This window comes from Pseudomonas sp. NA-150, from assembly GCF_044336365.1.
Taxonomy (GTDB): Bacteria; Pseudomonadota; Gammaproteobacteria; order Pseudomonadales; family Pseudomonadaceae; genus Aquipseudomonas.
Genome location: NZ_CP172305.1, coordinates 1,930,001 through 2,042,054, shown reverse-complemented (window position 1 = coordinate 2,042,054; position 112,054 = coordinate 1,930,001). Strand labels below are relative to the sequence as shown.

The following is a 112,054-nucleotide window of genomic DNA, read 5'->3' as shown; positions in this document are numbered from 1 at the left end:
GGGGATATCCAGCATGAACGCCAGATCCGCTGGCGAAGGAGCACTGCTGGCCTGAGCGACCGCTTCGATGATCTCCATCACACGCGTGATGGAGGAGCCTTTGTTCCGCGAGCCAGCACTTTCTTTCATGGGGACGCCTGAATACTGAAGTCGCGCTGATTCTTGCGCAGTGACGCCTGGATGTCTAACGCGCAGGGTGTAACGGCACCCACCAAGCCCACACCCACCTGGGTGCGCCGGTAACGGATACCCGCCGACAGGCCTGCCTTGTCTGCTCCGGTGCTTTCAAAAAAAGGCTATGGTGCGTCATGTCGCTTCACTGCGGGGCGTCGCCACAACCGCCCTCGTACATTCGGGGTTTTCACCGGCCTTGCGCGGCATTATCGATGGCATGGCATGTGCTATGAAATCGATTACCGTGGGCCTCACCCGTCGCAAAAGCGCTCACCCACCATCATCGGTGACCGCTTGATCGCTGCCTGGATCCTGCCCACGGGGTTCGTATTATTTTGTTGAGGAGGAATCATGTCTGATGCTAGCGCCCTGTCACATGGCGAGCGTCACCAAGCCCGTAGCGACCAGCAGGGCAACGTGCAAAAAAACCTGGCCACGCTGGTGGAGTCCTGCCGCTCCGTGGCCGATCTGTGCCGTAAGGTCGACGTCAACCGCCAGCAGTTCAACAAGTACCTGGCCGGACAGCACTTGCCGTCGCAGAAGATCCTGCAGAAGATCGCACGCTATTTCATGATGGAGGCCGATGATCTGTTTCGGCCACCTGCCGACTTCAAGAAGTTCTACGAAGGTTTCGAGAACGAACTGCCAATCGGTCTGCGAGCCTCGGCGCAATTCACGCACTTTCTGCCCTTGGCAAAAAACTCCGCAGATCTGCTCGAAGACTACCTGGGGGTTTACTACCGGTACCACAATTCGTCCATTTACAAAGGACGAATCCTGCGTTCGGTCACCTGCCTGTATCGCGCCGACTCCATGGTTCAGTACGCCACCGTAGAGCGTTTTCCGCTGCTCGATGGCAGTGGCAAGATCGGTTACTCGTTCACCTACCACGGCTTCTGCCTGCTGCTGGGTGATCGTCTGTTCATGGTCGACTTCGAAGGCAAGCAACGCAACGAAATCACTTTTTCGATTCTCACCCCACAACACCGCCGCCCTATCCGCTTTCTTTACGGGCTGATCACCGGCGTTGCCTCCTCGTCCTTCCGCCAGCCGTTTTCGACGCGAATGGCACTGGGCTATGCCGGCAAGGGCATGATCCGTAAAGAGCACTTGCGCAACGGCACGGCGCTGCTGCCCAGCGACCTGTCGTTGCCCCTTGAAGTGCGCGAGTACATGACCGGCGACAACTCATCGATCATTTGGGGCGGTCAGGACTGACGCCTCCCCGCGCACAAAAAAAAACGCCATCGATCATGACCTGATCGATGGCGTTTTTTTGTGAACCAGCTGACTTATTCGACCGCAGTCCCGAACGGCACTTCGCGATGTCCGTAGCGGCGCACACGGATGTTGGCTTGCTCGGCGTGACCGGTGAACTTCTCAAGCACACTCAGGCGTGAGCAGTACTCACCGATCATCGCCGAGGCTTCATCGGTGAGGATGCGCTGATAGGTGCAGGTCTTGAGGAACTTGCCCACCCACAGGCCACCGGTATAACGCGCAGCCCCGGAGGTCGGCAAGGTGTGGTTGGTGCCGATCACCTTGTCACCGTAGGCGACGTTGGTTCGCGCGCCGAGGAACAACGCGCCGTAGTTCTGCAGGTGCTTGAGAAAGTAATCCGGATCGTGGGTCATGACCTGGACGTGCTCGGAAGCCACCTTGTCCGCTTCGATGACCATTTCCTCATCACTTTCGCAAATGATGATCTCGCCATGGTTGTCCCAGGCCTGGCGGGCGATGTCGGCCGTGTCAAGCAACCCCAGCAGGCGTTCGATTTCAGACAGGGTGTCCTCGCCCAACTGGCGAGACGTGGTGATCAGCACCGCTGGCGAAGTGGGCCCGTGCTCGGCCTGACCCAACAGATCGGTGGCCACCAGTTCACCGTCGACACTGTCGTCGGCAATCACCATGGTTTCGGTGGGGCCGGCGATCAAATCGATACCAATCTTGCCGAACAGTTGGCGCTTGGCTTCTGCCACATAGGCGTTGCCAGGCCCGACGATCATGTCCACGGCGGGGAACTCGCCGATGCCCAGGGCCATTGAAGCCACCGCCTGTACACCGCCCAGGCAATAGATCTCATCGGCGCCAGCCAGGTAGATGGCGGCAATCACCGGTGCGCTTGGGCGCCCCTCGAAGGGCGGCGATGTGGCGATGACTTTTTTCACGCCGGCTACCTTGGCCGTGATGATGCCCATGTGCGCCGAGGCCAACAGCGGGTATTTGCCGCTAGGAATGTAGCAGCCGACGGTTTCCACAGGGACGTGTTTGTGGCCCAGGATAATACCGGGCAAGGTTTCCACTTCGACATCGTGCATCGAGTTGCGCTGGTGCTGGGCGAAGTTGCGCACTTGCTGCTGAGCGAACTTGATGTCGTCGATCTGCCGCGGCGTCAGTTCGGCCAGGCAGGCATCGATCTGTTCCTGGCTCAGGCGAAAACTGGCCGGGCTCCATTTGTCGAACTTGTCCGAATATTCGTGTACCGCAGTGTCGCCACGAGCGCTGATGTCGGAAATCATTTGCTCGACAATACGACGCACCTGGTGGGTATCGGCTTCGCCGGACAGTTGCGTGGTGGAAGTTTTCAGGTAGTACGCCATGGGGGTTCCTTCGTTCTCGGAAAATGACTTCGCTTCAGGCGATCACATGGGCCGACCGGCCCACCATATTCACAGCGTCATTGCGCAAGAACTGGTCGAAGCGTCTGATGTAGCGAGTATCGGTATGGGGTCTTCAGTACTCAATTTCGCAGGCCGGGCCTATGTGACGCACTTCGACGCAGGTTGTGCACCAAGACCGCGCAGCTGTGGCAATAGGCGTCGCGGTGCCAGCGCTGCAAGGCCGAGAAAGATGTCTGCCGCTCGCTCACCAATCATGGTGCAGGCCGCGTTGGTGTTGCCTGACACGATGTTGGGCATGATCGAGGCATCCGCCACCCGCAGGTTTTCGATCCCCACGACGCGCAGCTGCGGGTCTACCACGCTCATCGCGTCGGTGCCCATCTTGCAGGTGCCCACCGGGTGCAACGCAGCGCGTGCGTTGCGACGCAAGTAGGCCGCCAGTGCGGCCCGGTCGCTGAAGGTCACGCCGGGGTAGTGCTGACGAGCCACGTACTGGCTGAAGGCAGGCTGGGATATGATGTCCTGCCCAATCAGGTAGCCCTCGGACAACCGGTCGACGTCGTACTGTTCGGCCATGTAGTTGGGCATGATTCGCGGGAACTCGGCGGGGTCTGCACTGCGCAGTGAAACGTGCCCCCGAGAGCGAGGCCGCACATGTTCGAAATTGAGGGTGCAGCCGGTCCCGCCCGGGACACTGTCGGTGCCCTCCTCAATGCCGGCACCCACGATAAAAAAGTACTGCAAGTCAGCTGGCTGGTTCGCGTTTGAACCTCGCGCAAACAGACCGCCTTCGATGAGGTTCGAGGCGATCGGTCCACTGCGCGCGACCAGGTATTGCAGCGCTGCCCAGGCTTTCCATTGGGGCTTCTTGAACTTGTCGTAGCTGTCGACGCCCTTCAACTGGTAAACCAGCGACATCTCCAGGTGGTCCTGCAGATTACGCCCTACCCCGGGCAAGTCGGCGTGTACCGGCAAACCCAGCGAGGCCAGCTCATCCGCCGCACCGACTCCCGATAACATCAACAGCTTCGGCGAGTTGATCGTACCTGCAGACACAATGACCTCACTTTCTGCGGCGACCATGAAGCCCTCGCCACCCCGCTGGTACTCCACGCCCGTCGCACGACCCTGCTCAATGACAATGCGGGTGGCCCTGGCGCCGGTAATCACTTTTAGATTCTTGCGCTGCATGACCGGGTGCAGGTAGGCACTGGCAGAACTTGAGCGTCGCCCATTGCTGCTTGAAATCTGGTAGTAACCGCAACCGTCCGGCGTACCCGAGTTGAAGTCAGGGTTGAAGGGAAAACCAGCCTGCTGGCACGCCTGCAGCCATTTGCGTGTCAGTGGGTGGACGGAACTGTTGAACGACACACCGAGCGGCCCGCCGACACCGTGGGCCTCATTGCAGAAATCTGAGTTGTCTTCGGAACGGACGTAATAAGGCAGCACATCGTCGTATGCCCAGCCCGTCGCGCCCGACTGCGCCCATTCGTCATAGTCCGTGGGGTTGCCACGGGCGTAGACCATGCCGTTGACGGAGCTGCCGCCCCCCAGCACACACGCCTGAATCATCGTATCCCCCGGGGCCCGGCCGAACTCGGCCGGCGAATCCCATGGGTAACGCTTGAGCAGCGGGCCCTGACAGGTCTTGTAGTAGGTGCCGGGAAAGCGAATATAGGGGTTGGAATCGCGGGGCCCTTCTTCGAGCAGCACCACCGAGACTTCCGGGTTTTTCGACAGCTTTGCAGCCAGGATACAGCCGGTGGTTCCCCCACCGACAATGACGTAGGTTGCGCTAAACATCGTGCCATTCCCTTCGTGATGCCACCACGCGCCAGCGTGGTGTCTGATGGATACCGTCCGGGCAGACCGCGGGCTGGACGACTCATGTTCGTCCAGCCCGCACGTTACCTAGATGTTTTTCAGATCGGCCACGAGGCGGTCAGCTGCCTGTCGCGAGGTCATGCCAGGGGTATTGGCAAAGTGCGTGATCACGTCCAGGAACACCCCGCGTACATCGCGGTCCTGGCCAATGTTCTCGACAAACGAGGGCAACATCCCGCCATCGGCCTGATTGGCCTTGCGGTCGGTCAGGTTGATCTGGGCACAGCTGTCGAACTTGTCGGCAGGCACATCGGCGATGGTTGGAATGGAGCCCTTACGGGCGTTGAACTCGATCTGCACCGCAGGATCGAGTACCAGACTGGCAAAGGTTTTCTGAATCTGCTGGTGCTCGGCACTGCTTTGCTTGAAGAAGGCCAACTGATCCGTGATAAATACAAACGCACGGCCATTGCCTGGAGACGCGGCACACAAGAAGTCTTCACCTGGCTTCATCTTGGCGCGCAAAAACTCGCCTTTGGCAAAGTCACCGATAAACTGAAAACCGGCCTTGCCGTCAATGACCATTTGCGTGGCGGCATTCCAGTCGCGACCGATACGGTTCTTGTCCGTGAAGTTGATGACCTTGCGGAACTGATCGAAGACCTTGACCATGGTCTCGCTCTTGATCGCCACCGGATCATGCTCAAGAATCGCCTTGGTGTAAAAATCCTTGCCACCGATGCCTACGATCACCGAGCTGAACATCTGGCCTTCCTGCCAGTCTTCCCCGCCCAACGCCACCGGGATGACCCCGTCCTTTTGCATCCGTTCGGCGATGGCATTGAATTGGTCCCAGTTCTCGGGCAACTTGCCGCCGTACTTGGCCAGCAACGCCTTGTTGGCCCACATCATGTTTTCACGATGCTCGTCCAACGGGATGGCATAGTAGGAGCCCTGATACATCGCCCACTTGCGCATTTCCGGCGAGAGCTTGGCATCCCAGCCCTGCTCCTTGGCGTACTCATCGAGGTTGGTCAGCACGCCCTGGTCGACATAGGCATGCATCAGGTTGGGCACGGTCTGCGTCACGTCCGGGGCCGTTCCTGCGGACAGGCGTGCTTGCAGGGCCTGCTGCTGGTTATTACCATCGTTGCCGGCGATGGCCGAGTCCTTCCAGCCAATGCCGGCCTTTTTCACGGCTTCCTTGAGGGCGTCCAGGGCGTACGCCTCCCCCGCCGAGGACCAAGGGTGAACCACCTCGACTTCCTTCTGGTCTGCCGATGCCATGCCTGAACCCAACAGCACAGCCAATGCGACGGCACTGATCGCGCCACATTTGAAACCCAATTGCCCTGTGCTCCGAACGTTTTTATTGCTTTTCATCACGTTTCTCTTCTGTTGCGGGGTGGAGGATTCAGCCTTTTCGAGGCAGTTCTTGCAAAGGCGCCGTGGCGCCGGACTTGCAAACAGCAGGTACAGGCTCTCGCAACCGGTCCAGGAGGACCGGCTCGTGGCTTGCTCTTCAGTCAGAAGTGGCGTGCAACGCTAGCGGGCGATGCGTTGTTCGGTCGTGGCGTCGAACAGCAACGCCTTGCTCAAATCGACCGCCAGGCCAACCCGCTGGCCGGTCACTCCGACCCCCGGAGCGAACCGCGCCATCAGGGTTTCACCGCAGGCCAGCAGAATCACGAAATTGTCGGAGCCGGTGGGCTCTACTACGTCGACCACGGCCTGAATCAACTCAGGCGAGGTGGTGTCTGCGGAGTGAGCCAGCCATTCAGGGCGCACGCCCAGCACGACCTTCTTCCCGACATACGGCCGGTAACCCTCGCTGATCGCACCCAAGTTGACACGCAGGCCAGCGGTGGCTTGGGCACCGCCCACGAACACCGCATCAGCGCCTTCGAGCTTCAGCGTGCCATTGATGCAGTTCATCGCCGGGGAGCCGATGAAGCGCGCCACAAAGAGGTTCTCTGGGTGCTCGTAAATGGTCTGCGGCGAACCGATCTGTTGAACTTCGCCGCCCTGCATCACCACAATCTTGGTCGCCAGGGTCATGGCTTCAATCTGGTCATGGGTCACGTAGACCGTGGTGGTCTTTTCCCGCAGGTGAAGCTTCTTGATCTCGGCGCGCATGTCGGTGCGTAGCTTGGCATCCAGGTTCGACAGGGGTTCGTCGAACAGGAAAATCTTCGGCTGACGGACCATAGCCCGGCCCATCGCCACCCGCTGGCGCTGACCGCCGGAGAGTTGCGACGGCTTGCGGTCGAGCAACTGATCGAGTTGCAGAATGCCGGCGACCCGCTTGACCGCCTCGTCCTGCTGCTGGCGCGAGGCACCCCGCACGCGCATGCCAAAGGTGAGGTTGCGGCGCACGGTCATCGTCGGATACAAGGCATAGGACTGGAAGACCATGGCGATGTCTCGCTTAGCCGATTCGATGTCATTGACCACCACGCCATCGATCACGATCTGCCCGCTGCTCACCGGCGCAAGCCCGGCAATCGCGCTGAGCAAGGTTGATTTGCCGCAGCCCGAAGGCCCCAGCAATACCAGGAACTCGCCATCCTCCACATCGATGTTGACGCCTTTGAGCGTCCTCAAATCACCGTAGTGTTTTTCCACATTGCGAATGTTCAAAGATGCCATTTGTGTTTACCCCTTGACCGCGCCGGCCATCAGACCGCGCACGAAATATTTGCCCGCCAGGACGTAGACGACCAAGGTCGGCAGCGCCGACAGCAGCGCACCCGCCATATGGATGTTGTAGGGGCGCTCACCGGCACTGGAGCTGACCAGATTGTTGAGCGCGACCATGATCGGTGTGCTGGAACCACTGGTGAAAGAGACGCCGAACAGAAAGTCGTTCCAGATCCCGGTGAACTGCCAGATCACCGTCACCACGATCATCGGCGTGGACATAGGCAGAATGATCAGCAGAAACGTTGTCCAGAATCCCGCGCCATCGACCTGCGCGGCCTTGATCAAATCCTGCGGCACCGTCATGAAATAGTTGCGGAAGAACATCGTGGTCATCGGCAAGCCATAGAGGGTGTGCAGCAGAATCAGACCGCCGATACCGTTGGACAGACCGAAGAGTGCGAGCATTTTGGCGATCGGGATCAGCATCACCTGATAGGGGGCAAAGGTGCCGAACAGAATCAGCCCGTACACCAGATTGGCGCCGCGAAAACTGAACTTCGACAGGGCATAGCCATTCACCGCGCCAATCAGGGAGGAGATCACCACGGCCGGAACGACCATCAAAATGGTGTTCCAGTAGAACCCGCGCAAACCGACACAACTGGTGCCCACGCACGCACTGGACCAGGCGTCGACCCAGGGCTGGACGGTGGGATGGGTGGGGAACGAAAGGATCGAGGTGTGCGCAATCGCGTCCATGTCCTTGAACGAGGCGAACACCATGACCACCAACGGCATCAGGAAGAACGCCGCGAAGCCGATGAGTGCGGCGTACAAGGCCAGGCGCCGTACCAGGGTGATCAGGTTGCGGCGCAAGGCACGAGTATCAATGCCAGTGGCGCTTTCAGTGATGGCTGTCATTGTGTTCACGTTTGAACTCCCCATACAGGTAAGGCACGACGATGGCGACAACAACCAACAGGATCATTACGGCGCTCGCCGAGCCCTGTGCCATCTGCCCGCGCAGAAAGGTGGAGTTGTACATGAAGGTGGTCGGCAGATCGCTGGAGTAGCCAGGCCCGCCATTGGTCAACGCCACGACCAGGTCGAACGAGCGCACGGCCTGATAGACCAGGATCACGATCGCGGAGAACATCGAATTGCGCAGCATCGGAATAATGATCTGGGTATAGATCCGGAAGGCCCCCGCCCCTTCCAGCTGTGCCGCCTTGACGATCTCGGCGTCCACTCCTCGCAGCCCGGCCAGGAAGATCGCCATGACGAAGCCCGCCGTTTGCCAGACTGCCGCAATGACCAGCGTATAAACCGCCATACTCGGATCGACCAGCCAGTTGAAACTGGCATTCTCGAAGCCCCAACTCTTGAGCAGATGCTCGATGCCGGTGCCTGGGTTGAGAATCCACTTCCAGGCGATACCGGTCACGATCAGGGAGATGGCCATGGGGTAGAGGTAGATCATTCGCAACGCGCCTTCGGCACGCACTTTCTGGTCCAGGAAGATCGCGATGATCAAGCCCAGCAGCAGTGAAATCACTGCAAACCCCACGGAAAACAGCACCAGGTTGATCACCGAAGTGTTCCAGCGGTCAGACTCCCACAGCCGGTAATACTGGGCCAGCCCAACAAAGTCGTACTTGGGGAAGAACCTTGAATCGGTGAACGAAATCACCGTCGACCAACCGATGAAACCGTAGACGCTGATCGCGACCAGAATGAAGGTAGGGGTGATCGTCAGCGCTGCGGGGCTCAGGCGAAATCGCTTCGGCTTGGGTGGAGAAGCTGCCGGGTCGGGCGGGGTTATTGTTGTTGTGTTCACGATGATTCTCCTCATACATAACCAGTCAGTTTTATCGGCCTGCGGTGCTACCGGCACCGGCCGACTCACCGTCGTACACAGGCGCAGGAAAATGCAGGCTGCCTTGATGGACCGCCCCTGCGCTGCCTCTTGTTGTCATGATTTCCACCAGTGCCGGGCCCTTGCTGTTCACGGCTTTTTGCAAGGTCGATTGCAACTGGGAGGCATGCTCGACTCGCCACGCCTCGAGGCCGAAATGCTTGGCCACTTCGGCAAAATCCGGAGAGTAGGGTTTACCATCCGGCAGGTTGAACTCACTGCCCAGGTGACGGCCGAAGACCTCAGCCTGGCCATCTCTGAGCGACACGTATCCACTGTTGTTGAACACCACAAACACCACTGGAATGGTGTGCATCACACACACGGCCATCTCCTGCATGGATTGCAGGAAGTCACCGTCCCCCACCACGCAGACCACTTGGCGCGCTGGCATGGCCAGCTTCGCACCGATGGCCGCAGGCACCGCCCAGCCCAGGGAGCCAAAGCTGCCGGAGCACAGGTGGGTACGCGGCAGATACACCGCAAACATTTGTCTCACGGCTACCTGGACACTGCCCGCGCCGACCACCAGGATGGCGTCGCGCTCAAGCACTCGGCGCAACTCGGCCAGCGGGCGCTGCACGATAAAAGGTGACGCATCGTTGTTGCGGTCCACCTCCAGGCGGGCTTCCCAGGACTCGCGCAGGGTGCCGAGTTCTTCCAGGTAGGCTGATCGGGCCTGGGAGAAACCTTGGCACTGCTGCGGTGACAGCGCTGCCACCAGGTCTGCCAGCACGTTGCGCGCATCGGCGGTGATGCCCACTTCCACCCGATGGTTGCGACCGATTTCATGTGCATCCACATCAACCTGGATCAACTGAACATGGGCCAATGCCGACACCGCCCCGCCCCCCCAGCCTTCTTGCAGGGTATTGGCCAATCGGCTGCCCACCGCCAGTACCACATCGGCCGTGGCCAGCAACTGATTGGCACACGGGCTGCCCGATCGGCCGATCGGGCCGGCGCTGAGCAGGTGATCCTCAGCAATGGCGCCCTTGCCGTTGGTGGTGGTGACCACTGGAGCGCAGAGGCTTTCAGCCAGAGCCGTCAGTTCCAGAGAAGCCTCGGCCGCGATCACCCCGCCGCCGGCAAGAATCACCGGGCGCCTGGCCTTGACCAATAACTGCAACGCGCGCTCGATCTGGTCTTTTTGCGCGGCGATTCGGCCGGTAGGCATGCGGGTGTTGGGGGGATCGAAACGGACCTGTGCGGCCGCCACCTGAATCGCGATCGGCACCTCGACACTCACCGGACCTGGGCGCCCACTGAGCATGGTATTGAACGCCTGATGCATGAGCGCAGGCAGATTTTCGATGGTCGATGCCTGTAGCTGAGCCTTGATTGCACCCAGCGACTGGCCGCTATGGGGGCCCCGAACGGAAGCGTCTGCCGACAGGGACTGGGGCAGATGAGACAGTTGCCCACCACTGATGACCAGTGCGGCCGTCGAATCTGCAAAGGCCGTGGCCAAGCTGCCGAGCGCCTTGGACACACCGATCGCCGTCGGCAGCAAGGCCGCCATTGGCCGGCCGCAGGCACGAAAGTAACCATCGGCCATATGGACTGCGCTTTGCTCCTGCATCACCTGGATAAACGGAATTTCCGTCCCCGGTGCAAGCAACGCATCGACCATCGCCCACGAACCGTATCCGGGGATGCCTGCGACGTACTGCACGCCATGTGCCTTGAGCGCTTTCGCTACGATTTGGCCGCCGGTGAGCTTCACAGTGAACTCCAATCTGACGAAGGCTACAGCCGATGATGAAAGACTCATGGTCGACTGGCTTGCCGTTGTGCTCGAGTATTCGCTGCTGGTACCTGGCACTCAATTTCGCAGGGCCGCGAAAAGCGACGCACTTTGACGCATACCTGCCGCATGGCCGACTGCGACCTGGACAAACCGTCAGTTCTATCCCCCGACCAACGCTATTTCATAGCGCATTTCCTCCATGGGTAACCCGCAACATGATCAAGCTGAAAGCCCCAAAGGCATGCTTCGTCAGGTTCGATGATGTACGAAGGAAGGCCGCTGATATTTCACGGGCGAATCAAGATTCCGTTCTGGCAGACGGCGTCAAGGCTATTCAATTCAGGGATATTCGACCCAAGGCCGCAAGCGAGATTGTCGATTTGGCGCAGGCCAGTCGACTTTTGGGACACACCGACAAGCGGATCACCAAAACTGTCTACCGCCGCGCGGGAGAGATCGTGACACCGACAACGTGACGATGTTGACCCTGAGTTGCGGAACGCTAAGGAAAGTTGCGGAACGGCCGGCCTTTCGAAGGGTCAAAACCTACAAACCCCAGAAACGAAAAAGCCCTGAATAATCAGGGCTTTGGCGTTCTAAATATGGCGGAGGCGTAGAGATTCGAACTCTAGGACCTGTTACAGTCGGCAGTTTTCAAGTCCATGAACTTATCTATACGTTTCAATACGTTAGGTAATATTCCGTTCCGCACATAGGAAATTTTCGACCCTCTGAAAGCCACGTATTATGTGGGTCGGCAGAATCATTGCGGAACTGATTTCCCCCAGCCCCGCCCCCGATACCTTTCCTCCATCTAAGTGCCCCGGCTTGCAAAAGTCCCACCTTGGGACTACGATATTCCCATGAGAATTATCGCCATCAGCCAACTGAAAACCTTCTGGGAAAAGTACCCAGAATCTGAGCAATCCTTCCTCGCCTGGCTTGATGAAGCGAAGAAAGCTAGCTGGTCGAACCCTGCCGACATCAAGGCACAGTTTCGCAACGCCAGTATTCTCAAGAGTCGCCGGGTCGTGTTCAACATCAAGGGTAACGATTACCGGCTCGTGGTTGCTGTCGCCTATCGCTATGGCGCCCTCTATATCAAGTTCGTCGGCACCCACAAACAGTACGACGTGATCGATGCCGACACGGTAGAAATGGAGTAATCACCATGAACATTCGCCCTATCCACACAGAACAGGACTACCAGGACGCCCTCAAGGCCATCTCTGCACTGTTCGACAACGAGCCTGAACCTGGAACCCCGGAAGGCGATCATTTCGATGTCATGATCACCCTGATCGAAGCCTACGAGTCGAAGCACTTCCCGGTTGACCTGCCAAACCCAATTGATGCCATCAGGTTCAGGATGGAGCAATCCGGCTTGTCCGTTGCCGACCTAGTGCCAGCTATCGGGAGACCGAATCGGGTTTATGAAGTGATGAACGGCAAGCGAGCCCTTACTCTTCCGATGATTTGGAAGCTGCATGAGATGTTTGGGATTCCGGCTGAGAGCTTGATCAAGCCAGTTAAGCTGGCTTGATCAAGCGTCTCGTATTGCTCTGGTCGACGACAGACTCTGTGCTCTGTATAGGACCTATGATGGATGGGGTGCTCTAAACGCTGCCCCCTGCCGGCGTGCTTTTTGTGCGTCTATAAGGGATCTACCGCTTTCCGATACGACCGCCCTTAGCATCTGAAATACTCAGGAGTTTTTTTGAACGGAATAATCGAAATCATTGTGCAACTCATAGCATCTGCGTCGGTGAGTGCATTACTGACAACAGCCTTAATCTGGCTCTCAAAGTCACTGATAACTGAACGCCTTAAAAATGCTATAAAAAATGAGTATGATCAAAAGCTTGAGACTCACAAGGCTCAACTTAAAGCTCAATCCGAGATCGAAATTGAGAAACTAAGAGCGCAGCTCAATATAACCGCGACTGAGCATGAAGTTAGGTTCTCTCGGCTCCACGAAAAACGTGCTGAAGTCCTTGCTGAAACGTATTCCTTGCTGAGAGAACTGCTCGCCACGCTCAGCAATTATGTGAAATTATTCGAGTCGGCAGGCGACATTCCGAAGGCACAACGAAGAGACGCTACTGTTGACGCACTAAATAATTTTCGTAATTTCTATGCCAAGCGACTGGTATTCATCCCCAAAGAAACCGCAAAAAAACTAGAAACCCTAGACAGAAATTTTATAAAAATTTATAACGAATTTTTATATACCGTTGAACTCATACCAAACAAAGATAACAACACTTACCAAAATTGGGTGAATATTTTCGATCGTGTAAACACTGAAGCAAGAGATGCCTTGTTAGAACTAGAAGATGAATTCCGCAAATTACTAGGTGACGAAAGCTAACACTTATAACAGGCAAAGATCACAAACCCAATCGCTTCCAAACCCTAGACACTAACGCAAACATCGAGGAAAAATACCCGCCTCTAAATTGCGACCAAGCGCCAGCCAAGGAATCCAAATAAAAGTAACATAAATTTCAGCCCTCATAGTCGATCGTCTTGATGGACTGCCCCAAGATTAGTTTGAACGACCAGAAGCTATGCTGCAGAATACCTACTGACAGAACCATGTTGGCAGCAAACACTTTATTTTTCAGGAGCATACAATGGAAGATTTACCAGAAAAGCTGCGAAGAAATGTCATGTTTATCGGCACCCTAATATTAAGCACGTGGATATTTGACTTAAAAATTAAAGTATCAGAAACAGTATTCGGCTTTATTGATATCGGAAACATAACCCCAATTAAAATATGGATTTCACTACTAGTAGCTTTAGTATATTTTTCTCTACGGCACATCTATTCTGACCAGGTAAAATCCGACTTTAAGCTGATGAAAGTAGAGCACCAAACTCTGCGAATCAGAAATGCATACCGAACATTAAACAAACGTATGCGAATTTATTTTAAAACTGGTTTACTCCCTACATGGTTGCCCCAACTAATCCCAGATAGTGCAGCTGACCTTTTCCCCTTCAAAAACCCCATGTTCAAGATTCGCGTAAGCTCTTTAGACAGTAGCTGTGCTGCAGGAGCTATTTCCCTGTCATACAAAGTACTCGGCAAAAATGGCGAAGAGTACAGCTCAATGGCAGGCACAAATCTTTATGACTTCACCCTATCGCGACATGAAAGAATGAAAATATTTATAGCGTCAACTATACGCACTGCAACTTTCTCGAAAGCTGCTGTCGACGTTCTAGCACCATTCATTATCGCAAGCACCGGCTTGATTATTTGCGTATCAAAACTTCTTATACTCCTAATCGCCAAATGATAAGAACAATTACATAATTGAAACCAACAAACACACTTTGAGTACCCTATGCCTTACGTTCAATTCTCCGACGAAACACAATCAAATATAATCAGCTACTTTGCAGGCCCCCAGGATCCGGCTGTATGGCCAAATTGTGAAGAGATACCGACTTGGGATATACGGTGGAAGGTATTCTATGAAGCCCAGCCGCCCCTTCATCGAAATGGACTGCCCGAGCCGACTGAAAGATGGGAAGGCTAGACGGATATCAAACTCGATCGACCTTCGCGAGAATCCAGCTTCCCAAGCTGATAACGAGGGTTCAATTCCCTTTACCCCGCTCCACTATTTTCAGGGCCTCCAGCGGTATCGAGGTAGCGTCAGTCTAAGCTGGTGACCGTTTCGGTGACAGTTACTTGGAATTCGCCTGTCACGCTATTGGCCACCCCTGCCTATGCACACCCTCGTTTTACGTTGACCCATGGGGGAAAAGGTAATTTTGGTAATTTGATTTCTTGGCTGTATTAAAATCATTTAAAATCAATTGATTGAGATTGATTGTTAAAGATAATAATAGGGTGATTTTCTAGTAATTTGGTTACCTTTCAAGATTGTTAGATCCTCACTCTTAAAAACCCTTTAAAACCCTTTAAAATCATATAGTTAGTAAAGTATTACCTTTTCAATTACCCCAAATTACCCTCTTTGATAATTGCTCAAGGCCGCGAAAAATAAGTGCTGCAGCCCCCTTATTTCCAGCCAATTTCTAAAATTACCTTTTTCCCAGCCTTCAACTGAAAATTGCGATTTGACGGCTAAACTAAGAAAATCTGCGGTGTTTGTACCGTCACTGACCGACTATGCTTGAGGTCACAAAAATGCCGAAAACAAACCATCCTCTCGATCAACAAGCGACAATCGACAAAGGCACTCGCTCAGCGGCTACAGTGCCATCAGATATCGGTAGGATCACATCGTATAGAGCTGAGATAAAAGCGCGGAGACGGTGGCTTAACGTAGTGTTTACAGGTTTATTACTGCTTCTTGGAGTTCTCATTCAGCTTAATCCAAGTTACGTCAATTGGATTAAACCCTTCCTTCCTAGTTATGATCTAGAGCTCGTTCCTCTGTTGGGACCTATGCTTATTACTATGGCCCTTGCCAGTGTCGCCATGATATATCTTCAGACCGGATTCAAGTTCAGCGTTAATGAACTTGATTTTTATACTAGTGATTCAATCGGATCAGCGCCTCCGGCAACTTCCGCTGACTCATCACTTGGGAATGTTACTGAGTCGATGTCGGAGCAGCAGACTTCCGTTTTCGCAACAGGCCTGCATTCCAGTGCTTCCCGCATCAGCGGCCTTTCAGACTATGACCAATTAGTTGCGGCATTTTTGGACCAAGCAAGAAAGGATCCAAACGAGGTTGTTTGGGCAGATCTCCTCGCGCAGGCGCGAAAAGCAAGCATCATTGCCACCAGCGAAGCAGCCGTACTCCAAGGCTTCGAACAGGCAAGACAACGGCTGCTTAAAGAAATTGAGAGCCTAGGTTGGCGGAGCAATTTCAATCTTATCCTAGGGATGTTAGTTTCGGGCCTCGGGCTGACAGTATTGGCATTGTATTTTTTCAAAGACACGTCATCGGCAGACCTTGTCAGGGCCGTAGTGGAGCAAGCATCGCCTAGCGAGCAAAATATTGAAATCAAAGAAGCCATTATTTTTACAATTGCATTTCTGCCACGACTGAGTTTTGTGTTGCTTATCGAGCTTTTTGCGTATTTCTTTTTGAGACTGTACAAAGCAAGCCTGAGTGAAATTAAATATTTTCAAAACGAGATAACCAACATAGAAGCGAAAAGCCTCGCTTTGCGTATCGCACTGGCCGTTGACTCGCCAACGAGCCTGAACAAGGCGATTGGAGCATTAGTGGAAACTGAGCGAAATCATATCCTTGAAAAAGGTCAAAGCACGGTCGACTTGGAGCGTGCAAAAATTGAAAGACAAGGGGTAACCGATATAGCAAAAGGGGCAGCAGCTCTCGTAGAAAAACTGAAACAAAAAGATTAATGGTTACCCAAGCTACACTTGCTTCACCGATTCGATGCAAATGGCCTGTCAGATCGAATGCAACGGCCTACACCCCAGACTTCGCCGACGTCGGTGTTGCGCAGTCGATAAGGCCGTGGGGAATGTGCGTAATCAGGGGCCAGCCTTGATAACTCCGGTCCACCATTAGCAAGTCAGTGAAACCGGAGCGCCGAACATTTTGGAGGCAGATTGCTCCTAGAACAGCCCACCCAACGCTGCGGGCTCCCAGTTCATGATCACAAGCTCCCCGCTGACTTCAACCTTTCCCTGTCGCTGATTGGTGTTGCAATAACGGATATCCAGCTTTTCAAAGTGAAACCCCTCAAACGCCCTGCGAATGTCGGGATGATCGTTGATGCTAACCATCACCTTGCCTTTGCATCGCCGCATGAAGTCGGCCATCAGCTCGTACTGCTCGAACCCAAAACCGACGCCATACCCTTCGGTTTGCCAGTACGGCGGGTCCATGTAGTGAAACGTGTGGGCACGGTCGTATTTCTCCGCGCATTTCAACCAGGGTAGGTTTTCCACATAAGTGCCGGCCAGCCGCTGCCAAGCGGCGCACAGGTTTTCTTCGATTCGCAGCAGGTTGATGGCCGGTCCGGTGGTGGCGGTACCGAAACTCTGACCCGAAACCTTGCCACCAAAGGCATGCTGCTGCAGGTAGAAAAAACGGGCCGCGCGTTGGATGTCGGTGAGGGTGTCGGGGTGGGTCATCTTCTGCCATTCGAAGATCTGGCGAGAGCTGAGCGCCCATTTGAATTGGCGCACGAATTCCTCCAGGTGGTTTTGCACAACACGGTACAAAGTCACCAGGTCGCCGTTGATGTCGTTGAGCACCTCGACAGGCGCTGGTTGCGGCCGCATGAAGTAGAGCGCAGCTCCGCCGGCGAAGACTTCGACGTAGCATTCATGGGGTGGAAAGAGAGGGATAAGGCGGTCGGCCAGGCGGCGTTTTCCGCCCATCCACGGGATGATGGGGTTACTCATTCAGCGGTCCCCTCATGCGTTCCTCCCGGCAGCGTTGTAATCGCTGACGATGGTTTTCATTTCGGTGAACTGCCCCTGCAACAACCACAGCAGATCGCGAACGACGTTGATCGAAACAGAAAACTCGCTGCTTTCGATGATGTCTGCCAGGAGTATGTCGACGACCGCTCCCGCTCGATGCAGTTGGCAGAGGATGACGTCGTCCAGACAGTCAGGGTCCACCTCGGGATCAAATTTCAGGACGTTCTCAGGTGTGTACTCCATACGGAGTGTCTTTTGCGGCGGTATGGTGCTGTCGGTGAAGTCTGGCATGTGTTCTTCCCCCTACAATTGGCCATGCTTCTCTGAGCGTGAGTGCTCAAGTAATCAATGCTTTCCTGCAGTCCGACCTCGTCGCCTCCCACCTGATGTGTCGAACAATCTGACTTGAGTCTTTGGGTTAATCACCGACCAGTACCGCTGTCAACGCCACGCTACAAGCTCGCTTGGACTTTCAGATTTATCCTACTCAGTAGCCGTTATCTCGTTGACGTAGGCTTGGCAGGCCCTCAAGGCAATCAGTCCTTCGTCCCCAGCGCTGGTGATGGCGAGAATTCGTTGAGTATGCGCTTGGTCAAGCTGGGCTCTCTGGGCTCCATGAACCACGCGCTCGGAGGTGGAGGCGGCTGGCACTGCACAGCTACCGTTATCGGTGGCTTCGAGTAGGACTGACAACCGCAAGTCAGCAGTAGCAAGGCGGTCACGAAGCCGCGTTTGATTGGTTTGAGCATCGGTAAGGGCTCGATGGTGGGATTGATCGTTGGTTTGTAGGCGCTGCTCGAGGGCTAAGCGTTTCTCTTGCTCGGCGCGCTGGAGGGCGCTTGAGGCGCGGGATATTTGCCCGAGGGCGTCCGCATGGAGACGGGCTTGGTGCTCTAGTTTCTGGCCGTAGCGCCAACCCTGAACCTTCCAGGTGCCAGCTACCGAGGTACTGATCAATGCAGCCATAAGCACGCTGGCTGTGAGTAGTCGGTATGAGGTCGGTATCAGTTCGAAGAGAGACATAGGACTTCCATCGCTCGATTCCAGAGCCGAAGCCGATCATCTTGGCCGTTGAGACCACCGTTGATTTTCCGAGTGATACTCTCGAAGTCACCTCGATCCGCGAGCGCATTAAGCTCGTTGATCCACCAAAACCATGCAGCCGATTCCGCGGCCCACTGTGGCTGCTCCAGCAGCTCAGGCGTAAGCAGCAATCGCTCGTCGCCGAACAACGCCAAGCTGCAGCGGAGGTAGTTGTTGCGACCGGTAACCTGGATCAGCCCGCGACCACAGTAGCGCTGGCCGTCGCCATCAGCTTCCGGGGTATTACCCAATTTGGCAGCCAAGGCACCGGTATCGTATTTGCTGAGGTAATGGTCGCTGCCCAGTTCGCGGACATAGTGCAGATGCCCAGACTCGTGCCCGACTTGCGCAAGGAAGGCAGCTTGGCGTGCTGGTGTATTTATCTGCCGGTGAATCATGGCAGCGTTGAGAGCGGAAACAAAAACGCCCGCTTGGTGGCGGGCGTTAGGCATGATGCTTTGCAGTTGTTTTTCTGTGACTGACATTTTCTCTCCTATTGCAATTGGCCCGCACAAAGCGGGCCTATTGGGTGGTTAGCGATTAGCGATTAGCGATTAGCGATTAGCGATTAAATACTGCGGTTTTCGGTGGCATGACGGAACAGCTATTGCGTCGACTTGACCAAGTACATAGGCACTGACCAACTGATTGCAGTGTATGGAGCTATTGGAGGCTGTCAGGTGGAGCACTTCAGCTAACCGTTCAAAAACCGCAGCGACTAAATGCAGCCGGCCAAGACATCGATAAAATCAGGGGCGGCTCATTCACTGGAAATGCCAGCCTTCTGTCTATTTCAACAATTTTTTCGCGAGCTTGAATACACCAAGGCCAATACCTCCTCCTACCAAGGCAAGGCCAACCGCACAAAGAGCAATTGGAAGGACAGCCGCCGCAGCGCTCCCGCCCGCGATGGTGACGACACCACCAATAATCCCTGTTCCTCCAGCCGCAAGAGTTCCTCCCCCTGCCGCCGCAAGTGCGGCTGTTGTTGTAGCGCCTGACCCAACCGCCGCAGCGAGTGTGGTGACAGCCGCTGCCTCAGCGGCGGCTATACCTAGCGATGTCCCCAGCGCAGCGCCAATACCGGCCCCCGCCCCTGCTCCAACTGTAGCTGCAATCGCTTCACCCAATTTTTGCGTTTTTTCATCATTCATTGAAGTCACTCCCCTTTGGCTTAATTGCTAGGCTCAGACTACACCAATTTGCATTACATGCAAATTTATCTACAAAATAATTTTCCCCCAACACACAAATGGTTGCGTATGTTAGTATTAAGCCACGAGAAAATTGGTGGTGATCATGATTCAACCTAAACTGGCCACAGCGTTTCAGAACATTTTTGGCGTGGTTGTGACTGCCCTTCGATCCAACCGAGAACCCGCGGTCACCCAGACGGAGTTGGCAGAGTTTGTAGGCGTTACTGTCTCAACGTGGTCTCGAATCGAGCGCGGGGATTCAGCCCTGAATCTGGATCAAATGCTTCGTGTTGCGGTTTTTTTTGACACGCCACTAAGTGAGCTAATACGGCAATGTGAGAATGCTATTGGCGAATTGGAGAGCAAAGGCATAGAGGTCTCGCTGTCAAAAAACGAACTCCAAGTCGAGGGATCTACCTTATCCTTGAGTAATTCTCAGTTGCTCGGATTGGGTGTAGCCGCGTTTATACCTGGCCCAGTAGGGATAGCCGTCAGTGCGGCAACTGCTGCTTACCTCTCATGGAAAAAACGAGATCCGAATCAAAAAAAATAAGCTGTATCATTAGTCCAGACTGTCAGCCCCACATCGCTCGTTCTAAGTGAATCACCCGCAGCTTCCTTAGATGCCGTGACCGGCATCTAAGGTTGATCCGACTTAGCTCAATACGCTGCTATTTGGCCAATTTTTACCGGTCATCACGCCAACGATTACTGGTCAAATCAATGCAACTACGCACTACAGCTCCAACACCTTCAAATCTCCCGATGTTTTCTTGCGTTTACCAGCGGCCTTAGCCTTACCATTCTTGCCCGCATTACACCCCACCGTCGTGCTCCAACCGGCCTGGGTGTAGGTTTGCTCGACAGAGTCCACCAGGTACTCGCCGTCCAGCCCTTCCTTGAAGTCGAGCGCATTAATCAAGCGCTCGGCGAATAGATCGGTGCGTCCGGGCATTTCCAGGCGAACCGCCGCGGTCGAACGATTGAATGCTGCCAGCCGCGCCTTGGCGCCCTGTTCAGCGGCAGATTTATTTGGGTGGATATGCCGGTCGGTATGGACAGGTGGCAGCCCGTCGGGGGAATCGTCGTTGTCCAGAGTCAGGACCACCAGCTCACCGCTTTTCTGGTCTTGATAGTGAGCCTTGACCGCCCCTTGAGTGGAGCGGTCGGCAAAGCGAAACTGCCAGCGACTGACATCACTGCGCCGGAGGGTGACAACGCCGAGGCTCTTGCCACCAGCACTGAGCCCTGCTTGCCGAGGCATGACCAACAACTTGCCATCAGCCACTTTGGCCGAGAAATCATATTGCTTGGCCAAACGGGTGATGAAGTTGAAATCGGACTCACCCAACTGATCCGCTCGCGGTACCAGCACACCCGAGGTACAAGCCGCCTGCCAACCGTTGCGCGCAGCGACGTCGCCGACAATACGAGCAAGACTGACCTCCTCCCAACTGCCGCTACGGGTGGTCTTGCCGCTACCGCGCATGTCGCTGGCTTTACCGCGAATCACCATAGTATCCGGTGGGCCTGACACCTCAACTTCATCTACTGTGTAGCGGCCCAATCGGGTCATCGAGGTATCGGCATAACCGAGGAACACCTCGATACCTGCTCCGCGCTTGGGCAATGCCACAGCCCCATCGCGATCATCGATCCGAAGCTCGAACGTATCCGACTCCATTCCCGGCTTGTCCAAGGTGCGCAACAGAATCAAGCGGTCGTTGATCAGCGCAGTGATGTCCGCCCCATCGGCGACAATGCGAAAGGCGGGTTTCATGTTTCGGTTCTCCAGAAACAATAAACCCCGCTGGATGCGGGGTTTAGAGAAAATTGCGCTCAGCTAGTTTTCAGCGAAAGTACCCGAAACTGCATTGGACACGTCAAAGCCATGAGAGGTAGGTATCGACAGTTTGCAGAAGTTCTAAAACACCTACAAACACCGAGATCATTCAATTGTTGTTAAATTGAGCCGTACTACTCTTCTGAAGTTTTTGCACTTAGGCTCCTCCCCTTCGCCGACTGACGCTTTGGCTGTTTTGAACTACTAGCACTAGCCGGAACGGTTTCTTCGTGGATAAGACTAGCAACCTGCATCAATAGTTGCTGATAAGCCTGCTGCCGGAGTGACGGATCATCAATTTGATCCGCCAAACGTTGGCCAGTAAGCACATGAGCATTTACAACAGGTTGTCGAAAGTAGTGATTTAATTGACTCAGAGAGAGGCGGTGAACGTCCAAAAAGGTTTTGGTGATAAACGCAGCGACCGCGCCACCGATTCCCGATATCGTAGCAGCTGCAGCTACGTGTTCCCAACCAGGATTTGTCAGCACATGAATGCCTCCCAAGACTATAAAGCCTAGTCCGGCAACCATCGAAATTATGGCGAACATAAACGACCAACCAGCTCTTGCTTGAGTTTCTGTTTGGTATTTTTCTATTTGCTTATTATATAGATCGAAAAGTCGGCCGGCCTGAAGCAAGTCTCGATTCTTCTTTATTAGATCATTAATATCGTTAGCTCGTTGATCCAGTGTTTCTGAAGAATGTTTCAGCTTCTCCGTGTCTGCCTCCAAGTCCTCAGGCGAGACGTGAAATGCATCTTTCTCAGCTTGTAGCACTAAACTTCTAGCCGCTCGGCTTTTGAAAAAATCTGCGGCCAACTTTAATGCAAAAGATGCCAGAGTAACTATAGCGAGCGCGAATTTTCCGAGGGTCGCCCAGTCAAAAACATCAATCAATTAAATCCCCCTTAACCCAAGAAAAATTTTAGCCTGTAGGCCCCATAAAACCATAAATCATAATTTTGCAAGAACTGTATTGTAGCGGAATATTAACAGACAGGAACATTATAAATGTGATTTTTGTTGAAGCGTGAGAAGCTGAACTGAATCCGACTACTGTTTAGCAGACACCAAGCCAACAACAAGGAGCCGCAACTGATGGTCACCTGTGATTTTTAAGCCATATCGACAGCAGCTATTGACCGATAGACTACGGTAGCCAGGCAGTTATGGATCGGCTTTTACCGGGCGTGGATACGATGTGTGCTGGTCAAGTTCGATTCAAAAGGATGGTCATGTCCGTACAGTTTCCAAGAAATTTTCATCGGGGCAGTCGACGTGTTAGCGAGGGTGACCTAGTGCGGGAGTGTCAGATTTTTTGTGTTCGGGCTGGTTGTGGCCTGCCGTCAGGCAGGCCTTTGTTTTACCAGCTCGGCCTGGTAAATCGATCTCCATAGAGAATCGCAAATTGATTCATCGCCACCTTCCAATCATGCGCTGGCGTTACCCCAGTTAGCGGTGATGTTGCGTAATCCCAGCCATATCAGCTTCGTCGCTGCATCGTCAGTGGGGAAGTGCCCTCGGGTCTTGATGATCTTTCGTAGCTGAGCGTTGATGCTTTCGATGGCGTTGGTTGTGTAGACCACCTTTCGGATGCCTGCCGGGAAGACAAAAAACGGGATGACTCGATCCCAGGCTCTACGCCAAGCAGCAACTACAGTCGGATACTGCTTGCCCCAAGGCCCCGCCTCAAAGGCGTTCAGTTCCTGCTCAGCGATATCGGCGTTAATGGCTTGATAAATCGGCTTGAGCGCCTTGGCCAGTGCTCGACGTTTATCCCAAGCCGCATAGTCCAGGCTGTTGCGGATCAGATGCACGATGCAGGTTTGCAGTGTGGTAGCAGGAAACACCGCCCCTAGGGCCTCTGGTATCCCTTTAAGGCCGTCTGTGACGGCGATCAGCACATCTTCAACACCACGAGTCTTCAGGTCGTTGAACACCTTCATCCAGAACTTGGCACCCTCGGTGCTTTCGATCCAGATGCCCAAAATATCTCGTGTGCCATCGGGTAACACGCCCAGTGCCAAGTACACCGCCTTGTTACGCACCAAGCCTTCGTCGCGAATTTTGACCCGCAGCGCATCAAAAAAGATGACTGGGTACATAGGCTCTAAAGGGCGTTGCTGCCAAGCGCCAACCTCTTCCAGCACAGCATCGGTCACTGAACTGATGAAGTCATGCGACACATCGGTTCCATACTGCTCGGACAGGAAAGCGCGTATCTCACGCACCGTCATCCCTCGGGCGTACATGGCAATGATCTTGTCATCAAAGCCTGTAAATCGGCGCTCATGCTTGGGAATGAGGATCGGCGCGAAGCTGCCATCGCGGTCTCTGGGGATATCCAGGCGAAGTGGCCCGTCATCGGTCAGTACCGTTTTACCGCTTTTACCATTGCGCTGGTTGGTTGAATCCTCAGGGCGCTCCGCGCCCTGAGGATAGCCAAGGTGGTGACCCAGTTCGGCGCCTAGCGCACGCTCGATCAGCGCCTTTTTGAACGCCATAGAGGCGTCCTGAATGGCTGCGGCGCTCATCGGGCCTTGGACGAACTGATCAATCAGCTCTTTGGGTATCGAGGGCAATTCCCTCGGTGTTGCACTGGCGGACTTCTTTTTGGTCGGCATAAATGCACCTCTGGTGACATGTTATGCCCGAACACAAAATTTCTGACAGTCTCCCTAGTGCCCGCGACATGCTCAATCCCACAACTGCACCTGCTCAACCACCGGTTTTACAAGATCAGGCAACACAATCAACACCCCAGCACGCAACGGCTGAGCCTCATCCGCCAACCCTTGATTAGCACCCAGAACCGCCTCAACAGTGCCAGAGAGATGCCCATAGTAGTTGCTGCACAACACGTCGAGCAGGTCGCCGTCAGACGTTCTGCATATCGTCGCCATAGCGGCTGAACTCCAGGGTAAAGGATTGTTTGCGCGGGATGCCGCCCTGCAGTAATGCGCTCTGCTCTTCTTCCAGTCGGCTCAGGCACCAAGTGCCCAGCACAACGCCGAACCCGGTTGTCAGGCTGAGTGGCTCCAGTTGGGTGCCCATTCTGCGCAGGGTGTTCAGTTGTTCCAGCCCACCTTTGAAGCTTGGGTAGATGGCCCCCTTGAGCGTTATTTTGTCGTCACCCGGACCGATCCCCTGCCGCGCTGGGCGTCGTGATAATCGCTCTTGCGAAGCCCAGCGGAAATCAGTCTGGCGCCTGAGTTCATCGAAAGCAGCGGTGTCCAGGTTGAAATAGTACGGTGGGGTATTCGGTCCCAACGGTTGCATGATGAGCAGATGGGGGAACGGCTTGACCGCCTCGGCCAGCGGTGTCGCGGCTGTGGTGAAGAGGCCAGTCGGGAGAATATTCGCAAGTGATGGACTGACTTGACCGGCAATCTGGTTGATAGCGGCCGCGACGTTGCTGGCCTGGGCTTTGAACGCATCAACACGCCCCTCAACGCCTGATAGCGCGCGTGTAGCTTGGCTATAGGTGTTAAGCACCGTGCCCAGCTTGGATTCAGCGGCGTTAATGGCCCGCATCATCCGCTGAAGCTTGGCTCCCATCTCCGGCGGCACGCCGGGCAAACTGCCCAACTCACCAGCCGCCCCCGTGACATCGCCAATCGCGCTGTTCAGCGGGCCGAGCATGCCATCGATGTTGCGCCGCCCGGTTTCGCCCGCCTCGACCAGGTACTTGAAGCTGGATTGAAGCTGATCCATGTACGGCATGTGCCCTCCGTATTAATTGATATGCGGCGCATCAAACAAGCTGCGCCGCTCCGCCTGCTGGGCGAACTCTTCGAATTGTGATTGCAGGTACGGCATCATCGCGTCGGCCAGTTGCTGCGGGTCTTTGACGTCGCCCTGGACGGTGATTTCCAGTTTGGGTGCGAACGTCAGGCGCTGATCGACCTTCGCCGGAGTGGTCTTGGCCACAGGCTTGAACTTCAGTAGTGCGCCAGGCGCGGCGGCGGGTTTCTCGAACGAGCGCGCAACATCGCCCAATCGAGGACCGAGCTGTGAGCCGGCGTTAGGCAGCATCAGCGGCCCTTGCGCTGGCATGCGGTCAAGACCGCCATTGCCGAACATGGCCTTGCCGAGTGAGCCCCCTGCCGCGCCGCCGCCCCAGGCACCGATGATGCCGCCGATGATGCTGCCGACTGCGGTACCGATCACCGGCAGGACCGCAGTACCAATTGCGGCCCCGATTGCTGCACCGCCTAATGAGCCAGCGAAGGTGCCGGCAGCGTCGCCGTAACCCTCGGCTTTTTCATCTCGGGTTTCTGCGTTTTGGTAGGTATCGATCCCTTGCAGCCCCGCCGACACTGCCGACAACACACCGGCGCCTTTGATGTAGCGCCCAGCTCCAATGCCAGGCGTCCGAGCTTTGCCTTTTCCCTTGTTGCCGCGACCGCCGCTGCTTTCACCACTACCCGTAAGGCCTGCCGAGTTCACCACGCGTACGAGTTGCACGACGTTGGGGTTACCGATCAGAGAACCGCGACCCAGGTTCATCAGCCCTTTGCCAATTTTGAAGGCGTTCAACGCCAACCCGGCCGCGACTACCCCGCCCGCTAACAACGTCGTGCCTCTGATCAGCCCCGGATATTTCTCACACAAGCTGCTCAATCCGTACCCCAGGCTGCTCAACCCATCGGTCACCAGGTTGGTAATGGGCCGTACTGCATCACCGATGCTCACCATCATCGCCGCCATGCTGTCGGTGGCTGTCGACCACTTCGCGTTGGAGGTCTCCCGAGCTTTGGCGGCATCTTGCTCGATCTTGGTTCGACCGTCCGTTGCTTTGATTTCCGCCATGTCGGCCTTGATCTTGGCGCCCGATTTGATCTGGGCAAGCAGGCCGGCGCTGGCACTTTTATCGCTGACGACGCTCGCCAGCCCGGAGGCCTGCATCAAGGCGACAAACGCTTGATCCTCTTCCGCGCTGCCATCTTTGGCGGCGAGGATCTTAGCCTTGAGCTGGTCCATTTTTTGCGCTTTGGCAGGGTCCTGGCGCCTGATCAATTGCTCGCTGAGCAGGATGAATGCGTCGACCGGGTTGGAGGCTTTACCCGCCTTCTGCGCTGCGATCAGCGAACTGGTCAGGTCGAAGCCTTCCTTGGCGAATCGCTCCTGACTGGTACTGCTGATGACCGCATTCAGCAGGTTATCCATGTTGGTGGCTGCCGCTGCAGCATCCTGGGTCTGGTCATACTGCGATTGCAGGCTGGCCCCTAAAAAGCGCACGGCCTCCGGCCCTTCCATGCCCAAGCGGTTAATGGTGCCCAGCAGACTCGGCAGGTACTTGGCCATTTCCTTCGGCCCGAAAGCGCCAATATCGCCGGCTGCAGCCACTTGGCCAAGAATCGCGCCCATATCCTTTTGCTCAATGCCTGCGACCTTGAAGGCCTTGATCAGCGTGGCAATGGTTGTTTCTTCCATGCCCTGACCATCAACAAGGTCGGCAACCAGCGGCGCGTAATCCAGCGACTCCTCCCAGTCGACACCCTTCTCGATCAAACCGGCGATGGCAGCGGCCAACTTCTGCTGCCCCATGCCTTTAGCCTTGGCGACCTCGCTGATGCCCTTGGCCAGCGCGGCCTCGTCGGCCGTGCCGGCGGTATGCGCCCAGATCGCCATTTGCCGAATCTGGGCCTGATAATCGCCGGATATTTTCGTCGGTATGGCCAGCGATGCAGTCGTCGCAGCGGCCATCCCGAGTGTGCTGCGCATGCCGGCCTTACCTTGGCTGATCTGCGAGTGGCCCAGTGCCTTGAGCTCTGAGCCACGGGCTGCGTTGCCAAGTGTCTGGTAGGCCCGGCTGAGATTACGCACCTCGACGCCTTGATCTTTGAGAAGACCCAGGTTGCGGTCAAGCTTTCCTCGCAGCTTGTCAGCCCCATCGATTCCAGCGTCATGCGCCTTTTTCCATTCGTCTCGCAGACGCATGGTTTCGCCGATAGTACTTTGCAGAACCCGTGCTTTAGCGCCCTGCTCGCTCAAGCGCTTTATACGGCTTTCCACATTCTTGAATGCATTGCCGATGGAGGGGCTAACGGCACCGCCGATGACCAGCCCCAAGGAAAGAGTGTTCGCCATGGAGTACCCGTGAAGCAAAGAGAACGACAGCGGCGGCTCAATCGGTGAGCCACCAGACCATGTCGGAAAACCGCATTGATTCGATCTCGGCGGCAGAAAAATGGAGTTCCCGGGCTAGCCGTTTTGCGACCAGCTTCAGCAGCCCTGCGTTAAACCCCGTCGTCATTGACCAGGCGAAAGTAGGCAGCCTGCAGTCGGTTGTAATCCTTGACGGTCAGCTCCTCCACGTCTTTTTGGCCGGCCTCGAGCAGACTGGAAAACAGCGTCAGTTCGCGTTGATCAGAATCCACTTTGCTCACGGTCTCAGCGGCCCTGACATCTTTAACTTTCGGCGAGCGCATGGTCAGTGTGTCGACCTTCACGCCGTTGACCTCGCTGGGACACGAGAGGGTTATGCAGGCAGACTCGTCTGTTAATTTCAACCAAGTGGGCAGTTCGTTTTTTGCTTTCAAATTGGACATTCTGTTTCTCCTTAAAGGCCCAGGGCCTGACGTACTGCCGCCAACTGATCAACCCCATCGATCACGCGGACGCTGTTGACCATGTCGATTTCATACAAAAGGCGGCCATCCACCTCGAGCTTGTAATAGCTGGTGGCGATGGCGTATTTGAATTCACCTTTATCGCCCGGTTTCCAATCACCTGGGTCGACCTCTTTGAGCATGCCGCGAATGGACGCAACGACGGCCGTGACCGCGCCCTTCTGTCCTCGAAAGGCACCGCGCCAAACGCCGTTGAATGCGGTCTGGTCGGCCAAGCCGAAAAACCTCAGCCCCTCGCGCCGCACGCCATGTGTGGTGAATGAGGCCTCCATCTTCTCCAGCCCCATGTCCATTTCGATGGGACCGGCCATGCCCCCGCCACGATAGTCATCCGTTTTGACGGTCAGCTTGGGCAAGCTCAACTGCGGCACATCACCGTTGAAACTGACGCCGTCGACGAACAGGTTGGTGTCATAGAGCATTTGCGGAATCATTGATCGGCCTCCTTAGGCGTTGGTGTCGAGAACTTCGGTCAGCCATTGATTGGTGACTTCAACGCGGAAGTTGGGGTTTTCCGCAGGTGGCACATCGGTAAACCGAATGTTCCAGTAGACCTTGCCCTGCTCCAGCTGACTGGCGGTGTTCAAATCGGGATCGGCAAACACCTCAAAATTGATGATTGCCCCCTGATTTTTCAGGTCACGCATGAAGTTCTCGAGACCCTCGGTAACGTCCTTGACGTAGGTCTTGGTGATGGAGCGGTCGACCGCCCATTTATGCCCAAACAGGATCGCGTCCATGACGATATCCAGCGTGCGAACCCGAGTGACAAACGCCCACTTCGGATCGCTGGAGCAGGTGCGGTTGCCCCATAGCCGATAACCTTCATCGCGAATGATGGTGGTGATATTGGCGTTGTTGAGCAGGTTCGCCCGGCAGGTTTCGTCGCCGTCGAGAAATTCGACAGGGCGTGTGGTGCCAGTGATGCCGACGAACTCTTTGTTCGAGGGCGATGCCCAAAAGCCGTACTCGGAATCGGTCCAAGCGAACAGGCCTGCAGTCCAGGCGGAGGCCGGTGCATCCACCGTTTTACTCAGCCCGGTGTCCCACATCTGCACACCTGGGTCGACCAGGAACACGCGCTTGCTGCCGAAGTTCTTCGCGTACTCCATGGCCTCCTCGTCAGTGGTGTTAGGACCGTCGACAATGCCCACCGCACGCAACTTCGCAGCCAGGGCATCCATCGCAGTGGCCACCGCCTGCGTAGCCGAATGCTTGGGCGCGATCAGCAATCGCGGTTGAGCGTTGAACCGGCTCTTGCCGTCCAGCAGGGCTTGCAGGCCGGTACGCTGACCCGATGCCAGCACCCCGCCGATAATGGCGGAGGTCTGTGCGGCTGCATCTTCAAGCTGTTTAACCCCGACACCGACAATCACCGCCTTGGAGCGGATGAAGATGGCTTTGGCAGCTTTGGTGATAGCGGAATCTTCACCCCAGGCAGCAACGGCTTCGCTCTCGCGTGTAATCAGTACCGGCTGATTTGCCGCGGCAGTCGGTGCGATACCGGTGGCCGCGGGATTGAAGGTGTCGCACAGTCCAATAATGGACGTGGATGGCAGCGCAATAACTCTGGCCCCGGTATCAACCAGGCTGACGGTGACGCCGTGAAAAAAACTCATAGGGAGCAATCTCCTGAAACGACAAAGCCCCGTAGTGCGGGGCTTTGAGGATGGTGTGTCGAGTTCGGATATAAAAAGCCCCGACGTTGCGGGGCGTTATTGACGAAGGTTGAGTGGCGGCGCCAGTTCGTGACTTAAGCGGTTAATTTGAGTAATGGTCTCATCCGCCAATTGCCGCGCGGCATCGACATTGCCCTTGCTCATTTCCAGACGCAACGCTTCCTTACCTTGTAAGCGCACCGTCCTGATCCTCAATACAGCATCGTTGAGGATTGATGCCTTTGTCAGAATGTCTTCAGCGGCCTGTCGCGCGGTTCGATCATTGACGACCCACGCCGCAACGGATAACGGCACTTCGCCGGAGGGAAAACCACCTTCTTGAAACGCTTTAGCGTCCCGAGCGGCTTGCTCGTACTCCAGCACTCTCAAGGCGTCGCCTGCGATGGCATGACGGGTTGCATCTGCAACGGCATCAATAGCCGCGCAAAGCTTCAAACACTCCAGCTGATTCAGCTCTGTCTGTTTGTCTGGATCGAAAACCCATTCAGTGCCGGTCCAGCGATGTGCCGGGGTTGGCGGGGGCTGTCGTAATTCACCATCGATCTGGTGAAGGTCAGGTATCACTATCATCGGATCAGCTCCCAGGTGACATGTACGTTCACGGCGTCGGTGAAGTTGAGCGCAATGCCTGTGTCGTAGTCAGTTTGGGAATGCGACTTCATGCCCATGCTCGATAACAGTTCATCGCGGATCGCCTCTGTGGACCCGTAGGTGTGCTCGACTTGATAGCTCTGCCAAAGTGAACGGTGGACTGTATGGTCAAAACTGGCCGTCAATGTCGTGACTGTGATGTCGTTGATCGTATCGTTGGTAAATACTTGTACAGCCGTCGGATTTGCCCACCCGCCGGCATAGCCACTCACGGATGCAGCGCCAGGCGTCATAAGCGTGTAATTACCACCCAACCATTCGAAACTACTAAATCCCACAGACGTAATCAGCCCCCCTGAGGCCGGCACTATGTTAGAGGCCACCATACGAGCGCCCCGCGCATGAGGATCCAGCGGCAGATAAATCACACCATTACCATTGAGGTTTTTGGTCCAGCTCGGACGTACCAGGTTGTAATCCAGACGCACCTGCGCAGTTGTTCCCAGCGCGCCGGTCTTTACCTGGGCGATGCAGATATCTACCGGCGTTGATGCAAACCCGCCTCCGCTGACTCCGCCCTGTGTACCTTTGTACGTCGCCGGCGTCGGGTCAAACAGAGAGCCTTTCTGCGTATAGATCCGTAGTGTTCCCTTGGTGACCTGCGCCCGTAGGTAATATTCACTGTTGGCGTCCAGTTGCGGACTGGTCCATTTGGCCGTGGTGAAATTCCGAAGCCGCGCCAGTAGGTCAGATCCTACTGTTTGACCAATGCCAATGACCGTCCCGGCTTCGATAGAGACCTGGCCACCTTGCTTGGCCAACGCAACCGCGCTGACGGGAATTCGACCGTCTGCACTCGCCACGGTCGGCAACGGAAGCATCTGAATCGGTAATGCGAGCTCGCTACCAAGCCCATAACCATCCACCGAGTCGATGCTCTCGCCAGCCAACACCTGCCCTCGCGCGTCCACCGTCAAACGGTTGTAGGTACCCGGTGCCACGCCGGTCCTGCCCGATACCCTCCCAAAGGACAAGCCTGTGGTACCCAACGTGATGGTCCCTCCGGTGACTAGTTGCCAAAGACTACCGCCATTGACGGAGCCGATTTCAACCGGAACGCACAACCCTGCTGTCACTTCGAGGCTACTGTCGGCATCCTGCGTTCGCACCCAAGCGCCGCTGGAAACGATGTAGAGGCCATTTTCCTCGGGCAGTTTCTGGTCTTTAACCAGTACCCGATCATCTTCCACCAGCGCCACATCATCCACGGTTTGCAAACCGGCCAAAGCAATGTCTGCGATTGTCGCTACACGCACCGAGTTCTTGAAGTCTTGTTTATTGACCTCCTTCAGCACCTTCAAATCGACGTATTCACGGGTTGCCAACACGATGCTCGGATCGATCTTCAACACCACGTTCGCAGTGCTGCTGACGATAAAGACCATTCGCACAATTTGCGTGCGACCCGAGCCTTGCTCCAGCAGCGGCTTATAGCTGGGGGCGCAGTTACACACCGCCACCAGATCACCGTCTGCGTCGTATAAGCCGAGCTCACGTACCCACCACCCGCCGACATTCGCCGGCAAGACTTGCTCGGCGATCAGCAGACCGGGGTTCGCCGGGTCTCCTCGAAGTTGATTGAGTGGCGCTCGGCGCTGTTCATTGATCAGTGCCGTTTGCAGCCGATCGGGAACTGGGTCTGTGTTGTTCGCATCGCCAACGCCCATTTCAGTGATGAGCCAGGGGATACCAAGCGCCGTGGCGTTGGCCAGTTTGGCTTCACCGATGGCGGTGAGAATGGCGAAAAATTTGGAGTTCCGGTTAATCATGGGTACACGTCCAGGGTATCAATACTGTGTTCACAACCGCTCACGCCGATCAGGCCGGTGACCTCGATGTCATCTTGGGCGGGTGGGTAAATGTCTATTTCGTCGCCTTCGTAGACACAGGCACCGACGTAAATCGTGCCCGTGGTGCCCAGGCTGATGACTAGACCGGTGAGCTCGCGGGTCAGGGGTTTGGCGTCATCGATCAGCCAGGTCAGTTCCTGATACATCTCGTCGGTAATGCCGGTGTCGAGTACGCCGACTTCCAGGGAAAAGGTGCCCGGTACACCGGACGGCTCGGTCTGCCACCACTCGGTGATATCGATCAGATAACCTCGTGGTTCAACGACACGACGCAGAGCACCGATGGTGCCTTTGTAGGCATGCACGTGGAACGATGAGCGAATGGCGGCTCGCTTGACCGACTCGGACCAGTTGCTATCCCAACGGTCAACCGACCACGCCCAGGCCAGCCAGGGCAGAAGATGCGTCGGGCAGGTGTCCGGGTTGTACAAGGTGCGCAGTGGAACTTCGGTCTGCTCGGCAATTGCCACCTCAATAGCGCGCTCAAGCTGCGTACTATTCAGGGGTAACAAGCTGTTCATTTTGAGCCCCCAATCTGACGGTGAAGCCCGTGCAATAGGCCGCTTGATGCTTGCCCGGAGCGAGGTCTTTCCATCCAGTCAGCTCGACCCTGCGGACACCGCTGATATGCAGTCGTGCGTCAACGCCGGAGCGCGCCACTTCCAACCCCAAGCGTCGCCGTGGATTGATCCAGGCGCCCAGGCGTCGTTCGCATTCAGCGAGGATCGCTTCGTTTTCCGAGCCGACGCCTTCCATGTAGAGCTCAGCCTCAATCCGGTAGGGCAAAACCTCTGCACTGCACACCGTGACCCGATCTGCTACCGGACGGATGTCGTCGTCATTGAGATGGGCCGCGACGATATCCAGCAGGTCCTGATCAGCCTCACCCGGACCGTTGATGTTCAACACCGTGATCACCGCCTCGGCCGGCGCCGGGCTTTCGGCCGTTACATCACCGACCAGACCTGAGGCGTTGCGAGCATGCAGGATGTAGCTGCTACGAGGCCCCGCCGTGGTCAGCCCTTCGTAAACCAACTGAATCCGTTCACGCAGGGCATCGTCGGATTCCATGACCTTTTCGGTCGGTGGCACGCTGAGCTTGTTCTCCGCCTGAATCACCAGCCGCTTGAGCTTGACGTTGGCCGCCAAATGATCGAGGTCCGACTTTTCTGCATAGGCCAACAGCAACGCCTTGGCGCCATCGTTGACCCGCGCCCGGTTCAGCAGGCGTCGGTACGCTCCCAGCTCCAACAGCTTGACCACGGGGTCACTCTCAAGCGCGGCGGTCCAGCTGTCGCCCATGTACTGGCGAAAAGTGGCCAGTTCTTCGGCGTATATGGCTTCGAAGTCCAAAGCCTCCAGCACTTGAGGCGCTGGTAGGCTGGATAAGTCGACCGTGCTCATGCGGATACCTCCACTATCAGCCCTTCGCCCAAGTACTTGCCTGTCAGTTGCAGATCGATACGGCCGCCAACCACGGCAACCACGTTGACCCGGCTTAACTGCAGGCGCGGCTCCCAACGCCCCAAGGCCCGCGCCACTTCTGCCTGCACAGCGCCTTTCCAGCCTTCGCTGACGGGCAAATCCACGAAGCGCCGCAATTTGCTGCCGTAGTCCGGCCGCATGCGGCGACTTCCCAGAGGAGTGCCGAGAATGTCTTCAATGGATTGCTTGAGATGCGCGATACCGGAGATAGGCAGGCCAGAACGGCGGTCCATTCCGATCATGGCAACTACTCCAGCGGGTTGAAGTCTTCGTGTTGGTTGAGGAATTCCAGCAGCACGGTGTCAGCAGCTGCGATTCGTCCTTTCGCGACAGGGACAGCTCGACCGTCTGGAAGAATCAAGGTGCGGGAGGTGTATACGTTGTCGCAATAAATCACGGGGGCCGGATCTATCGGGACTTCCTTCACCGGGGGTTCATCAAGGATTTTTTCAACCGACGCATTGGCTCGGCCTTCGAATTTGGCATTGCTCATAAAGGGGAACTCCGGATATGAAAAAGCCCGCACGCGGCGGGCTGAAAGTAGCGGTGAATCAATGAGCGTGATTCGGGGTGTTGCCTGTGGTGTCGATGATCGCGCCGCCACCAAGGATGTCTCCGGCGACCGTTAACGGACCGTCAATGGTGACGGCACCGGAGATAGTGGTTGGCCCGGTCAGCGTGATTTGCCCTGCAAGCATTTCTACCTGCCCATCGGTCACTACCAGTTCGGAGCCCCCAACCTTGACGCTGACGGTGCCCGTGGGCAGGTCGATGGTGTAGCTCCCGGCTTGCCAATCGTAGGTCAGCGAGCCACCGTCCTCGAAGCTCCACACTTCCACGTGGTCTCGGTTGTCGGGTGCGGGTCCGGCGTCGCCATACAGGCCAGGAACGAACGTGCCCATGGCCGGGTTACCACTCGGGCTGAGCAACATGCCCTGCTCTCCCTTGGACGGAACTCGCCAATGCCGTGCCTTGCCTGCAGCCTGGCTGTGCCAACGAACCCAGGCACTGATCCAACCTCCACGCCTGACACGCACCTTCGGCGGTGAGGCCGTCAGGTCCAGCTCTTCGACCACGCACAGCATCATCATGGCCGCGAACATGCGGTCGAGTTCGCCGGTGGCATAGCTCATTACAGATCCTCCGGCGCTTTGTATTTCCCTTCATTGCCCGGTCCGGTGTCGGCATTGAAACCGAAGACCAGGATGCCGGGTGGCTCATTCGGCCATGGCCAGCTTTGCTCACCGAGGTAGATCTGTTGAGTCCACTCCACCAGCCACACCGTGTAGCCGTCGAGGTCGGGTTGAGTCCAGTCTTGCCCGGCCCTGACAAACTCGGCGGGCTCTACCGGCAGCCCCCAGGTTTGCGCCCGAAGCGCGACCGCACATTGCGAGGCTAACTGCACGGCTTGCTGGTTGTGGTGGTCCTTGATCGGGTCAACAACGATCCTTGCCTCAAACTTGCAGACCAGGCTCGTCTCACCGGTACCGATTTCCACGCCCGGCTCCATTTCTGAGAGCTCAAGGATTACTGCGGGCAAGGCAATGCTGCTGCCCGTAATTTCCGGCCATATTTCAACTGACGCCAAGCCAGACAGGCTTTTCAGCAGGTGCTGCTCAATGGCCCCGTAGAGCTGGTCCAGACTAAATGGTTGATCAGACACGGCCGCCTCCCTTCAGGTATTTGTGCAGTTCGTAGTTAAACTCTTGCTTGAGTACTTCCAGCAGACGCTCATCCGCACGACGCACCCAGGTTTCGAAGTGCGGCCTCACGTCTTCCAGCGATACTTTGGCTTTGGCCAACGGAAAGCGGCTGTCGTTTTCCGCGATCCAGCCCGAGCTACCGCCACGTCGCGCCGTCACCCGACTGTCTGGATAGTCGCCGGCAGAGAAATGCTTGCTCGCCGTGCGAATCCAGATATCGGCATTTGCGCCATAAACCCGTTTGTGGAACGCACCGCGATAACGCCGTCCGGCCACAGAAACACCCGTGCCGCTTTGCCGAGGCCGACCGGTGCGACTTGCCTCCAATGGGTTGATGCCAAACCAGAGCTTGCCGCGCATTGCGCTGCCAGTTACCGGGTAACTGCGCAATCGCTGCCGCACAGCACCCACCGCGATCCGCTCTTGCCTGGCCACAGCTCGAGAGGTGTGAGTACGCAGCCAATTCAACGTCTTGTTGATCGCGCGACGCTGCGCCGCCGCGGCTGCTTTGGGTACCTGTTTTGCGAACTCAGCCATCGCCTGCAGATGCGCCGTCGATGGCTGGATAGTGAGCATCCCGCCATTGCGTTTGCTTTCACTGAAGCTGCCTACGCTCATGCCCGCATCCTCAGAATCAAGGCCACCAGACCGTCGCCGCTCGGCTCCGGTCGCACCAGATCGTATTCGCCACCGCCATCCATCTCAGGGAGATCAATAGAAACCAGCATGCCCTTTTCCAGGCCTACCGCATCGGCGACGCGGATGACGAAATTGGGTTCACGCAAGCCGGTCCCCAACCGTCCAACCTTCGGCTGCAACCAGGGCACAGAGAACATGCCGAGGACTGGCTCGGATCGGCCTTCGATGCGGCCGACATCGGACAGCGTGTCAAACACCACCGCATCAATCTCGGCCACCAGGTCACGGAAGCTCATGGTCAGATCTCCAACAAGATCTGTGCCCGTGGTCGAGTGCACAGGTGCAGCGGGTTGGATTGCGCCTCACCGGCAACCCCCTTGTTGAAAGGCAGCGGCTCCAGCTTGCTGTAGTAGGGAATGCCTTGGGTGTTCACCGTTTCCATGTAGTCGGCAGGTGCGAAGACCGAGATGTACAAATCAGGGACGCCTTCGGGGACCAGCAGCGCCTTGTCATCATGGACAAAGGAAATCCCGGCGACCTTACCGCGATAACGCTCCCAGACAATGCCGCCAAACTCAAAGCTTTCCCGCGCATCACCGCGTAAAGCGGCTGCCTGTAGCGAGTTGAGGTATGTTTCCTTGACCGATTTATGAACGACCAACTTGTTCCAGAAATTCTTGCCGCAGAAGGCTCGGGAACCGCTACTGGTAATGCTCCCGAGGGCGTCTTCCTGCATGTCCAAAGCTTCTCCGCAGCTGATCCGCAGTTCCGTTCCTTGGTCATCCAGGCCCATGCGCAGCGTTTGCCGTTCGACGCCAAATCGGTCGTAGATATCGAGCAATACCGTCTTGCCGTCAGCATCCAGGACCTGGCCGTTCAGAGCGCCCATGCGCTGAAACTCATGGGTGACATCCAACTGCCGACGAGCCTTGGCAAGCCGGGCGTTGACCACGTCCTGTACAGCCTGTAATTCGCTGCGGGTACCGAATGCGCGAATGCTCTGCACTTGATCCGCCGTGATGGTGAAGCGTTCCGGCAAATGCACGGTGTTGAATGGGATCAAGTTGCGCTTACTGGCATTGACCACCAGACCGGAACTACCTCGCTCGCCCGCAGGAACCAGCGCCAGAGTGTCGCCATCCTTTTCGACCTGCACGGTCAGGGTAGTGATGCCTTCTTCCTGAAAAAGTCCAAGGCTGCCGATGCGACCCGGCAAATAGGGTTGCTCGTTGATAGCAGCCGTCAGCGACGTCACGGAGAACGCTTCGTCATCAAAAATGCCCATCTCGGCCATGTGAGTAATCTCCAAAAATGAAAAACCCCGCTCATGGCGGGGTGGATTAACGAGGATGTGGGTCTTAGCGAACGATGACGAAGTGCGCCGCCAAGGCCTTTTCGGCGTCGGGGTCCAAACCCGTCAGGCAGGCTTCGCTGACTTCTGCCAGCCGCACAACAGCCCGGCCACGGCGCACGATGTCCGATTGCCCCAGCGGCCCGAAAAGAATCGCTTTGGCATCCTCGGTACCGTCCTCGGCAGTCGGGTTGTACGGCGCGAATTCGCCCGTTGCGGCAACCAGACCCAGCAGTTGCCCTGGGCTCAGGGCATCGCCTGCAGCGACGTTGATCGTTTCTCGTGAAATGTTTCCGGGGCCCTCGGACAAGAGAAACTCCCCAGCGTGCATGGGCTCTTTTTTGATGACGGTCATGGTCGAACACCTTTCAATGATTGTGATTGCCCGGCCTGCGCTACCTTGCGAGCGGCATAGATACCAGGCGGGTCTGGCTGTTTGGCCAGCACCTTGGGCTGCGGGTCATCTGCCAGCGGCAGGCTGTTGTCGATCTCGAAGCCCTTGCCACTGCCAACCAGCTTGTCGAATAGCCGTCCTCGTACACCCGCAGTGTCCAACCCAGCTTTGACGTACTCCGCAGTCAACTCAGGCAGCCGTGCCGCAACGCAGAGGTCGTGCACCGCCTTGGCCCGTGTCAGTCCCGCCTGAACCGTGGCCTCATCCGATAGCTTGGTAGAGTCGATCAATGCCTCGATCAGGTTGCTGATACCGGCCTTGGCGCAGCTCTGGGTAATCATCAAGGCCAGCTTGGCCGAGTTCCCAGTGGGCTCAGGTGGCAGCGGATCTTCAGGAGCTAACGGCTCTGGGTCTGCGTCGAGCTGCTCCAGCAACGCTTTCGGTGCGTGCTGATAACGCTGCAGCGCACCGCCCTGACCGAGACAGGCTTTGACCTTGACGCCGTCGCCCACCTCGTCGGCCAACCCCAGCGCGACGGCCTCATTGGCGGTAAGCCAGGTTTCCGCGTTGACCAGCCGACGTAGCTCGACCTCATCGGCATCAGGTGCCTTGGACTTATACGCGGCGATAATCGCTTCCAGCGTTTGGTCGAGCACTGCGGCGACCTGACGGAAGTCATCAGCATCCCCCGCCGCATACGTCCAAGGGTTATGGATCATCAACATCGCGTTGGCCGCGATCACCACTCGGTGCGCGCCGCAGACCGCAACGCTCGCCGCACTGGCGGCCAAAGCATCGACCCGGCCGGTACAGCGCTCTCCCAACCGAGACAGCGCGTTGTGGATCGCCAAGCCGTCAAACAGGTCACCGCCGATGCTGTTGACGGCGGCAATCACCGGCGACACGCCGTCATCCATCGCGCGAAGGTCGCGCACGAACTGATTGGCTGTAATGCCCCAGGCACCGATCTCGCCGTAAACGAACACTTCGATAACCCGTTGCTCGCTCTCGCCGCTGGCGAGCAGGTGGTACCAATGTTTGTCTTGTACCGGCACTTGCTTCCCCGCGCGGTTAAAGATGCGCGGAGTTGATTGTTTGTTCATGGCTGTTCCTTCTCGTCAGGTGCTTCAACGAGTTCAAGAGTTTTGTAGTTGAGGCCTTTGTCACGGGCGCGCTGTGCGTCGGCCGCGTTTTCTTCGTCGACGGTTTCCGCGTCGTAACCGGTGCGCAGGACCATCTCGCTTCGCGAGGCGAACCCTGCATTCACTTCCATCATTCGCGATTGAACGTCTTGCACCGGATGCAGATAGGCCCAGCCCTGTGGCACCCAACGCGTCCGCTGGTATTCACGGCGCCGTTGCGCGTAGTCATCCAGCAGCAACGCGCCCGAGAGAACCGCCATATCCATCCAGGCAGCGCGCACCGGGCGACACAGTTGATGCACGTAAACACCAAACTGAAGCTGTTCAAGGCGCCGCCGAAACTCGTTCAGCACCACCCGCAGCGCCCGGTCGTTGACGTCGCGCATGTCGCCCGTGAGGATTTCGTACGGCGTGCCTGAACCCGCCGCCGCAGCCATCAGTTGCTGTCGCATGAAGTCCGGGTAGTTGTTGCCCGCATCGGGCGGCTTGGAGAACTCCACCTCCTCGCCCGCGCCCAGCTCCTGCATCGTGCCGGGTTCCAATGCGGCCATCGGCGTGAAGCCGTCTCTGTCTGTGGTCAATGGCTCGCCGGTCACCGGGTTGCGTGGCTGCTGACCTGCTTCAAGCGGAGGCTTGGTGATGAAGCCCGCAAACAGGTTGGCGACCTCCTGCCGAAACAGCACCGCGTCGTCGTAGTTATCGAGACTGCGCAACCGCTTGAGCACCGGAGCTAGGCGCGGAACACCGCGAAGCTGGCCCGGCTCGATCGGCTCGAAGATGTGCAACACCTGGGTGGCCGGCACCCGAACCAATTGGTTGTAACCGCTGTTCAACGCCGATGCATCACGGGGATGAGAGCGGTACATCCAATACGCCACTCGCCGTCCTACAGGGTCAAACTCAATCCCGGCGCGGATGATGTTTCCATTCTTGGTGGTCTCGAACTTGTCGTGCGGGACAAACTCAGGCGCCAGTGTCTGGAGCTGCAGGGGCACCGCGAAGCCCGCTTCCAGGCTGCGCGGCCGGAATCGGACAAAGCACTCCCCTGCTGTTTCTACCGTGCGTGCGATCAAGGCTTGCTGGCCGTAAAAATCGGTTAGCCCGTCAGCGTCAGACTCGTCCACCCAATCGTCCCAAAGCTCCTGAAGCAAATGCCGTAGGGCATCGTCCTTGATCTTGGGTCGTGGGTTGATGCCGGTCCCAATCAGGTTACTGACACGTTTGTCGATGGTGTTAAAGGCATAGGGATCGTTGCGCACCGCCGCCCGCGAACGCGACCGCAGATTACGAAGCGCTGGCATAATCAGGCTGTTCACGCCGTCATCCGGCGCATCCCAACTGGCCGATCGACGGCCTTCGCCAGCACCTTCGTAACTGGCTCTGATGTTCGACGGCAGCACAAACCCATTCCGCGTAAGCGTCGGATATCGTGCCATCAGAGTCCCTTGCCTCCATGGGAAAGCCGAACCACGCGTGAACGTGGTCCGGCAGAGTTCGCCAGCGCCGTACGGATCTGGTCGCGAGCCTTCAGCAGCTCGTCCACGGTGCGGTATTCAACCGTTCGGTCGGCATAGCGCACGGTTTTCTCACCGCGAGCGATAGCCGCCTCAATTGCGTCGAGGTGCTTTGGGGTAAAGGACATAGGGCATGCTCTTGAGGATGCCTGGCGGTGTCATATAAAAACCGTCAGACGAAATTCTGGTTTCTAGACTCTTGCCGGAAACTACCACCGTAAAAACGTGTGTCAGCGCTTCAGCCGGTTCCTCTACCGGGACTTTTGGCAGCCGTACGCGCCAGTAGATGCACCCGCACCCAGCCCGCGATTTCCTGACTCATCGACGTTTCAGGTAGCCGCTACTACTGATGCGCCGAGACGGGATCGGTGTGGCGGGCTGCTTGGGAGAACGGGGAGCAGCGATAACTTTGGGCAGTACCTGAACGGGCTCAGCGGTCAATGGCTCAAACGCTGCATCCGAAGGTTCGTCAACAGGCTCGGGAGGCAAGGTCTTATCTTCAAACAGGTGGTGCTGCATGAGCGATTGTCGAACCTTGTCCCAGTCGCTCTCGTTGTAACGACCAAGGCCAAGGTATTCCGCCATTGCCAACGCATACACCATCAGGTCGAGCGCTTCATTTCGCTCGGCCTTCCCTTTGGTCCATTCAACCCGACGCTTGCCTTTCACGTAACGAGCTACTTTACGCTCAGCTACACATTGGGCGAAAAAGTCATCGGGAAGATCTTTAGCGAAGTGCAGCGACCCTGGACCGGACTCCAGCGGGTAACGGTTGTAGATCCAGTCCTTAGCGGTATCAGTGCCGATCATCCAAAGCTCGGCGCCGTTCTTTTCGATGTTCCCTCGCCAGTTCACATCTACCCGCGATGGACGTTGCGCAATGATGTTTTTCCCCGGTTGGCTTTCGCCTTTCACCGCAAACACATTGCGCCAACGTCGTACGCGGCAGAACTGGTAAACCTCATGCGTGTGGTGACCGCCCGAGTCGACCGCGGTGGCTAAAATGGCGAGCCCCACTCCGCATACATGCCGGTATCGAGCTTTCAGCTTGTCGTCCAGCACGTCCCAGGTGCGCGAGTCAGAGGGGTCGCCCATGATGACCTGGTGATCCACGACCCAACGCTCAAGCCCTGCACCCCAACCGATCACGATGAACTCAAGCCGGTTGCCCTGCACGTCAACTGCGGCGGTCAGCATCAACGCACCGACAGGCACTGTCCCCAGCACGTAGTTTTCAGAGCAAGCACGGGCTTGCAGCACTTCAGCTTTGGTCTGCTCCATGGCGTTGTCCCAGACCAGTGCAAGCTTGGTGTTGTAAAACACCTGCATCGTGGCCTGATCGCCCTGTTTCTGCTTGATCAGAGCTTCGTCAAAGTCCTTCGCGAGTGACAACCAACTGGTCCACCCCAAAGGTGCATACAGCGCGTTCAAGTGGAAGCCAACCGTTTCACCGTCACCCTCGGCATGAGCCCGCCATTCTCCCTTCGACAGCATGTTGCCTTTCTCATGCTCCTCAATCAGCGCACCGCAATCAGGGCCGTTGCACAGGTACTGAACCCACTTGTAGGCCTCATCCCATTTGAGGTTTTCCCATTCAAGTACCTGCGGGTGACCGCAGTGAGGACATGGCACGTAGTAGTGTCGTTGGTCGCTGATCTTGTACAGATCATCAATACGTGAAGCGCCCTTGAGCGTCGGTGAACTTGAAAAGTAGAACTTCGCATTCCGGCCAAATGTTGACGCCCGGGCTTCGGCAAGCTTGACCGGATCACCTTCGTTATCGAGGTCCATCTCCCAGCGATCAATCTCGTCGCCATAAACGTACCGCACTGACTTTTCCGCCAGGTTGGAAGATGAACCGGCAGTGGCTATGAACAGCCTCCCGCCCTCAAACTGCTTGTTCTCCCAAGTGTTCTTTCCTTTCTTGGATCGCGGAACAACGACTCGTTGGCGCAACTCAGGAACCGCCTCGACCGCTTGATCGACCCGCCCTGCCACGCTTTGGGCCAGTTTTTGCGTGGGTTCCAGCAGCAGAAAATTAGCGGGTGCCATGTGGATGCAACCACCAATCCAGTTAAGCGCCACTTGGGTTTTCATCAACTGAGAGGCCACCATTGTCACCACACGCTTGCATGGGTGTGACGGTGAAAGGCAGCGCATGGGCTCGCGGGCGTAAGGGGTGCGACTGGTTCGATAGGGTCCCGGTTCAGCGGCTCCAGAATCCTGAGGGATGCGCATGTACTTGTCTGCCCACTCGTCGACCCACAGCTCAGGTTCCGGGCGCAGCCCTCGAAAATAGCCTTGGCGATAGGCATGTGCTCCATCGACTTGTTCGCTATGCATGGTGTTCTCCCGAGGAGAGCGCATGTTTCAAGTCCGCTGTGGATATGCGCTCAGCATCTTCCAAGGCCCTGCGAATAGCTGCTAGCAGGTGCTTTTCAACACGCCATGGATCTGTCATCGCGGCCAGCTCTGGAGCTATCTGAGTTGGCACTCCGAGCAGCAGGTCTCTGATCAATCGCCCTGCGTTGTAGGCCGCCGTATCGACTGCAGATAACTCAACCAGCGTGCCTTGGTTTTTGTAGAAGTCCGCCTCAACCGTCATGGCCGTGAAGTGTTCACGCCGAGCGCGAGCCTTTTGGAAGTCGGGGGCCTGCAATGGTATAGGAGGCAAGCCAGACGGCGCAGCCTGTAAACGCGCCGCTCCGTGTGATGGGCTGTCAACACGACCGGAGAGAGGCCGTGGTTCAGGAGGAATTGTCTGACGCACGGCATCTGTCATTTTGCTCGGGTCACTGGTCTGCGCGATCAGCAAGTCTGACGCGACAACATCAACCAGCCCGGCTTCGTTAAGGACCAGTCGTCCCTGTTTAGCGAGCTTTGAAACATAGGGTTTTGACCAGTTTCGGGCAGCGGCAAAGGCCGACTTACTCAAGAATTCCATATTCATAATTACCGGTTAACTCAATGAAAACAACTAGTTAACCGTTAACCAACTGTTAACCAAGTTTCCAGCCCAGCCAGTTTCACTTTCTCGCGGGTTTCCTGCCCCGTACCCTAGGAAGTCCCGCAGGGTCCCCGGCTCATTTCGTGACGGTGGCCGCGACCTGACGCTTGATCTCGTCGCTGATCATCTTCGCCGACCAGGATCGCTGCACGGTATCCGACCCAGCCTCTAACTTGGCAGCATCCCCCGCCGCAATCGCTGTGGGGATCGTCGGCTTCTCGCTCAGGTCATCGAAGCTGCCCGAGAAGCTGGACGTGCCCGCGCCGATGGCTGCTCGGGCCGCTGCCTCGTCGGCGCAGGTCAGCATCGTCTTGCCGACGGTGCTCGCGTCCGTGATGTCGCCAGCAGTGATATCGCCTGGTGCGCCACCGCCCCCGTCCGCAGATCCTTTCACTACCGCCTGCAGGACCTGAAAGCCCTCGGTGATGGAGACAGGGCTGCCGAAAGGTTGCCAACCCTCCGCAATGCGAGCGGTCAGTTTCAAGACCAGGGACGCGGCGTCATCGGCGACAACGGCGTTGTATTCGGTGTAGGCCATTTGCTTGTCCTCAAAGTGAAAGCGGGGGGCTTGCTATTGCATGTATTCACTGGCCAGACTCGTTGTTTGCTCGACGCTCACAAACTCCCAACCGCTTGGCTGCCCAACGCTCACAAACTCCCAACCGCTTGGCTGCCCAACGCTCATAAAGCCCGATGGCCACGTCGGCACCCGCCATCGCTGTAAGGCAGCCGATGCCGCCCGCAGTCCAGACCGACGCCCCTGCAGCGACCAAGAGCATCATCGTAGACAATCCGCAGACCACACATGCGCCGGAACGCAGCGCTAACCGCCTGACCAACGTCCAGCCACGCATGCCGTCCTTGTCGGCTCGCCACATCTCGCCGGTTACGCCGCCGACCATGGACAGGATGACCACCATCCAAATCGGCATATCTACTAATGCTTGCTGTTCATTTGTCATTTATTCAGATCCACGGGTTAGACTAATCGCGAGGGCATCGGCAAAAGGATTCAACGCCGGTGACGTCAAGTCGTAAAAACTAGAAAGGCTAGGAGGCCAAATGAACTTCATACACTCGCGTGAACATCTCTCAGAAGGTGACATCGTTGTTGTCGAGTGCTCACATCAATGCAATGTGCGCCTGACAACTGACACAAATTTTTCAGCGTTCAAACGAGGTGGCGCGCACAAATACTTTGGTGGTTTCTTCAAAATGCTGCCGGCACGTGTTGCGGTTCCACATACTGGTGAATGGAACATAACCATCGATTTAGGTGGTGGCAGCGCCAATATGAAGTACTCCATTAACATCATTAGAAACAGCTAGCTCGCCATGGCATTGCACCAGAGCCAGCTCTAGAGCTGCTTTGATCCTTGTCAGGGTTAGGTCTTTGCCATAAGCGGTTGAAGTGAAACCGCCTATGGCATTTCTTGCCCAGACCAACTCCCCGTTATCGTTCCTTATCTGAACTTCCATCATAACCCTGCCCCATAAACGCAAAAACCCGACTCAATGGCCGGGTTCAGTATGTGGTGCCTGCCGCTCTCTGCGGTCGCACCTATCGAAGATGACTACTTTTTACAGGTGGATTCCGGTGGCAGCAACCCCGTGGGACTGCCACCCGGTGAATATGTGGTCAACGCAGGGTGAACGCCTAGGCAATGTCGGTGAATACACCTCCCCGGCTACCGCGCCTCAGGCGCTTCCAATTGCTGCCTCACCCTCATTTTCAAGGTAAGACGGCGCAAGGCGCCTAAATACAAGGCTCTGCCTTACTGTCCTACCTTTTATTCTCTTTTACGGGTGATAGGGAGTATTTAAAAACACGCTGGCGCGCGATGCGCGCGTATGTGGTCGCGCTACGCTCATGCGGGTGATGTCGGGTTAACGCCGGGACGGTAGGACAGGCCACGAATGACGCGGCCCGCGCCTGACCCACTGCATGAAAACGCAGTGAGTCAAGGCGGACCGAGTCCTGAGCCGCAGATGTGGCGATCCCAAGCATCAAGCAGCCTTGGGCATAAGCAACCCTGCGATGCACAGATGAGCCTCATGCAACCGCTGGTAGTAGGTGTCGCGGCTACATCCGCAGTGGGTGTACTTCTGCGACAGGAAACTATCCGGGTTGCAGTAGTGCTCCCGAACGACCACCGACAACTCGGGTGCCAGGTGCTTATTGACGATCAGCTCTATGTCCGCCGACTCGTCCAACAACACCCGACTCCCTCGCGTTCCCCGTATCAGCTCGCCTTTGCACTCCATCAACATGGCAATCATGTTGCCGCCGCCCAACTCCGAACCCTGGCGGTTACTGTGCAGGTCTTCAGCCCACAGCTTTAGCTTTTCATCGATTCGCCTAATCATCGAAGCACGGCTCTTCGAACTCAACTCGAGTCAGTGCGGAGGCGCCGCCCCAGCCCTTTGGCTTCTTGTATGCCCACGGCCGCTTGCCACTCTTGGGCAACGCTGCCAGTCGCACACGTCGCCAACCAAGCCGGTGCATGATAGCGCCGACGCGCATCTGCTCGGGCTTGCCCCAGTGACCGAAATCCAGCTTCAGCGCACCACCCAGGACTTCGCTGCCCGTGGTCGTTTCACCGATCTGAGACTCCTCCAGCCAGACCAGAATTGGCCCTTCCCATTCGTCCACCACAAAGCGTTCGTCCTGCGCCTCGGTGAACATCGGGGCCTCCTCGCGCTTGACCCACCAGATGTCGCCGGCTTGATAACAGAACATCGCCTCAGCCCAGAGTTGATCGCGGATCTCGCGCAAGCGGTCCAGGTCAACCATCGTGCACGACACTGGCCAATAGCGTCGGTTGCCCGTGGCGTCCTTTAGGTATTCCTCTTGGTTGGTGGTACCCACGAACACACACTGGCGTGGCACGTCATTACTTCTGCGGCCGTAGCTCTCGCGGTAGGTGTCGGTGGAGGCGGAGAAGAACTGCTTCGCCTTGGTGGACTCGGCCTTGTTGAAGCTGTCCAGTTCACCCAGCTCGATGATCCACTTCCCTCGGATCGCTTGAAAGCCGTCTTTGTCGCCGAGCACAAAAGGTGTATCCATGAACCATGCGCCGCCAAGAATATCCAGCGCGGTCGACTTCCCTTCACCCTGCCCGCCCTCAAGAATCATCACCGCGTCAGCCTTACAGCCTGGCCGCATGACTCGGGCCACTGCTGAGATCATCCAGCGTTTGCCCACCTTCGATGAGTAGTCACTGGCCGCAACCCCCATCACTTCAGTTAGCCAACGCTCAAGCCGGGGTACACGATCCCATTCAAGCTTATGCAGGTACTCGCGCACTGGGTGAAACGCATGGTCATGGGCAACCACACTGACTGCCTCAATCACGCTGGATGGTTTCACCCGCAGGTTGTATTCCTGTGCTAGCCACTTCATCACGCGCGTGTCATCGATATCAGTCCAGTCCCCTGTTTCGCCGCCAAACGGCGCCGCCCTCAGCTTTACGATCTTGGAGCTGAACGAACTGAAATTGATGACCCCAGCCCAGCGCACATCGTTACCCAGAATCAGCTCGACGTTCGACATGTGCGCAATCAGCGCGCCGTTTTCGGTCCGAGCCAATCGGTCCTTCCAACCGCCTGCAGCTGGGGGTTTGATCACCGCCAGCACCTGCCGCCGAACAGCCTCCAATCCCTCTGCGCAATGCAGGTCATTGAAGTCCGTCCACTTGTCGTGACGCTCACCGGAAAAGATCGGACCTACTACCTGGCCGCCAACGATCAACGCCAGCGTTACTGCCCTTCTCTTCACCTGGGTTCCAAGGCTCGCCGTTCGGCCGCTTGGTCTTCCAGTCGTCATCCCGACAGACAATCAAAGGCCGACCAGGGAAGCGCTCGCGCATGACCTTGGCCACCTCGCGCAGATTTCCCGCATCAAAGGCAATGGCCACCGTCGACGAGGTCGCCATATGCAGGCTAGCGCCGGTCGCGTAGCCCTCACACACCAGCACTGGCTCACCCGGTTCCGGGTGCGGGCCGATCAAGTGAAAAGCGCCCTCCTTCGACATGCCGTAGGGCCAATACGATTTGTCTCGGCCTGTAGCTTCCTGCTTCTCAGGGAAGATTACCTGTAGGCCGACAATCTGGTCCCTAACGTTGCACATGGGCACCAACAACGCACCGGAACGCGGAGCATATCGAACGCCAAAGCCGACAATCTGCTTTCTGTCCAGATAGGTGCTACGTCCTTTTTCCGGCATGCGCTTGAATATCGCCGCCGCGCGATTCGCAGCACGGCGAGACGCATTGGCCGCGACCTCAGCGGCTCGACGCTTGGCCTCCTCCTGACGGACACGCATCACGTCGCGCTCTTCCGCTGTCATGCGCCCGGGCTTGACCTTGATCTTCTGGGACTCGCCGGAACGCCAATCACCGAAGCTGCCAAAGATCAGGGTTTCGCCTTTAGCGGTCAGGTACTCATGCGCGACGTACCAGCCGTTTTTCTCCTTGCCTTTGTCTTGAGTAGTTTTACAACGAGTGAGTTTGCCGTAGACCAAAGCGCTACCAGGCTCCAGTCCGTAGTCGGCGAATTGATTAAGAACTTCATCGAGCATGACGAGCATCCCTTGCTTCCTCAATCCGCTGGCAAGCAACGCAGTGGGTGCATCCTTGAACAGCCAATCGACGCTCCGATGGGATCGGAACATTGCAGCCGTCGCAGTATAAAAATGAGTGGCGAACCGGAGCGATCTTGCGAGCGGCGAGCGCTTGATCGATGCGCTCTTGCACCAGGTCATTCGCGAAGTCGGCGATGTCAGACATGTTGCACCTCCTGAGTCCGCGAACGAGTTCCTGAAGTCCGCGCGATGGTCCGTCGCCCGAACGTTACGCGTCGCTGACCATCAATCGCTTGGCCTCGTCCAGGTTCATTATCTGTGCGGAGCCGGGAAAATGGACTACGCCATGCGTCAGAGCCAAAGCCCCGTCCGGCAAGGGATCCGACCCGTTCCAGTCGTCTACGATCTGGGTTTTTTCGAAGAATTTGCACATCTGCTCGGCGAGTGTCGTTTTGCCCGAACCCTGTGGACCAGTAATGATCAATGCCTGCATTTTGTTTTACCTCGTATGAAAAAAGGAGACGCGAAGATGTTTCAAGGAGATATGCGCAGCACACACTTCCCGTATCGCCGTGAACAATTGGGGCGCGCCGGCTGGCTTATTCACGGTCAGCCCCCCGTGTTGTTTGATTGACGTAAGAGGCGCGGTTGTACATCGCCAACAACGCCTGAATCCCCCGAAACACCTGCAGCCGTATCTCGGCCAACTCCCCGTCACTCACCTTCCCGTCGCCAATGTGCTTGCCCCAGGTATCGGACAAATCCGCGACCTTATGGAAGAACAGTGCAATGCCCGTGGTCAGCGTTGCTGGCATTTCATCGGTATAGGCCTCGGCCAGTTCCTGCCAGATCGTGTCACCGACCAACGCATGAACCGCATCCAGAATCCGACGGTCTTTAGTCAGCTCCAGGATCTCGGCGAACTCTTGAATATTTACGAGATGTGACGGATGTGTAGGAGAAAGCTTGTGTTGGAGCGTCGTGGCGTTCCGACCGGTTGTGGCCGCTATGGCAGCAGCGCCGCCGGGGTAATCTCGTGCTGCGTGGTACATCGCCAATTCGAGCGTAAGAATTTCCTTCGTTGCTCGATCGGCATTACTCAGAGCAATCCGGCTCATGGCATTAATCCTTAAATGTTGCCAGTGCCGCGCGATACAGAGTGGTGATACATTCCGCCGCGTGGCTTGAATGGGCCCAAACGCCGGTCTAGATCCGCAAGATCGAAACCGGCACCGTGCCGAGGCGAACACTCCGTTGTTCACCTCTGGCGCAACAGCTGTCCTCACTGTGGTGGGAGGGGCAGCTACCCAAGGCATCCGTGCCTTGAAAGCGCGGTAAAGTTCGACGGTTGCATGTGGTGTGCTCGCCTGACTTAACCGCGACCCGACAACATTGTGGTGATGTGTGCCGGGAGGGACTGGGCGACCTTGGGGTCGCCTTTTTTCTTGCTACGCCGCCTTGCTAACAGGAGCCGATTCAGTGATCCCAAAATGCTCAAGCACCTCGCCGAGCGAGACACGCCCTTCGCTCTCACGAGTGAGGGATCTGAGCAAAGAAACACTGGGGTCCTTGCTTGCGTACTTGACGTGCAGTCGTAGATAACTCAGAGCAATACCGCACCGGCCGGCATAGGCCGTGAGCCCTTTTGAATCCAGTGTGTCGATGTAATCGCGTAGCTTCATGTCTTGTACCTCCGACGCACAAATTAACCGTTAAGGTTAACTATTGCAATACCCACATGGACATTCACCTAAAAGGTTAATCCAGACAGAATCGGTCCATGAAAATTTCAGATACCCGCCTACAGAATTTCCGTCGCGTTTTGGCCGAGAAGAAGCTCCGCCTGACCGATATCGCTGATCGCCTCGGCAAAGCACCGGCGCAGGTGAGCGCTTTCGGGGGGAAGAACCCAACGAAAGGTATTGGTGATCAGATCGCGCGCGAGATTGAAAAAGCTCTGGAGCTACACAGTGGCTATCTAGACATGCCATTTGGGCTTGGTGAGCACAATGGTGCTACGGCGCTTGCTCACACGGGACGAAAGTTGCCGGTGATGGGGTCGATTGCTGCAGGGGCATGGTGCGAAACGGAAGACGGCTTTGACCCGAAGGATACTAAGGAGTGGATTGATGCCCCTGGCCCAGTCGGCCCTCGAGCATTCATTCTACGGGTCGAAGGCGTTAGTATGGAGCCCAAGTTTATGGAAGGTGACAAGATCGTGATTGACCCGTCGCTTGACGCACTCCCAGGCCATTTCGTCGCAGTCAAACGGTCAAATGATCAAGCCGCGACACTCAAGCAATTAAAACAAGAAGGTAACGAGCAGTATTTATACGCACTCAATCCCGACTGGCCAGAACGAATCATTCGAATGACCGAAGAATGGAATATCTGTGGTCGGGCGAGATGGAAAATATCAGATTTGTAAATTATCAAAAATGCGAGAAGAACTTGAATAATTATGACGTCGACCAAGGCAGCATCGGAGAAAGTGTCGTATCAAATTATTTGACTATGATATTCAATGGCGAAGTCACTAAAGAGACCATGCGCGGAGAAGGTATTGGCGCGCTAGACTTACAATTGAAATTCAAATCAAGCTTTCCAGAAAACAGCTTCACCCAAGTTGCCGTACAAGTTAAAACAGGGCCCAGCTTTGGAACATGGACACCTTCTAAAAATAGGTTCAGACTTCAAGGTATTAAAAGCGCGCATCTCGATAAGTGGCGAGCTTCGAATCAGCCAGTCCTCTTAATTTGGGTCAGATTAGATCCAGTATTAAAGCTATACTGGAAGCTCATTACAAAAAAAACTCCCCTTGAAACCCTTTCTGTCTCCGAAAATCATCTTCTGACCCCTGCATCTCGGCCGGAAATAGAACGTCTGTTGAATATCCACAAAACAGGCCCTACCAATATCCAGAAAATTGATACCCACTCACTAATGTCAACTGCTGACATTCGCGAATGGTCAAAACCTCGGTTTGCTAAAGTGAAGGGTGTAGTTAACAGTTGCCTCGGGCATGTAAGAATATCTAATTACTCCTGGAGACATTTAACTAGGGTCACTCGCCCTCAGTCCCATATTCAAGATAGCCTGACCGCTTTACCGTATATAAAACTGCTTCTATCAGCCACCCCTCATCAAATTCAAACTTTATCAGTCAATAAAATTGAACAGAATGGACGAGTCATCGTAACCCAAAAAGTACTCGCCATTTATCGAGATGTTAGATTTAGCGATAAAAAAACATGCGCAGTTTATGTACGATTAGACGAGCGACTGGAGTTTAAAAATGATTGGAAAGACAGGGCATTGATCAGACAAACAGTCCGTCATGATCTAAAGCTAGAAAGCATATTCAGAAAAAAAACGGAAAAATAGTGCGCATCCCCCCTCTTCACTAACCTATTCCGCAAAAGAAGCATAAATGCCTTTCCGCTAAGAACACCGTACAGAGAGACGCGTTAGTACGATCGCGCGCGAGAGCTGAGGAGCGCGCGGCTATTTTGCGTATTACGATCAGAATGTCAACGCAATTTTTTCAAAGGCAGGGTCAAACCATAAATTAACCTATACGGTTAATTTATGGTTGACATGAATACCCTCAAGGTTAATTATCACCTCACTCTTCCATCACAGAGCGAGGCAATCCATGCACACCACTGCAACCCTGCACGTCCACCCGACGTGCGCAAGCAACCGCCAACTGATCGAGCAGCTGCAAACCACCACCGGCTGCACGGTCATCGTCCATCACGGCAAACCCAAACTCGTTGCACGTCGCTACACACCTGCCCCCTTCGACCCCAACGACGGAGGGCGCGCAGCATGATCATGCTCAAGCTCGACGACCGTTGCCGACAGTTGCTCGCCGCTCAAGCCAACCTGGGCGGCACCTTCAACCACGCCTACGAATGCGGGCAGAACCGTCGTCCTCTGTCGTTTCGACTGATTGTTGAGCGCAATACCCCAAACACGGTGTTCACCGTCGAAATGGGTAATCAGCGGCATTCGATCACCCTGCCCCAGGGCAAAAAGAACACACCGTGGAGGCTAGCGGCGTTCATCGAAGAGATTGCCAACGGCCAAATCGATGCCGGCACTGCAGCAGAAACTCTGCCACCCGACGCACCGCGCGGACCTCAGTCCCGAATGACCAGCGAACAAGAGCAACGGCTGCTCGAGCTGGTGCGCAAAGGCGGATTGCTCAGCCTGGAAATGGGGTTCGAACAACCGATCCACGTTGCCATTCACCGCACTCAATCCCGGACAGGCATCACCACCATCATGAGCATTGGTGAGCGTCGACCGCGTACCAAATGCTTCACCGTGTATGGCCAGCCGGTCGAGGTCTATCCGCGTCTCGTCGAGTCCATTAACCACCTGGCTGACGCTGCGACTCCCGCAGCGCAGGCCGCTTAAGGAGGTACGCGATGGAACGCGATCTAGCCCAAACCGCCGACTTCTTCGGCATGACTCGCCCCGCGCTTATGCAACTCATGCGCGCAAAGGGCTTGCTCAACGAACGCAACCTACCCGCCTTCCCCACTAGGGACCGTGCGTACCTGTGCATCAAAGATGGCCACTGGTATCACGCGAAGTTGGGCATGCAATACAGCCAGTCCACGAGAGTGAAGCTGGCCGGCATTCAGTGGCTCGCGGAGCAGTTGGGCCTTGAGCTACCCCCCATTCAGGCAGATGTCCGTGGCGTGGCCTAGGGAATACGCCCGCCAGATCGTCGCCATGAAGACACGCGAAGAGCGCAACGCCGCACTCCTCGAAGTGCCGGAGCATCTGCGCGAGCTGACCAAACGCCACTGCCTGAACGCCTGGAGCCATCCATCAAGGAGGAAACACCATGAACAACGAAACAATTGATCGCCTACTCATCCGCCTGCTGCGCACTCCCGAAGATGAGCGCACCCAGGAGCATGTCGTCGAAGCGCTGGCCCTCGTCAGAGAGGCGGCCAATCTAGAGGCGACAAGCCAGGATGAGCCCTTTAAGGAACAGCTCAAGTTAGCTGCCATTGCTGAGCTCCTGACGAGCGAGCTGAACATGTCGAACTTCAGCGTTTCACTCGATATGCGCGGCCTCGGCGTGCACAGAATCCAATCGCTATCCCTTTCAATGACGGGCTCAGATAAAACCTGGTTCTTTGGATATGGAAAAACGGCAGAGGAAGCACTCAAGGATCTGCACGAGCACAAACCGAAGGCCGAGTGCTCCGCATGAAAGACATCAGTCAAAGCTCGCTACGCCTGCAGCCTGCCCCGGATGCAATCACCGTGGAGTTGCTCTACCGCACCTTCGGCGACGTGCTCATCCCCCTGGACAAGCTGCGCGTGCAGTACTTCCGCAACCTCAACGAGCACTCGTTCGCCGCCGAGATCAACAGCGGCCGCATTGAGCTGCCTGTCACCACACTGGATAACAGCCGCAAGGCACCGAAGTTCGCCCACATTCGGCATGTCGCCGCGCTGATCGACATCCGCGCATACCGGGCGGACGAGGAGCTGGCGAGGCTGCAAAACGAATCATCCGAACAGACCGAAAAACCGTAACGGCTGCTATCAGCCACGCATACCGTCGCAAGGAGCGCACCATGACCAACCTACAGATCTACGCACTTATAGCCCTTTCACTTTCCGCTGCCGCGCTGTACTGGCTCGGCTATAGATTCGGCAAAACCGATGGCCATACCCAGGGCCATGCTGAAGGCGTCGAAGAGGGGCAACGTATCGAACGTGCCAATGAACCGAAAGTGTTCAGAATGCTTGAGTCGTCTCTTCGGCTCATTCGCGCTGAAAACCTCCAACTGGACCAGCAATGCAAAACCCTCAAAGCCTGCCAGATCACCGGTGACGAGGACCGTCACAACCTGCTCGCCATCGCCGACAAACTGAAGCTCGCCAGTGAGACGTTCCGCGCTTTCCCCACTGCGCAAAAAGAGGCGCGGGAAACACTCAAGCTCAGAGACAACGCACTAGCCATCGCCGCACGTCTGGCGCCCATCGCCCAGGAGCGTGCCGCATGAGCGTGATCCTTACTCGCTTCAACAAGCACTTCAATCTGCGCTCGCCCAACGCCGAGCTGATCGACCCTCGGGACATCGCCCACGCACTGGCGCACCTGTGCCGGTTCTACGGACATACGAGCGAGTTCTACAGCGTGGCCCAGCACAGTTGCATCGTCGCCGACCTGGTACCGGAAGAGCACAAGCTGGCGGCCCTACTCCACGACGCGACCGAAGCCTACGTCGGCGACATGGCGCGTCCGCTCAAAGCTTGTTTGCCCGAATACCGTAGCGTCGAGTACAGGGTCTGGAAAGCCGTTTGCAAACGCTTCCAGCTCGACCTTGAGCTCCCCGCGTGTGTTGAGAAAGCCGACCTCATCGCACTCGCCACCGAACGCCGCGACCTAATGCCCTCCGATCCGGCTATTTGGGATTGCCTGGTCGACATTGAGCCTATGGCCGAGCGCATTCGCCCTTGGGGGCCTGTTGAAGCCCGCACGACCTACTTTCAGCGATTGATGGACCAGCTCGGTATCGACCACCGGAGGAAAGCGGCATGACTATCGATCAGATTAAACCCAGGGCTGGGGCCGCTTTGCTCCGCGCTGCAGGTAGGGGCGCTGCGCAAGAAACAGAGAGTCTCTGCTGCGAAGCAGCAGGCATTACTTTCCCTCTGCGCGGCACTGAGATGGTGTTTGTACCCCACGAAAAGCTGCGCGGGGCAGCCAAGTCCGAGGTAACGCTGAACGCTTGGGAACGCCCGCTCGCGCAGCCTGCCTTGGGGTATAAGCAGATTCAGCTCAAGGAGGCCGCGTGAATGAGCTGGCTCTTTTCGCAGGCGCTGGTGGTGGAATACTCGGCGGCGTTCTCCTGGGATGGCGCACCGTCTGCGCCGTTGAGCGTGATGCCTACGCAGCACAAATTCTGGCGCAACGACAAAACGATGGATTGCTCCCGTCTTTCCCAATTTGGTCTGACGTGCGCAGTTTTGACGGCAAGCCATGGCGAGGCCTTGTTGACGTGGTTTCGGGTGGATTCCCTTGCCAGGACATCTCAGCGGCCGGGCATGGTGCTGGCATCGCTGGCGCTCGATCGGGGCTGTGGGGGGAAATGGCACGAATCGTCGGCGAGGTACGACCTGAATTCGTCTGGGTGGAAAACTCACCGCTGCTTGTGGGAAGAGGACTTGCCGTGGTCCTCGGTGATCTTGCCGAAATGGGGTATGACGCTCGCTGGGGTGTTGTGGGAGCAGCAGACCTCGGCGCGCCCCACCAGCGCGACCGCATCTGGATTGTGGCCAACACCAACGGTCCACGGGAATCACAACCAACCTGGTGCGAGCAAGAACGCCGGCTGGGGCCTGTCGAGTACCGCCAAGCAATGGCCGACGCCGACAGCATCGCTGGCCAGCAAGGGTGGACGGATCACCCCACGGAAAAGCCGCGAAGGCGGAACGCTGATCGAGGCAGTGGCAGCCAGAACATGGCCGACACCGGTAGCCAGCATGGCGAAGGGCTCGTCCCCGGCAGCGCTGAAACGCAAGTCCGGCGCCGACCGGTCCAACGACCGCCTGGATCATGCCGTCATGGCTTCGGACGGTGGCCAACTGAACCCGGAATGGGTCGAGTGGCTCATGGGGTGGCCCATCGGGTGGACCGAATTAAAGCCCTTGGGAACGGACAGGTTCCGCGAGTGGCAGCAGCAACATTCAAATTACTACTTGAACAATGATGGCCAGGAGGCTGCATGAGCGAAAGCATGGATTTCCAAAGCGAGACCCTTACTGAAGATGAGATGGCCACTATCACTGGTTATCAGACTCCCTCTCGGCAAATTGGATGGCTTCAAAATAACGGCTGGCAACACGTTCTCACTGGCGCAAGACGTCCGGTTGTCGGGCGCGTTTATGCACGCCTCAAACTTGCGGGCGTAAAACCCTCCCCAACAAGCGCAGTGTCAGAGCCATGGACACTGGATTTATCGCGGGTGGGCTAACGAGTGCGCATTAAAAAGTCAGCTAACCGCGACCTGCCGCCAAGAATGCTCAGGCGCGTCAGAACGATGAAAAGCGGAAAGTTATGGGTCGGGTATTACTACGACGGAAAAGATGAATCAGGCAAACGACGGGAGATCCCGCTCGGGACTGATTTAGATATAGCGAAAGTGGAATGGGCAAAGCTGGACCGCAAGGCTGTGCCGCTGATCGTGAAACTTCTCGGCCAGGTCTTCGATCGTTATGAGCGTGATGTCATACCAGCCAAGAAATCGAGTACTCAGCGCGAGAATCTGTTGGCCTTGAAGCAGCTACGAGCAGCCTTCGGTGATGCCCCTATCGACGCCATTACTCCGCAGGCAATTGCCCAGTACCGGGACGCCCGAACTGCCAAGGTTCGCGCCAACAGGGAAATATCGCTGTTATCGCACATCTACAACATGGCTAGGGAATGGGGCATCACCAACATCGAAAATCCAGTATCTGGAGTCCGTAAAAACAAGGAGCGGCCACGCGACTTTTACGCCAGCCCTGAAATATGGGACGCCGTCTACAAGAAGGCGCCATTAGAGCTACGTGACGCAATGGACCTGGCCTATCTCACAGGGCAGCGCCCTGCTGATGTGTTGTCGATGCGAGCATCCGACATCATCGACGATCACTTGCAGGTTTCGCAGGGGAAAACCTCGAAGAAGCTCAGAATCCGTTTGCTGGGCGATGATGCCAATAACGGGCTGGGCTTGCTGATCGAAAGACTGCTTGAACAACGAAAGGCGCGTGCCGTGCGCAATCCGTACCTGATTATCACGGAGGACGGGCGCAACGTGACCAGGGCAATGCTGAGACTTCGTTTCGATGACGCGCGCAAGGCAGCGGCAGCCCAGGCCATCAAAGAGCAGGATTCGATATTAGCCGCCGGCATTAAACAGTTTCAGTTCCGCGACATCAGACCTAAGGCGGCGAGTGAGATTTTGGACCTCGGACACGCCAGCCGACTGCTTGGACACACCGATAAGCGCATTACTGAGACCGTTTACAGGCGTGTTGGAGAAATTGTTGAACCTACCCGTTGAAGGCCATTTCCCCGCTGAGATGCGGAAACGATCTGATTGATGCGGAAACGATGCGAGATTTCGAGCCAACGCTGCCCAAACTCCAGAAACGAAAAAGCCCTGAATAATCAGGGCCTTGACGTTACAAATATGGCGGAGGCGATGGGATTCGAACTCATGGACCTGTTACAGTCGGCAGTTTTCAAGACTGCTGCCTTAAACCACTCGGCCACACCTCCTATTGCGTTGCGGGCGCCATAATACCCGAATGAAACACACTGTCAAACTCTCTTCATAGCAAGTGGCAGAGCCTCTGTTATGATCTTTGCGTCTGAACATTTCAAACCACCAGGAGTTGCGCCATGCGCGAACAGGATTACGCAGTGAATAACGGCGTGCAGGCCGAGCAGCTAGAGATTAGCCGCGTCCTGCGCAATACGTACGGTCTCCTCGCTCTCACCCTCGCGTTCAGTGGCGTGATGGCGTTCATCGCTCAGCAAAACCATGTTCGTTACCCGAACGTGTTCGTGGTGCTGATCGGCTTCTATGGCCTTTTCTTCCTCACCAATAAATTGCGCGATTCCGCGTGGGGTCTGGTTTCGACCTTCGCCCTGACCGGTTTCATGGGTTACCTGCTGGGCCCGATCCTCAACCGTTACCTGGGTATGCAGGGCGGCGCTGAGGTGGTGAGTTCGGCGTTCGCGATGACCGCATTGGTCTTCGGTGGCCTGTCTGCTTACGTGTTGATCACTCGCAAGGACATGAGCTTCCTCGGTGGTTTCATCACTGCCGGCTTCTTTGTTCTGCTGGGTGCAACGCTGGCCAGCATGTTCTTCCAGATCAGCGGGCTGCAACTGGCGATCAGCGCAGGTTTTGTGCTGTTCTCTTCTGTTTGCATCCTGTTCCAGACCAGCGCCATCATCCAGGGCGGCGAACGTAACTACATCATGGCGACCATCAGCCTGTATGTGTCGATCTACAACCTGTTCATCAGCCTGTTGCAGATCTTCGGCATCATGGGCAGCAGCCGCGATTGATCGGTGCTTGAGCTTCAACAAAAAGCCCGCTTAGCGGGCTTTTTGCTGTCTGCTGCCGGCAAAGTCTTTATCATGACGGCAGATTCATTGACCGAGCCGACCATGAAGTTCGCCCTTGCTCTTTTCTCCGCGGCCCATGCGCCCTCTTCCCGTCGCGCCCTGTTGTTTGCCCAGGCAGCGCTGGCCGGTGGCCATGAGATTGTCCGGTTGTTCTTTTATCAGGACGGTGTACACAGCGCGTCGGGCAATATCGTCACGCCTCAGGACGAGCAAGACATCGCGCGACAGTGGCGTGAGTTTGTCAGTGAGCATCAGCTCGATGGCGTGGTGTGTATTGCTGCCGCACTGCGTCGCGGCGTGCTGAATGAAGAGGAAGCCTCGCGCTACGGACGTTCAGCGGTAAATCTGCTGGCACCGTGGGAGTTGTCGGGGCTGGGTCAGTTGCATGACGCGGTGCAAGATGCCGACCGCCTGATCTGCTTCGGAGGGCCGTGAGATGTCCAAATCCTTGTTGATTATCAGCCGCCAGGCGCCGTGGGCCGGGCCGAGTGCGCGGGAAGCGCTGGATATCGTGCTGGCTGGCGGCGCCTTTGATTTGCCGATCGGCTTACTGTTTATGGATGACGGCGTGCTACAGCTGCTACCCGAACAGAAAGCCGCGCACGTCCAACAGAAAGACCTGACCGCCAACCTGCAGGCATTGTCGCTGTTTGGTATCGATGACCTGTATGTCTGCGGCGAAAGCCTGGTAGAGCGCGGAATCGCCGCTAGCGGTTTGAATATAGATACGCTGCAACTGCTGAACGGGTCAGACATTTCTCTGATTATCGACCGCTACGACCAAGTGATTACGCTCTGATGTCGACTCTGCATGTGTTGTCTCACTCTCCTTTCGCCGACACCCGCCTGACCAGTTGCCTGCGGGTACTCGGCGCGGCTGACGCAGTATTGCTGTCTGGCGACGCGGTGTATGCGTTGCGCCGTGGCTCTGCGCCGATGCACGCGCTGGAAGCGAAGAAAGCCTCGCTCACGCTGTTCGTTCTGGAAGAAGACCTGCTGGCCCGTGATCTGCCTCTGCCGGACTGGGCGCAAAGCGTCGATTACCCGAGCTTCGTCGAGCTGTCGATCCGCTATGACAAGGTCAACACCTGGCTATGAAACAGCTGACGATTGCCGAGCGCAGCATCGCGTTGGATAAAGACGGCTTCCTCGAAGACCTCAACGATTGGTCGACGGAAGTCGCTGCGGCCCTCGCGGTGCAGGAAGATATCGCCCTGAGCCCGGAACACTGGGAAATCCTCGAGTTGCTGCGAGCCTTTTATGCCGAATTCCAGTTATCACCGGCGACTCGCCCGCTGATCAAGTACACGGCGTTGAAGCTGGGCCCGGAAAAAGGCAACAGCATGCACCTCAATCGCCTGTTCAATGGCACTCCCGCCAAACTCGCCGCCAAACTGGCGGGTCTGCCCAAACCGACGAATTGCATATGACCGATTTCGCCCCACTGATCACTGAAACCCCGGCCGAGCACCCGTTCGCGCAGTTCGTGCGCATTCTCGGCAAAGGCAAGCGCGGCGCGCGCGACTTGACCCGCGAAGAAGCCCGCGAGGCCATGGGCATGTTGCTCGACGAAAAGGTTGAGGACACCCAGCTCGGTGCCTTTCTGATGCTATTGCGGCACAAGGAAGAAAGCGCCGAAGAGTTGGCCGGGTTCACCGAGGCGGTGCGCGAACGCCTGAAAACGCCTGCGCTACAGGTCGATGTCGACTGGCCGACCTACGCCGGCAAGAAACGCCATCTGCCGTGGTACCTGTTGGCCGCCAAATGCCTGGCACAAAACGGCGTGCGAGTCCTGATGCATGGCGGCGGCGCACACACGGCCGGGCGTCTCTACACTGAGCAACTGCTGGGTCTGCTGGGCATCCCGTTGTGCCGCAACTGGGAGTCCGTCGGTGCCGCGCTGGAACAACACAATCTGGCGTTCATCCCGTTGGGCGATTGGGCCCCGCAGTTGCAGCGGATGATCGACCTGCGCAATACCCTCGGCCTGCGTTCGCCAATTCATTCGCTGGCCCGAGCACTGAACCCGCTGGGCGCCCGCGTTGGCTTGCAAAGCATTTTCCACCCTGGTTATCAAGGTATGCACCGCGAGGCCAGCGGCCTGTTGGGCGACAACGCGATTGTGATCAAGGGTGACGGCGGCGAAGTCGAAATCAACCCGGACACCATTAGCCATTTGTACGGCACCACCGGCGGGCAAAGCTGGGACGAAGAATGGCCGGCATTGGCGGAACGACGTCACGTCAAACCCTCCACCCTCGACCCGAATCAGATGACGGCCCTGTGGCGCGGCGAAATCGAAGACAGTTATCCACAATTGGCGCTGATTTCCACCATTGCCCTGGCTTTGCGCGGCCTCGGAAGCCCGCGAGATGAAGCCTTCGCCTTGGCTCGGCAGTATTGGGATGCGCGGGATAAATCAATTTAATCGATCATACCTGCCCACGCTTTGCGCTATTCGTTCGAACCTTTCTAATTAAAACTGCCTCCAACGCCAAACAGTGCAGGAGACAGAGATGGGCCTTTTGATCGACGGACGCTGGCACGACCAGTGGTATCAGAGCAGCAAAGAAGGCGCGTTCCAGCGCGAAAACGCGCAGCGCCGCAACTGGGTCACTGCCGATGGCAAGCCTGGCCCGAGCGGCGAAGGCGGCTTCGCGGCCAAGGCCGGTCGTTACCACTTGTACGTGTCTCTCGCCTGCCCGTGGGCTCACCGCACGCTGATCCTGCGTAAGCTGAAAGGTTTGGAAAGCCTGATCGATGTGTCCGTAGTCAGTTGGCTGATGCTGGAAAACGGCTGGACCTTCGACAAGGCTACTGGCTCCACCGGCGATGCGCTGGACGACTTCGACTTCATTCACCAGCGTTACACCGCCGATGATGCGACCTACACCGGCCGGGTTACCGTGCCGCTGTTGTGGGACAAACAGCAACAACGCATCGTCAGCAATGAATCGTCGGAAATCATCCGCATGTTCAACTCGGCGTTCGACGGTCTGACCGGCAATGAGCTGAATCTGTATCCAGAGGCGTTGCGCCCGGCGATCAATGAACTCAACGATCGTATCTATCCGGCCGTGAATAACGGCGTGTACCGCGCGGGCTTTGCCACCTCGCAAGCAGCTTACGAAGAAGCGTTCGATGGTCTGTTCGCCGAACTGGACTCACTGGAAGCATTGCTGGGCAAGAATCGCTACCTGACCGGCGAGTACCTGACCGAGGCCGATATCCGCCTGTTTACTACCATCGTGCGTTTCGATGCGGTGTATTACGGCCACTTCAAGTGCAACCTGCGGCGGATTGCCGATTACCCGCACCTGAGCAACTGGTTGCGTGAGTTGTATCAGTGGGAAGGTGTTGCCGAGACGGTGGATATTACCCACATCAAGAGCCATTACTACGCAAGTCACCGTACCATCAACCCGACGGGTGTTGTGCCTAAGGGGCCGGATCTGAAGCTGGAGGCGGGTCATGATCGCGAGCGTTTGAGCGGTCGCGGTATCTGGGTTGGGGCTTGATGCAGCGATCTTGCGTCAGCCCAGATCTACTGTAGGAGTTGCCGAAGGCTGTGATTGGCATCAAAACGCGGCGACCGGTTCCCGGTCGATCGCAGCCTTCGGCAGCTCCTACAGAAGCGGGGGCTCTTGCGGTAAGGTCAAACCTGTGACTGGGCGCCTTCGAACCACGCCAGTTTTTCCCGCAACTGCACCACTTCCCCGACGATCACCAGCGTAGGTGCATGAACTTCATGCTCCGCGACCAGTTGTGGCAGGTTGGCCAGGGTCCCGGTAAATACTCGCTGATTCGAGGTAGTACCCTGCTGGATCAGCGCAGCCGGGGTGTCGGCCGAGCGGCCGTGCTTGATCAGTTGCTCGCAGATAATCGGCAAACCGATCAGCCCCATGTAGAACACCAGGGTCTGGGCCGGGGCGACCAGGTCATCCCAAGGCAGGTCACTGGTCCCGTCTTTCAGGTGACCGGTGACGAAGCGCACGGACTGCGCGTAATCACGATGGGTCAGCGGAATACCGGCGTAAGCCGCACAACCACTGGCAGCGGTAATACCCGGAACTACCTGGAACGGGATGCCATTGGCCGCCAGCTCTTCGATCTCTTCACCGCCACGGCCGAAGATGAACGGATCGCCGCCCTTCAGCCGCAGTACGCGCTTACCTTGTTTGGCCAGATCAACCAATTGCTGGTTGATCTGATCCTGCGGCAAGGCATGGTCGGCGCGCTGCTTGCCGACATATACCCGTTCGGCATCGCGACGGCACAGTTCGAGAATCGCCGGTGCCACCAGGCGGTCATACAGCACCACGTCGGCTTGCTGCATCAGGCGCAAGGCGCGGAAGGTCAGCAAATCCGGATCACCCGGTCCCGCCCCCACCAGATACACCTCGCCCGGCGCGTTCGGCGCATCGCCGGCGATCTTCGCCAACAGCAGACGCTCGGCTTCGGCGCCCTGCCCGGCCAATTGACGATCCGCAATCGGGCCCTGGAAGACATCTTCCCAGAACGCCCGACGCTGTTGCACATCCGGAAACAGGTTCTTCACCTGTGTCCGGAAACGCGCGGCGAGCCCGGCCAATTGGCCGTAGGTCGAGGGAATCCAGGTTTCCAGCTTGGCGCGAATCAACCGCGCCAACACCGGCGCGTCGCCACCGCTGGAGACCGCAATCACCAGGGGTGAGCGGTCAACAATGGCCGGGAAAATCACGCTGCACAGGGCCGGAGCATCCACCACATTGACCGGCACACAACGCCGCTTGGCATCGTCGGACACCCGAGCGTTGAGCGGCTCGTCATCGGTGGCGGCAATGATCAGTACGCAGCCATCCAGATCGCTTTCGGCGTAGCCGCGCAGAATCAGTTCACCGCTGCCCTGTTGAACCAACTCGCGCAACTGCGTTTCGATTTCGGGTGCAACAACCCGCAACACAGCCCCGGCATCCGCGAGCAGGCGTGATTTGCGCAAGGCAATCTCACCCCCACCCACGACCAGCACGCGACTGCCACGCAGGTTATGAAACAGCGGCAGGAATTCCATTTAGCCGATGACCTCAATGCCACCCATGTAAGGCTTGAGCACGTCCGGAACGCGAATCGAACCGTCGGCTTGCTGGTAGTTTTCCAGCACCGCTACCAGGGTACGACCGACCGCCAAACCGGAACCGTTCAGGGTGTGAACCAGTTCTGGCTTGCCAGTTTCCGGGTTACGCCAGCGCGCTTGCATGCGACGCGCCTGGAAGTCACCGCAGTTCGAGCACGAGGAGATTTCGCGGTATTTGTCCTGGCTCGGGATCCAGACTTCGAGGTCGTAGGTCTTGACCGCACTGAAACCCATGTCGCCGGTGCACAACGCCAGCACGCGATACGGCAGTTCCAGCAGTTGCAGAACGCGTTCGGCGTTGCCGGTCAGGGCTTCCAGCGCTTCCTGGGATTTATCAGGTTCGACGATCTGCACCATCTCGACCTTGTCGAATTGGTGCTGACGAATCATCCCACGGGTATCGCGACCCGACGCACCGGCTTCGCTCCGGAAGCACGGGGTGTGTGCCACGAATTTCAGCGGCAGTTGTTTCGAATCGAGTATTTCGCCGGCGACGATGTTGGTCAGCGACACTTCAGCGGTCGGGATCAGGTACAGATCGGCTTCGCCTTCGCGGGATATCTTGAACAGATCTTCTTCGAACTTCGGCAACTGACCGGTGCCCTGAAGCGCTGGCGCCTGGACCAGGTACGGGGTGTAGGCTTCTTCGTAACCGTGTTCGGTGACGTGCAGGTTGATCATGAACTGCGCCAGAGCGCGATGCAGGCGAGCGATCGGGCCGCGCAGCAAGGCAAAACGTGCGCCGGACAATTTGGCCGCGGTTTCAAAATCCAGCCAGCCGAATTTTTCACCCAGCGCCACATGGTCCTGGACCTCGAAATCGAACACCGTTGGATTGCTCCAGCGACGGACTTCAACGTTGTCTTCTTCGTCAGCGCCGATCGGTACCGATTCATGCGGCAGGTTCGGCATGTTGAGCATCATCGCGTCCAGCTCGGCCTGGATCGCATCCAGCTCGACCTTGCCGGTGGTCAACTCGTCGCCCATGCGTTCGACGTCAGCCATCAACGGCGCGATGTCTTCGCCGCGCTGCTTGGCCTGACCGATGGATTTGGAACGGGCATTACGCTCGGCCTGCAACTGTTCAGTGCGGGTCTGGACGGTCTTGCGCTGAGCTTCCAGCGCTTCGATGCGGGCCACGTCCAGGGTAAAACCACGGGACGCCAGGCGATCCGCTACGTCCTGAAGTTGGGTACGTAACAGTTTGGAATCGAGCATATCGTTCTCTCGTCTATCAATGTTGGGTCTAGGACAGGGCGCCCGGGTTGCAGGCCACTCGTCGAAATAGAAATGACGCGGTCAGCGAGCGTCAGCTACAGGTAACAAAGGGCAATAATGTACCAGCGATCCCGGCTATCGACACGGCCAGAATCGTTCGAATCACCACTTTCTCCGCTGTCGCGGGCTGGCAGCGTCGAGTGCGGCCAGATGTTTGAGTTTTTCGCCGATCTTCAGCTCCAGTCCGCGCGGTACCGGCTGGTAATACTGACGCGGCTCCAGTTCCTCGGGGAAGTAGTCTTCTCCGGCGGCATAAGCGTCGGGTTCATCGTGGGCATAACGGTATTCTTCGCCATAACCGAGCTGTTTCATCAGCTTGGTCGGCGCATTGCGCAGGTGCAGCGGGACTTCCAGCGAGCCATGCTCGGTGACTTCGCGCATGGCGGTCTTGAACGCCATGTACACCGCGTTGCTCTTCGGTGCGCAGGCGAGATAGACGATGGCCTGGGCCACGGCCAGTTCGCCCTCCGGGCTGCCGAGGCGCTCCTGCACGTCCCACGCCGACATGCACAACGGCAGCGCGCGTGGGTCGGCATTGCCGATGTCTTCGCTGGCCATGCGCACCACGCGGCGCGCCAGGTACAGCGGATCGCAGCCGCCATCGATCATCCGCGCGAACCAGTACAGCGCGGCATCGGGATTGGAACCACGAATCGATTTGTGCAGCGCGGAAATCTGGTCGTAAAAGGCCTCGCCGCCCTTGTCGAAACGGCGACGGCTATCGCCGAGCAGGCTTTGCAGCAGCTCGACAGCAATTTCACTGCCGTCTTCGGCCAGGTCGGAAGCGTTTTCCAGCAGGTTGAGCATGCGCCGACCATCCCCATCAGCCGCCGCCAAGAGGATCTTGAAGCCCTCATCCCCGAGGCTCAGTTGATGCTTGCCCAGCCCGCGCTCCTCGGTCAACGCCCGCTGCACCAGCTTGCGCAAAGCGGCTTCGTCGAGGCTCTTGAGCACGTACACCCGGGCCCGCGAGAGCAAGGCGTTGTTCAGTTCGAACGAAGGGTTTTCCGTGGTGGCGCCGATGAAGATCAGCGTGCCGTCTTCCACGTAAGGCAGGAACGCATCCTGTTGCGATTTGTTGAAGCGATGCACTTCGTCAACGAACAGGATGGTGCGACGACCATATTGCCCGGCCTGCTGCTTGGCGATTTCCACCGCCTGACGGATCTCCTTGACCCCGGCCAGCACCGCCGAGACCGTTTCGAAGTGCGCATCCGAGACCTTCGCCAGCAACCGCGCCAGGGTGGTTTTACCCACGCCCGGCGGGCCCCAGAAAATCATCGAATGCAGGGCGCCTTGCTCCAGCGCCTCACGCAGAGGCTTGCCATGAGCGAGCAAGTGCTCCTGACCGACGTACTCGTCCAAGTTGGTGGCACGCAAGCGCGCCGCCAGAGGTTGAGCAATCGGTTCACTACGAAACAGATCCATGGGCTGCGCTTGAAACCTCTTATTCCTGAATGACGTCAGCGCCTTTCGGGGTGACGAACTGGAATTTGCTCGCAGGGATCGGCTCGTTGGCTTTCACAGCGGTGAACAGGATATTGGTGCGCTGACCGACGCTGTCGACCAGTTGCATGTCATTGATCAGGCCCTTGCGGAACGACAGGCGCAGGCTGTCGAACAGCGTGTCCTTGGTTTTCGGCTTGAGCGTGAAGTCAATCACTTCGCCGGCTTCCTTGGCACTGATGTCGAAGCTTTCATTGATCTTCGATACGTCGCCCGACAGCAACAGCGCCGGGGTCTGGGTCAGGCGCACGTCGAGCTTCTTGATCGTTACTTGCTGCAGGTCAGGGTCCCACAGCGACACTTTCTGGCCATCGGAGACCATCAACTGCTCCTGCGGCGCATCAGTGTGCCAGTAGAACAGCCCTGGACGCTGCAGCGACATGTCGCCAGCGGTTTCCTGCAATTGAGTGCCGGAGCCGTCCAGGGTCAGCTGGGAGAAGCGCGCGCTCAGGGTTTTGGAGTTCTCAAGCAATTGGGTCAGACGTGCAACGTCCTTGCTGTCGGCATGGGCCGAAACGGCGGTAAAAGCCAGTGCAGATACCATCAACATGCGGATAAGGCGCATGGGAGTCCTCTATGAATTCAGTGAAAGTCCGAAGGGCGCAGGGTTGCGCTATTCGGGTCAGTCGCGCATCGGGCTCGGCGCGATCACTTCACGCGAGCCATTGGTGTTCATGGAGGTGACGACGCCCGCCATCTCCATCGCCTCGATCATCCGCGCGGCGCGGTTGTAGCCGATCTTCAGCTTGCGCTGCACGGCAGAGATAGACGCGCGACGGCTTTCCAGGACAAAGCGCACGGCTTCGTCATAGAGCGCATCGCTTTCGCTGTCCTCTTCGCCACCGCCACCGCCATCAAAGCCGCTACCGGCCTCTTCAACGCCCGCCAGAATGTCTTCGTTGTAGTCCGGCGTGCCGCGTAGCTTCCACGCTTCTACGACGCGGTGTACCTCATCGTCGGACACGAATGCACCATGAACACGAATCGGCAGGCTGGTGCCCGGCGGCATGTACAGCATGTCACCGTGGCCCAGCAATTGTTCGGCGCCACCCTGGTCAATGATGGTTCGGGAGTCGATCTTGCTCGACACCTGAAACGCCATCCGCGTCGGGATGTTGGCCTTGATCAGACCGGTGATCACGTCCACCGACGGACGCTGGGTCGCCAGAATCAAGTGAATACCGGCGGCCCGGGCTTTTTGCGCGATACGCGCGATCAGTTCTTCGACCTTTTTGCCGACGATCATCATCATGTCGGCGAATTCGTCTACCACCACCACGATGGTTGGCAGCTTGGTCAGCAGCGGCGCTTCATCGTGAATGCTTTCACGGTGATACAGGGGATCGACCAGCGGTGTGCCAGCGTCCTGAGCTTCCTTGACCTTGTGGTTGAAGCCCGACAGGTTACGCACGCCCATCTTCGCCATCAATTTGTAACGCCGCTCCATCTCGGCAACGCTCCAGCGCAGGGCGTTGGCGGCATCTTTCATGTCGGTCACCACCGGGCACAGCAAGTGCGGGATGCCTTCGTAGATCGACAATTCAAGCATTTTCGGGTCGATCATGATCAGTTTGGCGTCTTCCGGGCCCGACTTGAACAGGATCGACAGGATCATCGCGTTGACACCGACTGACTTACCGGAACCGGTGGTACCGGCCACCAGCAGGTGCGGCATCTTCGCCAGGTCGGTGATCACCGGGCGACCGCCGATGTCATGGCCAAGGGCCAAAGTGACCGGCGACTTGGCGTCATCGTATTCAGGCGTCGACAGCACTTCGGAGAAGCGCACGATCTGCCGGTCTTCGTTGGGAATCTCGATACCGACGGTGGTCTTGCCGGGAATCACTTCCACCACCCGCACGCTGGTCACGGCCAGCGAGCGCGCCAGATCCTTGGCCAGGTTGGAGATGCGACTGACCTTTACCCCGGCCGCCGGCTGGATTTCGTAACGGGTAATTACCGGGCCTGGGTGAATGGAATCCACCGTGACCTCGACCCCGAACTCCTTGAGTTTGATTTCCAGCAGATGACCGACGGCCGCCAGCGATTCCGGGGAGTAATTGAGTTGTTTCTTCTCCGCCGGGTCGAGGATCGAGATTGGCGGCAAAGTGCCTTCCACGGCGCTGTCGACGAACAACTGCACCTGTTTCTCTTTCTGCACGCGCTTGCTCGGCTCGGGCGCTTTGATCGGAGCCGGAGCGATCACGGCCGGTACGTGCTTCTCACGCTCGATCATGTGCTTGCTGAGGGACTCTTCACGCTCGATCAGACGCTCTTTAGCCTTGGCCTGCTCACGGCGGTCTGGAGCAACGGGCGCCACGACTTCGTTGACGCGGTTATCCACCTCGCGCAACTGCGCCACCATCTGCCGGCGCTCGGTGCGATCCGACCACCAGCGATTCGCCGCGCTCTGGATCAACTCGAACAAGTCGAGGGTGATCTTGCCGGTGATGTCCATCACCTTGAACCACGACAGGTCGGTGAACACGGTCAAACCGAACAGGAACAGGGCAATGAACAACAGCGTGCTGCCCTGAATATTCAAGGCACGCTCCGCCAGATCCCCCAGGCTTTCGCCCAGCGCACCGCCGGCCGAAGCCGGCAAGCCTGCGGTGAAATGGAAATGGATATGCGCCAGCGCGGCCCCGGACAGTACCAGGAACACCAGACCGATCAAACGCCAGGAGAACAGCCAGCCACTCCACTGCCACGGCTCGTGGCGTTGCTGGAAGACCTGCCAGGTCTTGATCGCCAGCAATAGCGGGAAGATATAGGCGAAGTAACCGAGCACCATGAACAGGATGTCTGCCGCGAAGGCACCTGCGCGGCCTGCTGCGTTCTGCACCTGTTGCGAGTTACTGGTATGGCTCCAGCCGGGATCGGTCTGGTCGTAGGTCAACAACGCCATCATCAGATACAGGCACAGGGCGCCAAAAGCGATCAGCGCACCTTCCTTGAGTCGGTAGTGCAAGTGCTGACGCCACAGCGGAACGGGACTGGTTGCTACGGTGGATTTCTTCAAAACGCTTCTATTCCTGCGCCTGGGCGCGAACATCTGATTATTGACTACGAACTACTACTGTCTAGCGCGTGGCACCAATAAAACAACATCTACTTTCACTTTCAACCCGGCCTGAACTTGAAAACACTTGCTCAAGGTCGGCATTGTACGGGTTTGTACGCTTGATGCCACGCTCGTCTGGCTTCGGTGTAGCATATATTCAAGGGTCCGGCGAGTTGTTCAATTTGAGCATGCATTGTCTTGCGTGACAAAGGCTTATGGGGTGTTTTTTATGAGTAACATCAGTCGTCACAGCAATGCGAAATCAGTGTGCCAGCATTTCATACATCTTATGTCCGCTTCATGTTTCATCCAGACGGTCATCTACGACCACATGAACAACGTGGAGTTGCAAACGCCGACTGTTGCCCTCTCCCCTCTCGTTAAGTGCTGATGCCATGCTGACCTGGCTGCAGCGTAACAACCTGAACTTCCCGCCCCTGGAGAAAGCCCTGCGTGACCCCGACGGGTTGCTGGCCGCCGGGGGTGATCTGTCGGCCGATCGGCTGATTGCCGCTTATCGCCACGGCTGCTTCCCGTGGTTCTCCGAAGGGCAGCCGATTCTCTGGTGGTCGCCCGACCCGCGTACGGTGTTGATCCCGGAGCAAATCCATATATCCCGCAGCCTGGCGAAGGTCATGCGCCAGCAGCGCTATCAGGTGACCTTCGACCAGGACTTCGCCGCCGTGATCGAAGCCTGCGCCGCACCCCGCGATTACGCCGACGGCACCTGGATTACTGGAGCGATGCAATCGGCCTACATCGAATTGCATCGACGCGGCCATGCCCACAGCGTCGAAGTCTGGGACGACGGGGTATTGGTCGGCGGACTTTACGGCCTGGCCATTGGTCAGTTGTTCTTCGGCGAATCGATGTTCAGCCGCGCGGACAACGCATCGAAGGTCGGTTTTGCGACGCTGGTGGAACGCCTGGTCGCCTGGGGTTTCGTGCTGATCGACTGCCAGGTGCACACGCAATACCTGCACAGCTTTGGCGCCACAGCAATGGCGCGCTCAACCTTCGCCCACTACCTTCAGAAGCATCTGGACCAACCCAATATCGCCGACTGGTTGCCTAGGCGAGTTTCATAGCGTGACATACACTCTTACTAAAGCTTTCACTTCCGAGGGTTGATCATGACCGAGCTGGCGCGGCTTAAGTTTTATGCCACTCAACCCCATTCCTGCAGCTATTTGCCTGAGGAACAGGCCACGACGCTATTTCTGGACCCTAGCCAGCCGATGGATGTTCAGGTGTACGCCGATCTTTCCGACATGGGCTTTCGTCGCAGCGGGGATCACCTCTATCGGCCGCATTGCCAGAATTGCAGCGCGTGCGTGCCTGCGCGCATTCCGGTCGGCCTGTTCGAGCCTGACCGCCAGCAGAAACGTATTTTCAAACGCAATGCCGACTTACAGGTCACGGCCACCAAACCGCGCTTTACCGAAGAATATTTCGACCTGTACCAACGCTACATAGAACAACGGCACGCCGATGGCGACATGTACCCACCCAGCCGCGACCAGTTCTCCACCTTCCTGGTGCGCGACCTGCCCTTCTCGACGTTTTATGAATTTCGTCTGGACGACCGGCTGTTGGCCGTGGCCGTTACCGACCTTCTGCCGAACGGTCTTTCAGCGGTCTATACCTTCTACGAACCGAACGAAGACCGCCGCAGCCTGGGGCGTTTCGCCATTCTCTGGCAGATCGCAGAGGCAGCCCGGCTGCAGCTTCACGCGGTCTATCTGGGGTACTGGATCAAGAACTGCAAGAAGATGAATTACAAAACTCAATACCGTCCCATCGAGCTGCTGACCAACCAACGGTGGGTCACTCTGTATTGAGGCCTTGGCTTACTCCCTACTTTTCGGGCACAATGCACGCCGCTTTTGCCTGGCGCAGTTGCACCGGGCCATTCATTGGATACCGAGGGCTTTAACTGCATGTCGAAAGAAGACAGCTTGGAAATGGAAGGTACTGTCGTCGACACCCTGCCCAACACCATGTTCCGTGTGGAGTTGGAAAATGGGCACATCGTCACCGCGCATATTTCCGGCAAAATGCGCAAGAACTACATCCGTATTCTTACCGGTGATAAGGTGCGCGTCGAAATGACGCCCTACGACTTGAGTAAAGGCCGCATTACTTACCGCGCCCGCTAACAGGTCTTAACAAAAACGCCCGGCATATGCCGGGCGTTTTTGTGTGTCTGCGATTTGATGCTGCCCCTGTAGGAGCAGGCTTGCCTGCGATCGGCTTAACGCGGTGCGTATGGCACACCTTGATCGCGGGCAAGCCCGCTCCTACACAGGAGCAGGCAGCATTTACCGTTACGCCATCTCTGCCGTGGTTTCAAAGTCGAAGGTCATTTCCCCGTCTTTGATGTCGATGTGAACCACACCGCCATGTTCGGCCAGCTCACCGAAGAGAATCTCTTCAGCCAGCGGACGCTTGATCTTGTCCTGGATCAAGCGCGCCATTGGTCGGGCACCCATCTGCGCATCGTAACCGCCTTCCGCCAGCCAGCTTCTGGCTGCATCGGTAACTTCAAGCAGCACACGCTTGTCTTCCAGCTGCGCCTGCAGTTCGGTAAGGAACTTGTCCACCACGCTTTTGATGACCTCATGGCTGAGGCGACCAAACTGAATAATGGTGTCCAGACGGTTGCGGAATTCCGGCGTGAAGCTCTTCTTGATCACTTCCATGGCATCGGAAGAGTGATCCTGATGCGTAAAGCCGATCGACGCACGCGCAGCAGTTTCCGCGCCGGCGTTGGTGGTCATGATCACGATCACGTTGCGGAAGTCCGCCTTGCGCCCGTTGTTATCGGTCAGCGTACCGTGGTCCATGACCTGCAGCAGCAGGTTGAAGACTTCCGGGTGCGCCTTCTCGATTTCATCGAGGAGCAATACGCAATGCGGCTGGCGGGTGATCGCTTCGGTCAACAGACCGCCCTGGTCGAAACCGACGTAACCCGGCGGCGCACCAATCAAGCGCGAAACGGTATGCCGCTCCATGTACTCGGACATGTCGAAGCGCACCAGCTCGATACCCAACGCCTTGGCCAACTGACGAGCGGCTTCGGTCTTGCCGACACCGGTAGGACCGGCGAACAGGAACGAACCGACCGGTTTGTCCGGCGACTTCAGGCCTGCACGCGACAGCTTGATCGCGGTCGCCAACGAATCGATGGCGGCATCCTGACCAAATACAGTCAGCTTCAGGTCGCGCTCAAGGTTACGCAGCAGTTCCTTATCGGAGCTGTTGACGTGTTTAGGCGGAATACGGGCGATTTTCGCCACGATGTCTTCAACCTGCTGCACTTCGATGCGCTTGACGCGTTTTTCCACCGGTTGCAGACGCTGATAGGCGCCCGCCTCGTCAATCACATCAATGGCTTTGTCCGGCATGTGCCGATCATTGATGTAACGCGATGCAAGCTCGGCAGCGGCACGCAACGACTCATCGCTGTACTCGATGCTGTGATGCTGCTCGAAACGCCCCTTGAGGCCTCTCAGGATGCCAATGGTGTCTTCTACCGAAGGCTCGGACACATCGACTTTCTGGAAGCGTCGCGCCAGCGCACGGTCTTTTTCGAAAATCCCGCGGAATTCCTGGAAGGTGGTCGAACCGATGCAACGGATGTCGCCCGAAGACAACAACGGCTTGAGCAGGTTAGACGCGTCCATCACGCCACCGGAAGCAGCACCGGCACCGATGATGGTATGGATTTCGTCGATGAACAGGATCGCCTGCGGACGCTTTTTCAGTTCGCCGAGCAGCGCCTTGAAGCGCTTCTCGAAGTCGCCACGGTATTTGGTACCGGCGAGCAAGGCGCCCAGGTCGAGGGAGTAGACCACGCTGTTGGCCAGCAGGTCCGGGACCTGGCTGTCAACGATACGCTTGGCCAGACCTTCGGCGATGGCGGTCTTGCCGACACCGGCCTCACCGACCAGCAATGGGTTGTTTTTACGACGACGCGCCAGAATCTGCGCGACGCGTTCGACTTCCATTTCTCGTCCGACCAAAGGATCGATTCGACCCTGACGAGCCAATTCGTTCAAGTTGCTGGCATAGGCATCCAGAGGATTGCCTGAGGAAGAAGACTCACCGCCCTCGTCGTCCTGCATATCTTGCTCACCTTCAGAGTGATCGCCATGCCCAGGCACTTTCGAGATGCCATGAGCGATGTAATTCACAACATCGATCCGTGCAACACTCTGCTGTTTGAGCAGAAATACTGCCTGGCTTTCTTGCTCGCTGAAAATCGCGACCAGCACGTTGGCGCCGGTGACTTCACGCTTGCCCGAACTTTGCACATGGAAGACAGCACGTTGCAGGACCCGCTGAAAGCCCAGGGTTGGCTGGGTTTCGCGATCTTCGTCATGGACGGGGATCAACGGTGTCGTGGAGTCAATGAACTCCTGCAGGTCATGCTTGAGCTTGTCGAGGTTGGCGCCGCACGCACGCAGTACGGTGGCGGCGGCCTCATTATCCAAAAGAGCCAGCAGGAGATGCTCAACCGTCATGAATTCATGACGTTTGGAGCGGGCCTCCTTGAAGGCCAGATTGAGAGTGACTTCGAGCTCACGGTTTAACATAGCTTCACCTCATACCCAAGTGGTCGGCGTTAACCGTCCTTCTCGATCTCACAGAGTAGCGGATGCTGGCTTTCCCTGGCGTATTGGTTGACCTGCATTGCCTTGGTCTCGGCGATGTCGCGGGTAAACAATCCACATACTGCCCGTCCCTCTGTATGGACGGCCAGCATCACCTTGGTCGCCAGCTCTCGATTCAGGTTGAAAAACACCTCGAGCACTTCAACGACGAAATCCATCGGTGTGTAATCATCATTAAACAACACCACCTTGTACATCGGTGGCGCCTGCAGCTCAGGCTTGGCTTCTTTCAACGCCACCCCAGCAGCATCGTCGTCTTGCGGCTCCGCTGGATGATCCTGATTGAATGTTAGTCGAATCTGGCTGATTGCATGCATGGAAAGAAAGGTTCGTAGGTGGGCGGATACAGTAATTTTAGTCCAGCAGCGAGCGGTTTTTACGCGGTCCGCCGCGTGACCTTGACTATCGGCTAATCGGTGATACAAACAATAGAACCCACATTGGGTAAAAAGGGTCCGTGCAGTCAACCAAATTCTTTTTCGGTCCGGCGGATGAGGTGGATCATACTCCAGACGGAGTCCTTTGCAGAAGGATGTGAGCATGGCAAATAGTAGTAGTACCCCCATGAAACAGGGCAAGGTCAAATGGTTCAACAACGCCAAAGGCTACGGCTTTGTCGTTGAGGACGGCAAACCCGATGAGGACCTTTTCGCCCACTACTCGGCAATCAAAATGGACGGTTACAAGACCCTGAAAGCCGGTCAGCCTGTCCAGTTCGATATCATCCAGGGACCTAAAGGATTGCACGCCGTCGAGATCCAGGCGGTCACCGAAGGTCAGAAACCCCGCCCTGTCGATGCTCCGAGTATGACCCACAGCCAGCAGAATATGACCGTTTGAGCTACCCCGCCCTCAAACAGCCATACCCCCACAAGCCTCAAACAAAACGGCCCGTTCACTCAACATGAACGGGCCGCTTTAGTTTTGACGCCCGCCCGTTTACATGTGCTTGATCATGGCATCGCCGAACGCCGAAGAAGACAGCAAGGTGGCTCCCTCCATCAGACGTTCGAAGTCATAGGTCACGGTCTTGGCCGAAATCGCACCATTGGTACCTTTGATGATCAGGTCGGCCGCTTCGACCCAGCCCATGTGCCGTAGCATCATTTCTGCGGACAGGATCAGCGAGCCTGGGTTGACCTGGTCCTTGCCGGCGTATTTCGGCGCCGTACCGTGGGTGGCTTCGAACATCGCCACGGTGTCCGACAGGTTGGCGCCCGGTGCGATACCAATACCGCCCACTTCAGCCGCCAGGGCGTCGGACAGGTAGTCACCGTTCAGGTTGAGCGTGGCGATCACGTCATATTCGGCCGGACGCAACAGAATCTGCTGCAACATGGCGTCAGCAATGGCGTCCTTGACGATTACATTCTTGCCGGTCTTCGGGTTTTTGAACTGCATCCAAGGACCGCCGTCGAGCAAGGTGGCGCCGAACTCTTCGCCCGCCACTTCGTAGGCCCATTCTTTGAAGGCACCTTCGGTGAACTTCATGATGTTGCCTTTGTGCACGATGGTCAGCGAGTCGCGGTCGTTGTCCACTACATATTGCAGGGCTTTACGAGCCAGACGCTTGGTACCTTCCAGGGAGACCGGCTTGACGCCGATGCCGCAGTTCTGGTCGAAACGGATCTTGGTGACACCCATTTCCTCTTTGAGGAACTTGATCACCTTGATGGCTTCTGGAGAGCCGGCTTTCCACTCGATGCCGGCGTAAATGTCTTCGGAGTTCTCACGGAAGATCGTCATGTCGACGTCGCCGGGCTTTTTCACCGGGCTGGGCACGCCTTCGAACCAGCGCACCGGGCGCAGGCAGACATAAAGGTCGAGCTGTTGACGCAAGGCCACGTTCAGCGAACGGATACCGCCACCCACCGGCGTGGTCAGCGGGCCTTTGATCGAAACAACGTATTCTTTGACCGCGTCCAGGGTTTCCTGGGGCAGCCAGGTGTCCTGATCGTAAACTTGAGTGGCTTTCTCGCCAGCATAAACCTCCATCCAGGAGATTTTGCGCTCGCCGCCGTAGGCTTTCTGCACGGCTGCGTCGACGACTTTGATCATGACGGGGCTGATGTCGACACCGATGCCATCACCTTCAATAAAAGGGATGATCGGATTGTTCGGCACATTAAGAGAATGGTCTGCATTGACGGTGATTTTGTCGCCGACGGCTGGAACCTGAATCTTCTTGTATCCCATGCTGGACTCCACTTTTTTGTGATTGAACATCCTGGTTGCGCCTGAGCGTAACCCAGTTGAATCCGGACTGGAACCATAGGATCCACACGTCGAAACATACCTCATGAGCCACGTCACAGCCCAATACCGCCGTATTAATGCGCAAAACCAATGGTATACTCCGCCGGTGACCACTGGGTCATAGGGGGCCCGGCGTCTGGATCAAGATTTCCAGCCCTCGAAAAGGCCGGTCTGCTACCGCAGCCCGACCGCTTGACGCTCTACTGATGCACCCAACATCACCGCGACGAATCCTCGACTTTCGCCTCATTGATGACTTTGGACGAAAGCGCCTACCCTGCGCATATCGAGATTTTGTGCACGCTCAGCAAAGAAGAGAGTTTTCCGAATATGTCCAACCGTTCGAAGATCATCTACACCTTCACCGACGAAGCTCCGGCACTCGCCACCTACTCGCTGCTGCCTATCGTCGAAGCCTTCACCGCCTCCGCTGATATCGCCGTCGAAACCCGCGATATCTCTCTTGCTGGTCGTATTCTTTCGAGCTTCCCCGAGCACCTGAGCGCCGAACAGCGCATTGGTGATCACCTTGCCGAGCTTGGCGCCCTGGCCAACACGCCAGAAGCCAACATCATCAAGCTGCCGAACATCAGCGCCTCGATCCCGCAATTGAAAGCCGCGATCAAGGAACTGCAGGACGCCGGCTACAAGGTTCCGGACTACCCGGAAGTGCCGGTGACAGACGCCGACAAAGAAGCCAAGTCGCGCTATGACAAGATCAAGGGCAGCGCCGTGAACCCGGTTCTGCGCGAAGGTAACTCCGACCGCCGCGCTCCGCTGTCGGTGAAGAACTACGCACGCAAGCACCCGCACAAGATGGGCGCCTGGAAAGCCGACTCGAAATCGCACATTGCTCACATGAACAGCGGCGACTTCTACGGCAGCGAAAAATCGGCCCTGATCGATGCCGCAGGCTCGGTCAAAATCGAACTGATCGCTCAAGACGGCACCACCACCGTCCTGAAACAAAAGACTTCCGTGAAAGCCGGTGAGATCATCGATTGCTCGACCATGAGCAAGAAGGCCCTGAGCGCCTTCATCGCCGCTGAAATCGAAGACGCGAAACAGCAAGGCGTACTGCTGTCGGTACACTTGAAAGCCACCATGATGAAAGTCTCCGACCCAATCATGTTCGGCATCATCGTTGCCGAGTACTACAAAGACGCGCTGACCAAGCACGCCGCCGTACTGAAAGACATCGGCTTCAACCTGAACAACGGCATCGGCGACCTGTACTCGCGCATCAAAGCGCTGCCGGCCGCTCAACAGGCCGAGATCGAAGCTGATCTTCAGGCGGTCTACGCGACTCGCCCTGCCCTGGCGATGGTTAATTCCGACAAAGGCATCACCAACCTGCATGTACCGAGCGACGTCATCGTTGACGCCTCGATGCCGGCGATGATTCGTGACTCCGGTAAAATGTGGAACACCGTCGGTGAACTGCAAGACACCAAGGCCGTGATCCCGGACCGTTGCTACGCGACCATCTACCAGGCCACCCTGGAAGATTGCAAAAAGAACGGCGCCTTCGATCCGACCACCATGGGCAGCGTGCCAAACGTTGGCCTGATGGCGCAGAAAGCCGAAGAGTACGGTTCCCACGACAAAACCTTCGAAATCAACACCGCCGGCGTTGTCCGCGTGACTGATGAGCAGGGTCGTGTATTGCTGCAACATAACGTCGAGCCAGGCGATATCTGGCGCATGTGCCAGGCCAAAGACGCGCCAATCCAGGATTGGGTGAAGCTGGCCGTCAACCGTGCTCGCGCCAGCAACACCCCGGCCGTGTTCTGGCTGGACCCGGCTCGCGCCCACGACGCCTTGATGATCGAGAAAGTCCAGACCTACCTGAAAGACCACGATACTTCGGGTCTGGACATCCGCATCATGTCGCCGGTTGAAGCCATGGTGTTCACCCTGGCACGCACCCGTGCCGGCCAGGACACCATCTCGGTGACCGGTAACGTACTGCGCGACTACCTGACTGACCTGTTCCCGATCATGGAACTGGGCACCAGCGCCAAGATGCTGTCGATCGTGCCACTGATGAACGGTGGCGGCCTGTTCGAAACCGGCGCGGGTGGTTCGGCGCCGAAACACGTTCAGCAACTGGTCGAAGAAAACTTCCTGCGCTGGGATTCGCTGGGTGAATTCCTGGCTCTGGCTGCCTCTCTTGAGCACCTGGGCGTCACCTACAACAACCCGAAAGCCAAGGTATTGGCCAGTACGCTTGACCAGGCAACCGGTCAGTTCCTGGACAACAACAAGTCGCCATCGCGCAAAGTCGGCAACATCGACAACCGCGGCAGCCACTTCTACCTGGCGCTGTACTGGGCTCAGGCCTTGGCCGCCCAGACCGAAGACAAAGCGCTGCAAGCGCAGTTCAGCACCCTGGCAAAAACCCTGGCCGACAATGAAGCAACCATCGTTGCCGAATTGAACGCCGTGCAGGGCAAACCAGTGGACATCGGTGGTTACTACTACCCGAACCCTGAGCTGACCAGCAAAGCCATGCGCCCAAGCGCAACCTTGAACGCTGCGATTTCCGCACTGGTTTAAGGCGGCACCGGCTAGATGGCTCAAGCTCGCAAAGCCTGAGCCATCCGACCTTCAGAAGCCCCGGCCCAGCGCCGGGGTTTCTGCCTCTGGGCTTTTACTTTCTACAGGGCACTCTCTCTATGGAATGGCAACCCCACATCACCGTCGCGACCATTGTCGAAGACCAAGGCCGGTTTTTGCTGGTCGAGGAACTCAAGGGCGGCAAGTTGGTACTCAACCAACCGGCCGGCCATTTGGACCCTGATGAGACCTTGCGTGACGCCGCGATGCGCGAAACCCTTGAAGAAACCGGCTGGGACGTCGAACTGACCGGCGTGGTCGGCATTTACCTGTACACCGCCCCCAGCAACGGCGTGACCTACCAGCGCGTCTGCTTCAGCGCCAAACCGGTGCGCCACGACCCGCAACGCACCCTGGACACCGGGATTGTCGGCGCCCCGTGGTTCAGTCGCGCAGAACTGGCCGCCCAACCCGAGCGCTGGCGCAGCGAACTGGTGTTGCGCTGCATCGACGACTACCTCGCCGGGCCCGTCCACTCACTGGACGTGATCCGTGATTGAATTCCGTTTTAGCCTTGACGCCGACAGCCTGTTAGAATCGCGTCCTTTTTACAGACACACATCGAATCCCTATGCGTGATCAAGCCCCCCACGATCCAGCAAAGACGCGCGTTATCGTCGGCATGTCCGGCGGCGTCGACTCTTCCGTATCTGCCGTTCTGCTGATTGAGCAGGGGTATCAGGTGGAAGGCCTGTTCATGAAGAACTGGGAAGAAGACGATGGAACCGACTACTGCACCGCCCGCGAAGACCTGGCCGATGCCCAGGCCGTGTGCGACAAAATCGGCATAAAGCTGCACACCGCCAACTTTGCCGCCGAATACTGGGACAACGTGTTCGAGCATTTTCTGGCCGAATACAAGGCCGGACGCACACCGAACCCGGACATCCTGTGCAACCGCGAAATCAAGTTCAAGGCGTTCCTCGACTACGCACTGATCCTCGGCGCCGACCTGATTGCCACCGGCCACTACGTGCGTCGCCGCGACATCGACGGCCGCACCGAACTGCTCAAGGGCCTGGACCCGAACAAGGACCAGAGCTACTTTCTGCACGCCGTAGGCGGCGAACAGATCGCCAAGACCCTGTTCCCGGTCGGCGAGCTGGAAAAACCTGCCGTTCGCGCCATCGCGGAAAAACACGGCCTGGCCACGGCCAAGAAAAAGGACTCCACCGGCATCTGCTTCATCGGTGAACGTCGCTTCAGTGACTTCCTCAAGCAATACCTGCCGGCACAACCCGGCGAGATCAAGAACACCGAAGGCGAAGTCATCGGCCGTCACCACGGCCTGATGTACCACACCATCGGCCAGCGTCAGGGCCTGGGCATCGGTGGTTTGAAAGATGCCAGCGATGATCCGTGGTACGTACTGGTCAAAGACCTGGAAAACAACGAACTGGTCGTCGGCCAGGGCAATGACCACCCGTGGCTGTTTTCTCAAGCACTGATTGCTTCGGAGATTTACTGGGTCAACCCGGTGGACCTGAGCAGCCCGCGCCGCCTGACCGCCAAAGTGCGCTATCGCCAAGGCGACCAGCAGTGCACGCTGGAACAGACCGCCGGTGGCTACCGCGCGATCTTTGACGAACCACAGCGCGCCGTAACCCCTGGCCAGTCCGTCGTGTTCTATGACGGCGAAATCTGCCTCGGTGGCGGCGTCATCGAAATTGCCGAACCCTGGCACAGCAAGGACAAGCGTTGATGACCCCAACGCAAGAACAACTGATCGCCCTCGGCGGCGTATTCCAGGCCGCGGTGCTGGTCGACAAGATCGCCAAAACCGGCCAGGCCAGCGAAGCCGCCCTCACCTGCATGCTCGGCAGTCTGCTGGTCATGGACCCCAAGGACACCCTCGAGGTCTACGGCGGCGACGACCTGAACCTGCGCGAAGGCTATCGTTCGTTGCTCAGCGCGCTGGAGCGCGATCCTGCGGCCCTGCAACGCGAGCCGCTGCGTTATGCCCTGTCGATGCTCGGTCTGGAGCGCAAGCTGGCCAAGCGCGACGACATGCTGGAAATCATTGGCAAGCGCCTGCCGCAGATCAAGTCCCAGGTCGAACACTTCGGCCCGGTGCATGAGAACGTCATCGCGGCCAGTGGTGCGCTGTATCAGGACACCCTGAGCACCCTGCGCCAACGGATTCAGGTGCATGGCGACATGCGCAACCTGCAACAACCGAACAACGCGTCGAAAATTCGCGCCCTGCTGCTGGCGGGCATTCGTTCGGCGCGGCTGTGGCGACAGCTGGGCGGCCACCGCTGGCAATTGGTGATCAGCCGCCGCAAGCTGCTCAAAGAGCTTTATCCGATGTTGCGCGGCTGACTCACCGCGCCGTTTCACCGACACCGTTAATCATCGCGCGCACTACGCTGGTCAGTCTGGATAAGCCTGGCTGAAATTTCATGTATGATACGCGCCCCATTTCGTTGCCCGACTGTCCGAGAACACCCCATGCAGCTTTCTTCGCTCACTGCGGTTTCCCCTGTTGACGGCCGCTACGCCGGCAAAACCCAGGCCCTGCGCCCGATTTTCAGTGAATTCGGTCTGATCCGTTTTCGTGTCATGGTTGAAGTTCGCTGGCTCCAGCGCCTGGCTGCTCATCCGCAAATCACTGAAGTTCCGGCCTTTTCTGCCGACGCCAATGCCATCCTCAATACGCTGGCTGAAGACTTTTCCCCAGCCCACGCCGAGCGTGTGAAAGAGATCGAGCGCACCACCAACCACGACGTAAAAGCCATTGAATACTTGCTCAAGGAACAGGCCGCGAACCTGCCTGAGTTGGCCAATGTCAGCGAATTCATTCACTTTGCCTGCACCAGCGAGGACATCAACAACCTGTCCCACGCCCTGATGCTGCGCGAAGGCCGCGACACCGTCCTGCTGCCGCTGATGCGTCAGATCGCCGAGTCCATTCGTGAACTGGCCATCCGCTTCGCTGCCGTACCGATGCTGTCGCGCACCCACGGCCAGCCAGCCTCCCCGACCACTCTGGGTAAAGAGCTGGCCAACGTGGTGTACCGACTGGAGCGCCAGATCGCTCAGGTCGCTGCAGTCCCGTTGCTGGGCAAAATCAACGGCGCCGTCGGCAACTACAACGCCCACATCTCCGCCTACCCGGACATCGACTGGGAAGCAAACGCTCGCGCCTTCATCGAAGACGAGCTGGGCCTGGGCTTTAATCCGTACACCACGCAGATCGAACCGCACGACTACATCGCCGAGCTGTTCGACGCCATTGCGCGCTACAACACCATCCTGATCGACTTCGACCGCGACATCTGGGGCTACATCTCCCTGGGTTACTTCAAACAGCGCACCATCGCGGGCGAAATCGGTTCGTCGACCATGCCGCACAAGGTCAACCCGATCGACTTCGAAAACTCCGAAGGCAACCTGGGTATCGCCAACGCCCTGTTCCAGCACCTGGCCAGCAAGTTGCCGATCTCCCGCTGGCAGCGCGACCTGACCGACTCCACCGTCCTGCGTAACCTGGGCGTTGGTTTTGCTCACAGCATCATCGCTTACGAAGCCAGCCTCAAAGGCATCAGCAAGCTGGAACTCAACGAGCAGAAAATCGCCGCTGACCTCGACGCTTGCTGGGAAGTCCTTGCCGAGCCGATCCAGACGGTCATGCGTCGCTACAACATCGAGAACCCGTACGAAAAACTGAAGGAATTGACGCGCGGCAAGGGTATCAGCCCTGAAGCACTGCAAACCTTCATCGACGGTCTCGACATGCCCGCAGAAGCCAAGGCTGAACTGAAAAAGCTCACCCCGGCGAACTACATCGGCAATGCCGTAGAGCAAGCCAAGCGCATCTGACTCGCGGTAAATTTTGCACACGCCCGGCTGTGCCGGGCGTTTTCATTTCAAGGGCTTACAAATGAATCCTGATATTCCTCTTCAACTTCTGGGCGGCATCAGCGCACGTGAATTCCTGCGCGACTACTGGCAGAAAAAGCCCCTGCTGATCCGTCAGGCCATCCCGGATTTCCAAAGCCCGATCGATCCGGACGAACTGGCCGGCCTCGCCCTGGAAGAGGAAGTCGAATCACGTCTGATCATCGAGAACGGCGAACGCCCATGGGAAATGCGCCGCGGCCCGTTTGCCGAAGACGCGTTCAGCAACCTGCCGGAACGCGACTGGACGCTGCTGGTACAAGCCGTCGACCAGTTCGTGCCGGAAGTCGCCGAATTGCTGGAAAACTTCCGCTTCCTGCCAAGCTGGCGCATCGATGACGTGATGATCAGCTTTGCCGCACCAGGTGGCAGCGTCGGTCCGCACTTCGACAACTACGACGTATTCCTGCTGCAAGGCCATGGCCAGCGCAACTGGAAGATCGGCCAGATGTGCGACTCCGAAAGCGCGCTGCTGGAACACGCCGACCTGCGCATTCTCAAGGACTTCCAGGCCACTGAAGAGTGGGTTTTGGAACCGGGCGACATGCTTTACCTGCCACCGCGCCTGGCTCACTGCGGCGTGGCCGTGGATGACTGTCTGACCTACTCGGTGGGCTTCCGCGCACCGAGCGCCGCTGAAGTGCTGACTCACTTCACCGACTTCCTCAGCCAGTTCCTGCCGGACGAAGAGCGCTACACCGACGCCGACGCCCAGCCCGTCAGCGATCCGCACCAGATCCAGCACGACGCCCTCGACCGCCTCAAAAGCCTGCTGGCCGAGCACATGAGCGACGAACGCCTGCTGCTGACCTGGTTCGGCCAGTTCATGACCGAGCCGCGCTACCCGGAACTGGTGGTCGGCCCGGAACTGGACGAAGGCGACCTGCTGGGCAGCCTGGAGCAAGGTGCCGTGCTGATCCGCAACCCGAGCGCGCGCCTGGCCTGGTCGGAAGTCGATGACGACCTGCTGTTGTTCGCCAGCGGCCAGAGCCGCCTGCTGCCAGGCTCGATGCGCGACCTGCTGAAGCTGATCTGCGCCGCCGATGCTCTGCACACGGACAACCTCGGCCCATGGCTGAAGGATGAAGACACCCGAGGCTTGCTGTGCGAGCTGGTCAAACAAGGAAGCCTGGGGTTTGCCGATGAATAAAATCCACGTACGGGTCGCTGACTGGCAGAAGGACAACGCTGACATCCGGCGTATCCGTGAAGCCGTGTTCATCGTCGAACAATGCGTGCCGCCTGAACTGGAGTGGGACGCAGAAGACCCGAGCGCCATGCACTTTCTGGCGTTCGAAGGCGACTTCCCGATCGGCACCGCGCGGCTGCTGCCCCACGGCGAGATCGGTCGCCTGTCGGTGCTCAAGGACTGGCGCGGGCTGAAAGTCGGTGACGCCCTGATGGATGCAATCATCACCCAGGCCGAAGCCAAAGGCCTGAAGCAGCAGCGACTCAGCGCACAAGTCCAGGCGACCCGCTTTTACGAGCGCCTGGGCTTCACCATTGTCAGCGGTGAATTTCTCGAAGCCGGGATTCCTCACGTTGACATGGTGCGCGGCGCTTAAACGGCCGACACCACCCCCTATAGGAGCTGCCGAAGGCTGCGACAAGGTCGGCACGACCTTCGAGGCTGCTGGCCAATCGCAGCCTTCGGCAACTCCTACAGGAAGGCATTCGATCTAGGATCACAACGCCCCGCCCTCCCCACCTCAGGCTGTCTATGCTGAAGTGCAGAGGGCGGGGCGTTTTGCTGTCGGCGATTCAATTTGATCCATTGCAGGCCGACAAACTGTCAAACTCAAGCGCTTAACTATGCCCCTCGATTGCGGAGATAACGGACATGTCCCTACGCCCCTTGCTGACTTCATTGCTGCTGGCCCTCAGTTTCAACGCGGTGGCCGCCACTGAAGTCGTGCCCCTGAACTATCGCACCAGCGATGAAATGTTACCGGTGGCCAAGTCTTTTCTGGGCAAGGAAGGCACCGTCAGCGCCTACAACAATCAACTCATCGTCAACGCCGATCCCGCCAAGATCGACGAACTTCGCAACCTTCTGGCGCAACTGGACAAAGCCGCCAAACGCCTGTTGATCAGCGTCGACACCAGCCAGGACAACACTCAGGACAGTCAGGGCAGTAGTCAGAATCGCATTATCAATCGCAGCACCGACAGCCGTGATGGCGGCGTGCAGCAAGTGCAGACCAGCGAAGGCACGCCGGCGCTGATCCAGGTCGGACAGGCCGTGCCGCTGACCAGCACCCGCACAGACGCCTACGGCTACGCCCAAAGCGACACCCAATACCGTAACGTGACCCAGGGTTTTTACGTCACCGCGAGCCTCACCGGCGACATCGTGCACCTGAGTATCAGCACCAATCGCGATCGTATGAGCCAGGAACATCCGGATGTAGTGAACATTCAAAGTACCGACACAACCCTCACCGGACACTTGGGCGAGTGGATCACCTTGGCCGGCTCCAGCGAGCAATCACTGGCCAACCAACAGGGTCAGGCACGCCGCTACAGCACGCAGGGCCGCAATGACATGGTCTTGCGGGTGAAAGTCGACGCCCTGGACTGAACCCAGCACCCGACCACCAAAAACTGACCGACAAGTCGCAAAAGCCCAAATATGTAGTGCCAGAAAAAAAGCACTACAAAATGTTTGACGCGCCAAAATCCCCAAGGCATGATTGCCTCGCTCCCGCTAATCAGAGGCTCTGCAACGAGCCTTCGGATCGACGCTCTAACCTACCCACCTGAGCCGATTCGTGTCTGTACCGCCCACAAGGCAGTTTGACGAGGTTGTGACTGAGAACGAAGTTGTCCCGAGGGACGGAAGCGTAATACGGTAGATCGGCCATACCTCAATGTGACCGCAGCACGGCATCCACGAGCCAACCTGCGAGCACCGAGTGCGCCCTCCGCCCAAACCTTTCCCCCTCTCGATCCTTCGTTCACTCGTCACCTCCCCGCCAAATCCAGGCTCGATCACCTAAGCTTCTGAATAGCGAGTAGCCACCGACGTGCCTCATGGAAATCAGGGCGTTTTGGCGGAGCAGGACATTCCACCCAAGACCTATGCGACGAGGTTTATCTCCATGGCACTGACACGCGAACAGCAAATTGCAGCCCTTGAAAAAGACTGGGCTGAAAACCCACGCTGGAAAAACGTGACCCGCAATTACTCTGCTGCTGACGTCGTCCGCCTGCGTGGTTCTGTACAACCCGAACACACTTTCGCCAAACTCGGCGCCGACAAGCTGTGGAACCTGGTCACCCAGGGCGCCAAGCCTTCGTTCCGTCCGGAAAAAGATTTCGTCAACTGCATGGGCGCCCTCACTGGTGGCCAGGCCGTGCAACAGGTCAAGGCTGGCATTCAGGCAATCTATCTGTCTGGCTGGCAAGTGGCGGCGGACAACAACTCTGCCGAGTCCATGTACCCTGACCAATCGCTGTACCCGGTGGATTCGGTTCCAACCGTGGTCAAGCGCATCAACAACTCGTTTCGTCGCGCAGACCAGATCCAGTGGAAAGCCGGCAAGAACCCGGGCGATGAAGGCTACATCGACTACTTCGCACCGATCGTGGCAGACGCTGAAGCCGGTTTCGGCGGCGTACTGAACGCTTACGAACTGATGAAAAGCATGATCGAAGCCGGCGCGGCTGGCGTGCACTTCGAAGACCAACTGGCTTCCGTGAAGAAATGCGGCCACATGGGCGGCAAGGTACTGGTTCCTACACAGGAAGCCGTACAGAAGCTGACCGCTGCCCGTCTGGCAGCCGACGTTGCTGGCGTACCGACCATCATCCTGGCCCGTACCGACGCTAACGCTGCTGACCTGCTGACCTCCGATTGCGACCCTTACGATCTGCCGTTCGTCACTGGTCAGCGCACTCAGGAAGGTTTCTACAAGGTTCGCGCCGGTCTCGACCAAGCCATCGCTCGCGGCCTGGCTTACGCGCCGTACGCCGATCTGATCTGGTGCGAAACCGCCAAGCCGGATCTGGACGAAGCCCGTCGCTTTGCCGAAGCGATCAAAAAGGAATACCCGGACCAACTGCTGTCGTACAACTGCTCGCCTTCCTTCAACTGGAAGAAAAACCTGGACGACGCGACCATCGCCAAGTTCCAGCGCGAACTGTCAGCCATGGGTTACAAGCACCAGTTCATCACCCTGGCGGGCATCCACAACATGTGGCACAGCATGTTCAACCTGGCGCACGACTACGCCCGCAACGACATGACTGCCTACGTCAAACTGCAAGAGCAAGAGTTCGCTGACGCCGCCAAGGGTTACACCTTCGTGGCTCACCAGCAGGAAGTGGGCACTGGCTACTTCGACGACATGACCACCGTGATCCAGGGCGGCTCGTCCTCGGTGACCGCGCTGACCGGTTCGACTGAAGAAGAACAGTTCCACTAAGTTCCAGACGTCGTTCGCAACACTGAAAAAGCCGCCCCACCGGGCGGCTTTTTCGTTTTCGCACCTTGTCGACAAAAAGAGCTTATGCAGAACAGAAACAATGCCGATATAGAGGTGCAGGCATTCGCCCTGCAAAACAGCACTTACAATTATTCAAACCTCGTTAAAGCAACGTCTTCGCTGATTAGCATCAATAAACTTCGGAAACACTCTTTAAATGATATTAATTATCATTTACAAGGAGCAATGTTCGTTACCGCGTGAAAGAAACATTATTGGCAAAAAGCCATGAAATGCCCGAAAAACAAGGGCTGTGGCGATTTTTAAGCTATATACACAGACCATGGTCGCAATAAGAAAATTTTACTTGCCACCTGTTTACCCATAAAATCACTCAGATTCATTGCGCTGCGACATATCGTCACTGCATTGTTTCTTTTTTCAAGCTCAGAGACCCTTGCTCTCTGTTAAGGACTTACCAGCATGCCCGAATCGACAGGTCTGATCGCCCACAACTGGGGTTTCGCCATTTTCCTTTTGGGTGTTGTCGGCCTTTGTGCCTTCATGCTCGGTGTGTCCAGCCTCCTCGGCAGCAAAGCCTGGGGCCGCAGCAAAAACGAACCGTTTGAATCCGGCATGCTGCCCACTGGCGGCGCCCGTTTGCGGCTTTCGGCAAAATTCTATCTGGTCGCGATGCTCTTCGTGATCTTCGACATTGAAGCCCTCTTTCTCTTTGCCTGGTCTGTGTCTGTTCGCGAAAGCGGCTGGACCGGATTCGTCGAAGCTCTCGTTTTCATAGCAATTCTGTTGGCAGGTCTTGTCTACCTATGGCGTGTAGGAGCGCTCGATTGGGCTCCTGAAGGTCGTCGGATTCGGCAGGCGAAGCTAAAACAATGAGGCTTTGGCAATGCAATACAATCTCACCAGGATCGACCCGGATGCTCCAAACGAGGAGTATCCAATCGGTAAACGGGAAACCGTTTCCGACCCGCTAGAAGATCAAGTCCACAAAAACATCTACATGGGCAAGCTGGAAGACGTGCTGAATGGTGCGGTCAACTGGGGGCGCAAAAACTCCCTGTGGCCGTATAACTTCGGCTTGTCGTGCTGCTATGTGGAAATGACCACCGCCTTCACGGCGCCCCACGACATCGCGCGCTTCGGCGCCGAAGTGATCCGGGCATCGCCGCGTCAGGCGGATTTCATGGTTATTGCCGGGACCTGTTTCATCAAGATGGCGCCGATCATCCAGCGTCTCTATGAGCAAATGCTCGAGCCCAAGTGGGTCATCTCCATGGGTTCGTGTGCCAACTCCGGTGGCATGTACGACATCTATTCTGTAGTCCAGGGGGTGGACAAGTTCCTGCCCGTGGATGTCTACGTGCCTGGCTGCCCGCCCCGTCCAGAGGCGTTCTTGCAAGGTTTGATGCTGTTGCAGGAATCCATTGGCCAGGAGCGTCGCCCGCTTTCCTGGGTCGTCGGTGATCAAGGCGTTTATCGCGCCGAGATGCCGTCGCAAAAGGAACAGCGCCGCGAACAGCGAATTCAGGTCACAAACCTGCGCAGCCCCGACGAAGTCTGATCCAGCTCTCTCTTTTTACAAAAAAGACAAGAAACCGGGTTCATTCTGTACGTTGACCGATAGCGATCGAGACCTATGACTGCAGACACCGCTCTGTACATCCCGCCTTACAAGGCTGACGACCAAGACGTCGTCGTTGAATTGAACAACCGTTTCGGCCCGGAGGCGTTCACCGCCCAGCCTACTCGCACCGGCATGCCGGTGCTTTGGGTTACCCGCGCGAAACTGGTTGAAGTGCTGACTTTCCTGCGCCAGCTGCCGAAACCGTACGTCATGCTCTATGACTTGCACGGTGTCGACGAGCGCCTGCGCACGCATCGCCGCGGCTTGCCGGGGGCTGACTTCAGTGTGTTCTACCACCTGATGTCGATCGAGCGTAATAGTGACGTGATGATCAAGGTCGCCTTGTCCGAGAGCGACCTCAGCGTGCCGACCGTCACCGGGATCTGGCCCAACGCCAACTGGTACGAGCGTGAAGTCTGGGACATGTTCGGGATCGACTTCCCGGGCCACCCGCACCTGACCCGGATCATGATGCCGCCGACCTGGGAAGGTCACCCGCTGCGCAAGGACTTCCCGGCGCGCGCCACCGAATTCGATCCGTTCAGCCTGACCCTGGCCAAACAGCAGCTCGAAGAGGAAGCCGCGCGTTTCCGCCCCGAAGACTGGGGCATGAAGCGCTCGGGCACGAACGAGGACTACATGTTCCTCAACCTCGGCCCGAACCACCCTTCTGCTCACGGTGCGTTCCGCATCATTCTGCAGCTGGACGGTGAAGAAATCGTCGACTGCGTGCCGGACGTTGGCTACCACCACCGTGGTGCCGAGAAAATGGCCGAGCGTCAGTCCTGGCACAGCTTCATCCCGTACACCGACCGTATCGATTACCTCGGCGGCGTGATGAACAACCTGCCGTACGTGCTCTCGGTCGAGAAGCTGGCCGGGATCAAGGTTCCGGAAAAAGTCGACACCATCCGCATCATGATGGCCGAGTTCTTCCGCATCACCAGCCACCTGCTGTTCCTGGGTACCTACATCCAGGACGTGGGCGCAATGACCCCGGTGTTCTTCACCTTCACCGACCGTCAGCGCGCGTACACCGTGATCGAAGCCATCACCGGTTTCCGTCTGCACCCGGCCTGGTACCGCATCGGTGGTGTCGCCCACGACCTGCCTCGCGGCTGGGAAAAGCTGGTCAAGGATTTCGTCGAGTGGATGCCCAAGCGTCTGGACGAATACCAAAAGGCAGCGTTGGACAACAGCATCCTGCGTGGCCGGACCATCGGCGTCGCGGCGTACAACACCAAGGAAGCGCTGGAGTGGGGCGTCACCGGCGCCGGCCTGCGTTCCACCGGCCTGGACTTCGACCTGCGCAAGGCGCGTCCATACTCGGGCTACGAGAACTTCGAATTCGAAGTGCCGCTGGCCGCCAATGGCGATGCCTATGACCGTTGCATCGTGCGCGTTGAAGAAATGCGCCAGAGCCTGCGGATCATCGACCAGTGCATGCGCAACATGCCGGAAGGCCCGTACAAGGCGGATCACCCGCTGACCACGCCGCCGCCGAAAGAGCGCACCTTGCAGCACATCGAAACCTTGATCACGCACTTCCTGCAAGTTTCGTGGGGTCCGGTCATGCCGGCCAACGAATCCTTCCAGATGATTGAAGCGACCAAGGGCATTAACAGTTATTACCTGACGAGCGACGGCGGCACCATGAGCTACCGTACCCGGATTCGCACTCCTAGCTTCCCGCATCTGCAACAGATCCCTTCGGTGATCAAAGGCAGCATGGTCGCGGACATGATTGCGTACCTGGGTAGTATCGACTTCGTTATGGCCGACGTGGACCGCTAAGCATGAATAGCACGCTTATCCAGACAGACCGTTTCGTATTAAGCGAAACCGAGCGCTCGGCCATCGAGCATGAGATGCATCACTACGAAGACCCGCGCGCGGCGTCGATCGAAGCCTTGAAGATCGTTCAGGGCGAACGTGGCTGGGTGCCGGATGGCGCCATCTATGCCATCGGCGAAGTACTCGGCATCCCTGCCAGCGACGTTGAAGGCGTGGCGACGTTCTACAGCCAGATCTTCCGTCAGCCGGTCGGCCGTCACATCATTCGCGTTTGCAACAGCATGGTCTGCTTCATTGGCGGCCATGAGTCGGTGGTCAGCGAAATCCAGAGCTCGCTCGGCATCGGCCTGGGTCAAACCACGCCGGACAATCGCTTCACCTTGCTGCCAGTCTGCTGCCTCGGTAACTGCGACAAGGCCCCGGCCGTGATGGTCGATGACGATACCTTTGGCGACGTACAGCCTGCTGGCGTGGCCAAAATGCTCGAGGGTTACCTATGACCATCACTTCCTTCGGCCCGGCCAACACCATTGCCCGCGCGCCGGAAACCCACCCGTTGACCTGGCGTCTGCGCGATGACGGCGAGCCAATCTGGTTCGACGAATACCAGCGCAAGGACGGCTACGCGGCGGCCCGCAAGGCCTTCGCCGAGTTCTCTGCTGACGAGATCGTGCAAGCGGTCAAAGACTCCGGCCTCAAGGGCCGTGGTGGTGCTGGCTTCCCGACAGGCGTCAAATGGGGCCTGATGCCCAAAGACGAATCCATGAACATCCGCTACCTGCTGTGCAACGCGGATGAAATGGAGCCCAACACCTGGAAAGACCGCATGCTGATGGAGCAACAGCCCCATCTGCTGATCGAAGGCATGCTGATCAGCGCCCGTGCGCTGAAAGCCTACCGCGGTTACATCTTCCTGCGTGGCGAATACACCACCGCCGCGAAGAACCTGCGTCGTGCGGTGAAAGAAGCCGAAGCGGCGGGTCTGCTGGGCAAGAACATTCTGGGCAGCGGCTTCGATTTCGAACTGATCGTGCACACCGGCGCCGGGCGTTACATCTGCGGTGAAGAAACCGCACTGATCAACTCCCTGGAAGGCCGTCGCGCCAACCCGCGCTCCAAGCCGCCCTTCCCTGCCTCCGTGGGCGTGTGGGGCAAGCCGACGTGCGTGAACAACGTTGAAACCCTGTGCAACGTGCCCGCCATCGTCGCCAACGGCAACGACTGGTTCAAATCCCTGGCTCGCCCAGGCAGCGAAGACATGGGCACCAAGCTCATGGGCTTCTCCGGCAAAGTGAAGAACCCAGGCCTGTGGGAGCTGCCGTTCGGCCTGCCTGCACGCGAGCTGTTCGAAGACTACGCCGGCGGCATGCGCGACGGTTACAAGCTCAAGTGCTGGCAGCCAGGCGGCGCCGGTACTGGCTTCCTGCTCCCTGAGCACCTGGATTGCCTGTTCTATGCCGGCGGCGTGGCCAAAGTCGGCACGCGGATGGGTACCGGTCTGGCCATGGCGGTGGATGACAGCGTCAACATGGTTTCGCTGCTGCGCAACATGGAAGAGTTCTTCTCTCAGGAGTCTTGCGGCTTCTGCACCCCATGCCGCGACGGTTTGCCTTGGAGCGTGAAGATCCTGCGCGCCATCGAAAACGGTGAAGGTCAACCGGGCGACATCGAAACCCTGGAAGGCCTCGTCGGTTTCCTCGGCCCTGGTAAAACCTTCTGCGCCCACGCACCGGGCGCCGTGGAACCTCTGGGCGCCGCGATCAAATACTTCCGGCCGGAATTCGAAGCAGGCATCGCACCAAAACGCGATCCTCTGACGAGCCTGGCTCAGCGTCCGATTGTGGTTGGCGCATAACAAGACTGAAGAGTCGGCGGCCCACAAGGCTGCCGGTTTTATATCCGATGACGCCCTCAGCGGCTGTTTAATACGGATAGCACCGAGATTCCATTAGCCACGCCCGATGACAACGGGCCAACGAAGAACTTTGAACCATGGCCACTATCCACGTAGACGGCAAAGACCTCGAGGTCGATGGCGCAGACAACCTGTTACAGGCATGTCTGTCGCTGGGCCTCGACATTCCTTATTTCTGCTGGCACCCCGCCCTTGGCAGCGTTGGCGCTTGTCGCCAGTGCGCGGTCAAGCAGTACACCGACGAGAACGACAAGCGTGGTCGTATCGTCATGTCCTGCATGACCCCGGCCACTGACGGCAGCTGGATTTCCATCGAAGACGAAGAGGCGAAAGTGTTTCGCGCCAGCGTCGTCGAATGGTTGATGACCAACCACCCGCACGACTGCCCGGTCTGCGAAGAAGGCGGTCACTGCCACCTGCAAGACATGACCGTGATGACCGGTCACAACGAGCGTCGCTACCGTTTCAGCAAGCGCACTCACCAGAACCAGGAACTCGGCCCGTTCATCGCTCACGAGATGAACCGCTGCATCGCCTGCTACCGTTGCGTACGCTTCTATAAAGACTACGCCGGCGGCACCGACCTGGGCGTTTTCGGCGCTCACGACAACGTGTACTTCGGCCGTGTCGAAGATGGCGCGCTGGAAAGCGAGTTCTCCGGCAACCTCACCGAGGTCTGCCCGACCGGTGTGTTCACCGACAAGACGCACTCCGAGCGTTACAACCGTAAGTGGGACATGCAGTTCTCGCCGAGCATCTGCCATGGCTGCTCCAGCGGTTGCAACATCAGCCCGGGTGAACGTTACGGCGAAATCCGTCGTATCGAAAACCGCTTCAACGGTTCGGTCAACCAGTACTTCCTGTGTGACCGTGGTCGTTTCGGTTACGGCTACGTCAACCGCGAAGACCGTCCGCGTCAGCCACTGCTGGCCGACGGTCAGGTCAAACTGGGCCTCGATGCAGCACTCGACAAAGCAGCCGATCTGCTGCGCGGTCGTAACATCGTCGGTATCGGCTCGCCTCGCGCCAGCCTGGAAAGCAACTACGCGTTGCGCGAACTGGTGGGTGCCGAGCACTTCTACTCCGGTATCGAAGCCGGCGAACTGGAACGTATTCGTTTGATCGTCAAGGTGCTGAACGACAGCCCGCTGCCGATCCCGACGATGCGTGACATTGAAGACCACGACGCGATTTTCGTCCTCGGCGAAGACTTGACCCAAACCGCAGCACGTATGGCCCTGGGCCTGCGTCAATCGGTCAAGGGCAAGGCCGAAGACATGGCTGCTGCGATGAAAGTCCAGCCATGGCTCGATGCCGCGGTGAAGAACATCGGTCAGCACGCGCAAAACCCATTGTTCATCGCCAGCCTTGCCGAGACCCGTCTCGATGACGTGGCTGAAGAATGCGTTCACGCCGCCCCGGCCGACCTGGCGCGCATCGGTTTCGCCGTGGCCCACGCCATCGACGCCAGCGCACCGGCAGTTGAAGGCCTGGACAGCGAAGCCCTTGAACTGGCTCAGCGTATCGCCACTGCCCTGCTCGCGGCCAAGCGCCCACTGATCATTTCCGGTAGCTCCCTGGGTTCGACCGCACTGATCGAAGCGGCGGCCAACATTGCCAAGGCGCTGAAGCTGCGCGAGAAAGACGGCTCCATCAGCCTGATCGTGCCGGAAGCCAACAGCATGGGTCTGGCAATGCTCGGCGGCGAGTCCCTCGACGACGCGCTGCAAGCAGTGATCTCTGGTAAAGCCGACGCCATCGTGGTGCTGGAAAACGACCTGTATCGCCGTGCCGACGCTTCTGTTGTCGACGCAGCACTGAAAGCCGCGAAAGTGGTGATCGTTGCGGACCATCAGAAGACTCCAACCAGCGATCGTGCCCACCTGGTACTGCCAGCGGCCAGCTTTGCTGAAGGCGACGGTACGCTGGTCAGCCAGGAAGGTCGCGCCCAGCGCTTCTTCCAGGTTTACGATCCGACCTACCTCAACGCCGGCATCCTGATTCACGAAGGCTGGCGCTGGTTGCACGCCCTGCGCGCGACCCTGCTGAACAAGCCCGTGGACTGGACTCAACTCGACCACGTGACCGCAGCCGTTGCCGCAAGCACCGCGCAGCTGGCCGCGATCGTCGACGCGGCGCCGTCGGCTTCGTTCCGCATCAAGGGCATGAAACTGGCGCGCGAACCGCTGCGTTACAGCGGCCGTACCGCCATGCGTGCTGATATCAGCGTGCACGAACCGCGTACTTCGCAAGACAAAGACACCGCGTTCTCCTTCTCCATGGAAGGTTACTCGGGTTCGGCCGAACCGCGTCAGCAGGTGCCGTTCGCCTGGTCGCCGGGTTGGAACTCGCCGCAAGCCTGGAACAAGTTCCAGGACGAAGTCGGCGGCCACCTGCGCGCCGGTGACCCGGGTACTCGCCTGATCGAAAGCCGCGGCGATAACCTGAGCTGGTTCGCCAGCGTACCGGGCGCTTTCGCTCCGGCGCGCGGGACCTGGCAAGTTGTGCCGTTCTACCACCTGTTCGGCAGCGACGAAACCTCGTCCAAAGCCGCACCGGTTCAAGAACGCATTCCAGCCGCCTATGTGTCCCTGGCCAAGTCCGAAGCGGACCGCCTGGGCGTCAACGACGGCGCGTTGCTGAGCCTGATCGTCGACGGTCGCACGCTGCGTCTGCCCTTGCGGATCAACGAAGAACTGGGCGCCGGTCTCGTGGCCCTGCCTGTCGGTCTGGAAGGTATCCCGCCTGCCGTGTTCGGCAAAACCGTTGATGCACTGCAGGAGGCAGCTCTATGACGTGGTTCACCCCTGTAGTCATCGATTCGATCATTTCGGTAGTCAAGGCGATCGTGATTCTGCTGGCCGTGGTGATCTGCGGCGCGCTGCTGAGCTGGGTCGAGCGTCGTTTGCTCGCCCTCTGGCAGGACCGTTACGGTCCGAACCGGGTCGGTCCGTTCGGCGCGTTCCAGATCGCCGCCGACATGCTCAAGATGTTCTTCAAGGAAGACTGGACGCCGCCGTTCGCCGACAAGGTGATCTTCACCCTGGCGCCGGTGGTGGCCATGAGCGCCTTGTTGATCGCGTTCGCCATCATCCCGATCACCGAGACCTGGGTGGTCGCCGACCTGAACATCGGTATCCTGTTCTTCTTCGCCATGGCCGGTCTGTCGGTCTACGCGGTGTTGTTCGCCGGCTGGTCGAGTAACAACAAGTTCGCCCTCCTCGGCAGCCTGCGGGCTTCGGCCCAGACCGTGTCCTATGAAGTGTTCATGGGCCTGTCGCTGATGGGGATCGTAATCCAGGTTGGCTCGTTCAACATGGGCGACATCGTCAGCTATCAGGCTGAGCACTTGTGGTTCATCATTCCGCAGTTCTTCGGTTTCTGTACCTTCTTCATCGCTGGCGTCGCCGTGACTCACCGTCACCCGTTCGACCAGCCGGAGGCCGAGCAAGAACTGGCCGATGGTTACCACATTGAATACGCCGGCATGAAATGGGGCATGTTCTTCGTTGGTGAGTACATCGGTATCGTGCTGATCTCGGCGCTGCTGGTGACCCTGTTCTTCGGTGGCTGGCATGGCCCGTTCAACATTCTGCCGTCGCTGGCGTTCGTCTGGTTCGCCCTGAAGACCGCGTTCTTCATCATGCTGTTCATTCTGCTGCGCGCTTCGATTCCGCGCCCACGCTATGACCAGGTGATGGATTTCAGCTGGAAGTTCTGCCTGCCGCTGACCCTGATCAATATGCTGGTGACCGCCGCGATCGTGTTGATGAACACGTCCGCCGGCGTGGCGCAGTGAGGATATAACCCATGTTCAAATATATATTTGGCATCGTGCATGGCACCTACACCCAGCTTCGCAGCCTGGTGATGATTTTTGGTCATGCCTTTCGCAAACGCGACACCCTGCAATACCCGGAAGAACAGGTGTACCTGCCGCCGCGCTACCGTGGCCGGATTGTCCTGACCCGTGACCCTGACGGCGAAGAGCGTTGCGTAGCTTGCAACCTGTGCGCCGTGGCCTGCCCGGTCGGCTGCATCTCGCTGCAGAAAGCCGAAACCGACGACGGTCGCTGGTACCCGGAGTTTTTCCGTATCAACTTCTCGCGCTGCATTTTCTGTGGCCTCTGCGAGGAAGCCTGCCCGACCACCGCGATCCAGCTGACACCGGATTTCGAAATGGCCGAGTTCAAACGTCAGGATCTGGTTTACGAGAAAGAAGATCTGCTGATCTCCGGCCCTGGTAAAAACCCTGATTACAACTTCTATCGCGTTGCAGGTATGGCCATCGCCGGTAAGCCGAAAGGCTCCGCGCAGAATGAAGCCGAACCGATCAACGTGAAGAGCTTGCTGCCTTAAGGAAGAAAGATGGAATTCGCTTTCTATTTCGCATCTGGCGTTGCTGTTGTGTCCACCCTGCGGGTGATCACCAACACAAACCCGGTGCACGCCCTGCTCTACCTGATCATTTCGCTGATCTCGGTCGCGATGACCTTCTTCAGCCTTGGTGCACCATTTGCCGGGGTCCTGGAAGTAATCGCCTACGCCGGCGCCATCATGGTGCTGTTCGTGTTCGTGGTGATGATGCTCAACCTCGGCCCGGCCTCGGTGCAGCAAGAGCGCGTCTGGCTCAAGCCCGGCATCTGGACCGGCCCGGTGATCCTGGGCGTCCTGCTGCTGGGTGAGTTGTTGTATGTGCTGTTCAACAACTCCACTGGCGCGGCCATTGGTCACACCACCGTCGATGCAAAGACCGTAGGCATCAGCCTGTTCGGTCCTTACCTGCTGGTGGTTGAACTTGCCTCCATGCTGCTGCTCGCGGCAGCGGTGACGGCATTCCATCTCGGCCGTAACGACGAAGGAATCAAGTCATGAATGCTATCCCTCTCGAACACGGCTTGGCGGTTGCCGGCATCCTGTTCTGTCTTGGCCTGGTCGGCCTGATGGTGCGCCGTAACATCCTCTTCGTGCTGATGAGCCTGGAGATCATGATGAACGCCTCTGCCTTGGCCTTCATCGTTGCCGGTAGCCGTTGGGCGCAGCCGGATGGACAGATCATGTTCATCCTGGTGATCAGCCTTGCCGCCGCCGAGGCCAGTATTGGCCTGGCGATCCTGCTGCAACTGTATCGCCGCTTCCACACTCTCGATATCGACGCTGCCAGCGAGATGCGCGGATGAACCTTCTCTTTCTGACCTTTGTATTCCCTCTGATCGGTTTCCTGCTGCTGTCGTTTTCTCGCGGGAAAATTTCCGAAAACCTGGCGGCGCTGATTGGTGTCGGCTCCATGGCCCTGTCGGCGATCGTCGCCGCTTGGGTGATCTGGCAGTTCAACGTCGCGCCGCCTGCCGGTGGCGAGTACACCCAAGTGCTATGGCGCTGGATGTCGGTGGACGGTCTGGAGCCTAACTTCGCCCTGCACCTGGATGGTCTGTCCGTGACCATGCTCGGTGTGGTGGTCGGTGTCGGCTTCCTGATCCACCTGTTCGCTTCCTGGTACATGCGCGGTGAAGCCGGTTACTCGCGTTTCTTCGCTTACACCAACCTGTTTATCGCCAGCATGCTGTTCCTGGTTCTGGCCGATAACCTGTTGTTCCTGTACTTCGGTTGGGAAGGCGTGGGCCTGTGCAGCTACCTGTTGATCGGTTTCTACTACAGCAACCGCAAAAACGGCGACGCGGCACTCAAGGCCTTCATCGTGACCCGGATCGGCGACGTGTTCATGGCCATCGGCCTGTTCATCCTGTTCCAGCAACTGGGCACGCTGAACATTCAAGAGCTGCTGGTGCGTGCACCGGAACACTTCAAGGTCGGTGACTTCTGGATCGTCCTGGCGACCTTGATGCTGCTGGGCGGCGCTGTCGGTAAATCAGCACAACTGCCACTGCAAACCTGGCTGGCCGATGCGATGGCCGGCCCGACGCCGGTTTCCGCGCTGATCCACGCGGCGACCATGGTCACCGCCGGCGTTTACCTGATTGCTCGTACCCACGGTCTGTTCGAACTGGCCCCCGAGATTCTGCATCTCGTAGGCATCGTCGGCGCCGTGACCCTGGTACTGGCCGGTTTCGCGGCACTGGTTCAGACCGACATCAAACGTATCCTCGCCTACTCGACCATGAGCCAGATCGGCTACATGTTCCTGGCGCTGGGCGTGGGTGCCTGGGACGCGGCGATCTTCCACCTGATGATCCACGCCTTCTTCAAGGCGCTGCTGTTCCTCGCTTCCGGTTCGGTGATCGTTGCCTGCCACCACGAGCAGAACATCTTCAAGATGGGCGGCCTGTGGAAAAAACTGCCATTGGCCTACGCCAGCTTCATCGTCGGCGGCGCGGCACTGGCTGCCTTGCCACTGATCACTGCCGGCTTCTACTCCAAGGACGAAATTCTTTGGGAAGCATTCGCCAGCGGTAACCACAATCTGCTGTACGCAGGTTTGGTCGGCGCGTTCATGACCTCGCTGTACACCTTCCGCCTGATCTTCATCGCCTTCCACGGCGAAGCGAAGACCGAAGCGCATGCCGGTCACGGTATCGCTCACTGGCTGCCATTGTCGGTGCTGATTGTGTTGTCGACCTTCATCGGCGCCTTGATCACCCCGCCACTGGCCGGTGTACTGCCGGAAAGCGTCGGTCATGCTGGCGGCGACGCCAAGCACAGCCTGGAAATCGCCTCGGGCGCCATTGCCCTCGCCGGTATCCTGTTGGCGGCCATGCTGTTCCTCGGCAAGCGTCGTTTTGCGACTGCGGTTGCCGAAAGTAGCCTGGGTCGTGTGCTGTCGGCCTGGTGGTTCGCCGCCTGGGGCTTCGATTGGCTGTACGACAAGGTCTTCGTCAAGCCGTATCTGGCGATCAGCCACGTACTGCGCCGGGACCCGCTGGACCAAACCATTGGCCTGATCCCACGGATGGCCAAAGGCGGACACCGCGCCCTGAGCCGCACCGAGACCGGCCAACTCCGTTGGTACGCCGCTTCAATGGCTGCAGGCGCTGTATTGGTGCTTGGCGCCATCGTGCTGGTTGCGGTCTGATATGAACCTTGCGAATTTGCGAAAGGAACTGAGCCTGTCATGATTCTGCCTTGGCTAATCCTGATCCCCTTCATCGGCGGCCTGCTGTGCTGGCAAGGGGAGCGCTTCGGCGCCACCCTGCCACGCTGGATTGCGTTGCTGACCATGACCCTGGAATTCGCTCTCGGCCTCTGGCTGTGGGCCCACGGTGACTTCCACTTTGCCCCGGCGCCTGGCGTTGATCCGACCTGGGTGGTCGAGTTCAAGCAGCCGTGGATCGCCCGCTTCGGCATCAGCGTGCACCTGGCCCTCGATGGCCTGTCGCTGCTGATGGTGTTGCTGACCGGTCTGCTCGGCGTGCTGTCGGTCCTCTGCTCGTGGAAAGAGATCCAGCGTAACGTTGGCTTCTTCCACCTCAACCTGATGTGGATCCTGGGCGGCGTGATCGGCGTGTTCCTCGCCATCGACCTGTTCATGTTCTTCTTCTTCTGGGAAATGATGCTGGTGCCGATGTATTTCCTCATCGCGCTCTGGGGTCACAGCTCTTCGGACGGCAAGAAGACCCGGATCTACGCAGCAACCAAGTTCTTCATCTTCACTCAGGCCAGCGGCCTGATCATGTTGGTGGCGATCCTTGGTCTGGTGCTGGTCAACTACAACAGCACCGGCGTAATCACTTTTGACTACGCCCAGTTGCTGAAAACCAAAATGGCATCGGGCACCGAATTCATCCTGATGCTGGGCTTCTTCATCGCCTTCGCGGTGAAACTGCCGGTGGTGCCGTTCCACTCCTGGCTACCTGATGCTCACGCTCAGGCGCCCACCGCAGGTTCCGTGGACCTGGCCGGTATTTTGCTGAAAACAGCTGCCTATGGTCTGCTGCGTTTCGCCCTGCCGTTGTTCCCTAACGCCTCGGCCGAATTCGCGCCGATTGCCATGGGCCTGGGTCTGGTCGGTATCTTCTACGGTGCGTTCCTCGCGTTCGCCCAGACCGATATCAAGCGCCTGATCGCGTTCTCCAGCGTTTCGCACATGGGCTTTGTACTGATCGGTATCTACTCCGGCAGCCAGCAGGCGCTGCAAGGCGCGGTGATCCAGATGTTGGCTCACGGTCTGTCGGCCGCGGCACTGTTTATCCTCAGTGGCCAGTTGTACGAGCGTCTGCACACCCGAGACATGCGTGAAATGGGCGGTATCTGGTCGCGTATCGCGTACCTGCCGGCGATCAGCCTGTTCTTTGCCGCAGCGTCGCTCGGCTTGCCAGGCACCGGTAACTTCGTCGGTGAGTTCCTGATCCTGATCGGCTCCTTCGTCGGTTCGCCTTGGATCATTGCCATCGCAACCTCGGGTCTGGTGTTCGGTTCGGTGTACTCGCTGATCATGATCCACCGCGCATACTTCGGTCCGGCCAAGTCGGATGAAGTGCTGCACGGTATGGACGGTCGTGAGCTGATCATGGTCCTGGGTCTGGCGGCACTGCTGGTTTACCTCGGCGTGTACCCACAACCGTTCCTCGATACGTCTGCCGCAACGATGCATGGCGTGCAGCAGTGGCTCGGCTCCGCCTTCACTCAACTCGCTTCGGCCCGGTAAGAGCGCTATGGACCTGACGATTCAACACTTTATTGCGCTTGCGCCGCTGTTGATTACCAGCGCCACGATTATCGTGGTGATGCTGGCGATCGCCTGGCGTCGCAACCATTCGCAAACCTTCCTGCTCACCGTGGGCGGTCTCAACCTGGCATTGCTGTCGATCTACCCGGCGCTGAAAGTTGCGCCGCTGGTGGTCACCCCCCTGCTGCAGATCGATAACTTTGCCTGCCTGTACATGGCGATCATCCTGGCCTCGACCCTGGCCTGTGTGACGCTGGCTCATGCCTACCTGGGTGAGAAGACCTCCGGCTACCCTGGTAACCGCGAAGAACTGTACCTGCTGATCCTGATGGCTGCGGCCGGTGGTCTGGTACTGGTCAGCGCGCAACACCTGGCGAGCCTGTTCATCGGCCTGGAACTGTTGTCGGTGCCGGTCTACGGTCTGGTGGCGTACGCCTTCTTCAACAAGCGCTCGCTCGAAGGCGGCATCAAGTACATGGTGCTGTCGGCGGCCGGCTCCGCGTTCCTGTTGTTCGGTATGGCGTTGCTGTACGCCGAAGCCGGTTCCCTGAGCTTCACCGGTATCGGTCAAGCGCTGGCGGCCACCGGCCTGCCTAGCCCGATCGCGCAACTGGGTCTGGCGATGATGGTGGTTGGTCTGGCGTTCAAGCTGTCGCTGGTGCCATTCCACTTGTGGACACCGGACGTGTACGAAGGTGCTCCGGCGCCGGTCGCCGCCTTCCTGGCAACCGCCAGTAAAGTGGCCGTGTTCGCGGTGATGGTGCGTCTGTTCCAGATCTCCCCTGCTGCCAGCAGTGGCGTGCTGTACAACGTGCTGGCGGTGATTGCAGTTGCGTCGATCCTGATCGGTAACCTGCTGGCACTGACCCAGACCAACCTCAAGCGTCTGCTGGGTTACTCGTCCATTGCCCACTTCGGTTACCTGATGATCGCGCTGGTTGCGAGCAAAGGCATCGCGGTCGAGGCCATCGGCGTGTACCTGGTGACCTACGTGATCACCACGCTGGGCGCTTTCGGGGTTGTGACCCTGATGTCCTCGCCTTACAGCGGTCGTGATGCGGACGCTCTGTTCGAGTTCCGTGGCCTGTTCTGGCGTCGTCCATACCTCACGGCGGTGATGACCGTGATGATGCTGTCGCTGGCGGGTATCCCGCTGACCGCTGGCTTCATCGGCAAGTTTTACATCATCGCCACCGGCGTTGAATCGCACCTGTGGTGGCTGATCGGTTCGCTGGTCATCGGCTCCGCCATCGGCGTGTTCTACTACCTGCGTGTGATGGTGACCCTGTTCCTGGTCGAGCCAAGCCTGCGTCGCCACGATGCCCCGTTCAACTGGGCACAGCGTACTGGCGGCGTGATGCTGCTGGTGATCGCGGTTCTGGCCTTCATCATGGGTGTTTATCCACAACCTCTGCTGGACATGGTGCATCACGCAGGCCTGCAACTGGTCAGCTGACGCTCCCCGGTCAAAGAGAAGCCCTGCATTTGCAGGGCTTTTTTTATGCCCGATGGAACGTTAGCCGGGCAGGCGGACCGTTTGTTTGTTTTCGACGAAGATCTCCCATGTCGACATAAACAACGCCGCCACCAGTGGCCCGATGACAAAGCCGTTGAGGCCAAATACCGCAATGCCGCCCAGGGTCGAGATCAGGATCAGGTAGTCCGGCATGCGCGTGTCCTTGCCTACCAGGATCGGCCGCAACACCGTGTCGACCAGGCCGATCACGAAGATGCCGAACAACCCCAGCACCACGCCTTGCCAGATCATGCCATTGATCAAGAAGTACACGGCAACCGGCGCCCAGACGATCGCCGCCCCTATCGCCGGCAGCAATGATGCGAACGCCATCACCACCGCCCAGAGCAACGCACTGGAGATATCGAGGCACCAAAAAATCAGGCCGCCCAGTATGCCCTGGACCACTGCCATCACCAGATTGCCTTTCACCGTGGCCCGCACCACGCGATTGAACTTCAACTGCAAAAGACGTTTCTGGTGTTCAGCCAGCGGAATGGCCGTGCGAACCCGGCGCACCATGTCCGTTCCATCGCGCAGCAGGTAGAACAGCAGGTAGAGCATGATGAAAAAGCTCACCATGAAATCGAAGGTGCCCTGCCCTACCGTGAACGCCTGGGTCGCCAGGTACTGACTGCCTTGCATCGCCGCCTTGGCGATCTTGTCGCGCAGGCCATTGAGGTCACCCATGCCAAGGTGATCCAGCAAGTGTCTGAAGTAAGGCGGCAGCAGGGTTTTGAACTGTATGACGTAGCTGCTGATGTCCAATTGGCCGCTTTCGATGTTCTTGTACAGCATGGCGCCTTCCTGGATCAGCAACAGGCAAATCACGATCACCGGCAGGATTGCGATCAGCAGGCAGATCGCCAGGGTACACAGCGCTGCCAGATTGCGTTGCCAGCGTAGCTTCAGTAGCAAACGCCGCTGTAGGGGGGCGAACAGTACGCCAAGGATGACGGCCCAAAACACCGCGCCGTAAAACGGCAACAGAATCCAGATGAAGGCCAGGGTGACGATCGCCAACAGGCCGAGGAAGATTCTGTGTTGAAACGATTTTTCGTTCATGTCCCGCCCCTGTGAGTAACGCACTAGTCCTAAGGATTAGTCCATTAATCGGCAGGCGAGTGCCGTTGGCAGTGGAATCGGTGACGACAAGCAGCATCGCGTAACCCTGTTGGAGCTGCCGAAGGCTGCGAAAAGGCCGGAACGGCCTTTGGGCCGTAAGCATCGCAGCCTCCGGCGGCTCCTACAGGTGATGTGTGATGCAGAAATCAGATACGGAACTGTCCGACCAGTTGCCCCAGGCGCTGGCCAAGGTCAGCCAGGTTGCGCGAGGTGTGGGCGCTTTTTTGGGTTTGATCGGCCACATTTTCTACCGACTCGGCGATCTGGTGCACGCTGCGATTGATTTCCTCAGCCACCGCCGTCTGTTCTTCCGCCGCGCTGGCGATCTGCGCGTTCATCGAGTTGATGGTGCCGATCAACGAGGCGATGGTATCCAGCGACAAACCGGCTTCGTTGGCCCGTGCCGACGTACCGTCGCCCGCTTCACTGGAGCGACGCATGGCCTCGACCGCGCCTTGAGTACCCGTCTGCAAGCGATCGATCATCCCTTGAATCTCTTGCGTGCTCTGCTGGGTACGACTGGCCAGTGCCCGTACTTCGTCAGCCACCACCGCGAATCCACGCCCGGCCTCGCCTGCACGCGCAGCCTCAATAGCGGCGTTGAGGGCCAGCAGGTTAGTCTGCTCGGCAATCGAACGGATCACCCCCAGCACACTGACAATCGACGACACGTCGTTCTGCAAGCTGTCGAGGGACGTGCCGCTGCTGCGAATGTCACTGACCAGCGCATGGATCTGCTTGATGCTGCCGTCCACCACGCGTTTCGCCGCCTGACCTTCCGCGTCGGTCTGTTGCGCCGCGACCGCCGCCCCCTGTGCGCTTTTCGCCACTTCCTGGGCTGCCGCAGACATTTCGTTGATCGCCGTCGCCACTTGATCGGTTTCGTGACGTTGACGCTCCATGGCCTTCTCGGAGCGATGAGCCTGATCGGACACTTCGCTGACCAGTCCGGTCAGTTGCGAGGTCATTTCAGCGATCTGCCTGACCAGCCCATGGATCTTGTCGACGAAGCGGTTAAACGAACCCGCCAGTTCACCCAGCTCATCACCGCTGGTTACGGGCAGGCGACGCGTCAGATCACCGTCACCTGAGGCGATGTCGTCGAGGCTGTCTTTCATCAGGCGCAACGGACGGATGATGGTGCCGGTGAGGAACGCGCCACCGATGATAATCAACACCAGTACCAGCACTGTGATGCCAGCGATGCTCATCAGCATGCTCTGCATGCGCGCATCGACATCCTTCTCAACCACGGCAACCCGCGCTTCGATTCCGTCGAGATTGATCGACGAGCCGAGGGCCATGTCCCATTTGGAGAGGTAATCGGTATAACCTAACTTTGGCACTGATTCCGACTTACCGGGCAGCGCGGAAGAATATTGCAAGTAGTGAGTGCCGGCTTTGCCCACCGCGACCAAATCGCGGTTGTAATAAACGCCGTTGGCGTCTTTGACGTCGTTAAAACTCTTGCCGATGTCATCAGGGCTATTGCCCTTAAACATACGCACCGCGCCCGAGTCATAACCGAAGAAATAACCGTCTTTGCCGTAGGACATGCCTGACAGCATCTTTATCGCCTGCGCCCGTGCAACGGTGTCGCCGGGTGCCGACGCGTCATACAACGGCTTGACCGCCCCCATGGCCACCATCACGTAGTTCTGCAGAGTGGTTTTTGCATCAGCCAGCAGGCGCTGCCGGGTGTCTTCGACTTCTTTGCGGGCCTGGTTCTGTAACATGACCACGGTTGAAGCGCCGATCACTAACGCAAAGATTAATACCGGCAGTACAGCCAACGACAGCACTTTTGCCTTCAAGTTAAGACGCATACGTTTCCACTCTTATTAGCATTCAGTGTTTTGGTTGTAACGTTTAGAGGGTTAGCGGCTCAGGCGCGGAAAAGTTGAGAAACGTCTGTCGGCATTGTAAGGAAAATCTTCTTTTGTAGCGGAATGGGAAACGCCACAAAAGGTGGCCCACGGTGGACTAATCGCTGATCGTGCGCTCGGGCAGCTCAATGCGCACGTGCAGCCCCCCCAGCGGGCTGGTCAGCAAATGCAAGTGACCGCCCCAGGCGTCGACGATATCGCGAACGATCCCCAGCCCCAACCCGTGGCCACTGATTTGCTCGTCCAGGCGCGTGCCACGGCTAAATACCTCATCGCGACGGGACTCGGGAATGCCGGGGCCGTCGTCATCGACCTGGATGCAGAACTGCTGCGGCGTGTGGCTAATGGTCAGACGTACCTCGCTGTCAGCCCATTTACAGGCGTTATCCAACAGATTGCCCAACAGTTCGAGCAGGTCTTCTCGGTCCCATGGCAGGTGCAGCCTCGGTGTCACCTGCTGGCTGAGCGTCAGGTGTTCACCGTGAATCATGCCCAGCGTGGCGATCAGACCGGGTAACTCCGCATCGCAATCAAACTGCGCACCCGGAAGCGTGTCACCGGACAGGCGAGCGCGATTCAACTCTCGGCTCAGTCGCTGCTGAATCTGCTCCAACTGCACCTTGAGCGTGGCGCGAAGTTCGGGGCAGGCATCCAGTTGGTCGCTCGACGCGAGGCTGACCAACACCGCCAGCGGCGTTTTCAACGCATGCCCCAGATTGCCCAGGGCATTGCGCGAGCGCTTGAGGCTGTCTTCGGTGTGTGCGAGCAAATGATTGACCTGCGCCACCAGTGGTTCTAGCTCCAGCGGCACCCGATCATCGAGCTGCGAGCGCTGCCCCAGTTGCAACTGGGCGATCTGTTCGCGGCCGGTTTCAAGCGGGCGCAAAGCGCGGCGTACGGTCAGGCGTTGCAGCACCAGAATCACGATCATCGCCAGTAAGCCGAGTCCCAGGCCAATCTGCTGGACCTGCTGGAAACTGGCCTTTACCGGCGTGTAGTCCCGCGCCACGGTAATGGACAGCGTCTGACCGAAACGACGGTAGTCCGTGCGCAGCACCAGCAACGACTGGCCGCTGCCCGCGAGCTCGAAGTGGGAATGCAGCCCAATGGTGTCGGGGGCTGACAGTTCAAGGTCCCACAACGATCGCGAGCGCCAGTGCGCGCCCGGCAGATCAACGCGGAAGTAGCGGCCGGAATAAGGCTGTTGATACGCCGGTGGCAGGTGTTGCTCATTCAGCTGTATGCCCTGAGGACCGCGTGCGAACGCCACCAACAGGTTTTCGCTGTCGTTGCGCAGGCCTGATTCCAGATAGCGTTGCAGGCCCAGCTCGAACAGCCACAGGCTGGTTTGTGCCAGGACCAGACCGACCACTAACAACACGCCGATCAAACCGAGGCTGAGGCGCGCCTGCATCGACCTCACTCAGTCGCTCCAGTAAAGCAGTAGCCCTGGCCACGGCGCGTTTCGATCACCGCGCGACCGAGCTTGCGACGCAGGTGATTGACGTGAACTTCAATCACGTTGGAGTCGCGTTCACTTTCGCCGTCATACAAGTGCTCGGCCAGATGGCTTTTGGAGAGCACGTGTTCAGGGTGCAGCATAAAGTAACGCAGCAGGCGGAATTCCGCGGCCGTCAGTTGGATATCGACACCACCGCGGGTCACACACTGCCGACCCTCATCCAGATCGAGGCCCGCCGCTGCAAGCGTCGGCTGATTGGCCAGGCCGTGAGCACGACGCAACAGCGCCTGGATGCGCAGCTGCAACTCCTCGGGATGAAAAGGTTTGCACAGGTAGTCATCGGCCCCGGCCTTGAGGCCTTCGATACGCTCCGCCCATGAACTCCGAGCCGTGAGAATCAATACCGGCGTCACCAGACCGCCGGCGCGCCATTGCTGGAGTACATCAAGCCCCGGCAACCCGGGAAGACCGAGATCGAGAATGATCAGATCGTAAGGTTCGCTCGCGCCCTGATACACCGCATCACGTCCATCGGCCAGCCAGTCCACGGCATAACCCTGGCGATTGAGTCCGGCAACCAGCTCATCCGCCAGCGGCACATGATCCTCAACCAATAACAAACGCATCAATCATCTTCCTTGTCCTTTAGTAATCGACTGTCACGGGCATCGAACTGCAGCTCTCGGACCACGCCCTCCAGGGTCAATAGTTCGATCTCATAGAGATAAGCACCTTTTTTCTCCTTGAGTTCAGTCTCCAGCAACCTGGCACCGGGGTATCGCGCCAAGGCCTGGCCAATCAGTTCTTCAAGCGGCCTGACGAGACCTTGCTGGCGCAACATCAGTACTTCGTCCTGATCCAGGTCCCGCGCGTCCACGCTGGAACACAGCAGGATGAAAAACACGGCGACGCAGCGGTAGCGTTTTACGCCCCGTCTACGAGTCTTGAAGGTCTTTGAAAGTTCGATGGCTGGCAGCTCCCGGTATCCATGGCGCACAGCCGCCGGAATAAACCCGTTTAATCGCCGTCAGAATAAACGCTGCCACTTAATTGAAACTGAATTCATCGGATCGACTTTTATCGGCAGTAGCCACGCTGTTTATAATCTACGACCCGTTCGGCTGAGGTTTCCATGGGTGCTATCCAGATACAGTATCCCGCCTTGACGGCCAAGGCGGGTAAACGCGCGACTGGGTGAGGAATTTGCTGAACTGGCTGATCGATACCTGCTTGGCGAACGGCTGTTGCCGCTGAGTTGACACGCGGGTCAGTTGTTTGGCCCGTCGGCAAACCATTACTGCTAAACTGCGCACCTGCTTTTTCGCTTGGGCGAATGCCACTTTATAGAGTTGAAGATACCGTGGAAATTTTCAAAGAGTTCACCTTCGAATCCGCACACCGCCTTCCCCACGTCCCGGATGGACACAAGTGCGGTCGCCTGCATGGTCACTCCTTTCGCATCGCGATTTACCTGCAGGGCGAACCCGATCCACACACCGGCTGGATTCGTGACTTCTCGGAAATCAAAACGATCTTCAAGCCGCTCTATGAGCGTCTCGATCACAACTACCTGAACGACATCCCTGGCCTGGAAAACCCGACCAGTGAAGTCCTGGTGAAATGGATCTGGAATGAGTTGAAGCCATTACTGCCGGAACTGTCGGCCATTCGTATTCACGAGACATGCACCAGCGGCTGTGTTTATCGCGGCGACTGAATTCGACTGGCATAAAAAAACCACCTTCTCGGTGGTTTTTTTTGTCCGGAATTTGTGGCCAGCGTAGGCCTATCTGGCAAGCCCCGCAGTCCGGCTTGCCGGCGATGGCGGTCTTCAAGGTGCTATCGCCGGCAAGCCGGGCTGCTACGGGGATTTGGTATTTCAGGGTTTTCCGCGCACAAAAACAAAACCCCTGTTCGCGTTAGCAAACAGGGGTTTCGGAATTTAATCTTGACGATGACCTACTCTCACATGGGGAAACCCCACACTACCATCGGCGATGCATCGTTTCACTGCTGAGTTCGGGATGGGATCAGGTGGTTCCAATGCTCTATGGTCGTCAAGAAATTCGGGTACTGACACGTCTTTCAACGTTTCAGCAAATCGGGTATGTGATAGCAATCTGTGTGCTGCAAATTTTCGTCGTTTGCGTCTTCACACCTGCATTTGCTTGTCTCTAAGCAAATTGCTTGGGTGTTATATGGTCAAGCCTCACGGGCAATTAGTATGGGTTAGCTCAATGCCTCACAGCACTTACACACCCCACCTATCAACGTCGTAGTCTTCGACGGCCCTTCAGGGGACTCAAGGTCCCAGTGAGATCTCATCTTGAGGCTAGTTTCCCGCTTAGATGCTTTCAGCGGTTATCTATTCCGAACATAGCTACCCGGCAATGCCACTGGCGTGACAACCGGAACACCAGAGGTTCGTCCACTCCGGTCCTCTCGTACTAGGAGCAGCCCCTCTCAAATCTCAAACGTCCACGGCAGATAGGGACCGAACTGTCTCACGACGTTCTAAACCCAGCTCGCGTACCACTTTAAATGGCGAACAGCCATACCCTTGGGACCGGCTTCAGCCCCAGGATGTGATGAGCCGACATCGAGGTGCCAAACACCGCCGTCGATATGAACTCTTGGGCGGTATCAGCCTGTTATCCCCGGAGTACCTTTTATCCGTTGAGCGATGGCCCTTCCATACAGAACCACCGGATCACTAAGACCTACTTTCGTACCTGCTCGACGTGTCTGTCTCGCAGTCAAGCGCGCTTTTGCCTTTATACTCTACGACCGATTTCCGACCGGTCTGAGCGCACCTTCGTACTCCTCCGTTACTCTTTAGGAGGAGACCGCCCCAGTCAAACTACCCACCATACACTGTCCTCGATCCGGATAACGGACCTGAGTTAGAACCTCAAAGTTGCCAGGGTGGTATTTCAAGGTTGGCTCCATGCAGACTGGCGTCCACACTTCAAAGCCTCCCACCTATCCTACACAAGCAAATTCAAAGTCCAGTGCAAAGCTATAGTAAAGGTTCACGGGGTCTTTCCGTCTAGCCGCGGATACACTGCATCTTCACAGCGATTTCAATTTCACTGAGTCTCGGGTGGAGACAGCGCCGCCATCGTTACGCCATTCGTGCAGGTCGGAACTTACCCGACAAGGAATTTCGCTACCTTAGGACCGTTATAGTTACGGCCGCCGTTTACCGGGGCTTCGATCAAGAGCTTCGCGTTAGCTAACCCCATCAATTAACCTTCCGGCACCGGGCAGGCGTCACACCCTATACGTCCACTTTCGTGTTTGCAGAGTGCTGTGTTTTTAATAAACAGTCGCAGCGGCCTGGTATCTTCGACCGGCATGGGCTTACGCAGTAAATGCTTCACCCTCACCGGCGCACCTTCTCCCGAAGTTACGGTGCCATTTTGCCTAGTTCCTTCACCCGAGTTCTCTCAAGCGCCTTGGTATTCTCTACCCAACCACCTGTGTCGGTTTGGGGTACGGTTCCTGGTTACCTGAAGCTTAGAAGCTTTTCTTGGAAGCATGGCATCAACCACTTCGTCGCCTAATGGCAACTCGTCATCAGCTCTCGGCCTTAGACTCCCGGATTTACCTAAGAGTCCAGCCTACCACCTTAAACTTGGACAACCAACGCCAAGCTGGCCTAGCCTTCTCCGTCCCTCCATCGCAATAACCAGAAGTACAGGAATATTAACCTGTTTTCCATCGACTACGCTTTTCAGCCTCGCCTTAGGGACCGACTAACCCTGCGTCGATTAACGTTGCGCAGGAAACCTTGGTCTTTCGGCGTGGGTGTTTTTCACACCCATTGTCGTTACTCATGTCAGCATTCGCACTTCTGATACCTCCAGCAAGCTTCTCAACTCACCTTCACAGGCTTACAGAACGCTCCTCTACCGCATCACCTAAGTGATACCCGTAGCTTCGGTGCATGGTTTGAGCCCCGTTACATCTTCCGCGCAGGCCGACTCGACTAGTGAGCTATTACGCTTTCTTTAAAGGGTGGCTGCTTCTAAGCCAACCTCCTAGCTGTCTAAGCCTTCCCACATCGTTTCCCACTTAACCATGACTTTGGGACCTTAGCTGACGGTCTGGGTTGTTTCCCTTTTCACGACGGACGTTAGCACCCGCCGTGTGTCTCCCATGCTCGGCACTTGTAGGTATTCGGAGTTTGCATCGGGTTGGTAAGTCGGGATGACCCCCTAGCCGAAACAGTGCTCTACCCCCTACAGTGATACATGAGGCGCTACCTAAATAGCTTTCGAGGAGAACCAGCTATCTCCGAGCTTGATTAGCCTTTCACTCCGATCCACAGGTCATCCGCTAACTTTTCAACGGTAGTCGGTTCGGTCCTCCAGTTAGTGTTACCCAACCTTCAACCTGCCCATGGATAGATCGCCCGGTTTCGGGTCTATTCCCAGCGACTAGACGCCCTATTAAGACTCGCTTTCGCTACGCCTCCCCTATTCGGTTAAGCTCGCCACTGAAAATAAGTCGCTGACCCATTATACAAAAGGTACGCAGTCACCCAACAAAGTGGGCTCCCACTGCTTGTACGCATACGGTTTCAGGATCTATTTCACTCCCCTCTCCGGGGTTCTTTTCGCCTTTCCCTCACGGTACTAGTTCACTATCGGTCAGTCAGTAGTATTTAGCCTTGGAGGATGGTCCCCCCATATTCAGACAAGGTTTCTCGTGCCCCGTCCTACTCGATTTCATTGCAAAGAGATTTTCGCGTACAGGGCTATCACCCACTATGGCCGCACTTTCCAGAGCGTTCCGCTAATCTCAATACAACTTAAGGGCTGGTCCCCGTTCGCTCGCCACTACTAAGGGAATCTCGGTTGATTTCTTTTCCTCAGGGTACTTAGATGTTTCAGTTCCCCTGGTTCGCCTCTTATGCCTATGTATTCAGCATAAGATAACTGTCTTATGACAGCTGGGTTCCCCCATTCAGACATCTCCGGATCACAGTCTGTTTGCCGACTCCCCGAAGC

At 57.5% G+C, this 112,054-nt stretch carries 113 protein-coding genes, 1 tRNA gene, 2 rRNA genes and 3 pseudogenes (2 of these 119 cut by a window edge); 57 read left to right on the top strand and 62 right to left on the bottom strand.

The window, feature by feature from the left end:
• Positions 1 to 129, bottom strand: the start of a protein-coding gene (locus ACF0H7_RS09795) for an IclR family transcriptional regulator (protein ID WP_397452559.1). 657 nt of this gene lie to the left of the window's left edge; 129 of the gene's 786 nt are visible here — the first part of the coding sequence; the start codon lies at positions 127 to 129; its stop codon lies off the left edge, out of view.
• Positions 130 to 525: 396 nt separating this feature from the next.
• On the opposite strand from ACF0H7_RS09795, the gene ACF0H7_RS09790 reads away from it, so the two are divergent.
• The gene (locus ACF0H7_RS09790) at positions 526 to 1,392 is read left to right on the top strand and encodes a helix-turn-helix transcriptional regulator (protein WP_397452558.1); all 867 of its coding nucleotides are present in this window, start codon (positions 526 to 528) and stop codon (positions 1,390 to 1,392) included.
• A 74-nt stretch (positions 1,393 to 1,466) separates the two neighbouring features.
• On the opposite strand, the gene hisD is transcribed toward ACF0H7_RS09790, so the two are convergent.
• From hisD to ACF0H7_RS09755, 7 genes are all read right to left on the bottom strand, one after another.
• Positions 1,467 to 2,774 carry a histidinol dehydrogenase gene (gene hisD, locus ACF0H7_RS09785; RefSeq protein ID WP_397452557.1) on the bottom strand — a complete coding sequence of 436 codons (1,308 nt, stop codon included), beginning with the start codon at positions 2,772 to 2,774 and terminating at the stop codon, positions 1,467 to 1,469.
• Between the two features lie 159 nt (positions 2,775 to 2,933).
• Positions 2,934 to 4,598 carry a GMC family oxidoreductase gene (locus tag ACF0H7_RS09780; protein ID WP_397452556.1) on the bottom strand — a complete coding sequence of 555 codons (1,665 nt, stop codon included), beginning with the start codon at positions 4,596 to 4,598 and terminating at the stop codon, positions 2,934 to 2,936.
• 108 nt (positions 4,599 to 4,706) lie between these two features.
• Entirely contained in the window at positions 4,707 to 6,002 is a 1,296-nt protein-coding gene (locus tag ACF0H7_RS09775) for an ABC transporter substrate-binding protein (RefSeq protein WP_397452555.1), read from the bottom strand.
• Between the two features lie 162 nt (positions 6,003 to 6,164).
• A complete protein-coding gene (locus ACF0H7_RS09770; protein ID WP_397452554.1) occupies positions 6,165 to 7,268 on the bottom strand; it encodes an ABC transporter ATP-binding protein in 1,104 nt (367 codons plus the stop codon).
• 6 nt (positions 7,269 to 7,274) lie between these two features.
• Positions 7,275 to 8,192 (bottom strand): carbohydrate ABC transporter permease, encoded by a 918-nt coding sequence (locus ACF0H7_RS09765; protein ID WP_397452553.1) that lies wholly within the window; start codon positions 8,190 to 8,192, stop codon positions 7,275 to 7,277.
• The gene (locus ACF0H7_RS09760; RefSeq protein WP_397452552.1) at positions 8,167 to 9,099 is read right to left on the bottom strand and encodes a carbohydrate ABC transporter permease; all 933 of its coding nucleotides are present in this window, start codon (positions 9,097 to 9,099) and stop codon (positions 8,167 to 8,169) included. Before ACF0H7_RS09760 ends, ACF0H7_RS09765 begins: the two co-directional genes overlap by 26 nt.
• Positions 9,100 to 9,130: 31 nt before the next feature.
• Complete coding sequence (locus ACF0H7_RS09755) at positions 9,131 to 10,903, bottom strand: thiamine pyrophosphate-binding protein (protein ID WP_397452551.1); 1,773 nt, start codon at positions 10,901 to 10,903, stop codon at positions 9,131 to 9,133.
• 227 nt (positions 10,904 to 11,130) lie between these two features.
• On the opposite strand from ACF0H7_RS09755, the pseudogene ACF0H7_RS09750 reads away from it, so the two are divergent.
• From ACF0H7_RS09750 to ACF0H7_RS09725, 6 genes and pseudogenes are all read left to right on the top strand, one after another.
• A pseudogene (locus ACF0H7_RS09750) lies at positions 11,131 to 11,403 on the top strand (integrase); the annotation flags it as partial.
• 387 nt (positions 11,404 to 11,790) lie between these two features.
• Positions 11,791 to 12,093, top strand: a complete 303-nt coding sequence (locus ACF0H7_RS09745; RefSeq protein WP_397452550.1) for a type II toxin-antitoxin system HigB family toxin — start codon at positions 11,791 to 11,793, stop codon at positions 12,091 to 12,093.
• Positions 12,094 to 12,098: 5 nt separating this feature from the next.
• On the top strand, positions 12,099 to 12,470 hold the full coding sequence (locus ACF0H7_RS09740) for a type II toxin-antitoxin system HigA family antitoxin (RefSeq protein ID WP_397452549.1): 372 nt from the start codon (positions 12,099 to 12,101) through the stop codon (positions 12,468 to 12,470).
• A 174-nt stretch (positions 12,471 to 12,644) separates the two neighbouring features.
• A complete protein-coding gene (locus ACF0H7_RS09735; RefSeq protein ID WP_397452548.1) occupies positions 12,645 to 13,298 on the top strand; it encodes a hypothetical protein in 654 nt (217 codons plus the stop codon).
• 265 nt (positions 13,299 to 13,563) lie between these two features.
• The gene (locus ACF0H7_RS09730; RefSeq protein ID WP_397452547.1) at positions 13,564 to 14,235 is read left to right on the top strand and encodes a hypothetical protein; all 672 of its coding nucleotides are present in this window, start codon (positions 13,564 to 13,566) and stop codon (positions 14,233 to 14,235) included.
• An 860-nt stretch (positions 14,236 to 15,095) separates the two neighbouring features.
• Complete coding sequence (locus ACF0H7_RS09725) at positions 15,096 to 16,286, top strand: hypothetical protein (protein ID WP_397452546.1); 1,191 nt, start codon at positions 15,096 to 15,098, stop codon at positions 16,284 to 16,286.
• 216 nt (positions 16,287 to 16,502) lie between these two features.
• Here the strand turns inward: ACF0H7_RS09725 and ACF0H7_RS09720 are convergent, their stop codons facing one another.
• The 4 genes from ACF0H7_RS09720 to ACF0H7_RS09705 all read right to left on the bottom strand — a co-directional run bounded on the left by ACF0H7_RS09720 (position 16,503) and on the right by ACF0H7_RS09705 (position 19,555).
• Positions 16,503 to 17,297, bottom strand: coding sequence for a DNA adenine methylase (locus ACF0H7_RS09720; RefSeq protein WP_397452545.1), 795 nt, complete (start codon positions 17,295 to 17,297; stop codon positions 16,503 to 16,505).
• A gap of 12 nt (positions 17,298 to 17,309) precedes the next feature.
• Positions 17,310 to 17,609: a hypothetical protein gene (locus ACF0H7_RS09715; RefSeq protein WP_397452544.1), complete on the bottom strand. Its 300-nt coding sequence runs from the start codon at positions 17,607 to 17,609 to the stop codon at positions 17,310 to 17,312.
• Positions 17,610 to 18,322: 713 nt separating this feature from the next.
• Positions 18,323 to 18,886: a glycoside hydrolase family 19 protein gene (locus tag ACF0H7_RS09710; RefSeq protein WP_397452543.1), complete on the bottom strand. Its 564-nt coding sequence runs from the start codon at positions 18,884 to 18,886 to the stop codon at positions 18,323 to 18,325.
• A 303-nt stretch (positions 18,887 to 19,189) separates the two neighbouring features.
• Complete coding sequence (locus ACF0H7_RS09705) at positions 19,190 to 19,555, bottom strand: hypothetical protein (RefSeq protein WP_397452542.1); 366 nt, start codon at positions 19,553 to 19,555, stop codon at positions 19,190 to 19,192.
• A 145-nt stretch (positions 19,556 to 19,700) separates the two neighbouring features.
• Between ACF0H7_RS09705 and ACF0H7_RS09700 the strand changes: the two genes are divergently transcribed.
• On the top strand, positions 19,701 to 20,150 hold the full coding sequence (locus ACF0H7_RS09700; protein WP_397452541.1) for a helix-turn-helix domain-containing protein: 450 nt from the start codon (positions 19,701 to 19,703) through the stop codon (positions 20,148 to 20,150).
• A gap of 183 nt (positions 20,151 to 20,333) precedes the next feature.
• Here the strand turns inward: ACF0H7_RS09700 and ACF0H7_RS09695 are convergent, their stop codons facing one another.
• The 28 genes and pseudogenes from ACF0H7_RS09695 to ACF0H7_RS09560 form a co-directional block, all read right to left on the bottom strand.
• Positions 20,334 to 21,377 carry a phage late control D family protein gene (locus tag ACF0H7_RS09695; protein ID WP_397452540.1) on the bottom strand — a complete coding sequence of 348 codons (1,044 nt, stop codon included), beginning with the start codon at positions 21,375 to 21,377 and terminating at the stop codon, positions 20,334 to 20,336.
• A gap of 197 nt (positions 21,378 to 21,574) precedes the next feature.
• Positions 21,575 to 22,339 (bottom strand): hypothetical protein, encoded by a 765-nt coding sequence (locus tag ACF0H7_RS09690; protein WP_397452539.1) that lies wholly within the window; start codon positions 22,337 to 22,339, stop codon positions 21,575 to 21,577.
• Between the two features lie 466 nt (positions 22,340 to 22,805).
• Positions 22,806 to 24,066 (bottom strand): annotated as a pseudogene (locus tag ACF0H7_RS09685) (IS256 family transposase).
• Positions 24,067 to 24,138: 72 nt separating this feature from the next.
• Positions 24,139 to 24,345, bottom strand: a complete 207-nt coding sequence (locus ACF0H7_RS09680) for a tail protein X (RefSeq protein WP_397452538.1) — start codon at positions 24,343 to 24,345, stop codon at positions 24,139 to 24,141.
• Complete coding sequence (locus ACF0H7_RS09675) at positions 24,320 to 25,165, bottom strand: phage tail protein (RefSeq protein WP_397452537.1); 846 nt, start codon at positions 25,163 to 25,165, stop codon at positions 24,320 to 24,322. Before ACF0H7_RS09675 ends, ACF0H7_RS09680 begins: the two co-directional genes overlap by 26 nt.
• 12 nt (positions 25,166 to 25,177) lie before the next feature.
• Positions 25,178 to 27,535 (bottom strand): phage tail tape measure protein, encoded by a 2,358-nt coding sequence (locus ACF0H7_RS09670; protein WP_397452536.1) that lies wholly within the window; start codon positions 27,533 to 27,535, stop codon positions 25,178 to 25,180.
• Positions 27,536 to 27,684: 149 nt separating this feature from the next.
• Positions 27,685 to 27,996: a phage tail assembly protein gene (locus ACF0H7_RS09665; protein ID WP_397452535.1), complete on the bottom strand. Its 312-nt coding sequence runs from the start codon at positions 27,994 to 27,996 to the stop codon at positions 27,685 to 27,687.
• 11 nt (positions 27,997 to 28,007) lie between these two features.
• Positions 28,008 to 28,511 carry a phage major tail tube protein gene (locus ACF0H7_RS09660; RefSeq protein WP_397452534.1) on the bottom strand — a complete coding sequence of 168 codons (504 nt, stop codon included), beginning with the start codon at positions 28,509 to 28,511 and terminating at the stop codon, positions 28,008 to 28,010.
• A gap of 12 nt (positions 28,512 to 28,523) precedes the next feature.
• The gene (locus ACF0H7_RS09655; RefSeq protein WP_397452533.1) at positions 28,524 to 29,696 is read right to left on the bottom strand and encodes a phage tail sheath subtilisin-like domain-containing protein; all 1,173 of its coding nucleotides are present in this window, start codon (positions 29,694 to 29,696) and stop codon (positions 28,524 to 28,526) included.
• Between the two features lie 96 nt (positions 29,697 to 29,792).
• Positions 29,793 to 30,326 carry a phage tail protein gene (locus ACF0H7_RS09650; RefSeq protein WP_397452532.1) on the bottom strand — a complete coding sequence of 178 codons (534 nt, stop codon included), beginning with the start codon at positions 30,324 to 30,326 and terminating at the stop codon, positions 29,793 to 29,795.
• Positions 30,323 to 32,176 carry a phage tail protein gene (locus ACF0H7_RS09645; protein WP_397452531.1) on the bottom strand — a complete coding sequence of 618 codons (1,854 nt, stop codon included), beginning with the start codon at positions 32,174 to 32,176 and terminating at the stop codon, positions 30,323 to 30,325. Before ACF0H7_RS09645 ends, ACF0H7_RS09650 begins: the two co-directional genes overlap by 4 nt.
• Positions 32,173 to 32,778, bottom strand: a complete 606-nt coding sequence (locus tag ACF0H7_RS09640; protein ID WP_397452530.1) for a phage tail protein I — start codon at positions 32,776 to 32,778, stop codon at positions 32,173 to 32,175. The genes ACF0H7_RS09645 and ACF0H7_RS09640 overlap by 4 nt, the downstream gene beginning before the upstream one ends.
• Entirely contained in the window at positions 32,753 to 33,661 is a 909-nt protein-coding gene (locus ACF0H7_RS09635) for a baseplate J/gp47 family protein (RefSeq protein WP_397452529.1), read from the bottom strand. Before ACF0H7_RS09635 ends, ACF0H7_RS09640 begins: the two co-directional genes overlap by 26 nt.
• Positions 33,658 to 33,984 carry a GPW/gp25 family protein gene (locus ACF0H7_RS09630; protein WP_397452528.1) on the bottom strand — a complete coding sequence of 109 codons (327 nt, stop codon included), beginning with the start codon at positions 33,982 to 33,984 and terminating at the stop codon, positions 33,658 to 33,660. Before ACF0H7_RS09630 ends, ACF0H7_RS09635 begins: the two co-directional genes overlap by 4 nt.
• Before the next feature lie 5 nt (positions 33,985 to 33,989).
• Positions 33,990 to 34,235 carry a hypothetical protein gene (locus tag ACF0H7_RS09625; RefSeq protein ID WP_397452527.1) on the bottom strand — a complete coding sequence of 82 codons (246 nt, stop codon included), beginning with the start codon at positions 34,233 to 34,235 and terminating at the stop codon, positions 33,990 to 33,992.
• Positions 34,236 to 34,293: 58 nt separating this feature from the next.
• Entirely contained in the window at positions 34,294 to 34,875 is a 582-nt protein-coding gene (locus ACF0H7_RS09620; protein ID WP_397452526.1) for a phage baseplate assembly protein V, read from the bottom strand.
• Positions 34,875 to 35,405 (bottom strand): hypothetical protein, encoded by a 531-nt coding sequence (locus ACF0H7_RS09615; protein WP_397452525.1) that lies wholly within the window; start codon positions 35,403 to 35,405, stop codon positions 34,875 to 34,877. Before ACF0H7_RS09615 ends, ACF0H7_RS09620 begins: the two co-directional genes overlap by 1 nt.
• Entirely contained in the window at positions 35,398 to 36,063 is a 666-nt protein-coding gene (locus tag ACF0H7_RS09610) for a hypothetical protein (protein ID WP_397452524.1), read from the bottom strand. Before ACF0H7_RS09610 ends, ACF0H7_RS09615 begins: the two co-directional genes overlap by 8 nt.
• Positions 36,060 to 36,380 carry a hypothetical protein gene (locus ACF0H7_RS09605; RefSeq protein ID WP_397452523.1) on the bottom strand — a complete coding sequence of 107 codons (321 nt, stop codon included), beginning with the start codon at positions 36,378 to 36,380 and terminating at the stop codon, positions 36,060 to 36,062. Before ACF0H7_RS09605 ends, ACF0H7_RS09610 begins: the two co-directional genes overlap by 4 nt.
• A gap of 2 nt (positions 36,381 to 36,382) precedes the next feature.
• Positions 36,383 to 37,378: a major capsid protein gene (locus ACF0H7_RS09600; RefSeq protein WP_397452522.1), complete on the bottom strand. Its 996-nt coding sequence runs from the start codon at positions 37,376 to 37,378 to the stop codon at positions 36,383 to 36,385.
• Positions 37,379 to 37,442: 64 nt separating this feature from the next.
• Positions 37,443 to 37,790 (bottom strand): head decoration protein, encoded by a 348-nt coding sequence (locus ACF0H7_RS09595; RefSeq protein ID WP_397452521.1) that lies wholly within the window; start codon positions 37,788 to 37,790, stop codon positions 37,443 to 37,445.
• Positions 37,787 to 38,932 (bottom strand): head maturation protease, ClpP-related, encoded by a 1,146-nt coding sequence (locus tag ACF0H7_RS09590; protein ID WP_397452520.1) that lies wholly within the window; start codon positions 38,930 to 38,932, stop codon positions 37,787 to 37,789. The genes ACF0H7_RS09595 and ACF0H7_RS09590 overlap by 4 nt, the downstream gene beginning before the upstream one ends.
• Positions 38,929 to 40,407 (bottom strand): phage portal protein, encoded by a 1,479-nt coding sequence (locus ACF0H7_RS09585; protein ID WP_397452519.1) that lies wholly within the window; start codon positions 40,405 to 40,407, stop codon positions 38,929 to 38,931. Before ACF0H7_RS09585 ends, ACF0H7_RS09590 begins: the two co-directional genes overlap by 4 nt.
• Complete coding sequence (locus tag ACF0H7_RS09580; RefSeq protein WP_397452518.1) at positions 40,407 to 40,613, bottom strand: phage head-tail joining protein; 207 nt, start codon at positions 40,611 to 40,613, stop codon at positions 40,407 to 40,409. The genes ACF0H7_RS09585 and ACF0H7_RS09580 overlap by 1 nt, the downstream gene beginning before the upstream one ends.
• Before the next feature lie 190 nt (positions 40,614 to 40,803).
• Positions 40,804 to 42,828, bottom strand: coding sequence for a phage terminase large subunit family protein (locus ACF0H7_RS09575; protein ID WP_397452517.1), 2,025 nt, complete (start codon positions 42,826 to 42,828; stop codon positions 40,804 to 40,806).
• Positions 42,821 to 43,429, bottom strand: a complete 609-nt coding sequence (locus ACF0H7_RS09570; RefSeq protein WP_397452516.1) for a terminase small subunit — start codon at positions 43,427 to 43,429, stop codon at positions 42,821 to 42,823. The genes ACF0H7_RS09575 and ACF0H7_RS09570 overlap by 8 nt, the downstream gene beginning before the upstream one ends.
• A 139-nt stretch (positions 43,430 to 43,568) precedes the next feature.
• A complete protein-coding gene (locus ACF0H7_RS09565; RefSeq protein ID WP_397452515.1) occupies positions 43,569 to 44,030 on the bottom strand; it encodes a DUF1737 domain-containing protein in 462 nt (153 codons plus the stop codon).
• Between the two features lie 46 nt (positions 44,031 to 44,076).
• Positions 44,077 to 44,454: a phage holin family protein gene (locus ACF0H7_RS09560; protein ID WP_397452514.1), complete on the bottom strand. Its 378-nt coding sequence runs from the start codon at positions 44,452 to 44,454 to the stop codon at positions 44,077 to 44,079.
• A 100-nt stretch (positions 44,455 to 44,554) separates the two neighbouring features.
• Between ACF0H7_RS09560 and ACF0H7_RS09555 the strand changes: the two genes are divergently transcribed.
• A complete protein-coding gene (locus ACF0H7_RS09555; protein ID WP_397452513.1) occupies positions 44,555 to 44,821 on the top strand; it encodes a DUF1883 domain-containing protein in 267 nt (88 codons plus the stop codon).
• Positions 44,822 to 45,499: 678 nt separating this feature from the next.
• Here the strand turns inward: ACF0H7_RS09555 and ACF0H7_RS09550 are convergent.
• The 6 genes and pseudogenes from ACF0H7_RS09550 to ACF0H7_RS09525 form a co-directional block, all read right to left on the bottom strand.
• Entirely contained in the window at positions 45,500 to 45,859 is a 360-nt protein-coding gene (locus ACF0H7_RS09550; protein WP_397452512.1) for a hypothetical protein, read from the bottom strand.
• Positions 45,852 to 48,072, bottom strand: a pseudogene (locus tag ACF0H7_RS09545) (VapE domain-containing protein). Before ACF0H7_RS09545 ends, ACF0H7_RS09550 begins: the two are co-directional and overlap by 8 nt.
• On the bottom strand, positions 48,062 to 48,280 hold the full coding sequence (locus ACF0H7_RS09540) for a TraR/DksA family transcriptional regulator (protein WP_397452511.1): 219 nt from the start codon (positions 48,278 to 48,280) through the stop codon (positions 48,062 to 48,064). The pseudogene ACF0H7_RS09545 and the gene ACF0H7_RS09540 overlap by 11 nt, the downstream one beginning before the upstream one ends.
• A gap of 63 nt (positions 48,281 to 48,343) precedes the next feature.
• Positions 48,344 to 48,568 (bottom strand): ATP-binding protein, encoded by a 225-nt coding sequence (locus ACF0H7_RS09535; RefSeq protein WP_397452510.1) that lies wholly within the window; start codon positions 48,566 to 48,568, stop codon positions 48,344 to 48,346.
• 106 nt (positions 48,569 to 48,674) lie between these two features.
• Positions 48,675 to 49,193: a phage regulatory CII family protein gene (locus ACF0H7_RS09530; RefSeq protein WP_397452509.1), complete on the bottom strand. Its 519-nt coding sequence runs from the start codon at positions 49,191 to 49,193 to the stop codon at positions 48,675 to 48,677.
• A 330-nt stretch (positions 49,194 to 49,523) separates the two neighbouring features.
• Positions 49,524 to 49,757 (bottom strand): hypothetical protein, encoded by a 234-nt coding sequence (locus ACF0H7_RS09525; RefSeq protein WP_397452508.1) that lies wholly within the window; start codon positions 49,755 to 49,757, stop codon positions 49,524 to 49,526.
• A gap of 98 nt (positions 49,758 to 49,855) precedes the next feature.
• On the opposite strand from ACF0H7_RS09525, the gene ACF0H7_RS09520 reads away from it, so the two are divergent.
• From ACF0H7_RS09520 to ACF0H7_RS09455, 14 genes are all read left to right on the top strand, one after another.
• Positions 49,856 to 50,503 (top strand): LexA family protein, encoded by a 648-nt coding sequence (locus ACF0H7_RS09520; RefSeq protein ID WP_397452507.1) that lies wholly within the window; start codon positions 49,856 to 49,858, stop codon positions 50,501 to 50,503.
• Positions 50,458 to 51,459 carry a DUF4365 domain-containing protein gene (locus ACF0H7_RS09515; protein WP_397452506.1) on the top strand — a complete coding sequence of 334 codons (1,002 nt, stop codon included), beginning with the start codon at positions 50,458 to 50,460 and terminating at the stop codon, positions 51,457 to 51,459. Before ACF0H7_RS09520 ends, ACF0H7_RS09515 begins: the two co-directional genes overlap by 46 nt.
• Before the next feature lie 271 nt (positions 51,460 to 51,730).
• A complete protein-coding gene (locus tag ACF0H7_RS09510; RefSeq protein ID WP_397452505.1) occupies positions 51,731 to 51,910 on the top strand; it encodes a hypothetical protein in 180 nt (59 codons plus the stop codon).
• Positions 51,907 to 52,500 carry a hypothetical protein gene (locus ACF0H7_RS09505; RefSeq protein ID WP_397452504.1) on the top strand — a complete coding sequence of 198 codons (594 nt, stop codon included), beginning with the start codon at positions 51,907 to 51,909 and terminating at the stop codon, positions 52,498 to 52,500. Before ACF0H7_RS09510 ends, ACF0H7_RS09505 begins: the two co-directional genes overlap by 4 nt.
• An 11-nt stretch (positions 52,501 to 52,511) precedes the next feature.
• A complete protein-coding gene (locus ACF0H7_RS09500) occupies positions 52,512 to 52,796 on the top strand; it encodes a DNA-binding protein (protein WP_397452503.1) in 285 nt (94 codons plus the stop codon).
• Between the two features lie 25 nt (positions 52,797 to 52,821).
• On the top strand, positions 52,822 to 52,956 hold the full coding sequence (locus ACF0H7_RS09495; RefSeq protein ID WP_397452502.1) for a hypothetical protein: 135 nt from the start codon (positions 52,822 to 52,824) through the stop codon (positions 52,954 to 52,956).
• A complete protein-coding gene (locus ACF0H7_RS09490) occupies positions 52,937 to 53,311 on the top strand; it encodes a hypothetical protein (RefSeq protein ID WP_397452501.1) in 375 nt (124 codons plus the stop codon). Before ACF0H7_RS09495 ends, ACF0H7_RS09490 begins: the two co-directional genes overlap by 20 nt.
• Positions 53,308 to 53,640 carry a pyocin activator PrtN family protein gene (locus ACF0H7_RS09485; RefSeq protein ID WP_397452500.1) on the top strand — a complete coding sequence of 111 codons (333 nt, stop codon included), beginning with the start codon at positions 53,308 to 53,310 and terminating at the stop codon, positions 53,638 to 53,640. The genes ACF0H7_RS09490 and ACF0H7_RS09485 overlap by 4 nt, the downstream gene beginning before the upstream one ends.
• A gap of 41 nt (positions 53,641 to 53,681) precedes the next feature.
• Positions 53,682 to 54,113 (top strand): hypothetical protein, encoded by a 432-nt coding sequence (locus ACF0H7_RS09480; protein WP_397452499.1) that lies wholly within the window; start codon positions 53,682 to 53,684, stop codon positions 54,111 to 54,113.
• The gene (locus ACF0H7_RS09475; RefSeq protein WP_397452498.1) at positions 54,110 to 54,652 is read left to right on the top strand and encodes a phosphohydrolase; all 543 of its coding nucleotides are present in this window, start codon (positions 54,110 to 54,112) and stop codon (positions 54,650 to 54,652) included. Before ACF0H7_RS09480 ends, ACF0H7_RS09475 begins: the two co-directional genes overlap by 4 nt.
• Positions 54,649 to 54,909: a hypothetical protein gene (locus ACF0H7_RS09470; RefSeq protein WP_397452497.1), complete on the top strand. Its 261-nt coding sequence runs from the start codon at positions 54,649 to 54,651 to the stop codon at positions 54,907 to 54,909. The genes ACF0H7_RS09475 and ACF0H7_RS09470 overlap by 4 nt, the downstream gene beginning before the upstream one ends.
• Positions 54,906 to 55,823, top strand: a complete 918-nt coding sequence (locus tag ACF0H7_RS09465; protein ID WP_397452496.1) for a DNA cytosine methyltransferase — start codon at positions 54,906 to 54,908, stop codon at positions 55,821 to 55,823. Before ACF0H7_RS09470 ends, ACF0H7_RS09465 begins: the two co-directional genes overlap by 4 nt.
• 27 nt (positions 55,824 to 55,850) lie before the next feature.
• On the top strand, positions 55,851 to 56,087 hold the full coding sequence (locus ACF0H7_RS09460) for a DUF4224 domain-containing protein (RefSeq protein ID WP_397453867.1): 237 nt from the start codon (positions 55,851 to 55,853) through the stop codon (positions 56,085 to 56,087).
• Positions 56,088 to 56,090: 3 nt separating this feature from the next.
• Entirely contained in the window at positions 56,091 to 57,158 is a 1,068-nt protein-coding gene (locus ACF0H7_RS09455; RefSeq protein ID WP_397452495.1) for a tyrosine-type recombinase/integrase, read from the top strand.
• Positions 57,159 to 57,288: 130 nt separating this feature from the next.
• Here ACF0H7_RS09455 and ACF0H7_RS09450 read toward each other — a convergent pair.
• A tRNA-Ser gene (locus ACF0H7_RS09450) sits at positions 57,289 to 57,376 on the bottom strand.
• Between the two features lie 123 nt (positions 57,377 to 57,499).
• Between ACF0H7_RS09450 and ACF0H7_RS09445 the strand changes: the two genes are divergently transcribed.
• The 7 genes from ACF0H7_RS09445 to ACF0H7_RS09415 all read left to right on the top strand — a co-directional run bounded on the left by ACF0H7_RS09445 (position 57,500) and on the right by ACF0H7_RS09415 (position 61,752).
• Complete coding sequence (locus ACF0H7_RS09445) at positions 57,500 to 58,174, top strand: Bax inhibitor-1/YccA family protein (protein ID WP_397452494.1); 675 nt, start codon at positions 57,500 to 57,502, stop codon at positions 58,172 to 58,174.
• Between the two features lie 102 nt (positions 58,175 to 58,276).
• The gene (tusD, locus tag ACF0H7_RS09440) at positions 58,277 to 58,669 is read left to right on the top strand and encodes a sulfurtransferase complex subunit TusD (protein ID WP_397453866.1); all 393 of its coding nucleotides are present in this window, start codon (positions 58,277 to 58,279) and stop codon (positions 58,667 to 58,669) included.
• Position 58,670: 1 nt separating this feature from the next.
• Complete coding sequence (gene tusC / locus ACF0H7_RS09435) at positions 58,671 to 59,033, top strand: sulfurtransferase complex subunit TusC (RefSeq protein WP_397452493.1); 363 nt, start codon at positions 58,671 to 58,673, stop codon at positions 59,031 to 59,033.
• Positions 59,033 to 59,332, top strand: a complete 300-nt coding sequence (gene tusB / locus ACF0H7_RS09430) for a sulfurtransferase complex subunit TusB (protein ID WP_397452492.1) — start codon at positions 59,033 to 59,035, stop codon at positions 59,330 to 59,332. Before tusC ends, tusB begins: the two co-directional genes overlap by 1 nt.
• On the top strand, positions 59,329 to 59,664 hold the full coding sequence (locus tag ACF0H7_RS09425) for a TusE/DsrC/DsvC family sulfur relay protein (RefSeq protein WP_397452491.1): 336 nt from the start codon (positions 59,329 to 59,331) through the stop codon (positions 59,662 to 59,664). The genes tusB and ACF0H7_RS09425 overlap by 4 nt, the downstream gene beginning before the upstream one ends.
• Complete coding sequence (locus ACF0H7_RS09420) at positions 59,661 to 60,662, top strand: glycosyl transferase family protein (RefSeq protein WP_397452490.1); 1,002 nt, start codon at positions 59,661 to 59,663, stop codon at positions 60,660 to 60,662. Before ACF0H7_RS09425 ends, ACF0H7_RS09420 begins: the two co-directional genes overlap by 4 nt.
• Before the next feature lie 88 nt (positions 60,663 to 60,750).
• A complete protein-coding gene (locus ACF0H7_RS09415) occupies positions 60,751 to 61,752 on the top strand; it encodes a glutathione S-transferase family protein (RefSeq protein WP_397452489.1) in 1,002 nt (333 codons plus the stop codon).
• A 137-nt stretch (positions 61,753 to 61,889) separates the two neighbouring features.
• Here ACF0H7_RS09415 and cysG read toward each other — a convergent pair whose 3' ends face one another.
• The 5 genes from cysG to ftsK form a co-directional block, all read right to left on the bottom strand.
• A complete protein-coding gene (gene cysG / locus ACF0H7_RS09410; RefSeq protein WP_397452488.1) occupies positions 61,890 to 63,284 on the bottom strand; it encodes a siroheme synthase CysG in 1,395 nt (464 codons plus the stop codon).
• On the bottom strand, positions 63,285 to 64,565 hold the full coding sequence (gene serS / locus ACF0H7_RS09405; protein ID WP_397452487.1) for a serine--tRNA ligase: 1,281 nt from the start codon (positions 64,563 to 64,565) through the stop codon (positions 63,285 to 63,287). It lies immediately after the preceding gene.
• 162 nt (positions 64,566 to 64,727) lie between these two features.
• Complete coding sequence (locus ACF0H7_RS09400) at positions 64,728 to 66,053, bottom strand: replication-associated recombination protein A (RefSeq protein ID WP_397452486.1); 1,326 nt, start codon at positions 66,051 to 66,053, stop codon at positions 64,728 to 64,730.
• Between the two features lie 19 nt (positions 66,054 to 66,072).
• On the bottom strand, positions 66,073 to 66,696 hold the full coding sequence (gene lolA, locus ACF0H7_RS09395; protein ID WP_397452485.1) for an outer membrane lipoprotein chaperone LolA: 624 nt from the start codon (positions 66,694 to 66,696) through the stop codon (positions 66,073 to 66,075).
• Positions 66,697 to 66,753: 57 nt separating this feature from the next.
• Positions 66,754 to 69,186: a DNA translocase FtsK gene (gene ftsK, locus ACF0H7_RS09390; RefSeq protein WP_397452484.1), complete on the bottom strand. Its 2,433-nt coding sequence runs from the start codon at positions 69,184 to 69,186 to the stop codon at positions 66,754 to 66,756.
• A gap of 404 nt (positions 69,187 to 69,590) precedes the next feature.
• On the opposite strand from ftsK, the gene aat reads away from it, so the two are divergent.
• From aat to infA, 3 genes are all read left to right on the top strand, one after another.
• A complete protein-coding gene (gene aat, locus ACF0H7_RS09385) occupies positions 69,591 to 70,283 on the top strand; it encodes a leucyl/phenylalanyl-tRNA--protein transferase (protein WP_397452483.1) in 693 nt (230 codons plus the stop codon).
• A 45-nt stretch (positions 70,284 to 70,328) separates the two neighbouring features.
• On the top strand, positions 70,329 to 71,036 hold the full coding sequence (locus ACF0H7_RS09380) for an arginyltransferase (protein ID WP_397452482.1): 708 nt from the start codon (positions 70,329 to 70,331) through the stop codon (positions 71,034 to 71,036).
• Between the two features lie 99 nt (positions 71,037 to 71,135).
• Positions 71,136 to 71,354, top strand: coding sequence for a translation initiation factor IF-1 (gene infA / locus ACF0H7_RS09375; RefSeq protein ID WP_219064427.1), 219 nt, complete (start codon positions 71,136 to 71,138; stop codon positions 71,352 to 71,354).
• Positions 71,355 to 71,522: 168 nt separating this feature from the next.
• Here the strand turns inward: infA and clpA are convergent, their stop codons facing one another.
• Together clpA and clpS are read right to left on the bottom strand one after the other, a co-directional pair.
• The gene (gene clpA / locus ACF0H7_RS09370) at positions 71,523 to 73,793 is read right to left on the bottom strand and encodes an ATP-dependent Clp protease ATP-binding subunit ClpA (RefSeq protein WP_397452481.1); all 2,271 of its coding nucleotides are present in this window, start codon (positions 73,791 to 73,793) and stop codon (positions 71,523 to 71,525) included.
• A 29-nt stretch (positions 73,794 to 73,822) separates the two neighbouring features.
• Complete coding sequence (gene clpS / locus ACF0H7_RS09365; protein ID WP_397452480.1) at positions 73,823 to 74,188, bottom strand: ATP-dependent Clp protease adapter ClpS; 366 nt, start codon at positions 74,186 to 74,188, stop codon at positions 73,823 to 73,825.
• 247 nt (positions 74,189 to 74,435) lie between these two features.
• On the opposite strand from clpS, the gene cspD reads away from it, so the two are divergent.
• Positions 74,436 to 74,711, top strand: coding sequence for a cold shock domain-containing protein CspD (gene cspD, locus ACF0H7_RS09360; RefSeq protein WP_397453865.1), 276 nt, complete (start codon positions 74,436 to 74,438; stop codon positions 74,709 to 74,711).
• A 99-nt stretch (positions 74,712 to 74,810) separates the two neighbouring features.
• Here the strand turns inward: cspD and icd are convergent, their stop codons facing one another.
• The gene (icd, locus tag ACF0H7_RS09355) at positions 74,811 to 76,067 is read right to left on the bottom strand and encodes an NADP-dependent isocitrate dehydrogenase (RefSeq protein ID WP_397452479.1); all 1,257 of its coding nucleotides are present in this window, start codon (positions 76,065 to 76,067) and stop codon (positions 74,811 to 74,813) included.
• 390 nt (positions 76,068 to 76,457) lie between these two features.
• Between icd and ACF0H7_RS09350 the strand changes: the two genes are divergently transcribed.
• From ACF0H7_RS09350 to nuoN, 22 genes are all read left to right on the top strand, one after another.
• Positions 76,458 to 78,686: an NADP-dependent isocitrate dehydrogenase gene (locus tag ACF0H7_RS09350; protein ID WP_397453864.1), complete on the top strand. Its 2,229-nt coding sequence runs from the start codon at positions 76,458 to 76,460 to the stop codon at positions 78,684 to 78,686.
• Positions 78,687 to 78,805: 119 nt separating this feature from the next.
• On the top strand, positions 78,806 to 79,246 hold the full coding sequence (locus tag ACF0H7_RS09345) for an NUDIX hydrolase (RefSeq protein ID WP_397452478.1): 441 nt from the start codon (positions 78,806 to 78,808) through the stop codon (positions 79,244 to 79,246).
• A 71-nt stretch (positions 79,247 to 79,317) separates the two neighbouring features.
• Positions 79,318 to 80,448, top strand: a complete 1,131-nt coding sequence (mnmA, locus tag ACF0H7_RS09340; RefSeq protein WP_397452477.1) for a tRNA 2-thiouridine(34) synthase MnmA — start codon at positions 79,318 to 79,320, stop codon at positions 80,446 to 80,448.
• The gene (gene hflD / locus ACF0H7_RS09335) at positions 80,448 to 81,068 is read left to right on the top strand and encodes a high frequency lysogenization protein HflD (protein WP_397452476.1); all 621 of its coding nucleotides are present in this window, start codon (positions 80,448 to 80,450) and stop codon (positions 81,066 to 81,068) included. The genes mnmA and hflD overlap by 1 nt, the downstream gene beginning before the upstream one ends.
• Before the next feature lie 129 nt (positions 81,069 to 81,197).
• Positions 81,198 to 82,568: an adenylosuccinate lyase gene (gene purB, locus ACF0H7_RS09330; protein WP_397452475.1), complete on the top strand. Its 1,371-nt coding sequence runs from the start codon at positions 81,198 to 81,200 to the stop codon at positions 82,566 to 82,568.
• Between the two features lie 61 nt (positions 82,569 to 82,629).
• A complete protein-coding gene (locus ACF0H7_RS09325; RefSeq protein WP_397452474.1) occupies positions 82,630 to 83,796 on the top strand; it encodes a JmjC domain-containing protein in 1,167 nt (388 codons plus the stop codon).
• Positions 83,789 to 84,211, top strand: coding sequence for a GNAT family N-acetyltransferase (locus ACF0H7_RS09320; RefSeq protein WP_397452473.1), 423 nt, complete (start codon positions 83,789 to 83,791; stop codon positions 84,209 to 84,211). The genes ACF0H7_RS09325 and ACF0H7_RS09320 overlap by 8 nt, the downstream gene beginning before the upstream one ends.
• Positions 84,212 to 84,486: 275 nt before the next feature.
• Entirely contained in the window at positions 84,487 to 85,227 is a 741-nt protein-coding gene (locus ACF0H7_RS09315; protein WP_397452472.1) for a secretin N-terminal domain-containing protein, read from the top strand.
• 520 nt (positions 85,228 to 85,747) lie between these two features.
• A complete protein-coding gene (gene aceA / locus ACF0H7_RS09310; protein ID WP_397452471.1) occupies positions 85,748 to 87,073 on the top strand; it encodes an isocitrate lyase in 1,326 nt (441 codons plus the stop codon).
• Positions 87,074 to 87,556: 483 nt separating this feature from the next.
• A complete protein-coding gene (locus ACF0H7_RS09305; RefSeq protein WP_322165208.1) occupies positions 87,557 to 87,970 on the top strand; it encodes an NADH-quinone oxidoreductase subunit A in 414 nt (137 codons plus the stop codon).
• 10 nt (positions 87,971 to 87,980) lie between these two features.
• The gene (locus tag ACF0H7_RS09300) at positions 87,981 to 88,655 is read left to right on the top strand and encodes a NuoB/complex I 20 kDa subunit family protein (RefSeq protein WP_397452470.1); all 675 of its coding nucleotides are present in this window, start codon (positions 87,981 to 87,983) and stop codon (positions 88,653 to 88,655) included.
• Between the two features lie 75 nt (positions 88,656 to 88,730).
• Entirely contained in the window at positions 88,731 to 90,512 is a 1,782-nt protein-coding gene (nuoC, locus tag ACF0H7_RS09295) for an NADH-quinone oxidoreductase subunit C/D (RefSeq protein WP_397452469.1), read from the top strand.
• A gap of 2 nt (positions 90,513 to 90,514) precedes the next feature.
• Positions 90,515 to 91,012 carry an NADH-quinone oxidoreductase subunit NuoE gene (nuoE, locus tag ACF0H7_RS09290; protein WP_397452468.1) on the top strand — a complete coding sequence of 166 codons (498 nt, stop codon included), beginning with the start codon at positions 90,515 to 90,517 and terminating at the stop codon, positions 91,010 to 91,012.
• The gene (gene nuoF, locus ACF0H7_RS09285; protein WP_397452467.1) at positions 91,009 to 92,367 is read left to right on the top strand and encodes an NADH-quinone oxidoreductase subunit NuoF; all 1,359 of its coding nucleotides are present in this window, start codon (positions 91,009 to 91,011) and stop codon (positions 92,365 to 92,367) included. The genes nuoE and nuoF overlap by 4 nt, the downstream gene beginning before the upstream one ends.
• A gap of 137 nt (positions 92,368 to 92,504) precedes the next feature.
• Complete coding sequence (nuoG, locus tag ACF0H7_RS09280) at positions 92,505 to 95,222, top strand: NADH-quinone oxidoreductase subunit NuoG (RefSeq protein WP_397452466.1); 2,718 nt, start codon at positions 92,505 to 92,507, stop codon at positions 95,220 to 95,222.
• Complete coding sequence (gene nuoH, locus ACF0H7_RS09275; RefSeq protein ID WP_397452465.1) at positions 95,219 to 96,226, top strand: NADH-quinone oxidoreductase subunit NuoH; 1,008 nt, start codon at positions 95,219 to 95,221, stop codon at positions 96,224 to 96,226. The genes nuoG and nuoH overlap by 4 nt, the downstream gene beginning before the upstream one ends.
• Positions 96,227 to 96,237: 11 nt before the next feature.
• Positions 96,238 to 96,786 (top strand): NADH-quinone oxidoreductase subunit NuoI, encoded by a 549-nt coding sequence (gene nuoI, locus ACF0H7_RS09270; RefSeq protein WP_397452464.1) that lies wholly within the window; start codon positions 96,238 to 96,240, stop codon positions 96,784 to 96,786.
• Positions 96,787 to 96,795: 9 nt separating this feature from the next.
• Positions 96,796 to 97,302, top strand: a complete 507-nt coding sequence (gene nuoJ, locus ACF0H7_RS09265) for an NADH-quinone oxidoreductase subunit J (RefSeq protein WP_397452463.1) — start codon at positions 96,796 to 96,798, stop codon at positions 97,300 to 97,302.
• On the top strand, positions 97,299 to 97,607 hold the full coding sequence (gene nuoK, locus ACF0H7_RS09260; protein WP_397452462.1) for an NADH-quinone oxidoreductase subunit NuoK: 309 nt from the start codon (positions 97,299 to 97,301) through the stop codon (positions 97,605 to 97,607). Before nuoJ ends, nuoK begins: the two co-directional genes overlap by 4 nt.
• The gene (gene nuoL / locus ACF0H7_RS09255) at positions 97,604 to 99,457 is read left to right on the top strand and encodes an NADH-quinone oxidoreductase subunit L (protein WP_397452461.1); all 1,854 of its coding nucleotides are present in this window, start codon (positions 97,604 to 97,606) and stop codon (positions 99,455 to 99,457) included. The genes nuoK and nuoL overlap by 4 nt, the downstream gene beginning before the upstream one ends.
• Positions 99,458 to 99,496: 39 nt before the next feature.
• On the top strand, positions 99,497 to 101,029 hold the full coding sequence (gene nuoM, locus ACF0H7_RS09250; RefSeq protein ID WP_397452460.1) for an NADH-quinone oxidoreductase subunit M: 1,533 nt from the start codon (positions 99,497 to 99,499) through the stop codon (positions 101,027 to 101,029).
• A 7-nt stretch (positions 101,030 to 101,036) separates the two neighbouring features.
• On the top strand, positions 101,037 to 102,506 hold the full coding sequence (nuoN, locus tag ACF0H7_RS09245) for an NADH-quinone oxidoreductase subunit NuoN (protein ID WP_397452459.1): 1,470 nt from the start codon (positions 101,037 to 101,039) through the stop codon (positions 102,504 to 102,506).
• Between the two features lie 60 nt (positions 102,507 to 102,566).
• On the opposite strand, the gene ACF0H7_RS09240 is transcribed toward nuoN, so the two are convergent.
• From ACF0H7_RS09240 to ACF0H7_RS09220, 5 genes are all read right to left on the bottom strand, one after another.
• The gene (locus ACF0H7_RS09240) at positions 102,567 to 103,631 is read right to left on the bottom strand and encodes an AI-2E family transporter (RefSeq protein WP_397452458.1); all 1,065 of its coding nucleotides are present in this window, start codon (positions 103,629 to 103,631) and stop codon (positions 102,567 to 102,569) included.
• A 206-nt stretch (positions 103,632 to 103,837) separates the two neighbouring features.
• Positions 103,838 to 105,517 (bottom strand): methyl-accepting chemotaxis protein, encoded by a 1,680-nt coding sequence (locus ACF0H7_RS09235; protein ID WP_397452457.1) that lies wholly within the window; start codon positions 105,515 to 105,517, stop codon positions 103,838 to 103,840.
• Between the two features lie 157 nt (positions 105,518 to 105,674).
• On the bottom strand, positions 105,675 to 107,000 hold the full coding sequence (locus ACF0H7_RS09230) for a sensor histidine kinase (protein ID WP_397452456.1): 1,326 nt from the start codon (positions 106,998 to 107,000) through the stop codon (positions 105,675 to 105,677).
• Complete coding sequence (locus tag ACF0H7_RS09225) at positions 106,997 to 107,665, bottom strand: response regulator transcription factor (protein ID WP_397452455.1); 669 nt, start codon at positions 107,663 to 107,665, stop codon at positions 106,997 to 106,999. The genes ACF0H7_RS09230 and ACF0H7_RS09225 overlap by 4 nt, the downstream gene beginning before the upstream one ends.
• Complete coding sequence (locus ACF0H7_RS09220; protein ID WP_397452454.1) at positions 107,665 to 107,943, bottom strand: PepSY domain-containing protein; 279 nt, start codon at positions 107,941 to 107,943, stop codon at positions 107,665 to 107,667. Before ACF0H7_RS09220 ends, ACF0H7_RS09225 begins: the two co-directional genes overlap by 1 nt.
• Before the next feature lie 456 nt (positions 107,944 to 108,399).
• Between ACF0H7_RS09220 and queD the strand changes: the two genes are divergently transcribed.
• Positions 108,400 to 108,756: a 6-carboxytetrahydropterin synthase QueD gene (queD, locus tag ACF0H7_RS09215; protein WP_397452453.1), complete on the top strand. Its 357-nt coding sequence runs from the start codon at positions 108,400 to 108,402 to the stop codon at positions 108,754 to 108,756.
• 229 nt (positions 108,757 to 108,985) lie between these two features.
• Here queD and rrf read toward each other — a convergent pair.
• A 5S ribosomal RNA gene (rrf, locus tag ACF0H7_RS09210) occupies positions 108,986 to 109,101 on the bottom strand.
• Between the two features lie 136 nt (positions 109,102 to 109,237).
• Positions 109,238 to 112,054 (bottom strand): 23S ribosomal RNA (locus ACF0H7_RS09205); it runs 74 nt beyond the window's last position.

What these genes read in the sequence shown, in the direction of transcription:
- ACF0H7_RS09790 (WP_397452558.1), top strand. Translation starts at nt 526, where the DNA reads ATGTCTGATGCTAGCGCCCTGTCACATGGCGAGCGTCACCAAGCCCGT.
- hisD (WP_397452557.1), bottom strand. Translation starts at nt 2,774, where the DNA reads ATGGCGTACTACCTGAAAACTTCCACCACGCAACTGTCCGGCGAAGCC.
- ACF0H7_RS09780 (WP_397452556.1), bottom strand. Translation starts at nt 4,598, where the DNA reads ATGTTTAGCGCAACCTACGTCATTGTCGGTGGGGGAACCACCGGCTGT.
- ACF0H7_RS09775 (WP_397452555.1), bottom strand. Translation starts at nt 6,002, where the DNA reads ATGAAAAGCAATAAAAACGTTCGGAGCACAGGGCAATTGGGTTTCAAA.
- ACF0H7_RS09770 (WP_397452554.1), bottom strand. Translation starts at nt 7,268, where the DNA reads ATGGCATCTTTGAACATTCGCAATGTGGAAAAACACTACGGTGATTTG.
- ACF0H7_RS09745 (WP_397452550.1), top strand. Translation starts at nt 11,791, where the DNA reads ATGAGAATTATCGCCATCAGCCAACTGAAAACCTTCTGGGAAAAGTAC.
- ACF0H7_RS09740 (WP_397452549.1), top strand. Translation starts at nt 12,099, where the DNA reads ATGAACATTCGCCCTATCCACACAGAACAGGACTACCAGGACGCCCTC.
- ACF0H7_RS09730 (WP_397452547.1), top strand. Translation starts at nt 13,564, where the DNA reads ATGGAAGATTTACCAGAAAAGCTGCGAAGAAATGTCATGTTTATCGGC.
- ACF0H7_RS09725 (WP_397452546.1), top strand. Translation starts at nt 15,096, where the DNA reads ATGCCGAAAACAAACCATCCTCTCGATCAACAAGCGACAATCGACAAA.
- ACF0H7_RS09720 (WP_397452545.1), bottom strand. Translation starts at nt 17,297, where the DNA reads ATGAGTAACCCCATCATCCCGTGGATGGGCGGAAAACGCCGCCTGGCC.
- ACF0H7_RS09715 (WP_397452544.1), bottom strand. Translation starts at nt 17,609, where the DNA reads ATGCCAGACTTCACCGACAGCACCATACCGCCGCAAAAGACACTCCGT.
- ACF0H7_RS09710 (WP_397452543.1), bottom strand. Translation starts at nt 18,886, where the DNA reads ATGTCAGTCACAGAAAAACAACTGCAAAGCATCATGCCTAACGCCCGC.
- ACF0H7_RS09705 (WP_397452542.1), bottom strand. Translation starts at nt 19,555, where the DNA reads ATGAATGATGAAAAAACGCAAAAATTGGGTGAAGCGATTGCAGCTACA.
- ACF0H7_RS09700 (WP_397452541.1), top strand. Translation starts at nt 19,701, where the DNA reads ATGATTCAACCTAAACTGGCCACAGCGTTTCAGAACATTTTTGGCGTG.
- ACF0H7_RS09695 (WP_397452540.1), bottom strand. Translation starts at nt 21,377, where the DNA reads ATGAAACCCGCCTTTCGCATTGTCGCCGATGGGGCGGACATCACTGCG.
- ACF0H7_RS09680 (WP_397452538.1), bottom strand. Translation starts at nt 24,345, where the DNA reads ATGGCGACGATATGCAGAACGTCTGACGGCGACCTGCTCGACGTGTTG.
- ACF0H7_RS09675 (WP_397452537.1), bottom strand. Translation starts at nt 25,165, where the DNA reads ATGCCGTACATGGATCAGCTTCAATCCAGCTTCAAGTACCTGGTCGAG.
- ACF0H7_RS09670 (WP_397452536.1), bottom strand. Translation starts at nt 27,535, where the DNA reads ATGGCGAACACTCTTTCCTTGGGGCTGGTCATCGGCGGTGCCGTTAGC.
- ACF0H7_RS09665 (WP_397452535.1), bottom strand. Translation starts at nt 27,996, where the DNA reads ATGTCCAATTTGAAAGCAAAAAACGAACTGCCCACTTGGTTGAAATTA.
- ACF0H7_RS09660 (WP_397452534.1), bottom strand. Translation starts at nt 28,511, where the DNA reads ATGATTCCGCAAATGCTCTATGACACCAACCTGTTCGTCGACGGCGTC.
- ACF0H7_RS09655 (WP_397452533.1), bottom strand. Translation starts at nt 29,696, where the DNA reads ATGAGTTTTTTTCACGGCGTCACCGTCAGCCTGGTTGATACCGGGGCC.
- ACF0H7_RS09650 (WP_397452532.1), bottom strand. Translation starts at nt 30,326, where the DNA reads ATGATAGTGATACCTGACCTTCACCAGATCGATGGTGAATTACGACAG.
- ACF0H7_RS09645 (WP_397452531.1), bottom strand. Translation starts at nt 32,176, where the DNA reads ATGATTAACCGGAACTCCAAATTTTTCGCCATTCTCACCGCCATCGGT.
- ACF0H7_RS09640 (WP_397452530.1), bottom strand. Translation starts at nt 32,778, where the DNA reads ATGAACAGCTTGTTACCCCTGAATAGTACGCAGCTTGAGCGCGCTATT.
- ACF0H7_RS09635 (WP_397452529.1), bottom strand. Translation starts at nt 33,661, where the DNA reads ATGAGCACGGTCGACTTATCCAGCCTACCAGCGCCTCAAGTGCTGGAG.
- ACF0H7_RS09630 (WP_397452528.1), bottom strand. Translation starts at nt 33,984, where the DNA reads ATGATCGGAATGGACCGCCGTTCTGGCCTGCCTATCTCCGGTATCGCG.
- ACF0H7_RS09625 (WP_397452527.1), bottom strand. Translation starts at nt 34,235, where the DNA reads ATGAGCAATGCCAAATTCGAAGGCCGAGCCAATGCGTCGGTTGAAAAA.
- ACF0H7_RS09620 (WP_397452526.1), bottom strand. Translation starts at nt 34,875, where the DNA reads ATGAGCTATGCCACCGGCGAACTCGACCGCATGTTCGCGGCCATGATG.
- ACF0H7_RS09610 (WP_397452524.1), bottom strand. Translation starts at nt 36,063, where the DNA reads ATGAGCGTAGGCAGCTTCAGTGAAAGCAAACGCAATGGCGGGATGCTC.
- ACF0H7_RS09605 (WP_397452523.1), bottom strand. Translation starts at nt 36,380, where the DNA reads ATGAGCTTCCGTGACCTGGTGGCCGAGATTGATGCGGTGGTGTTTGAC.
- ACF0H7_RS09600 (WP_397452522.1), bottom strand. Translation starts at nt 37,378, where the DNA reads ATGGCCGAGATGGGCATTTTTGATGACGAAGCGTTCTCCGTGACGTCG.
- ACF0H7_RS09595 (WP_397452521.1), bottom strand. Translation starts at nt 37,790, where the DNA reads ATGACCGTCATCAAAAAAGAGCCCATGCACGCTGGGGAGTTTCTCTTG.
- ACF0H7_RS09590 (WP_397452520.1), bottom strand. Translation starts at nt 38,932, where the DNA reads ATGAACAAACAATCAACTCCGCGCATCTTTAACCGCGCGGGGAAGCAA.
- ACF0H7_RS09585 (WP_397452519.1), bottom strand. Translation starts at nt 40,407, where the DNA reads ATGGCACGATATCCGACGCTTACGCGGAATGGGTTTGTGCTGCCGTCG.
- ACF0H7_RS09580 (WP_397452518.1), bottom strand. Translation starts at nt 40,613, where the DNA reads ATGTCCTTTACCCCAAAGCACCTCGACGCAATTGAGGCGGCTATCGCT.
- ACF0H7_RS09575 (WP_397452517.1), bottom strand. Translation starts at nt 42,828, where the DNA reads ATGCATAGCGAACAAGTCGATGGAGCACATGCCTATCGCCAAGGCTAT.
- ACF0H7_RS09570 (WP_397452516.1), bottom strand. Translation starts at nt 43,429, where the DNA reads ATGGAATTCTTGAGTAAGTCGGCCTTTGCCGCTGCCCGAAACTGGTCA.
- ACF0H7_RS09565 (WP_397452515.1), bottom strand. Translation starts at nt 44,030, where the DNA reads ATGGCCTACACCGAATACAACGCCGTTGTCGCCGATGACGCCGCGTCC.
- ACF0H7_RS09560 (WP_397452514.1), bottom strand. Translation starts at nt 44,454, where the DNA reads ATGACAAATGAACAGCAAGCATTAGTAGATATGCCGATTTGGATGGTG.
- ACF0H7_RS09555 (WP_397452513.1), top strand. Translation starts at nt 44,555, where the DNA reads ATGAACTTCATACACTCGCGTGAACATCTCTCAGAAGGTGACATCGTT.
- ACF0H7_RS09550 (WP_397452512.1), bottom strand. Translation starts at nt 45,859, where the DNA reads ATGATTAGGCGAATCGATGAAAAGCTAAAGCTGTGGGCTGAAGACCTG.
- ACF0H7_RS09540 (WP_397452511.1), bottom strand. Translation starts at nt 48,280, where the DNA reads ATGTCTGACATCGCCGACTTCGCGAATGACCTGGTGCAAGAGCGCATC.
- ACF0H7_RS09535 (WP_397452510.1), bottom strand. Translation starts at nt 48,568, where the DNA reads ATGCAGGCATTGATCATTACTGGTCCACAGGGTTCGGGCAAAACGACA.
- ACF0H7_RS09530 (WP_397452509.1), bottom strand. Translation starts at nt 49,193, where the DNA reads ATGAGCCGGATTGCTCTGAGTAATGCCGATCGAGCAACGAAGGAAATT.
- ACF0H7_RS09525 (WP_397452508.1), bottom strand. Translation starts at nt 49,757, where the DNA reads ATGAAGCTACGCGATTACATCGACACACTGGATTCAAAAGGGCTCACG.
- ACF0H7_RS09520 (WP_397452507.1), top strand. Translation starts at nt 49,856, where the DNA reads ATGAAAATTTCAGATACCCGCCTACAGAATTTCCGTCGCGTTTTGGCC.
- ACF0H7_RS09515 (WP_397452506.1), top strand. Translation starts at nt 50,458, where the DNA reads ATGGAATATCTGTGGTCGGGCGAGATGGAAAATATCAGATTTGTAAAT.
- ACF0H7_RS09510 (WP_397452505.1), top strand. Translation starts at nt 51,731, where the DNA reads ATGCACACCACTGCAACCCTGCACGTCCACCCGACGTGCGCAAGCAAC.
- ACF0H7_RS09505 (WP_397452504.1), top strand. Translation starts at nt 51,907, where the DNA reads ATGATCATGCTCAAGCTCGACGACCGTTGCCGACAGTTGCTCGCCGCT.
- ACF0H7_RS09500 (WP_397452503.1), top strand. Translation starts at nt 52,512, where the DNA reads ATGGAACGCGATCTAGCCCAAACCGCCGACTTCTTCGGCATGACTCGC.
- ACF0H7_RS09495 (WP_397452502.1), top strand. Translation starts at nt 52,822, where the DNA reads ATGAAGACACGCGAAGAGCGCAACGCCGCACTCCTCGAAGTGCCGGAG.
- ACF0H7_RS09490 (WP_397452501.1), top strand. Translation starts at nt 52,937, where the DNA reads ATGAACAACGAAACAATTGATCGCCTACTCATCCGCCTGCTGCGCACT.
- ACF0H7_RS09485 (WP_397452500.1), top strand. Translation starts at nt 53,308, where the DNA reads ATGAAAGACATCAGTCAAAGCTCGCTACGCCTGCAGCCTGCCCCGGAT.
- ACF0H7_RS09480 (WP_397452499.1), top strand. Translation starts at nt 53,682, where the DNA reads ATGACCAACCTACAGATCTACGCACTTATAGCCCTTTCACTTTCCGCT.
- ACF0H7_RS09475 (WP_397452498.1), top strand. Translation starts at nt 54,110, where the DNA reads ATGAGCGTGATCCTTACTCGCTTCAACAAGCACTTCAATCTGCGCTCG.
- ACF0H7_RS09470 (WP_397452497.1), top strand. Translation starts at nt 54,649, where the DNA reads ATGACTATCGATCAGATTAAACCCAGGGCTGGGGCCGCTTTGCTCCGC.
- ACF0H7_RS09460 (WP_397453867.1), top strand. Translation starts at nt 55,851, where the DNA reads ATGGATTTCCAAAGCGAGACCCTTACTGAAGATGAGATGGCCACTATC.
- ACF0H7_RS09445 (WP_397452494.1), top strand. Translation starts at nt 57,500, where the DNA reads ATGCGCGAACAGGATTACGCAGTGAATAACGGCGTGCAGGCCGAGCAG.
- tusD (WP_397453866.1), top strand. Translation starts at nt 58,277, where the DNA reads ATGAAGTTCGCCCTTGCTCTTTTCTCCGCGGCCCATGCGCCCTCTTCC.
- tusC (WP_397452493.1), top strand. Translation starts at nt 58,671, where the DNA reads ATGTCCAAATCCTTGTTGATTATCAGCCGCCAGGCGCCGTGGGCCGGG.
- tusB (WP_397452492.1), top strand. Translation starts at nt 59,033, where the DNA reads ATGTCGACTCTGCATGTGTTGTCTCACTCTCCTTTCGCCGACACCCGC.
- ACF0H7_RS09425 (WP_397452491.1), top strand. Translation starts at nt 59,329, where the DNA reads ATGAAACAGCTGACGATTGCCGAGCGCAGCATCGCGTTGGATAAAGAC.
- ACF0H7_RS09420 (WP_397452490.1), top strand. Translation starts at nt 59,661, where the DNA reads ATGACCGATTTCGCCCCACTGATCACTGAAACCCCGGCCGAGCACCCG.
- ACF0H7_RS09415 (WP_397452489.1), top strand. Translation starts at nt 60,751, where the DNA reads ATGGGCCTTTTGATCGACGGACGCTGGCACGACCAGTGGTATCAGAGC.
- cysG (WP_397452488.1), bottom strand. Translation starts at nt 63,284, where the DNA reads ATGGAATTCCTGCCGCTGTTTCATAACCTGCGTGGCAGTCGCGTGCTG.
- serS (WP_397452487.1), bottom strand. Translation starts at nt 64,565, where the DNA reads ATGCTCGATTCCAAACTGTTACGTACCCAACTTCAGGACGTAGCGGAT.
- ACF0H7_RS09400 (WP_397452486.1), bottom strand. Translation starts at nt 66,053, where the DNA reads ATGGATCTGTTTCGTAGTGAACCGATTGCTCAACCTCTGGCGGCGCGC.
- lolA (WP_397452485.1), bottom strand. Translation starts at nt 66,696, where the DNA reads ATGCGCCTTATCCGCATGTTGATGGTATCTGCACTGGCTTTTACCGCC.
- ftsK (WP_397452484.1), bottom strand. Translation starts at nt 69,186, where the DNA reads ATGTTCGCGCCCAGGCGCAGGAATAGAAGCGTTTTGAAGAAATCCACC.
- aat (WP_397452483.1), top strand. Translation starts at nt 69,591, where the DNA reads ATGCTGACCTGGCTGCAGCGTAACAACCTGAACTTCCCGCCCCTGGAG.
- ACF0H7_RS09380 (WP_397452482.1), top strand. Translation starts at nt 70,329, where the DNA reads ATGACCGAGCTGGCGCGGCTTAAGTTTTATGCCACTCAACCCCATTCC.
- infA (WP_219064427.1), top strand. Translation starts at nt 71,136, where the DNA reads ATGTCGAAAGAAGACAGCTTGGAAATGGAAGGTACTGTCGTCGACACC.
- clpA (WP_397452481.1), bottom strand. Translation starts at nt 73,793, where the DNA reads ATGTTAAACCGTGAGCTCGAAGTCACTCTCAATCTGGCCTTCAAGGAG.
- clpS (WP_397452480.1), bottom strand. Translation starts at nt 74,188, where the DNA reads ATGCATGCAATCAGCCAGATTCGACTAACATTCAATCAGGATCATCCA.
- cspD (WP_397453865.1), top strand. Translation starts at nt 74,436, where the DNA reads ATGAAACAGGGCAAGGTCAAATGGTTCAACAACGCCAAAGGCTACGGC.
- icd (WP_397452479.1), bottom strand. Translation starts at nt 76,067, where the DNA reads ATGGGATACAAGAAGATTCAGGTTCCAGCCGTCGGCGACAAAATCACC.
- ACF0H7_RS09350 (WP_397453864.1), top strand. Translation starts at nt 76,458, where the DNA reads ATGTCCAACCGTTCGAAGATCATCTACACCTTCACCGACGAAGCTCCG.
- ACF0H7_RS09345 (WP_397452478.1), top strand. Translation starts at nt 78,806, where the DNA reads ATGGAATGGCAACCCCACATCACCGTCGCGACCATTGTCGAAGACCAA.
- mnmA (WP_397452477.1), top strand. Translation starts at nt 79,318, where the DNA reads ATGCGTGATCAAGCCCCCCACGATCCAGCAAAGACGCGCGTTATCGTC.
- hflD (WP_397452476.1), top strand. Translation starts at nt 80,448, where the DNA reads ATGACCCCAACGCAAGAACAACTGATCGCCCTCGGCGGCGTATTCCAG.
- purB (WP_397452475.1), top strand. Translation starts at nt 81,198, where the DNA reads ATGCAGCTTTCTTCGCTCACTGCGGTTTCCCCTGTTGACGGCCGCTAC.
- ACF0H7_RS09325 (WP_397452474.1), top strand. Translation starts at nt 82,630, where the DNA reads ATGAATCCTGATATTCCTCTTCAACTTCTGGGCGGCATCAGCGCACGT.
- ACF0H7_RS09320 (WP_397452473.1), top strand. Translation starts at nt 83,789, where the DNA reads ATGAATAAAATCCACGTACGGGTCGCTGACTGGCAGAAGGACAACGCT.
- ACF0H7_RS09315 (WP_397452472.1), top strand. Translation starts at nt 84,487, where the DNA reads ATGTCCCTACGCCCCTTGCTGACTTCATTGCTGCTGGCCCTCAGTTTC.
- aceA (WP_397452471.1), top strand. Translation starts at nt 85,748, where the DNA reads ATGGCACTGACACGCGAACAGCAAATTGCAGCCCTTGAAAAAGACTGG.
- ACF0H7_RS09305 (WP_322165208.1), top strand. Translation starts at nt 87,557, where the DNA reads ATGCCCGAATCGACAGGTCTGATCGCCCACAACTGGGGTTTCGCCATT.
- ACF0H7_RS09300 (WP_397452470.1), top strand. Translation starts at nt 87,981, where the DNA reads ATGCAATACAATCTCACCAGGATCGACCCGGATGCTCCAAACGAGGAG.
- nuoC (WP_397452469.1), top strand. Translation starts at nt 88,731, where the DNA reads ATGACTGCAGACACCGCTCTGTACATCCCGCCTTACAAGGCTGACGAC.
- nuoE (WP_397452468.1), top strand. Translation starts at nt 90,515, where the DNA reads ATGAATAGCACGCTTATCCAGACAGACCGTTTCGTATTAAGCGAAACC.
- nuoF (WP_397452467.1), top strand. Translation starts at nt 91,009, where the DNA reads ATGACCATCACTTCCTTCGGCCCGGCCAACACCATTGCCCGCGCGCCG.
- nuoG (WP_397452466.1), top strand. Translation starts at nt 92,505, where the DNA reads ATGGCCACTATCCACGTAGACGGCAAAGACCTCGAGGTCGATGGCGCA.
- nuoH (WP_397452465.1), top strand. Translation starts at nt 95,219, where the DNA reads ATGACGTGGTTCACCCCTGTAGTCATCGATTCGATCATTTCGGTAGTC.
- nuoI (WP_397452464.1), top strand. Translation starts at nt 96,238, where the DNA reads ATGTTCAAATATATATTTGGCATCGTGCATGGCACCTACACCCAGCTT.
- nuoJ (WP_397452463.1), top strand. Translation starts at nt 96,796, where the DNA reads ATGGAATTCGCTTTCTATTTCGCATCTGGCGTTGCTGTTGTGTCCACC.
- nuoK (WP_397452462.1), top strand. Translation starts at nt 97,299, where the DNA reads ATGAATGCTATCCCTCTCGAACACGGCTTGGCGGTTGCCGGCATCCTG.
- nuoL (WP_397452461.1), top strand. Translation starts at nt 97,604, where the DNA reads ATGAACCTTCTCTTTCTGACCTTTGTATTCCCTCTGATCGGTTTCCTG.
- nuoM (WP_397452460.1), top strand. Translation starts at nt 99,497, where the DNA reads ATGATTCTGCCTTGGCTAATCCTGATCCCCTTCATCGGCGGCCTGCTG.
- nuoN (WP_397452459.1), top strand. Translation starts at nt 101,037, where the DNA reads ATGGACCTGACGATTCAACACTTTATTGCGCTTGCGCCGCTGTTGATT.
- ACF0H7_RS09240 (WP_397452458.1), bottom strand. Translation starts at nt 103,631, where the DNA reads ATGAACGAAAAATCGTTTCAACACAGAATCTTCCTCGGCCTGTTGGCG.
- ACF0H7_RS09235 (WP_397452457.1), bottom strand. Translation starts at nt 105,517, where the DNA reads ATGCGTCTTAACTTGAAGGCAAAAGTGCTGTCGTTGGCTGTACTGCCG.
- ACF0H7_RS09225 (WP_397452455.1), bottom strand. Translation starts at nt 107,665, where the DNA reads ATGCGTTTGTTATTGGTTGAGGATCATGTGCCGCTGGCGGATGAGCTG.